Source organism: Bowmanella denitrificans (genome assembly GCF_039522935.1).
Classification (GTDB): Bacteria; Pseudomonadota; Gammaproteobacteria; order Enterobacterales; family Alteromonadaceae; genus Bowmanella; species Bowmanella denitrificans.
The window spans coordinates 280-115,622 of record NZ_BAAAEI010000001.1; the positions used below are offsets into that span (position 1 = coordinate 280).

General features: G+C 49.7%; 95 protein-coding genes and 1 pseudogene (1 of these 96 running past the window's edge). 35 read left to right on the forward strand and 61 right to left on the reverse strand.

All coding sequences use genetic code 11. The features are described from left to right. The 3 genes from ABD028_RS00010 to ABD028_RS00020 all read left to right on the forward strand — a co-directional run. Positions 1–2,129: PKD domain-containing protein (locus ABD028_RS00010; RefSeq protein WP_343840139.1), on the forward strand; the 2,129-nt coding region annotated here is incomplete at its 5' end. Between the two features lie 47 nt (positions 2,130–2,176). Continuing rightward, a complete protein-coding gene (locus ABD028_RS00015) occupies positions 2,177–2,752 on the forward strand; it encodes a PEP-CTERM sorting domain-containing protein (protein WP_343840143.1) in 576 nt (191 codons plus the stop codon). 68 nt (positions 2,753–2,820) lie between these two features. Beyond that, positions 2,821–3,174 carry a hypothetical protein gene (locus tag ABD028_RS00020; RefSeq protein WP_343840146.1) on the forward strand — a complete coding sequence of 118 codons (354 nt, stop codon included), beginning with the start codon at positions 2,821–2,823 and terminating at the stop codon, positions 3,172–3,174. Here the strand turns inward: ABD028_RS00020 and ABD028_RS00025 are convergent. The 7 genes from ABD028_RS00025 to ABD028_RS00055 form a co-directional block, all read right to left on the reverse strand. Then, entirely contained in the window at positions 3,171–5,228 is a 2,058-nt protein-coding gene (locus ABD028_RS00025; protein WP_343840149.1) for a tetratricopeptide repeat protein, read from the reverse strand. The two genes, ABD028_RS00020 and ABD028_RS00025, sit on opposite strands and share 4 nt — an antisense overlap. A 133-nt stretch (positions 5,229–5,361) precedes the next feature. Continuing rightward, positions 5,362–6,183, reverse strand: a complete 822-nt coding sequence (locus ABD028_RS00030) for a LytR/AlgR family response regulator transcription factor (protein ID WP_102796303.1) — start codon at positions 6,181–6,183, stop codon at positions 5,362–5,364. Then, entirely contained in the window at positions 6,159–7,274 is a 1,116-nt protein-coding gene (locus tag ABD028_RS00035; RefSeq protein ID WP_343840155.1) for a sensor histidine kinase, read from the reverse strand. Before ABD028_RS00035 ends, ABD028_RS00030 begins: the two co-directional genes overlap by 25 nt. Further along, entirely contained in the window at positions 7,267–7,974 is a 708-nt protein-coding gene (locus tag ABD028_RS00040) for a LytR/AlgR family response regulator transcription factor (RefSeq protein ID WP_102796305.1), read from the reverse strand. Before ABD028_RS00040 ends, ABD028_RS00035 begins: the two co-directional genes overlap by 8 nt. Positions 7,975–8,078: 104 nt before the next feature. Then, entirely contained in the window at positions 8,079–8,972 is an 894-nt protein-coding gene (locus ABD028_RS00045; RefSeq protein ID WP_343840158.1) for an MBL fold metallo-hydrolase, read from the reverse strand. 133 nt (positions 8,973–9,105) lie between these two features. Further along, on the reverse strand, positions 9,106–12,030 hold the full coding sequence (locus tag ABD028_RS00050) for a TonB-dependent receptor (RefSeq protein ID WP_343840161.1): 2,925 nt from the start codon (positions 12,028–12,030) through the stop codon (positions 9,106–9,108). A 165-nt stretch (positions 12,031–12,195) separates the two neighbouring features. Beyond that, on the reverse strand, positions 12,196–12,825 hold the full coding sequence (locus ABD028_RS00055) for a YiaD family glycine zipper/OmpA-like lipoprotein (protein ID WP_102796308.1): 630 nt from the start codon (positions 12,823–12,825) through the stop codon (positions 12,196–12,198). A gap of 112 nt (positions 12,826–12,937) precedes the next feature. Here ABD028_RS00055 and ABD028_RS00060 point away from each other — a divergent pair, with 112 nt between their 5' ends. Beyond that, the gene (locus tag ABD028_RS00060) at positions 12,938–13,600 is read left to right on the forward strand and encodes a carbonic anhydrase (RefSeq protein ID WP_343840166.1); all 663 of its coding nucleotides are present in this window, start codon (positions 12,938–12,940) and stop codon (positions 13,598–13,600) included. Between the two features lie 52 nt (positions 13,601–13,652). On the opposite strand, the gene ABD028_RS00065 is transcribed toward ABD028_RS00060, so the two are convergent. From ABD028_RS00065 to lysC, 5 genes are all read right to left on the reverse strand, one after another. After that, on the reverse strand, positions 13,653–14,420 hold the full coding sequence (locus tag ABD028_RS00065; protein WP_343840169.1) for a LytR/AlgR family response regulator transcription factor: 768 nt from the start codon (positions 14,418–14,420) through the stop codon (positions 13,653–13,655). Then, complete coding sequence (locus ABD028_RS00070; protein WP_343840171.1) at positions 14,420–15,535, reverse strand: sensor histidine kinase; 1,116 nt, start codon at positions 15,533–15,535, stop codon at positions 14,420–14,422. Before ABD028_RS00070 ends, ABD028_RS00065 begins: the two co-directional genes overlap by 1 nt. Further along, entirely contained in the window at positions 15,528–16,241 is a 714-nt protein-coding gene (locus ABD028_RS00075) for a LytR/AlgR family response regulator transcription factor (protein ID WP_343840173.1), read from the reverse strand. The genes ABD028_RS00070 and ABD028_RS00075 overlap by 8 nt, the downstream gene beginning before the upstream one ends. Before the next feature lie 198 nt (positions 16,242–16,439). After that, positions 16,440–19,403, reverse strand: a complete 2,964-nt coding sequence (locus ABD028_RS00080; protein WP_343840176.1) for an outer membrane beta-barrel protein — start codon at positions 19,401–19,403, stop codon at positions 16,440–16,442. A 278-nt stretch (positions 19,404–19,681) separates the two neighbouring features. Beyond that, positions 19,682–21,028 (reverse strand): lysine-sensitive aspartokinase 3, encoded by a 1,347-nt coding sequence (gene lysC, locus ABD028_RS00085; RefSeq protein ID WP_343840179.1) that lies wholly within the window; start codon positions 21,026–21,028, stop codon positions 19,682–19,684. A gap of 280 nt (positions 21,029–21,308) precedes the next feature. On the opposite strand from lysC, the gene ABD028_RS00090 reads away from it, so the two are divergent. After that, on the forward strand, positions 21,309–22,388 hold the full coding sequence (locus ABD028_RS00090; protein WP_343840182.1) for a porin: 1,080 nt from the start codon (positions 21,309–21,311) through the stop codon (positions 22,386–22,388). 33 nt (positions 22,389–22,421) lie between these two features. Here ABD028_RS00090 and ABD028_RS00095 read toward each other — a convergent pair whose 3' ends face one another. Further along, positions 22,422–23,093, reverse strand: coding sequence for a hypothetical protein (locus ABD028_RS00095; RefSeq protein ID WP_343840185.1), 672 nt, complete (start codon positions 23,091–23,093; stop codon positions 22,422–22,424). Between the two features lie 165 nt (positions 23,094–23,258). Continuing rightward, positions 23,259–23,741 carry a GNAT family N-acetyltransferase gene (locus ABD028_RS00100; RefSeq protein ID WP_343840188.1) on the reverse strand — a complete coding sequence of 161 codons (483 nt, stop codon included), beginning with the start codon at positions 23,739–23,741 and terminating at the stop codon, positions 23,259–23,261. A 99-nt stretch (positions 23,742–23,840) separates the two neighbouring features. Here ABD028_RS00100 and ABD028_RS00105 point away from each other — a divergent pair, with 99 nt between their 5' ends. Next, entirely contained in the window at positions 23,841–24,758 is a 918-nt protein-coding gene (locus tag ABD028_RS00105; protein WP_343840190.1) for a LysR family transcriptional regulator, read from the forward strand. A 27-nt stretch (positions 24,759–24,785) separates the two neighbouring features. On the opposite strand, the gene ABD028_RS00110 is transcribed toward ABD028_RS00105, so the two are convergent. Continuing rightward, positions 24,786–25,298 carry a DUF6702 family protein gene (locus ABD028_RS00110; protein ID WP_343840192.1) on the reverse strand — a complete coding sequence of 171 codons (513 nt, stop codon included), beginning with the start codon at positions 25,296–25,298 and terminating at the stop codon, positions 24,786–24,788. Further along, on the reverse strand, positions 25,298–27,745 hold the full coding sequence (locus ABD028_RS00115; RefSeq protein WP_343840195.1) for a M1 family metallopeptidase: 2,448 nt from the start codon (positions 27,743–27,745) through the stop codon (positions 25,298–25,300). Before ABD028_RS00115 ends, ABD028_RS00110 begins: the two co-directional genes overlap by 1 nt. Positions 27,746–27,974: 229 nt before the next feature. Between ABD028_RS00115 and ABD028_RS00120 the strand changes: the two genes are divergently transcribed. Continuing rightward, positions 27,975–28,889 carry a hypothetical protein gene (locus ABD028_RS00120; protein ID WP_343840197.1) on the forward strand — a complete coding sequence of 305 codons (915 nt, stop codon included), beginning with the start codon at positions 27,975–27,977 and terminating at the stop codon, positions 28,887–28,889. On the opposite strand, the gene ABD028_RS00125 is transcribed toward ABD028_RS00120, so the two are convergent. Both ABD028_RS00125 and ABD028_RS00130 read right to left on the reverse strand, forming a co-directional pair. Further along, entirely contained in the window at positions 28,842–29,612 is a 771-nt protein-coding gene (locus ABD028_RS00125; protein WP_343840199.1) for a peptidylprolyl isomerase, read from the reverse strand. The genes ABD028_RS00120 and ABD028_RS00125 overlap by 48 nt on opposite strands. A 252-nt stretch (positions 29,613–29,864) precedes the next feature. Beyond that, positions 29,865–32,996 (reverse strand): S8 family serine peptidase, encoded by a 3,132-nt coding sequence (locus ABD028_RS00130; RefSeq protein WP_343840200.1) that lies wholly within the window; start codon positions 32,994–32,996, stop codon positions 29,865–29,867. A gap of 703 nt (positions 32,997–33,699) precedes the next feature. Here ABD028_RS00130 and ABD028_RS00135 point away from each other — a divergent pair. Then, positions 33,700–34,239, forward strand: a complete 540-nt coding sequence (locus ABD028_RS00135; protein ID WP_343840203.1) for a PEP-CTERM sorting domain-containing protein — start codon at positions 33,700–33,702, stop codon at positions 34,237–34,239. Between the two features lie 94 nt (positions 34,240–34,333). On the opposite strand, the gene msrB is transcribed toward ABD028_RS00135, so the two are convergent. Then, complete coding sequence (gene msrB, locus ABD028_RS00140) at positions 34,334–34,774, reverse strand: peptide-methionine (R)-S-oxide reductase MsrB (protein WP_102796322.1); 441 nt, start codon at positions 34,772–34,774, stop codon at positions 34,334–34,336. Positions 34,775–34,815: 41 nt separating this feature from the next. Beyond that, positions 34,816–37,695 (reverse strand): FAD-binding and (Fe-S)-binding domain-containing protein, encoded by a 2,880-nt coding sequence (locus ABD028_RS00145; protein ID WP_343840208.1) that lies wholly within the window; start codon positions 37,693–37,695, stop codon positions 34,816–34,818. Positions 37,696–37,743: 48 nt separating this feature from the next. On the opposite strand from ABD028_RS00145, the gene ABD028_RS00150 reads away from it, so the two are divergent. Further along, on the forward strand, positions 37,744–38,601 hold the full coding sequence (locus ABD028_RS00150) for a MurR/RpiR family transcriptional regulator (protein WP_102796323.1): 858 nt from the start codon (positions 37,744–37,746) through the stop codon (positions 38,599–38,601). A gap of 5 nt (positions 38,602–38,606) precedes the next feature. Here ABD028_RS00150 and ABD028_RS00155 read toward each other — a convergent pair whose 3' ends face one another. The 4 genes from ABD028_RS00155 to ABD028_RS00170 are packed head-to-tail and all read right to left on the reverse strand — an operon-like array spanning position 38,607 to position 43,197. Continuing rightward, the gene (locus ABD028_RS00155) at positions 38,607–39,755 is read right to left on the reverse strand and encodes an exo-beta-N-acetylmuramidase NamZ family protein (RefSeq protein ID WP_343840737.1); all 1,149 of its coding nucleotides are present in this window, start codon (positions 39,753–39,755) and stop codon (positions 38,607–38,609) included. Positions 39,756–39,781: 26 nt separating this feature from the next. Further along, positions 39,782–40,735 (reverse strand): N-acetylmuramic acid 6-phosphate etherase, encoded by a 954-nt coding sequence (gene murQ / locus ABD028_RS00160; RefSeq protein WP_343840213.1) that lies wholly within the window; start codon positions 40,733–40,735, stop codon positions 39,782–39,784. Continuing rightward, positions 40,736–41,632: a glucosamine kinase nucleotide-binding domain-containing protein gene (locus ABD028_RS00165; RefSeq protein WP_343840216.1), complete on the reverse strand. Its 897-nt coding sequence runs from the start codon at positions 41,630–41,632 to the stop codon at positions 40,736–40,738. It abuts the gene before it with no gap. After that, positions 41,632–43,197, reverse strand: a complete 1,566-nt coding sequence (locus ABD028_RS00170) for a sodium:solute symporter (protein WP_343840219.1) — start codon at positions 43,195–43,197, stop codon at positions 41,632–41,634. The genes ABD028_RS00165 and ABD028_RS00170 overlap by 1 nt, the downstream gene beginning before the upstream one ends. 244 nt (positions 43,198–43,441) lie before the next feature. Here ABD028_RS00170 and ABD028_RS00175 point away from each other — a divergent pair, with 244 nt between their 5' ends. The 11 genes from ABD028_RS00175 (at position 43,442) to ABD028_RS00225 (ending at position 53,609) form a co-directional block, all read left to right on the forward strand. Beyond that, positions 43,442–45,334 carry a glycoside hydrolase family 3 protein gene (locus ABD028_RS00175; RefSeq protein ID WP_343840224.1) on the forward strand — a complete coding sequence of 631 codons (1,893 nt, stop codon included), beginning with the start codon at positions 43,442–43,444 and terminating at the stop codon, positions 45,332–45,334. A gap of 56 nt (positions 45,335–45,390) precedes the next feature. Beyond that, complete coding sequence (locus tag ABD028_RS00180; protein ID WP_343840226.1) at positions 45,391–46,584, forward strand: acyltransferase family protein; 1,194 nt, start codon at positions 45,391–45,393, stop codon at positions 46,582–46,584. 27 nt (positions 46,585–46,611) lie between these two features. Continuing rightward, positions 46,612–47,043 carry a hypothetical protein gene (locus ABD028_RS00185; RefSeq protein WP_343840229.1) on the forward strand — a complete coding sequence of 144 codons (432 nt, stop codon included), beginning with the start codon at positions 46,612–46,614 and terminating at the stop codon, positions 47,041–47,043. 163 nt (positions 47,044–47,206) lie between these two features. Beyond that, complete coding sequence (locus ABD028_RS00190; protein WP_343840232.1) at positions 47,207–47,443, forward strand: hypothetical protein; 237 nt, start codon at positions 47,207–47,209, stop codon at positions 47,441–47,443. 60 nt (positions 47,444–47,503) lie between these two features. Further along, on the forward strand, positions 47,504–47,896 hold the full coding sequence (locus tag ABD028_RS00195) for a glutaredoxin domain-containing protein (protein ID WP_343840234.1): 393 nt from the start codon (positions 47,504–47,506) through the stop codon (positions 47,894–47,896). A 606-nt stretch (positions 47,897–48,502) separates the two neighbouring features. After that, the gene (locus tag ABD028_RS00200) at positions 48,503–49,303 is read left to right on the forward strand and encodes a putative hydro-lyase (protein WP_343840237.1); all 801 of its coding nucleotides are present in this window, start codon (positions 48,503–48,505) and stop codon (positions 49,301–49,303) included. Between the two features lie 8 nt (positions 49,304–49,311). Further along, positions 49,312–50,031 (forward strand): 5-oxoprolinase subunit PxpA, encoded by a 720-nt coding sequence (locus tag ABD028_RS00205; RefSeq protein WP_343840240.1) that lies wholly within the window; start codon positions 49,312–49,314, stop codon positions 50,029–50,031. Further along, the gene (gene pxpB / locus ABD028_RS00210; protein ID WP_343840243.1) at positions 50,028–50,741 is read left to right on the forward strand and encodes a 5-oxoprolinase subunit PxpB; all 714 of its coding nucleotides are present in this window, start codon (positions 50,028–50,030) and stop codon (positions 50,739–50,741) included. Before ABD028_RS00205 ends, pxpB begins: the two co-directional genes overlap by 4 nt. Then, positions 50,741–51,685: a 5-oxoprolinase subunit C family protein gene (locus ABD028_RS00215; protein WP_343840245.1), complete on the forward strand. Its 945-nt coding sequence runs from the start codon at positions 50,741–50,743 to the stop codon at positions 51,683–51,685. The genes pxpB and ABD028_RS00215 overlap by 1 nt, the downstream gene beginning before the upstream one ends. Beyond that, positions 51,678–52,520 (forward strand): glutamate cyclase domain-containing protein, encoded by an 843-nt coding sequence (locus ABD028_RS00220; RefSeq protein ID WP_343840248.1) that lies wholly within the window; start codon positions 51,678–51,680, stop codon positions 52,518–52,520. The genes ABD028_RS00215 and ABD028_RS00220 overlap by 8 nt, the downstream gene beginning before the upstream one ends. Positions 52,521–52,700: 180 nt before the next feature. Beyond that, positions 52,701–53,609, forward strand: coding sequence for a LysR family transcriptional regulator (locus tag ABD028_RS00225; protein WP_343840251.1), 909 nt, complete (start codon positions 52,701–52,703; stop codon positions 53,607–53,609). 7 nt (positions 53,610–53,616) lie between these two features. On the opposite strand, the pseudogene ABD028_RS23220 reads toward ABD028_RS00225, so the two are convergent. Beyond that, positions 53,617–53,754: pseudogene (locus ABD028_RS23220) on the reverse strand (DapH/DapD/GlmU-related protein); the annotation flags it as partial. Positions 53,755–54,345: 591 nt separating this feature from the next. Here ABD028_RS23220 and ABD028_RS00235 point away from each other — a divergent pair. The 4 genes from ABD028_RS00235 (at position 54,346) to ABD028_RS00250 (ending at position 58,728) form a co-directional block, all read left to right on the forward strand. Next, complete coding sequence (locus ABD028_RS00235; RefSeq protein WP_343840255.1) at positions 54,346–55,380, forward strand: acyltransferase; 1,035 nt, start codon at positions 54,346–54,348, stop codon at positions 55,378–55,380. Between the two features lie 242 nt (positions 55,381–55,622). After that, positions 55,623–57,185 (forward strand): sensor histidine kinase, encoded by a 1,563-nt coding sequence (locus ABD028_RS00240; RefSeq protein WP_343840258.1) that lies wholly within the window; start codon positions 55,623–55,625, stop codon positions 57,183–57,185. After that, on the forward strand, positions 57,173–57,853 hold the full coding sequence (locus tag ABD028_RS00245) for a response regulator transcription factor (RefSeq protein ID WP_343840261.1): 681 nt from the start codon (positions 57,173–57,175) through the stop codon (positions 57,851–57,853). Before ABD028_RS00240 ends, ABD028_RS00245 begins: the two co-directional genes overlap by 13 nt. A gap of 80 nt (positions 57,854–57,933) precedes the next feature. Beyond that, positions 57,934–58,728, forward strand: a complete 795-nt coding sequence (locus tag ABD028_RS00250; RefSeq protein ID WP_343840264.1) for a delta-class carbonic anhydrase — start codon at positions 57,934–57,936, stop codon at positions 58,726–58,728. Between the two features lie 57 nt (positions 58,729–58,785). Here the strand turns inward: ABD028_RS00250 and ABD028_RS00255 are convergent, their stop codons facing one another. Continuing rightward, entirely contained in the window at positions 58,786–60,405 is a 1,620-nt protein-coding gene (locus tag ABD028_RS00255; RefSeq protein ID WP_343840267.1) for a methyl-accepting chemotaxis protein, read from the reverse strand. A gap of 436 nt (positions 60,406–60,841) precedes the next feature. Between ABD028_RS00255 and ABD028_RS00260 the strand changes: the two genes are divergently transcribed. Then, on the forward strand, positions 60,842–61,519 hold the full coding sequence (locus tag ABD028_RS00260; protein ID WP_102796342.1) for a TorF family putative porin: 678 nt from the start codon (positions 60,842–60,844) through the stop codon (positions 61,517–61,519). A 272-nt stretch (positions 61,520–61,791) separates the two neighbouring features. Here ABD028_RS00260 and ABD028_RS00265 read toward each other — a convergent pair whose 3' ends face one another. Genes ABD028_RS00265 through galU form a run of 11 tightly spaced genes read right to left on the reverse strand, consistent with a single transcriptional unit; the run spans position 61,792 to position 73,991 of the window. After that, entirely contained in the window at positions 61,792–62,607 is an 816-nt protein-coding gene (locus ABD028_RS00265; RefSeq protein ID WP_343840270.1) for a polysaccharide lyase family 20 protein, read from the reverse strand. Between the two features lie 6 nt (positions 62,608–62,613). Further along, a complete protein-coding gene (gene tviB, locus ABD028_RS00270) occupies positions 62,614–63,873 on the reverse strand; it encodes a Vi polysaccharide biosynthesis UDP-N-acetylglucosamine C-6 dehydrogenase TviB (RefSeq protein ID WP_343840272.1) in 1,260 nt (419 codons plus the stop codon). Positions 63,874–63,877: 4 nt separating this feature from the next. Then, positions 63,878–64,633 (reverse strand): WecB/TagA/CpsF family glycosyltransferase, encoded by a 756-nt coding sequence (locus ABD028_RS00275; protein WP_343840275.1) that lies wholly within the window; start codon positions 64,631–64,633, stop codon positions 63,878–63,880. Beyond that, positions 64,630–65,850: an O-antigen ligase family protein gene (locus ABD028_RS00280; protein WP_343840277.1), complete on the reverse strand. Its 1,221-nt coding sequence runs from the start codon at positions 65,848–65,850 to the stop codon at positions 64,630–64,632. Before ABD028_RS00280 ends, ABD028_RS00275 begins: the two co-directional genes overlap by 4 nt. Next, on the reverse strand, positions 65,847–66,998 hold the full coding sequence (locus ABD028_RS00285) for a hypothetical protein (RefSeq protein ID WP_343840279.1): 1,152 nt from the start codon (positions 66,996–66,998) through the stop codon (positions 65,847–65,849). The genes ABD028_RS00280 and ABD028_RS00285 overlap by 4 nt, the downstream gene beginning before the upstream one ends. A gap of 2 nt (positions 66,999–67,000) precedes the next feature. After that, entirely contained in the window at positions 67,001–68,146 is a 1,146-nt protein-coding gene (locus ABD028_RS00290) for a glycosyltransferase (protein WP_343840280.1), read from the reverse strand. A gap of 1 nt (position 68,147) precedes the next feature. After that, positions 68,148–69,389 carry a UDP-N-acetyl-D-mannosamine dehydrogenase gene (gene wecC / locus ABD028_RS00295; protein ID WP_343840283.1) on the reverse strand — a complete coding sequence of 414 codons (1,242 nt, stop codon included), beginning with the start codon at positions 69,387–69,389 and terminating at the stop codon, positions 68,148–68,150. A 27-nt stretch (positions 69,390–69,416) separates the two neighbouring features. Continuing rightward, positions 69,417–70,541, reverse strand: a complete 1,125-nt coding sequence (gene wecB / locus ABD028_RS00300) for a non-hydrolyzing UDP-N-acetylglucosamine 2-epimerase (RefSeq protein ID WP_343840286.1) — start codon at positions 70,539–70,541, stop codon at positions 69,417–69,419. Positions 70,542–70,594: 53 nt separating this feature from the next. After that, a complete protein-coding gene (locus ABD028_RS00305; RefSeq protein ID WP_343840289.1) occupies positions 70,595–71,587 on the reverse strand; it encodes an NAD-dependent epimerase in 993 nt (330 codons plus the stop codon). 59 nt (positions 71,588–71,646) lie between these two features. After that, positions 71,647–72,987, reverse strand: a complete 1,341-nt coding sequence (locus ABD028_RS00310; RefSeq protein WP_102796351.1) for a UDP-glucose dehydrogenase family protein — start codon at positions 72,985–72,987, stop codon at positions 71,647–71,649. 38 nt (positions 72,988–73,025) lie between these two features. Continuing rightward, positions 73,026–73,991, reverse strand: coding sequence for a UTP--glucose-1-phosphate uridylyltransferase GalU (gene galU, locus ABD028_RS00315; RefSeq protein ID WP_343840293.1), 966 nt, complete (start codon positions 73,989–73,991; stop codon positions 73,026–73,028). Positions 73,992–74,507: 516 nt separating this feature from the next. On the opposite strand from galU, the gene ABD028_RS00320 reads away from it, so the two are divergent. From ABD028_RS00320 to ABD028_RS00335, 4 genes are all read left to right on the forward strand, one after another. Further along, positions 74,508–75,194 carry a transglutaminase-like cysteine peptidase gene (locus ABD028_RS00320; RefSeq protein WP_102796353.1) on the forward strand — a complete coding sequence of 229 codons (687 nt, stop codon included), beginning with the start codon at positions 74,508–74,510 and terminating at the stop codon, positions 75,192–75,194. Positions 75,195–75,248: 54 nt separating this feature from the next. Continuing rightward, positions 75,249–77,333, forward strand: coding sequence for an EAL domain-containing protein (locus tag ABD028_RS00325; RefSeq protein WP_343840298.1), 2,085 nt, complete (start codon positions 75,249–75,251; stop codon positions 77,331–77,333). 16 nt (positions 77,334–77,349) lie between these two features. Continuing rightward, the gene (locus ABD028_RS00330) at positions 77,350–77,820 is read left to right on the forward strand and encodes a hypothetical protein (RefSeq protein ID WP_343840301.1); all 471 of its coding nucleotides are present in this window, start codon (positions 77,350–77,352) and stop codon (positions 77,818–77,820) included. A 62-nt stretch (positions 77,821–77,882) separates the two neighbouring features. Beyond that, on the forward strand, positions 77,883–79,226 hold the full coding sequence (locus tag ABD028_RS00335; RefSeq protein ID WP_343840304.1) for an O-antigen ligase family protein: 1,344 nt from the start codon (positions 77,883–77,885) through the stop codon (positions 79,224–79,226). Here ABD028_RS00335 and ABD028_RS00340 read toward each other — a convergent pair. From ABD028_RS00340 to ABD028_RS00370, 7 genes are all read right to left on the reverse strand, one after another. Further along, the gene (locus ABD028_RS00340) at positions 79,183–79,851 is read right to left on the reverse strand and encodes a hypothetical protein (protein ID WP_343840306.1); all 669 of its coding nucleotides are present in this window, start codon (positions 79,849–79,851) and stop codon (positions 79,183–79,185) included. The two genes, ABD028_RS00335 and ABD028_RS00340, sit on opposite strands and share 44 nt — an antisense overlap. Positions 79,852–79,883: 32 nt before the next feature. After that, on the reverse strand, positions 79,884–80,609 hold the full coding sequence (locus tag ABD028_RS00345; protein ID WP_343840308.1) for a tyrosine-protein phosphatase: 726 nt from the start codon (positions 80,607–80,609) through the stop codon (positions 79,884–79,886). Then, entirely contained in the window at positions 80,606–82,804 is a 2,199-nt protein-coding gene (locus ABD028_RS00350; protein WP_343840310.1) for a GumC family protein, read from the reverse strand. Before ABD028_RS00350 ends, ABD028_RS00345 begins: the two co-directional genes overlap by 4 nt. Positions 82,805–82,815: 11 nt before the next feature. Then, on the reverse strand, positions 82,816–83,331 hold the full coding sequence (locus ABD028_RS00355) for a polysaccharide biosynthesis/export family protein (protein ID WP_102796360.1): 516 nt from the start codon (positions 83,329–83,331) through the stop codon (positions 82,816–82,818). A gap of 8 nt (positions 83,332–83,339) precedes the next feature. Continuing rightward, entirely contained in the window at positions 83,340–84,533 is a 1,194-nt protein-coding gene (locus tag ABD028_RS00360; protein WP_172449325.1) for an outer membrane beta-barrel protein, read from the reverse strand. Positions 84,534–84,543: 10 nt separating this feature from the next. Next, positions 84,544–85,941 (reverse strand): undecaprenyl-phosphate glucose phosphotransferase, encoded by a 1,398-nt coding sequence (locus tag ABD028_RS00365; RefSeq protein WP_343840315.1) that lies wholly within the window; start codon positions 85,939–85,941, stop codon positions 84,544–84,546. A 144-nt stretch (positions 85,942–86,085) separates the two neighbouring features. Next, positions 86,086–86,502, reverse strand: a complete 417-nt coding sequence (locus tag ABD028_RS00370; protein WP_343840316.1) for a VanZ family protein — start codon at positions 86,500–86,502, stop codon at positions 86,086–86,088. 317 nt (positions 86,503–86,819) lie between these two features. Here ABD028_RS00370 and ABD028_RS00375 point away from each other — a divergent pair, with 317 nt between their 5' ends. Beyond that, the gene (locus ABD028_RS00375) at positions 86,820–87,608 is read left to right on the forward strand and encodes a PEP-CTERM sorting domain-containing protein (RefSeq protein ID WP_343840319.1); all 789 of its coding nucleotides are present in this window, start codon (positions 86,820–86,822) and stop codon (positions 87,606–87,608) included. Positions 87,609–88,201: 593 nt separating this feature from the next. On the opposite strand, the gene ABD028_RS00380 is transcribed toward ABD028_RS00375, so the two are convergent. From ABD028_RS00380 to ABD028_RS00410, 7 genes are read right to left on the reverse strand one after another with little or no spacing between them, the layout of a single operon-like run. Beyond that, positions 88,202–89,125 carry a GDP-L-fucose synthase family protein gene (locus ABD028_RS00380; RefSeq protein ID WP_343840321.1) on the reverse strand — a complete coding sequence of 308 codons (924 nt, stop codon included), beginning with the start codon at positions 89,123–89,125 and terminating at the stop codon, positions 88,202–88,204. Between the two features lie 10 nt (positions 89,126–89,135). Further along, on the reverse strand, positions 89,136–90,236 hold the full coding sequence (gene gmd, locus ABD028_RS00385) for a GDP-mannose 4,6-dehydratase (protein ID WP_343840324.1): 1,101 nt from the start codon (positions 90,234–90,236) through the stop codon (positions 89,136–89,138). Beyond that, the gene (locus ABD028_RS00390; RefSeq protein ID WP_343840326.1) at positions 90,233–91,012 is read right to left on the reverse strand and encodes a WecB/TagA/CpsF family glycosyltransferase; all 780 of its coding nucleotides are present in this window, start codon (positions 91,010–91,012) and stop codon (positions 90,233–90,235) included. The genes gmd and ABD028_RS00390 overlap by 4 nt, the downstream gene beginning before the upstream one ends. A 3-nt stretch (positions 91,013–91,015) precedes the next feature. After that, on the reverse strand, positions 91,016–92,158 hold the full coding sequence (locus tag ABD028_RS00395) for a glycosyltransferase family 4 protein (protein WP_343840328.1): 1,143 nt from the start codon (positions 92,156–92,158) through the stop codon (positions 91,016–91,018). Further along, positions 92,155–93,249, reverse strand: coding sequence for a glycosyltransferase family 4 protein (locus tag ABD028_RS00400; protein WP_343840330.1), 1,095 nt, complete (start codon positions 93,247–93,249; stop codon positions 92,155–92,157). Before ABD028_RS00400 ends, ABD028_RS00395 begins: the two co-directional genes overlap by 4 nt. Beyond that, entirely contained in the window at positions 93,249–94,148 is a 900-nt protein-coding gene (locus tag ABD028_RS00405; protein ID WP_343840333.1) for a glycosyltransferase family 2 protein, read from the reverse strand. Before ABD028_RS00405 ends, ABD028_RS00400 begins: the two co-directional genes overlap by 1 nt. After that, entirely contained in the window at positions 94,145–95,401 is a 1,257-nt protein-coding gene (locus ABD028_RS00410; RefSeq protein WP_343840336.1) for a hypothetical protein, read from the reverse strand. The genes ABD028_RS00405 and ABD028_RS00410 overlap by 4 nt, the downstream gene beginning before the upstream one ends. Before the next feature lie 308 nt (positions 95,402–95,709). On the opposite strand from ABD028_RS00410, the gene ABD028_RS00415 reads away from it, so the two are divergent. Beyond that, positions 95,710–97,230, forward strand: coding sequence for a CHAD domain-containing protein (locus ABD028_RS00415; RefSeq protein ID WP_343840339.1), 1,521 nt, complete (start codon positions 95,710–95,712; stop codon positions 97,228–97,230). Further along, positions 97,227–97,973 carry a ParA family protein gene (locus tag ABD028_RS00420; protein WP_102796372.1) on the forward strand — a complete coding sequence of 249 codons (747 nt, stop codon included), beginning with the start codon at positions 97,227–97,229 and terminating at the stop codon, positions 97,971–97,973. Before ABD028_RS00415 ends, ABD028_RS00420 begins: the two co-directional genes overlap by 4 nt. Positions 97,974–97,985: 12 nt before the next feature. Here the strand turns inward: ABD028_RS00420 and ABD028_RS00425 are convergent, their stop codons facing one another. Next, positions 97,986–98,390: a VOC family protein gene (locus ABD028_RS00425; protein WP_343840344.1), complete on the reverse strand. Its 405-nt coding sequence runs from the start codon at positions 98,388–98,390 to the stop codon at positions 97,986–97,988. 64 nt (positions 98,391–98,454) lie between these two features. Here ABD028_RS00425 and ABD028_RS00430 point away from each other — a divergent pair, with 64 nt between their 5' ends. Both ABD028_RS00430 and ABD028_RS00435 read left to right on the forward strand, forming a co-directional pair. Further along, positions 98,455–98,643, forward strand: coding sequence for an acetolactate decarboxylase (locus ABD028_RS00430; protein ID WP_343840348.1), 189 nt, complete (start codon positions 98,455–98,457; stop codon positions 98,641–98,643). A gap of 24 nt (positions 98,644–98,667) precedes the next feature. After that, positions 98,668–98,970 carry a DUF6482 family protein gene (locus ABD028_RS00435; protein WP_343840352.1) on the forward strand — a complete coding sequence of 101 codons (303 nt, stop codon included), beginning with the start codon at positions 98,668–98,670 and terminating at the stop codon, positions 98,968–98,970. Positions 98,971–99,015: 45 nt separating this feature from the next. Here the strand turns inward: ABD028_RS00435 and ABD028_RS00440 are convergent, their stop codons facing one another. Further along, a complete protein-coding gene (locus tag ABD028_RS00440; protein WP_343840355.1) occupies positions 99,016–101,367 on the reverse strand; it encodes a DNA polymerase II in 2,352 nt (783 codons plus the stop codon). Between the two features lie 197 nt (positions 101,368–101,564). Here ABD028_RS00440 and ABD028_RS00445 point away from each other — a divergent pair, with 197 nt between their 5' ends. Then, positions 101,565–102,455, forward strand: coding sequence for a hypothetical protein (locus tag ABD028_RS00445; protein WP_343840358.1), 891 nt, complete (start codon positions 101,565–101,567; stop codon positions 102,453–102,455). A gap of 125 nt (positions 102,456–102,580) precedes the next feature. On the opposite strand, the gene ABD028_RS00450 is transcribed toward ABD028_RS00445, so the two are convergent. The 8 genes from ABD028_RS00450 to ABD028_RS00485 all read right to left on the reverse strand — a co-directional run. After that, a complete protein-coding gene (locus tag ABD028_RS00450) occupies positions 102,581–104,791 on the reverse strand; it encodes a GH92 family glycosyl hydrolase (RefSeq protein WP_343840361.1) in 2,211 nt (736 codons plus the stop codon). Beyond that, on the reverse strand, positions 104,791–106,581 hold the full coding sequence (locus ABD028_RS00455; protein ID WP_343840367.1) for a sodium:solute symporter family protein: 1,791 nt from the start codon (positions 106,579–106,581) through the stop codon (positions 104,791–104,793). The genes ABD028_RS00450 and ABD028_RS00455 overlap by 1 nt, the downstream gene beginning before the upstream one ends. Next, positions 106,578–109,097, reverse strand: a complete 2,520-nt coding sequence (locus ABD028_RS00460) for a beta-mannosidase (RefSeq protein WP_343840373.1) — start codon at positions 109,095–109,097, stop codon at positions 106,578–106,580. Before ABD028_RS00460 ends, ABD028_RS00455 begins: the two co-directional genes overlap by 4 nt. Before the next feature lie 44 nt (positions 109,098–109,141). Beyond that, positions 109,142–109,873 carry a copper homeostasis protein CutC gene (locus tag ABD028_RS00465; RefSeq protein ID WP_343840377.1) on the reverse strand — a complete coding sequence of 244 codons (732 nt, stop codon included), beginning with the start codon at positions 109,871–109,873 and terminating at the stop codon, positions 109,142–109,144. Beyond that, the gene (locus tag ABD028_RS00470; RefSeq protein ID WP_343840380.1) at positions 109,870–111,597 is read right to left on the reverse strand and encodes an endo-beta-N-acetylglucosaminidase; all 1,728 of its coding nucleotides are present in this window, start codon (positions 111,595–111,597) and stop codon (positions 109,870–109,872) included. The genes ABD028_RS00465 and ABD028_RS00470 overlap by 4 nt, the downstream gene beginning before the upstream one ends. Further along, positions 111,594–112,562, reverse strand: coding sequence for a glycosylasparaginase (locus tag ABD028_RS00475; protein WP_102796382.1), 969 nt, complete (start codon positions 112,560–112,562; stop codon positions 111,594–111,596). Before ABD028_RS00475 ends, ABD028_RS00470 begins: the two co-directional genes overlap by 4 nt. Beyond that, positions 112,559–113,479 (reverse strand): glucosamine kinase nucleotide-binding domain-containing protein, encoded by a 921-nt coding sequence (locus tag ABD028_RS00480; RefSeq protein WP_343840386.1) that lies wholly within the window; start codon positions 113,477–113,479, stop codon positions 112,559–112,561. The genes ABD028_RS00475 and ABD028_RS00480 overlap by 4 nt, the downstream gene beginning before the upstream one ends. Before the next feature lie 133 nt (positions 113,480–113,612). After that, on the reverse strand, positions 113,613–115,343 hold the 3' portion of the coding sequence (locus tag ABD028_RS00485) for a discoidin domain-containing protein (RefSeq protein WP_343840388.1). The gene runs 1,158 nt beyond the window's last position; 1,731 of the gene's 2,889 nt are visible here — the last part of the coding sequence; its start codon lies off the right edge, out of view; it ends in the stop codon at positions 113,613–113,615.

A 115,343-nucleotide genomic window follows, 5' to 3' on the forward strand; every position in this document is an offset into this window, starting at 1 on the left:
ACTACACCGCCCAGTTCTATAATCTCGAAGCCAAGCAATCCGGCACTTATACCCTGGTAGTGGAAGACGGCACTGGTAATTCCAATGCCACAGGCAACTATCAGATCCATCTAGTCACCTCATTAACGCAAAGCGAATTTGGCTTTCTGGATCTATCAGGTAGTTATGCGCAAGACACCACCTGGGGAGATTTGGACAGCTACAGGTTTGCCGCCAATCAAGGCGACGAAATCTATCTGACCGTCACCGACATTAATACTACCGGGCTGTATCCCTATATCACCCTTTACTACCCGGATGGTCGCTTTTTTACCCACTCAGGAGGCTATGATGTCGCAGGCTGGACCGCCCTGACGATTCCGGAGTCCGGCAACTATCTGTTTATTGTTGAAGATGGCACTGGCAATTCAAACCAAATTGCACCCTATGTGATTAACTATAACTTCCCTCAGGTTGCTCCTGATCCCGAAAAACCTATTGCTATCGCCTCAGCTCCCACGCGAGTGCATAAAATTCAGACGATCAATTTGGATGGCAGTGGCTCTTTTGATCCCGATGAGAGCCCCGAACCACTGCATTATCAATGGCAATTACTCTCTGCACCAACTGGCAGTAATGTTAGCCAGGTCAATGTTGACAGCAATAACCCGGCCTTGGCTGATGTTGTATCCGATATCAGTGGTGAATATCGCTTCCGCCTGACGGTGGATGACGGCCTGCTAAGCGACAGTGCAGACGCGCTGGTGCTGGTGGTCAACCGCGCTCCGGTGGCTGAAGCAGGTGAGAACCGCCAAGTAGGCGAAAATACACATATTGCACTGGATGGTTCAGCCTCAAGCGATGCCGATGGCGACCTGTTGAGCTATCAATGGCGTATTATCAGCCTGCCACAAAACAGCCAGGCCATGCTCAGCGATGCGCAAAGTGTCACCCCCAATCTGACTACCGATATCCCCGGCATCTATATCCTGGGTTTGATTGTCAACGATGGAGAAGATAGCAGCCTGGAAGATCAACTAAGTATAGAAGTCCTGGCTGATAATATTGCGCCGGTGGCCAGAGCCAGCTACAGCGGCGATTTATTAGTGGGGACCGCCGTTACACTGGATGGCAGTGCATCCAGTGATGCTGATAATGGCCCGGCCGCGCTAAGCTTTCAGTGGCAATTTATTGCCCTGCCGACAGGCAGTGGATTGAAGCAGGGTGATATTCAATCAGCTCAAAGCCCCTTGGCCAGCTTCAGCCCGGATTTGGCAGGCAACTATCAATTGCAACTTAGCGTATTTGACGGTGAGCTAACAGACACTACCCTGCTGACCATGGCAGTGGCCGACGTACCTGTTTGCCAGCTAAATGCCAATGCCGGAGTGGATCTGGCAGTAGAAACAGGCAATCAGGTACAACTGGATGGCTCTGCATCGCTGATCAGTAGCGCTTGCATCAATACCGAAATTGCCTGGCAGTTTGTATCCGTACCGCAGGGTAGCCAACTAAGCAGCAACGATATTGTTAACAGCGGGGAGCTGCAGGCCGGCTTTATGCCGGATAACGCCGGGGTATATGTGGTGTCGCTAAGCTTAACCGATGGTGCTGTTTCTGCCGCCGATTCGCTGATGGTCACTGTGACGGCCAATGCCATTCCGGTGGCAGATGCAGGCAGCGACCAACAAATTGAGCAGGGCCAGACGGCGATGCTGGATGGCAGCCTGAGTTATGACCCGGACAACAGCCCCGCTGCGCTGAGTTTCCAATGGACAGTGCTGTCAACGCCAACGGGCAGTAGCGCAACCATCCACTCCCCTAACACCGCGACCAGTGAGTTCAGTGCGGATTTAGCCGGTATCTATCGCTTGCAGTTGAGCGTTTCTGACGGTCAGGACAGTGCCAGTGACACCCTCACCATTGAGGTGCAGGAGCCCATACAACAACCGCAGCTGTGTGATATCGATGGCGATCTGTTTATCGATAGCCGCGATATCCGCGCCATTATGGCCAGACGCAATACGCCGGCCAGTGGCGAAGACGACCGCGCCGACTGGAATGCGGATGGTCAGATTAACATCTTGGATGCCAGGGGCTGTGTACTGCAGTGCTCACTGCCCGGCTGCGCCTCTGCCAGCAACAACTAAGCGTTTTTGCCCCGGCAGCTGTGCCGGGGTCTTTAAGGAGAATTAAGATGAAAAAACTTACCGCACTAGTCAGTACTACTTTACTTGCTTTTTATTTAAGTCTTTCCGCTCAGGCCGCGCCTATATTGGCCTTTAGCAACGATGGTTCAGCAGTCAATCAAGCCGTTACACAGGGCGACAATGTCAGCCTGGAGTTATGGGTGTCGGGGCTTGAGAACGTGAATTTAGGTGGTTTTGATATTGAGCTTTTCTTTGACCCAAGCGTCAGCCTGTTTCAATCTGCCCTGTTTAGCGCCGAATGGCTGGATTTTAGTGATCTGACTATTGCAGGAAATCGCCTTAGCCTGGCCAGCGTTTCCAGTCTGTTTGACCTAAGTACACAGCCTGACAGCCTGCTCCTGGCCACCTTGCAATTTAGCGCTGGGGCGGTCGGTACCAGCCTGGTTAATTTCGGCAGTATCTTGTTGTCTGATGAGCTGGCCCAGCCTTTTAGTACGGATTGGGTGGCCGCCACCATCGAAGTACAGGCAAATAGCACAGGCATCCCTGAACCACAGACCTGGCTGCTGCTGTTGTTTGCAGTTGGTCTTCTAAAGCTGCAGCGCAGCCGCACCTATCGATAGACCAGAGATAATTGCAGCCTCGGTAAAAAGGGGCTGCCAAATAGTGCAGCTCAGAGGGAAATTTGAGTATGGCAATTTGCAGTCGCTGCTTAGGCAGCGGTCGGTTAGCAGATGTGGAATCCTGTCCGCAATGCTCAGGTACCGGACAGACTGAGTTAAGTGCTGTTGGTATAGAGCGGCAACACAGCAAGGCAAAGAAAAATAAATACAAAGCGATAGTTGAAGGAATTTGGGAAATTTCCCTGATGCTGGGGATGCTTATCTTTTTTATCCAATATCAGCAGAGTAAAACCTTCGTTGATGCCATGCGCTCGGCCGCAGCCATGTTTTTCCTGTTTGGCATGGTGCTCACCCTGGGTTATCTGCTGATAAACTTCGCCATCAGCATCTATCAGAAACTTTCAGGTACTGACAAGGGCTAGCCTTGTTGAGCCGCAGTGATATCTTTTAAATTTTGATAAATGGGGCAAATGGTTATGGCTTGTAGCCATAACTGTTCCGACGGCTCAATATAGTCCAGCTCCTGCAACAAACTGGCCAGCGCAGCAATGGCGCCTGGCTCCAGTTTTTGTGTTGCCAGGTCTAGCAAACGTGTTCGTTGTGCATCAGAAACATCAACCGGCAGGCCCTGTAAACGGTTAATTTTTTGCTGGTAAAGGATTTCGCCGATTTCTGCCCATACCGTCAGATTATTGCGTAGCCGGTCCCTTTTAATAATCCGTAACGCATTCTCGTAAGCGTCAATAGCCTCAGTGTTACTGCCTAAAGCAGCGTAGGATGCAGCAATGCTGGCCCACACCTGGTGATAACCTATCTGGTCAGGATCCCCCATTTTTTGCAGTGCAGAAAGACGTAATGCCAATGACTGCTGATAGTCCTGACGAAAAAATGCAATCATACCTAGCTGCTCTTCTGCCAGGTGCGAATCTGGATGCAACACCAACAGCTTTTCAAAAGCCATCTTAGCCTGTTGCAGATGATTAAGACAATAGGCCACAGCACCCAGTCCATTATAGGCAATGGCCTGCCCACCTAAATCTGCAGCATATTGGAACAACTCCAAACTCTGTTCCATCTGACCTTGATAAAAATAGTGCGCGCCAAGTTGATAATGGTTATACCAATAGTCTGGCTCAATCTCCCGAACCTTATTCAACACTTGTTCCGCACGCTTTGCCACGCCAACCATATCGGAGCTGGTGTCATTGAATGCCAACAGATAGCTGGCCCCCAACCCCTGTAATGCATCCAGATTATCCGGCCAGACATCGAGCACTTTGTTGAACTCTTCAACCCCTTTGGCAGCACCATACAAACGACGCTGCAACAGTGCCGCACTGCTCATAACATAGCTGTTTCCGGCATCCAATTGCAGCGCCTTTTGGCAATGTGCGGCGGCATGCTCCAAACGTTGTTTTTCATGACCTTCGAGGCTATACCACATATAGGTCTCACATAAGGCCGCTTCAGCCACAGCAAACTGCGGATACAGCTGCAAAGCGGAAAAAAGCAGGTTAATAATTTTCTCTGAGCCAGACCAATTCTCAATTTTATTTTCATCCATTAATTGCCTGGCCTGTAGATAATGGTCCCAGGCACGAATCTGGCTATCCGATGGCATCAAGGCAGTTGAACCGACAAAAATATACTCACTGATCTTCTGCTCCAGTTCGGTTGCCAGGCTGTCGGCCTGCTGATTAACGTCAGGGCGGCTAAGCACTTTGTATAAACTAATGCTGTCATTTCCCTGGTAATAGGTCATAACCCGCAACCGGATATAACGCCCGTACTGCTTGCCATCAACACTGATCACCGCATCCGACTGGTATTCCCTGGCCAAGTCCAGAGCCAGAGCAGATAAGTCGTCTGGTTTGGGTGCCAACACGGCAACGTTAAAATCGGCTTTCAATTGTTCTTCGAGTTCCGCAACCAGCCGGTCCAATTCAGGGTTTTCGAACCGAATCAGCACACTGGGTGTGACAAAGGAATGGGCGGTAAAGGTAGGCAATAGCTTTCTTGGATTGCCGCCTTGCCATATCAGGTTAATTAACAACAGTACGATGACCAGCGTCAGCAACATGACCCATAACCAGAATCTGCGGCTGGTTTGTGCTGACCCAACCTGCATAGCAGCAGAACTCACCGGCAGTGTATTAGTAACATTATCTAAAACGGGTTGAGGCAAAGTGTCTGCCGACTGGTCTTCCTGGGTACTTAGATACAAGGTCCAGGCATCGGTATCCAGCGCCCTGGCCACCCGCTCAATGCTTACAGGGTCTACCGCTTCACCACGGAATACACGATTAACCAGAGTACGGGGCAATTTATCCAGGCCTTCAGCATCCTGAATACGTTTGGCCACTTCAATTTGCGATTTGATCCCGGCGGCCAACATGGCAGCCCGGAGTTTGGCTGGAGAGGCTTGTACTCCTCTTTCCCGCTTGCTGTTGCTACCTGCCCCTTGTTCGGACGCCACACCTGTTCCTTTTTCCAATAGCTGTCATTGACGTTGGCACCGGAACAACATGGGCCAAAAAAGGCCTATAGATTAACCTGATGGCGAGGGTAGTTTCAAAGGTTGCTTTATTACGGGCAGATGAATATGAGACTTAGCAACCGCTGAATTCCTGCAAACGAGCTTTATAATTACGGCTGACTTTAACCTGCTCCCCGCTTTGCAATAAGGCAAAGTATTCGCCATTGGAATTAGGGGTCAGACGCTGCAGTTGTTCAAGATTGATAATGGCCGAACGGCTGACCCGGCAAAAACGCTGGGGATCCAGACTGCTTTCCAGCCCACCCAATGTATGCCTGGCAATAAACGATGCCTTGTCGGTATGTACGCAGATATAGTCTCCTGCCGCCTCGACCCAGTTGATTTCTGCCACCTTGACCCGTAACCATTCGTTGCCGTTTTTCAGCGAGATATAGGGGTTGAGGGTAGCCAGGCTGCGATCATCGTCCTGTTGTAGCTGCTGCAGCACACCATTAAAGGTTTTGCCGGTGCGCTGGCGCACTAACTGGTCAAATTCCTGCACCGCCTGCGCTGCTGATCTGAGTTGACGACGTCTGACATAAGCCGCGATGCATTCGCGTACACGCTCCAAACTGACAGGTTTGAGAATATAATCTTTCACGCCCTGCGTGTAGGCACCAGCGGCAAAGTCAGCATAGGCGGTGACATAGACCACTTCAGCACAGCAGCTTTGGCTGCGATTGATGGCATCCACCACCTCGACACCGCTTAAAAAGGGCATCTCAATATCCAGTAACAATAAATCCGGTTGATAGGTCTCTATAGCTTCCAGTACTTCCCTGCCGTTACGGCAACTGGCCAGTAGCTCAACATTGTCAATTTCTGCCAGGCATAAAGCCAGACCTTCGCGGGCTAGTAATTCATCGTCGGCTATGATGACAGAGATTCGGTCCATGGGTCTTCTTCAAACGGAATAGCGATAGTGACGCTCAGCCCGTGTGAATTAGCCACCGCCATGGTCAACGACTGCCGTTCTCCATACAGAACTTCCAGTCGTTCTATGATATTTTGCAGGCCCACACCACTGAGATTTACCTGATTAACATGGGTCAAAGGGCCGTTATCTGCAACTTGCAAATGTAACAGCTTGTTATCCCGCCAACCTTTGATAGTAATCTGGCCATCGTCTGACATTTTAGCAATGGCGTGTTTTATGCAATTTTCCACCAAAGGCTGTATTAATAAGCTAGGCACCAAAGCCATCTGCGCATCCTCGTCCACCAAGACAGACACTTCCAGGCGGTCTGAGAAACGTACCTTTTCAATTTCCAGATACATCATCAGTGCCTTGATTTCTTCATGCAGACGAATCTTCTTATCCGGTTCACTGTCCAGTGAAAAACGCAAAAACGTGGCTAGATGACCAATCATTTTACCGCTGCGTGCTTTATCTCCTTTCATTACCAGCGTAGACAGTGCGTTTAAGGTGTTAAACAGAAAATGTGGGTTAATCTGGTAGCGCAACATACGGATCTGCGCCAGGTGATTAAGTCTGGCGGAACGTAACTGCAGTGCCTGAGCCTGTACCAAACGAAAATGATAGTTAATGCCGAAATACAGGCTGCTCCATACCATCATGATAAAAAACGAGTTGCTGACAGTCATAAACAAATGTTGCCACTCAAATTTGGGGTTGGCGGCAAGATTGAAAATATCATCCCCCATCGCCCAGTAAAGCAGCAAATTTTTCGGCACTATCCACAACACAGCCAGCAGGCAACTAACCAGCAGAATCATTACCGCCTGCCACAGGAAAGACAGCTCCCAGCAGCGCCGGTACAAATGGCGAACTGGCAAGGTTAAAACAAAGCCCATCAAAGTAATCGGCATCAGCACATAAAATATGCTGCATCCCAATGAATTATAATTGCCGAATAACAACAGGTTATCTGTCAGCATCAATAAGTAGTAGAACAACCAACCGGCAGTCTGCAGTAACCAAAACGACGGCTTTCGCGCTGAAACCGCCTGCGCAACTTCACTCATGTAGATTCAGTCCCAACTGCTGAAATAGGGATTTACGATAGCCCTGCCCGATCCTGAGTTCATCACCATTACTCATCTCCAGGCTGTTGTAACGCCCTGTCACACTGTTGATGGCCCGCAAGAATTTTAAATTCACCATGGCGGAGCGATGCACCCGAACAAACTGGCTGGGGTCCAGGCAGGCCTCCATACCCGCCATGGATTCGCGATACAAATAGGTTTTATCCTTACAGTGCAGCTCCATATAATTCCCGGCCCCCTTAACCCATAAAATATCGCTGGTGCGGATAAACTGGACATTGCCCAGTGAACGAATGGCCAGGGTATCCAGGGGCCTCCCCTTGCATTGTCCTTCCAGTTTTTCCAGGACGGCTTCGAAGCGCTCAGGTTCAAATGGTTTGAGCAGATAGTCAAAAGCATTGAGCTCAAAGGCCCGCACCGCATACTGGGCATATGCCGTGGTAAAGACCCAGCGGGTATCCAGGTAACTTCGAAGCTCATCGGCAAGTTGAAAGCCGCTGCCACCAATAATATCAATGTCCATAAAGCATACGGCCGGCTTGAGCTGCAGCAACAAGGCTCTGGCCTCGTTGTACTCACGGGCCTCGGCAGCCACATGCCAGCCCGGACGCTGCTTAAGTAAATGGGCAACCCGCTCCCTGGCGAGCACCTCGTCATCCACAATCACACAATCAAACATACAACCTCCGGGACTTACCACTTAGCTGACACTATAGCGGTGTCATTAATCTGCATACGACAATGGCAAGCTGGAATGCGGTGGTAAAAGGCGAAAGGTCAACATCAAGGATGACGATGCTTTTGAATAGCCTGTAAATTCCATTGCAGTATGGTGCCAGGTGGATAGCCGTAGTCACCGAGGTGAGCGTATTTAATCAGCATGGATTGAATAATCTGTTGAACCCGCATCTGAGGCTGACTGATATTCGCATCAGAGAGTTGTTCATCGACTAACTGACTGAGGTCCAGCAAGTAGCGACGCTGCTCTTCAATTAATTGAAAACCACCGCTGTCGCCATGACCACCATATAAGTGATCTGCCTTGCCAGTATAACTGGCTTGCAAACGCTCAAATTGGGCCAGAATTCTGGGTAAGTCACCATCACCAACGTAATAATGATGATGTGCCATCAGCAGGTCACCCACAAACAAACTGCGGCTGTCAGCATGGTAGAAGACCGACGCATTAACCGACTCACCGCCGCTAAAGTCCTCAACCAGTATGGAAAAGTCGCCGATAAGGACCTGCCCCGGACTGGGCAAAATCACCTGGACCTGAGGCGCATTATTCAGCCATAGGTCGTTACCAAACTGCCTGGCGCCCTGGCGTTTAAACTGCTCAAAGTCCTTGCTGATACCTGCGGCTGTGGCCGCAGTGGCGTAAACCGGAAAATCCCCCAGCACCGATTTCAGGGCTAATATTCCCATATAGTGGTCAGGGTGGGGATGCGTGAGCAATAAGCCAACCACCGGCTTATTCTGGGCCTTAATAACTGCAGCAAAATTCAGTGCATCAGAACGCCTAAGCAAACTGTCCACTAACAGGATCTGCCGCTCATTGGCCAGCCAGTATGCATTGGCAGACCAATCAACCTCTGTGGTGGAAAAACGTTTAACCTGAACATCAGCCAGGGCCGGGCCCACCATCAGGTAATAACATAACAACAGCGTCCGCATCAGGTGTTTCCCACAACGATTCAGCAACCACAACAAAATAGTTCGTTTTAGCACATAGAGCCAATAGCGATGCAATGTTCACTAAGCAGATAAGTGGCAGCGGTGAACATCGATTCACCGCTGCCTTGGCCGCTTAGAATGCCAGATTTAAACCAAGTCGTAATTGTCTTGGCGTCTGCATGTTCATCGGCAGACCATAAAATGGATTAGGCGTGCCGGATTGGGTCTCGGCCAGTTCGTTCACCGCCAGCGTCTGCGACGTATCCAGCAGATTGAACACGTCCAAAGACACCCTGCCATCCATTTCACCTATGTTGAACTGATAGGTCATAGACGCATCCAGGCTGAATACCCAAGGGCTTCTGCCAGCGCTGCCACGAGAGTTGAACACATATTGCTGAGTCGCCGCATTGAACACATAGTAGGTGTCACCATAGGGTGGCTGCAGATAGCCAAGATCGGTAGGGAAGCTACGCCCGCGAATGCTCAGTGGACGGCCATCAATTAATGAGGCATTCCAGCCGACCGACAGATCATCATTGATGCTATACGAACCGTAGAACTTAAAGGCATGGCGTCGGTCATTGGGCAAGTTACCATTGGCACCAATGGCACTGGCTTTAAAATCCAGGAACGAACTGACGCCGGTGTCGGTTTGCAGGTTGTCTGAGTTGACGCCGCCTTCATTGTTACCATAGCTGTGGGACCAGACATACTGTGCGGTCCACATCAGATTCTCAGAGCGATGTACCAGTTCAAACTGCACGGAACTGTAGTCTCGCTTACCTTCAGGTATGCCCAATTCTTCGGCGGTGTAGTAGCGTTGACTGCCAGGATCGATCTTACCGTCACCATCCACATCCTGAGCAAAAGTGTGGCCTTTGCCAGGATTGAACAAAGTACAGATGGCCCCCTGATTACTGGGATCAATTTCTTCACCGCAATAGTCGTCACCCATATTGTCGGTGGTACGATAGGTAGCCCTTACGGTACCTGAATACTCATCGTTAAATTCGGTCTGATAGCCAACAATGTATTCCTTCAGGGATTGTGCGGAATATTCTGGGGCCGCAGACAGACCAGGATCAGGGATAGAACCGGTACCATTGACGTTAGTGTCCAGCAAGGAAGTGCCTGAAGGTGTACCATCCGCACCATTAATACTGCTGAAGGTCAGGTACTCCGTCATATCAGCAATGCCGGATGCGGTACGATAATTGGTATTGATAGGAACCGGAAAGAAGTACTCGCCGTAGTTAGCAAAAATCTTTGATGAACCATCCCCGCTCGGGTCATAGGTCAGACCTAAACGAGGGGCAATCTGATCATCCAGTTTAACGAAAGCGACACCAGTCTTGCCGTAGTTGGTCGCCACATCACTGCGAATGCCCAGTGTCAGGTTAAGCTGATCGGTCACGCTCCAGACATCTTCAATGTAATAGGCATAGTTTTCGGTTTTGAATTTACCACCGCCGGTAAACACTCGTTTTGCCACGTAATCCAGCGGGCCGCCGGTATTATTGGTGTAGTCTGTTCCCTGGATAATGGCACCGGCGCCAACTTGTCCATAAGTGTAGGATGCGCCACCAGCCGGCACGGTGGTGTGCTCAGCTTCAATGGTTTCCTTGTCATAGCCAAAACGAATCAGGTGATTGTCCAGTGCCCATTCAAAATCGATACGCAGCGCATCTCTTTGCAGCTCGTTGTTGTCTACCGCCGCCCCTGAGCCGCAGCCTGTCGCAGTGGGCACAGGTCGGTTATCCGCCACCAGCGGGCAATCTGAGTCAGATGGAATGATGCTCAGGTCGGTTTTAAACCGCCCGGCCAAAACGGACATGGAAAAGTCATCCGTAATATCGCTGTTAAATGTCAGAGTATGGGTGGCACCTCCCTCTTTCAGTTCAACCAGACTGGAATTGGCGGTGGGATCCTTAGCATGCGTCACAGTGCTGTATGCGGTTCGGGTCCTTTCATTGGTGCTGTCATCGGAAAAACCAAAGTACGACAGGCGGTTTCTGTCATTAATTTCCCAATCCAGTTTTAAACCCCAGAATGCGTCTGAACGCTCGTCATCATGAAAGTACGTATCAGCCCGGGTTCTTAAGCCCCCCACACTGGAAGGATAAGCATAATTACGCTCAGATTTACGCGGGTTATACATTGCATAGAAGAACAAATTGTCTTCAATAATAGGGCCGCCAGCAGACAAAGTGACATTCAGCTCCGTATATTCATTGGATGTAGTGTCCTTATACACAGTGCCGTTGATATTTTTCACTACCTGCCCATCGCCCAGATAATCCGGGGTGTAATAGGCAGTAGCACCAAATTCAAACTCATTGGTACCGGACTTGGTCACGGCGTTGATGACCCCGCCGGTTGAACGACCATACTGGGCCGAATAACCACCGGTTTTTACCTGAAATTCTTTATAGAACTCAAAAGGTACGGTGCCACAGCCCAAGCCTTTTTCCGGATCGGTTACGTTCATACCGTTGATGTAACAAACGTTCTCCGCTACCGATGAGCCGGAGAAGGACGCTAAGTTGCCAAAGCGACTCTCACCTTGCACCGTGCCAGGTGCCAGAAGGGTTATAGCAGTGACAGTACGTCCTACCGGCAGCCTATCAAACTCAGCTTCCCCGATAGTCAGTCCAGAGTCCGATGCGTTCAAATCCACTGCCGATACCCGTGCTGCCACCACAGAGATCACTTCCATGTCATTTCTGGCCAACTCGAAGCGAGCGTCCGCGGTGCTACCTACGGTAACGCGTATGTTGCGGGTATCCAGTACTGCCCCGGCCTGAACCACAGAAATTTCATAATCGCCGATAGCCAGTTGTGGAAAACGAAAGGTTCCATCGCTGTCCAGAGTAATAGTGCGTTCAAATCCGGTAGCCGGGTTTTTGACCAATACAGCAATATCACTGCTGAGTTGGCCGGATACTGAGCCTGTGATACTGCCGGTAGAACTGCCGGCTGCCAGTACCGATGAAGAAATGCCCAGTGCCGCAGTAATAGCCAGCGCTGTCAGGTGCCTGTTGAATGTCTTTTTCATCTCGTGTCTCCGTTTATTGTTATCCCGGCCTGAAAAGGCCGATTAACGGGACACTAGCAGCGTGGCCAGATGTCGGAGACGAGAAGTGATAAGTCAGTCAGGGCGAGGGATATTTCCGTCAGTTCGAGGTAGATCGCGTCCCTGCGATAGCGGTAATAAATTCAATCAGGCCTGAACAGGCAAAATACGTAGTTCCACCCGGCGGTTTTGCTGACGATTGGCATCCGAATTATTGTCTACCAAAGGCTGATACTCCCCCATGCCAACAGTCGTAACACGACGGTAATCCACCTGCTGGCCTAGCAAAAAGTTCTTCACTGCATTGGCACGGGATTCCGACAGCTTCTGATTGCTTTCGGCACTGCCCACATCATCGGTATGCCCTTCCACCATCAAGGTCGTCTTCTCGTACTTATTCAGCACTTTGGCAACGTCTTGCAATACGGGGTGAAAGCCCTGAGAAATGGCGGCACTGCCGGTAGCAAAGGTAATACTGCCGGGTAATTGCAAACGCAGATTGTCACCCTCACGGTAAACCTGTACGCCACTGCCTGCTAACTCATCGCGAAATTCCTGTTCTTGCTTATCCATATAGTTACCGATGGCAGCACCTGCCAGTGCACCGACGGCCGCCCCCCACACATAGCGACTTTTGGCATTATCGCCGGTCGCTTTGCCTAATAATGCCCCCGCCACGGCGCCAATGGCCGCACCTTTCTGGGTATTAGTGGCGGTAGTCTGGCAACCTGTTAACGCCAGTGCTGACAGGGTAAAAACAATCAGGGCTTTTTGCATAACAACTCCTTGAACAGAACAAAACAACTCTAGCCTATTGGATCAGACTTAATCTGGCCTGAATGAAAATAAATGACCGCGATACATCTTATCGGATTTCCAAGGCGGCATTATGTCGTTAATATCCCTGCGGGTAAAAACACAGATGGGGAACATTAGTATGCTAACGGCACAACAAGCACTGGAAAGACTCAAGGAAGGCAACAAACGTTTCGTTGACGGCGAAAGCCAACTGGAGAGACTAGTCAACGAAAATCGCCGGGACAAGTTGATCAGCAGCCAGGCTCCCTTTGCTGTCATTATCGGTTGCTCAGATTCCCGGGTACCGGTTGAAATTGTTTTTGATCAGGGCCTGGGTGACCTGTTTGTGATCCGCGTAGCAGGTAATATTGTCGCGCCCTCGCAAATCGGCAGCGTAGAATTCGCCGCTGAGCAATTTGGTACCCGCCTGGTAGTGGTGATGGGACACAGTAAATGTGGTGCGGTGCATGCCACCTTAGAGCAGTTACAGCGCCCCACCGACCAGCCTTCCAAGAACCTTGGCTCAATCGTCAAGCGTATCCGTCCTGCGGTTGAAGCCTTGGTTTACACTGACCTGCGCAGCGATCAGAAAGCCCTTGCTGAACAAGCCATACGTGCAAACGTGCGGATGTCGGTCAACACCTTGAGTAATGGTTCTGCGATTCTGGAAAATCTGATAAAAAATGACGGATTAATGGTGGTGGGCGCGGAATATTCTTTGGAAACAGGCCAGGTCCATTTCTTTGACAGTTGATAACGCCAACTGGTGGGTAGAGGAGTCTGATATGCTCAGCTTCTCTGCCAGATTACTCAACCGCCAGTTTCTGAAACAGATAGCGATATTCGTTACCCACACGAAATCTGTCACCAGATTTCAAGTACACCTGCAATTCATTTTGGCACAGTGCCGATGTGCCTTCCATTTGCTGTAAATTGATAATAACAGAGGAACTGATGCGGCAAAAAGCATCCGGACTAAGCTGTTTTTCCAAACCTGCCAAACTTTGTCTGCCCATCACTGAAGCACATTGGGTGTGTATACACACATAGTCCCCGGCTTCTTCTATCCAGTTAATTTGCTGATAGGGAATTTTTCGCCATTCGTTACCAGCCTTAAGCCTGACAAACAGCTCGGCTTCTTCATGGACGTTCGTTTCAGTAACCGGGTAGCCTTGCGCATCCCGACACACAGATAATGCCGGCTGCTTAGCACTGCAGGGGCTGAACAAGTTACTGACACACTCCCGTAATGCTCCATGGTACAGTGGTTTTAGTAAGTACCCATCACAGCACTGCGCATATTGTTCGCGTTTGTCATCAGCACTAACCAGAATAACCTTGGTCTGCAGACGCAGACTCTGCATGGCCTTCATCACTTCATCACCGCCCATGCCAGGCATCTCAACATCTAATATCACCAGGTCGGGATTGAGGGTCAAAATAGCCGATAAGGCCTTTTCTCCTTCGGCGAAAACACCGATCAAAGTCAAGCCGGGGATCATAGACAACTGCCGTTGCAAGCCCTCTCTGGCCAGTTGTTCATCATCAGCGATAATGACTGAAATCCTGTTCATCAACTTTCTTCGTATGGAATAATAATATCTACGCCCAAACCACTGGGTTCGACCAGATACAACCTGATTTGCTGTTTATCCTGATACAACACTTTTAACCTTTCCGTAATATTTTGTAACCCAACCCCTTCACGTCGAATCAAAGCCAGGTCGGTCATGGGGCCATTATCCTGTACCTGAATTCGCAGATAATGCTCTTCAAGCCAGGACTTGACGGTAATTTTTCCGCCACGAGACATCTTGGCAATGGCATGTTTAATAGAGTTTTCCACAAGCGGCTGCAGCAGCAAACTGGGGACCAGTGCATTTTCTGCTTCAGGTTGTATATGAATCTTTACTTCCAGGCGCTCACCAAAGCGGGTTTTCTCAATATCCAGGTACAACATTAAGGCCTGAACTTCTTCATATAAGCGGATTTTTTTCTCCGGATCACTGTCCAGGGAAAAACGCAGAAAGGTAGAAAGCTGACTGAGCATTCTGTTGCAGCGTTGCTTATCGTCACGCATGACTAAGGTAGAAACCGCATTAAGGCTGTTAAATAAAAAATGCGGGTTAATCTGATAGCGCAACATGCGAATTTGCGCCAGGTGGCTAAGGCGCGCAGCCTGATAACGCTGCACCTGCGCATCCACCAGGCGAAAATGGTAGTTAATCCCAAAGTACAGACTGCACCACACCATGATAATAAAGAAGGAGGTACTCACCATCATAAACAAATGTACCCACTCAAAACCCGGGCTTTGCCCCAATGCAAACAGATCATCGCCTTTGGCATACAACAATAGTAGGTTTTTCGGTACGGTCCACAGCACGGAGAGAAACACACTGACACCCAGAATCAGCATCCCCAACAGTGCCGGTTTTAAGCCCCAGCAGTGCCTGAACAAATAGCGCAACGGAATGGTCAGCGCCATGCCCATCAGGGTGATAGGAATCAGAATATAGGCGATCCTGATGCCAAAATAGTTATAACTGCCAAACAAAAACAGGTTATCAAACAACAACACCAGATAATAAAAAAGCCAGCCGCCAATATGTAGAACCCAAAAATTCGGCTTTTTAAATAAGGATTCATTCAGGGCCTGCTGCTCTGAAACCGCATCATGTTCACTCACCGATATCCAACCCCAGCATCTGAAACAATGGCTTGCGATAGGTATGACCTATGCGTACTTCATCTTTGTTAGCCATTTCCAGCGTACTATAGCGCCCTAATTCGCTATTTATTGCACTGAGATAATGAATATTGATGATGGCAGAGCGGTGAATACGCACAAAACTGGCCGGGTTCAGGTATTGTTCGATGCTGGTCAGGGACTCACGATGCAGGTATGTGCGATTCTGACAATGCAACTCAAGGTAATTGCCCGCGCCCTTAATCCAGACGATATCGCTGGTTTTGATAAACTGCACATTCCCGGAGGAACGTACGGCCAGAATGTCACGGTGCGGACCACTTAAAACCAGCCTTTTACGCAGTTTTTCCAGAATGGCATTAAACCGTTCATCATCAAATGGTTTAAGCAGATAATCATCGGCTTCAATCTCAAAAGCCTTATGTGCATGCTGGGCATAAGCGGTAGTAAACACCCAACGGGTATTTAGCACAGGGCTTAATTCGGTGGCCAGTTTGATACCACTACCACCAATGATCTCCACATCCATAAAACAAACCTGGGGACGTAGGTCCTGCAGTAACTGTTTAGCATCTGCATAGCTGTCAGCCTCTGCTACCAGCTTCCACTCGGTGCGCTGGTCTATCAATCGGGTTAGTCGCTCCCTGGCCAACTCTTCGTCGTCCACTACCATGCAAGTAAACATATGTTTCCCCTAACTACTTATTATCTATAGTTATTTTTATTAATAGACTGTCCTTACCCTGCTGCCTGGACCTGTCAAAGGAATCAGAATTCAGCTCAAATTAGCAACTCCTTAACTTAACTACCCATGATTTTGCAATAGGGAAAAAAAGAAGCCAAGTAACAGGCCTTGGCTTCTTTACAAGTGATCGATAATCGATCAGAAGGACAAGCGCATACCTAGATAGAAACGTCTTGGTTCAACCCAGTTCATGGCCTCACCAAACTCATAGGTACCGTCACCTGACAGCAGATCCTGCTCGCGAGTAACAGCCTGATCGTCCAGGGCATTGAAAATATCCAGGAAGAATTCAGCTTTATAGATATCGATATCCATGCTGTACTTCACGCGCAGATCCAAGGTGCCGAAAGAGGGCGTGGTATGTGAGCCTACCGCACCTTCTTTGATCCAGGTGTCGGTCCAACCGCCGAATTCATAGGCTTCATCCACAAATACGGGCAGGTGACGACCACCGATGGCTTGGGTTTCACTGTAACGAACACCTGAGTTCCAGTTATACACCGCACCAATTTCTATACCATTGTCAAAGAAGTAAGACGCGGCAATCTTGAACTGATCGTCAATGCTGCCAGGCTGTTTACCATATTGGTTAGGTGCGCGGGGATCCAGTACACTCCAGTCACCCTGGTAGTCAGCGTTACTATCCGAGTTTGTATTACCCTCTGCATCATTGTGGGTGTAAGACGCCAACATCTGCCAGTTATCGGTTTTATGCTTACGGAAGGCCACTTCATAGCCTTTGTACTTACGCACACCGCCTTCCAGTGTGGCAATCACATAGTTAGTACGCGGCACTTCCGAGAAGCCAAAGTAAGACAACGGTAGTTCCAGGAAGGTATCTTTATATTCACCGGTTTCTGCATAAAGCCCCAGGTCATAATCTTCCAGAATATCCTTGGTTTTACGGTCTGTATAGGTAAATGACACACTCATATCATCCAGAATGCTCTGCTGATAGCCCAGCATAAACTCATCGGTGTATGGCGTCGCAGTGGATGGGGCAAACATGGCATCGGCTGGACCACGAGTCCTGTAAGTTAGCCACTCATCGCCAATCATGACTTGTTCTGAGGTCACGTTACCTTTTACGTTACCAGCAAAGGCGGTCATGTTAGTACGAATAGGATCATAGTAGCGACCGCCGAAAGCCCAGACTTTGCTTTCACCGTCACCATTGATGTCATAAACCGCACTTAAACGTGGGGCAAATTCCCAGTCGAAGGTGAATATCTTGCTACCGTCGTTGGCATAGTGACTCCACTTCTCAGCGCGCACACCACCAGCAATGGTCAGATTATCCAGTGTCCAGGTATCCTGCAGATAAACAACCTGGCCTTTAGTGACAAACTCAGAAGGTGCCTGGAATGACAACAAGGAACGATAAGAATTCACCTGGTTGTCCGGGTTACCCGAGGTGTTATTAAAGGTCATCGCACCGATCTCGTCCTGGCTTACTGCACCATCGTTGTCAGTATCCAGCAGCCCTACGAAGTAAGCTTTGTTGTCACTGCCGTTAATAGCATTGATAAAACGCGCTTTATCACCGGAGCTGAACTCTTTCTCACCAGTCCAACTTGCTGCTATATATTCGTCCAGAGAAATACCAGCTTGCGCTGAAGCAATAGAGGTATACTGTGCACCATCACCAGTAAAGACCTGATTGGTATAGTTCTCGTTTTCTTCCCGTTCGTAACCAAATTCAATCTTATGCTCTCCCATATCGGTGTACAGGTAGTACTCCAGATTAATGTAGGCATTTTCTTTATTACGGAAACGCTCGGTATTCGACCCCAACCCGCCGCGACTTAACTCGGCTTTGGTCGGACTGCCCCCGATATAAGCCACGTCGTTACGGGTAGCCTGATCTTTGGCAATATCACTAAGTTCACCTTCATGCGACATATAGCCAGCTGACAGAATCAGGTCGTCCCAAGTGTGGGTATAGTCAATTTTATAGTTATCACCACCCTGTTTACGTACTCGGTCACGGTTGTTAGGCGTGCTGGCAACATCCGTTCCCGAAATATCGGTCGGGTCGTTGAAGTAGGTGAAGGTCAATCGATCATCATCTGTGGCCTGCCAGGTAATTTTGGCAAAACCCAGTTTTTCTTCGCGTTCAACTGAACGGGCTACTGCACCAGTGTCAGGATCCGGCACGTCGGTATCTTCATTCTTTAACTGATAAGAGGCAAAGAACCACAGTTTATCTTTAATTATCGGGCCACCCAAAGTGACGGCTGTATCAAAGTTACTGAAGCTCTTTTCCCTGGTTGCATCGTTTTTGTAATCCGCCACCAGGCTGTCATTCTGCATATAATAGTTGATGGAGCCGTGGAACTCATTACTACCGGACTTGGTTACCACCCGGGAAACCAGGCCAGCACCACCAGCATATTTAGCCGGTACCCCACCAGTGACAATTTGTTGCTCCTGGATAATCTCAGAGTTAAAGTTCGCACCAAAAGTACCGGCAGAGTTGTCGGTAACATTAACGCCGTCAATGTAGTACACGTTGTCTGACGAAGTACCGGCACTACCAAATCGGGAGTCTGGGATATCAGAGTAGTTCACACCAGATTTGGATGATGGGTTACCACCGTTGCTGGGTTTAACACCTGGAACCAGTTGCAGATAACTTTGGTAGCTACGGGCAGTGGGCAGGGATTCGGTTAAATCCAGGGTAATGTCTGTTGCCACCATAGATGAGGTGGTGTCCATGGCCGCCATTTGTTTACCAGTGACTTCAATTTTTTCAAAATTCTCACTGGAAACCTGATAGCTAAGGCTCAGGCTTTTGCCTGTTACCACACGCACATTATTGGCCACCAGTGGCTGATAGCCCGCCCCGGTGATACTCACTTCATATTTGGTCGATGCATCCAAACCAACCAGACGCACATTACCCTCGGCATCGGATACGGCTTCTTTATCTGTCAAGCTGTCGGGGGTTCTAACCTTGACTTTGGCTCCGGCAACGGGATTACCGTTGTTATCTACGATACTGATCCGCAGACCACCAGTGTCAGCCCAAACACTGCTGGAAAAGCTCAATGCGGCAGCAACTGCCATAGCAGTCAGGCGCCTATTGAATTTCGCTCTCATGTCACATCTCCTGTGGAGTTATTATTGATTTACATCGACGCACAACTACGCCGATTCTGGTGACGCTATCAGTGCACCACCGTCAGGAGAGGACTCAGTGACCAAATGAACGAATTCGAATGTAAAACACTCGTATCAAATGGTTAAAAATTATGTTTAAGGGATTAATCGGGCAAAGTCAGGGGTAAAGGCAGCAAATTGAGAGACAAACGCAGTGTATCTTGCCAAAACAGGTTTATGCAGGTATTGGCTGTACCCCACCAATACCTGCGACAAGCTTATTCCTCAAACAAATCCCGGTGCAGCACTTTGACGACATCGGTACTGTCTTCGTCTTTGACCAGAATAGAAATATTATGCGGATTGGCACCGTAACAAATCAGACGCAGATTAAAGTCCCTGACCGCATTGAAAATACGGCTGGAAACCCCGGCGGCACTGTGCATATTGTTACCCACTACCGTCACTAAATCATAGCCTTCCTCAACGGTGACCTCACTGATCTGCTTCAGATCTTCGATGGTCGCCTTGTTCAGTCTGGCTCGCACTGAATTAGGTGGATTGTCAATGGTCAGGGATACCGCAATCTCAGAGGTAGTGACCAAATCCACACTTAAGTGATGATTGGCCAGGATTTCAAATACCTGCTGTAAAAAGCCTGACGCATAGAGCATGCTGGGAGTTTTAACCGTAACCAGCACCTGATCCTTGCGTCGGGTCAGGGCACGGTAATGGGGCTCCTGCTGACAATTTTTGGCAATCCAGGTACCACCTTTTTCCGGCTCGCGACTGGATCCAACAAACACGCGGATATTCTTTCTAACCGCTGGCACCATAGTAGCAGGATGCAGCACTTTGGCACCGAAAGTGGCCATTTCCGCTGCTTCTTCAAAACTCAGTTCCGGCAGCGGACGGGCTTTGTCGGTAATACGTGGGTCGGTTGTATACACACCTATAACATCCGTCCAGATTTCACAGGTATCCGCATCCAAGGCTTCAGCCAACAGTGCAGCCGTGTAATCTGAACCGCCGCGACCTAAGGTCGTGGTATTGTCCTGCTCATCAGAGCCAATAAAACCCTGAGTAACCAATACAGTGCGTTCCAGCTCCGGTTTCATCAATTTCTCAGCCTGTACAGCAATGACCTGAATATCAGGCTCAGCCTGACCAAACTCGTTATCGGTTTTGATCACTTTACGGGCATCAAAGTTTTCGGCCTGTTGCCCCATCTGGCACAGTAACTCGGCAAACAGCAGTGAGGACATGCGTTCGCCCAATGATAAAATGGCGTCTTTTAAATCAGGACGGTGCAGAATTTCTTCATGAAAGGCCAATTCACGAAGCAAGCTCAGTAATTCGTTAAGTTTCACCATTACATGTGGTGGTGATTCCAAACCGGCCAGAATGGCAAACTCAATTTCTTCCACCTTAGTAATAAGATCATTGATTTGCTCTGACGTGAGCTCTTCATTGGCCAGCTGTACCAGATAGTTGGTTACACCGGCCGCAGCACTGACAACCACCACACGTGTGGACGGATTATCAATCACAATTTTTGCGCAATTGCGCATGGCGTCTATATTGGCGACGCTGGTTCCACCAAATTTGGCAATATTGAGCGACATAGTTCCCCCCAAAAACACATGCTCCGATGTCCCGCATTCTGACTTAATCTGTCAGCGGCAGGGCCGCATAAGTTACCAGCATTTTAATTCATGAAAAATGAAAATATATGCAACTAAGAAATCCATTCGGCATCGCCTTGTTGCGACCGCCTGGGCCCGCATCATAGCGTAATTGCCCCGCTTGCAACGAAAATATTTGCTATATGCCATAGCAAAAGTTGCCAGTTTTAGGTTAGCCAGCCTACTTTTAACAATGAACACCTCAATACTGGAGACACAAATGAAGAAGATCCTCCTGGCTTCGATGGTTTCCCTAGGGTTGTCGGCCCCCCAGGCTATGGCCGATGTTAATCTGAGCGGTTTTGCCAGTATTAACGCTGGTAAGGTACTGAGTGGCGACGGTGCTCCTCAGTATGACATCCCGCCCACTTTTCTGGCTGACTACCCCATCGTATCGGCTTATGAAGAAGAATGGTCATTTAAACCTGAAACCTTATTTGGTTTGCAGGTTCGGGCTGATATGGGGGGCGGTTTGAGTGCCACCGCACAAGTAGTAGCCCGAGGTGCAGATGACTTTGATGCGCAGTTCGAATGGGCTTATCTGTCTTACGAGCTGAACGACAACTGGACCCTGCAAGCGGGCAAGAAGCGTCTACCGCTTTTTTACTATTCGGACTTCTATGACGTAGGTTTTGCTTATGTATGGATGCGACCACCAGCAGATACCTATACCTGGCAGATTTTTAACTATACCGGCATTAATGCACTATACACCGGCGAGTGGGGCGATTGGTCTGTCTCGGGTAACATCTATGGTGGTAGGGAAGACAGTGACAACAACAGGCTGCTTAGCCAGTTTTTCTTCCGCGAACCGGTGCGGGAGATATGGAAAAACATAATCGGTGGGGTGCTGACCCTGAATAAAGATTGGTTTGAGGCGCGCTTTACCCATATGCGTTACACCAACGAACGCTTCCAGGCTGGCGAGCAGGTAACTTGGGATGGCTCTACCGAGCGGGATGGCAGATTTTACGGCATCGCGGTGAACCTGGATTTCGGTCAGTTCTTCGCCTTGTCCGAGCTCAACCGACTGGATCTGGACGGCAACTTTGACAGCGCCATGCTAACACTCGGTTACCGGCTGGATAGTGTAACCCCATATGTAGGTTACTCAACCTACGAGCAAAAAGACGGCGAGGACGGCGAAGAGCACAACACCACATTTGTGGGCCTGCGCTGGGATTTCCATACCTCTGCGGCCTTTAAAGTGCAGTATGACAAAGTAGATGATAAGTCGTTTAACCTGGCGGTGGCGGGTGACAGCCGCTCCCTGACTTTTGGGGTGGATTTAGTGTTTTGATGACAAGCGTCAGGCAGGAGATACTGCATGGCGCTATTTCACATTATTACGCTTAAGACGCTCATCAATAAAGTTCTGAACAGGCGGGGGCTTGCTGCATTTCACCATGCCCCCGGCAAACCCTAGTAAAGCGGTAGCTATTTGGTTGCCTGTCGAATCACAGTTTGCTTCCACCACCAGGTCTTGAATTCGCTGCTCATCCTCACTCAATCGGTGAGAATAATCAGAAATTTCACCAATAGGATTAGCTCGCTTCTCAAGATATTCTCTGGTTGCCTGTTCTGCCACTTGCTGCTGTTGTCCAGCCTGCCAGTTGCGCAGATGACGCTGCGCCATTGACATATGCTCGCTTGCACCGCCTAAAACCTTTCCTTCACTTTTTTGACTTGGCGCTTCGGCAACAACCGGCTCTGGCGGAGGGGAAGCGATCTGTGCAGGCTCAGGTTTCTCAGCCACTGTCGGTGTCTCAGCAGCTGTCAGGCCCTGAACTGCAGTTTCTTGCACAATGTCAGGCACATCTGGAGGAGCTTGCATTTGCGCAGTCTGGGTATTCTCCGCTTCTTGTTCAGCAGGCTCAGGAGGTAAAGGGGCCGCAACCTTGGGCATAGTCCAGAGCCGGGCCTTGATGGTGTTTTCTGATGTCGCCAGCTTTGGCACCGTTTTCTGTTGCAATAAGGCCAGCACCACCAGTAAATGGACAGCCACAGATACACCTATCCATGGCAATACTGACGGTGACTTCAAGCTATTTTTGACTTCCGTTTGCAAAACAATACGAGTGACAACAAAACATGCAGTGTAGATGCCAAAGTGTTAATAAAGTTCACTGACAACCAACACTTAGATGCATCATCGTTGGCTGAAGCAACACTAACTGGCTGCAAATGCGGCAAGTCGTTCACCTGACATCCGATAGCCGATCCACTCAGACAGAGGCTCGGCGCCCAGTGCTTCATAAAATTGTCGCGATGGGGTGTTCCAATCCAGACAACTCCACTCAAAACGCCCACATTGTTTTTCAACGGCAAGGCCAGCCAGGTGCTTCAGCAATGCCACCCCATAGCCGTTACCACGCTGAGCGGGAGACACATACAAATCTTCCAGGTACAGGCCTGGTTTAGCCAACCAGGTGGAGTAGTTATAAAAGTACACCGCAAAGCCAACCGCTTCGCCATCTGCTTCAGCAATCAAACCATGCACTCCGCTTTGCGCGCCGAACATGCTGCTTTGAATGGTTTCCAGTGTCGCCTTAACTTCATGCTCGGCCTTTTCATAGATGGCCAGTTCGCGAATAAAATGCAAAATAGTGGCGGCATCTTCACGCTGTGCAGCCCTGATACTGATACTTGTCATACGCGCTCTCTGTTATTGGTTTAGCTGGACAATTTTAACTGAACCACATATTGCATATGATGCATACTATTCACATCTTTATGAACACTATTCATATAAATGCGTTTACAACAACTCGATCTGAATCTGCTCCTGCTGTTTGATGCATTGTACCGGTATGGCTCAGTCAACCTTGCCGCCGAAGAACTTTGCTTAAGTCAGTCTGCTTTTAGCCACGGGTTGGCGAGGTTACGACAGCGTCTGCAGGATGATCTGTTTGTCAGAACAGGCAAGCACATGCGGCCTACTCCCAGAGCCATAAAACTGGCAGCCGGTCTGCATCAGGCTTTGCCTTTACTGGACGCCGCCCTGAATGACAGCCCCGACTTTGACCCATTGCTAAGCAAACAAGAATTTACGCTGGCGGCCACTGACTATACTGAATTCAACCTGCTTCCTTCTCTTACCAGGCTACTGTCCAGACAAGCGCCGGGCATTTGCCTGAAGTTGCTGCCCGCCAGCCGCGTCGGTGTTAAGCGCCAACTGGAAGAAGCCAATATCGACTTTGTACTTGGTTTTAGCCATGATGAAATGAAAGACTCCGGCGTGGAATCACTCAGTTGGTATCAGGGTAGCTATTGCACCCTGGCCAGAGCCAAGCACCCCACCCTTACCAATGGCCTGGACATGGAAACATTTTTATCCCTGTCACACATTCGTATTTCACCCTGGGGAGAGACTTCTGGCATTGTTGATGAACAGTTGCTGAAACAGGGCCTGAGCCGCAACGTGGCGGTGCAGCTTCCGAGCGCCCTGGCCGCTGCCTTTTTGGCTGTGCAAAGTGATTACTTGCTGACATTGCCCAGACATATCGCGGATACCGTACTCAAACATTTAAATATCGAGCTGTTTGAGCCCCCCTTGCCTATCCCAGACTATCGCTTAAAACTCTATTGGCATAAGGTAAACAAGGACAAACCCGCACATCGTTGGTTGCGCGAGCGAATCGCGAATATACGCAAGGAAGCAGAGAAATAAACGGGGCCGAATGGCCCCGCGAATAAATCAATGGTGGTGACCACCTAAGTGCACTTCTAACAACTCCGTGTTGCCATTGAAGTTCAGGCTTTTCACCTCGTCATCCTTTTCGACATTAACCAGATTTTCCTGTTCCGGCCAGATATCCCGCAGCGCGTTATGCTTCACCGACAATGCTTCCAGGCTGACAGGTACCGGCGTTTCCTGATAAACCCAAAAGAACTTCCCTTCGGTTTCAAACCCTACTGCATTTAATGGCAGTGGTTGTCCATCCCGCAACAGGGCAAAACGCTCGGCCACATATTCAGCAAACTGGCGCTGGGTTTGCTCTGAGCTGATGATATCCGCATCTTTACCAAAGATTTCCCGTACTGCATGCTCAGCATCGTGCAAATAAAAGCGATGCATCACCTCAATATGCTGGGTACGGGCATTAAACAACACCTTGGTTACCGCCGCCTTTTGCTGATGAGCAACTGTGACAAACGCCGCCAACACCAGGCTGACGGCGAACAGCAGTTTTAAATGCCGCTTAATCATTATTGCTTGTTGTCCTTGTCATCATCGTTTTTAAGCTCGGTTTTGATGTCCTGCATAATATCGCGATGGATCTTGGCTTTGGACTTTTCAGATTTATAGGCCTCCACTCTGGAAGGAACTATACGACGCGGATAAAAGTTGTTTTCAATATCCGCATCGGCAGTTTCCCAGCGCGGATCCAGCTCTACCTGCGTTAATTCCTTACCCTTGTCGGTAACAATCAGTTTCTTCACTTCTTTAGGGCTGCGGCGCCAGATTTCAGCAGGGATGCGCATGGTTTCACTGCTGCCGTCGGCGTAATCCAATTTCAGGATAATCGGCATCACCAGACCACCGAGGTTAGAAAACTCCAGAACATAGTAATTCTTGTCTTCTTGTACCGCGCGTTCCAAGGCCGCACGTTCCCAATCTTCCAGTCCCTTGATGAACTTATTGTACTTGTTACGTTCTTTGTTAGTGACCGTCCAGCGGTCATTTTCATCATAAAAGTCTTTCAGATCTTGATTGAGTTCACGCCATTCGCGAATGCCCTGCTTGCGGTTATTTTCCAGGCTCATCGACATAGGCTTATCCAGATCCTGAGCCTTATCGCGGGCAAAATCGATATCCGGATTTTCAGTATCCAGACGTAGCTTGTATACCTTGTCTAAGGAAATATCGACGTGATCCGTGCTGTAGAACCAGCCGCGCCAGAACCAGTCCAAATCCACGCCACTGGCCTCTTCCATGGTACGGAAGAAATCCGCCGGTGTGGGGCGTTTATACTGCCAGCGACGGGCGTATTCCTTAAAGGCAAAGTCAAACAGCTCGCGGCCTAAGATAGTCTCACGCAATATTGTCAGGGCAGCAGCAGGTTTGGTGTAAGCATTGGGGCCTAAGCGCAATACCGAATCAGACTGCGTCATAATGGGCACCTGCGTACTGGACACCATGTAATCCACAATCTCAGAAGGTTCGATACCCCAGGGCATATCCGAATCCCACTCCCGTCCAGCCACACCATCCAGGAAACTGTTCAGGCCTTCATCCATCCAGGTCCATTGGCGTTCGTCGGAATTCACCAGCATCGGGAAATAAATATGCCCGACTTCATGGATCACCACGCCAATCAGAAAACGTTTTTCGGCCTGCGAATAAGTGCGGCTGCCATCATCCTGCAACGTGGTGCGCGGGCCATTAAAGGTGATCATGGGATATTCCATGCCCCCCACCGGGCCATTGACTGACTGTGCGACAGGATACGGGTAGTCAAAGGAGAATCGTGAATAGACCTGCATGGTATGAACCACAGCTTCGGTGGAGTACTTCTTCCAAAGATCGCCACCTTCCTTAGGATAAAATGACATGGCCATCACCAGAGGCTGTGTATCGCCGCCTTGCTGATAGCCTTTGGCATCCCACATAAATTTGCGTGAAGACGCCCAGGCAAAGTCTCTGACATTCTCGGCTTTAAATCGCCAGGTTTTACTGGCGTTGGTGCCTTCTTTCTCGTTTTCCAGCGCTTCTGCTTCGGTTACAACAAATACCGGGCGTTTGGCTTTTTCAGCCTCTTTCAGACGCTTACGCTGTTCGCGGGTCAGTACCTTATCGGCATTTTGCAAACTGCCGGTTGCCGCCACAATGTGGTCAGCCGGAACGGTCAGCTCAACGTCATAGTTACCAAATTCCAGGGTAAACTCGCCGCGGCCAAGAAACTCTTTGTTGGTCCAGGCTTCGTAGTCGGTATAGGCATGCAAACGCGGAAACCATTGGGCCAATTGGAAGATATCGTTACCACCAGCACGGGCATCTTTGGGAAAATGTTCGTAGCCACCGCGTGCAGAAACAGCGTTTTCTTCAACGATGTTGTAAGCATAATTCAGGGAAAATTCTGTACTTTGGCCCGGTTTCAGCGGCTGATTCAAATCAATACGCATGTTAGTGCCGACAATGGTGACCTTAAGCGGCTTGCCGGTACCATCCATGACATCCTTAATGTCATAGCCTAATTGATGGTCAGCCATAAACTGTTGGCGACGCAGCTCATCCATACTCAGTTTGGCTGGTTTTTTGCCATCACCTGCTTCGGTGGCCGGACCGCGTCGGCCAATGCCAGCAAAGGCAGTGGTGAGTTCGGCCATAGAATCAGATTTGAAAATATTCTGGTCCAGTTGCAACCATAAGTAACGCAGGGTATCCGGCGAGTTATTTCGATAGTGAACTGTCAGGCTGGCTTCCAGGCGACGCTTTTCTTCAAGCAACCTGGCCTGGATTTTATAATCCACCTGCTGTTGCCAGTATTGATGACCAGGCTCGCCTGCAGCATTGCGATAAACATTGGGGGTAGGCAGCACTTCATCCAGTTGACGAAATTTATCCTCAAAATCGCCTTTAGTCTGGCGAATAGCATCAGCGCCGGCCTGCAGGCTGCAAAGCAGGGCCGCTGAAACGAGCAATGGTTTAATCATGACATGTCCAAAAACACTAAGGTGGAACCACAAGCCGGAACTGGCCGCTCTTTTGGCGCCTGGAATCCGGGTCCTAATCGGTCAGGTTACCTTACAACAGATAAAAAAATAACCGTCCGGGCGACGCAAAATCGGTCAACGGCAGAGGAAAACGGATAAAACTGGGTGAACTATTAGATTATGAACTACGCTGGTGATAGAGCATAGATGCTGTATTGGAGGGATCCTCATGCGTACCGTCCTGATTGTTCTGACGTCCCTGTTGTTCTGTTTATCCAGTGTTTGCCAGGAAACGCCTGCGCCTCATCGATTTACCTGGGCCATTAACGATGCCCCACCGTTTCATATCCATAGTGGAAAGTACCAGGGACAAGGTTTTTGTGATGTGCTGGTCAATCAAATGCAGAAATACATACCTGGTCAGCATGAATTGCTTAATCTGCCACCAGCCAGAATCGCCAAGTTACGTGAACAGGGAGCGCCGCTGTGTTTTCCCTGCATGATCAAGCGCCAGGACACCAGCAGTACCAGATACAGTGACGCCACCCTGTACTACCAACCACATAAGATCATTACCAATCCAAGCATAGCGGCCAGTATGCAAACCGAATTCGGCTTGCCAGTACCATTAACTCAATTATTGCAGGATCAGCGTTTTTCGTTTGGCCGCCCCTTAGGTCGGCAATATGGTGCACAGTTACAACCTGTGATTGACCAGTATGCAGATCAAAGCAAAGTACATACCCAGCTTTCCGGCCCGCAACCAACCATGACAGCTTTACGTCTGGTGGCAAACGGCAAACTGGACTACAGCCTGGACTACCGGGTGATAGGCCGGCATTTTGAGTTAACCGAACATGGCGAGCTGACTTATCTGGATATTCAAGAGAATCAAAATAATCCCATTATTGGTGCTGTGGGATGCAGCAATAGTGAATGGGGTAAGGAAAGTATTGCGCGTATTAACCAGGCTTTACCCTTAGTATTGCGCTCCGAGGCATACCTACGCAATCTGGACTTTTGGTTTGCTGCTGACAACCAGGATTTCTGGCACCGTTACCGGCACCAGGTTCTGGGTGAGTCGGATGACAAGGCATTAGTGTCTGGCATATCTCCAGCGCACCGCCACAATGCCCGCCAATAATGTCAGCCAGCCCATACTGCCGCCGCCAGAGCCGCTTTGGCCGGATTCCGGTAACTGATTAATCAAAGTGTTAGTTTTGGGGTTCAGTTCAGGATGGGTACTAACGGCTGCATCAACCACCACCACATCGGTGATCAATACAAGGTTCTCTTCTGAGATATCCGCGCTGCCTCCCTGATAATCCCGCAACGGGATATTGAGAAAGGCCCCGCCTTTATTAAAGGTAGATAGTGCAGCAATGGCGTCTACTACATCCATACCATTACCCAGCACCTGCCCAAAGGCGGTGAAGCCGCCATTCTGAACATCCAGGTTAGCGCTGTTGTCTTTGAGATTGATAAACCATTCAGACGTTGCACCGTTAGCATCAGTCGAGGGTTTGGCCATAGCAATAGTGCCGCGCACATTAGACAGCTTGGGCTCATTGACCACTTTAGGCCCTTTACTCAGTTCATTGAGCGGCAGTTGACCATCAAACTGATAACCCCCAGCCTGCACCACAAAGTCATCAATGGAACGGTGCACCACATTATTAAAGTAAGCGCCGGATTTTACATAGCCAAGAAAATTTTCCACTGTCTTGGGGGTTTTGTTGTCAAACAGGTTGATCTGGAAATTGCCCATAACGGTTTGTACTTCCACAACAGTCGCCAATGTCGGCAAAGACACAACAGACAACAGGCCTGCTCCAAGAATTGAATTCCAACGACGCGTTAACTTCATTCCTAACGATTCCAATAGGTACATCAATCAGGGAAGCTTAGAGACAGGACAAAGAAAAAACCTTATCAGTTTGTGTTCATTTGTGTTCGGCTGTAGCCAGTGTATTTCCAGGGTTCTAGGGAGTGATTAACTTTGTTCATTGCTAATGCAGTCGGCCAAAATCGCGGCTGACAACTGCAAATGCGTGAGGTTTAGTGGGCATAAAAACAAAAAAAGGCGCAGTAAGCTGCGCCTGTATCAAATTAAATCACATTACGGCTTAACCTCAACCACAGAGACCTTACTGACATTGCCTTGCTCATCCAACATCTCTACCAGGCCGGTATGCCTGATACCTGTATCCAGATTACCGGTGATAGTAACGTTGTTAAAGCGGCCATCGATGACTCTGGGACTCATACGAGTCTGCGCATTGTCTGTATCGATAACATTCCAGAATGAGTAGGTCAGCTCAATTTCCCCTAGCCCCTGTAGGTCGACACCCAGAATGTCAACTTTGTAATAGTCACCTCCGATAAAGCTGTTGCGGGGCAGCGGATCAAGCAATACCACCTGCTCATTGGGGCCAGGATTGGAGCTGGTCTCGATGAATGAACAGGAAAAACCTGTACAGCGATGCACAATCATATCCAGATCCACGTTCAGACCGGTACTTAAATCCTCAGCCCGGATACTCGCCTTAAATACCTTGACTCCTGCAGGTACGGTGACCTTCACGCTGGCCAGCGACGACTCATTAAAGCTGAATTTGCCATCAGCATCCTGCCTGACCTTGGTGGTATAGTGGAAAGGTGGCACCATACCAATCAGATTGACTCCCGCAGATCCGGAATAATTGGCTTTTACCGGGAATGACGCTCTGCCACGATTCATATCCAGGCTCATAAAGGCTGGCAGACTGAATTTATCCTTAGGCTCGGCCTTAACAACCAGTGGACTGCGTACCGCATGCCCCTGGCTGTCACGCCAGGTAATGCTGCCGTCCACCCACTCACCAAACTGACTGGCTGCGGTCTGGCTGAAAGTCAGTGCGTAATTAGCCGTGCCAGCAGCATCAACCGCCAACGCACCATCTACTGTAGGATTGCCCTGCGCATCAAAAGTGGTCAATTGCACATCAATGCCCTTTGGCATGTCAATTTCGGCAAAATAGATCGATGCAGCATTGTTGACGTTAGTCACAGTACGGTAAATGGTCTGCGACTCTTTTAACTCGCCCACAGAAACAGATGCGTGATTAAGCTGCGAAGCATCCGTGTTAAAACCAGCCGCAACCAATTCCTTACAGGTGGTTTGGCTTTGTCCGGAAACGGTACTGCGCTCCCCCAAACCACACAAAAACGCCAGATAGTCGTTAAATCCGGCGTTGTAAACCAAACCTGGATCCTGCGCCGATACCGGCACGACATGGCCAGCGCCAATGCCAAACACGTCTGCCAGTTCACCGTCCTGCTCATCAATCACATCCTGTCTGGCGGTGGTCATCAGCGCTGATTTAATGGCAGCCGGTGACCAGTTGGGGTGTTGCTGTTTAAACAACGCTGCCAGACCGGCCACGTGCGGTGCCGCCATGGATGTACCTGTCTTGTAGGCAAAAAGTCCATATTGCGGGCCAAACATAGGCGCCATGGTGTTACCTGCCAGTATATTCACCCCAGGGGCCGCAACATCGGGCTTTAACATCCCAAAGGTGGAACCATTAGGACCGCGGGACGACTCTCTATCCAGTATGCTACCTACTGTCGGACCGGTCGCCACTGCGTACAGCTCATCAGACAAAGTTATCTCAGTAGTTTCATTCGCGGCCTGATCAATCAGGGCCAGGCCATCCTCTCGCCTTACCATCACGGCAGGAATTTCGCTGCCGTCGACATCCCAGTCCATGTCAATAGGTGATTGACCATCTAGGGCATAAACCAGCACTCCCACTGCACCAGCGGCCTTGGCGTGCTTAATCTTCTCCTTAAACGTGCAGTCACCGCGGGAAATAACCGCAATTTTACCGACCATATCCGATGCGTTGTTGAATGATGAACAGCCCTTCACAGGGTCACTGGCACTGATAGTCGCGGTCAGACCACCGCTATTTGGAGCGGGTGCATTACTGGACCAAATGCCGTTATAGCGTGTACCGGCCATGGCACCACTATTTACATCAACAAAGTTACCAATCTGAAAACCTTCCCCATCCACACTGGACATTCCCACACTGGTCAGCCAGGGGGCAGGTGAACCTACAGTGCTGGCTGTCGGGCCAGTATTGCCAGCGGACACCGAAACAAATACCCCGGCAGCCGAAGCTCTGAGTTTCGCCAGGTTAGCCAGAGTTGCCAGTGAAGTGGTGCTGCCGCTGATAGAATAGTTAATTACATCCACCCCATCTGCCACTGCAGCATCAATGGCGGCCATAGTATCACCATACCGACACCCCCCCTCTTCATATTCTGAGTCCCAGCATGCTTTGTAGATAGCAATCCTGGCCCTTGGCGCAATACCGGAAGCCATACCTATATACTTACCAACGATATCCACACTTACCTCATTGCCACCGGCGGTAGACGCCACATGAGTACCATGGCCATCCGCATCACGGGGGGAAGGAAACTCACCAAGTTTTGTCTGTATACTGCCGGTGGCCTCATAAGCTTTTTTAAAATAGCGGGCACCAATGAGTTTGTTATTACACGTAAAGCCGATGGGATCGTTTGCAAAGTCACAACTACCCCGCCAGCGTCCTGCATCCAGCGAAGTGTAACTGCCATCATCGGCAAAGCTGGGATGCTCGGGCCAGATGCCGGTATCCACGATACCGATAATCACATCTTCCCCCTTTATGCCCAGACTATGCTGACCATTGGCTCCGTTCAGCCCTAGAAATGTAGGTGAGTTAACGGAATCAGGCTGAAGAAGCACATCTTCTTCTATGGACAGTACATCAGGGTGACGTAACAGCGCATCAACCTGTTCTTTACTCAGTCTGGCCGAAAAACCATTAAAGGTATGGGTGAAGTTGTTCAGTATAGCGATTTCGCCCAAATTAATACTCACCTGCTGTGCCACGGCTTGTTGCCTGCCCTGCAACCTGGCAGTGTAGTTTGCCAGCAATGGTGTTCGCGGGTTATACTGGTTACCCGCCAGACCGGCCAACTGGTTACTTGGCAGCAACTCTTTGGCAGCAATGGCTTTTTCCACCCCACTTTGCCCTCTTAACTGAACGATATATACACCGCTTGCGGCGGATGCAGGTTGATTACCGCCTAATTGAGCCAATTCCTGCGGGAAATGTTCATCAGAAACCCGAGACTCAGTGGCGTGACTTTGAATCGCAACGCCCGATATAGACAAGGAAATTAGGGTACATAACAGTGACTTTTTTATAACCATCAGTTTCTCCATTATGGAAGCTTGCTGTTTATTTTTATGTCCTGACTCAGTTTCAGTACATCAAGGACGACTTCCCTTTGGTAGCCAGGAGTTCCTATACAGCAACTTTTGTACCTTTATAAAAAAACACCTACAAATCATTACGATACAACATAACAAAACCTACAAGCCGCTATATTGTAAAGTTTTATGCTCTATCAGCGGCACAACATAAGAAAAAGTAAAGATATAAAGTAACAAAACACAAGAAGGCAAGGAGCTTTTTCATTATAAAACATAAAGTTAAAAAAATTCTTCACCCAACCCAAACTTGTAACCAAACTGTTAAAAAACCTGTCATCATTACCAAAATGGAAATATCTATAGCCTTTTCTTTTCTTTTCTTTTCTTTCACCTTTAATTGATAGTACAAAAAACCACCAACATATCTATCACACGAAATAAACGTATTGATATAACATATCGTTTCCACAATAAAATCGAATGTTCGGTTAGAGTGAATTTACATCATTCCAGAAAAAACACCTTTGTCAGTTTTATTTACACACATATAAAGTGCCCACGCATCTAATTAGAATTCCTAAGCAATCCATTGATTAATATACCGTTCTAACTTCTGGCCTGTTTTTTGCCTTGCTTATGCAGACTTTTAGTAGCCAAAACGGCTATTGACCCTTTCACTAACAACAATGAGAGCAAACTGATGAAAATGTCCCTACTCAGAAATGTCAGCATGACCATGGGTCTGCTGTTGTCCGGTTTATTCAGTGCCAATGCAGCAATTATTACGCAAGGATTTGGTACCGCCCCTCATGGTTCAGATCTACTGCAAATTACAGTGAACACCCGGGGCGCCAGCTTACTGGCAAACGGTTTCTATGACTTGCAACGAGCCGATCTGCTGAGCCTGACTTATATGGACGCTCAAGCACAGGCGCCCACTGGCTTTAGTGATTTCTTCTTTATCGGCTCGGCAGACAGTGCCAACCTTAATGCGGGCCTGGACTTCTTCGACTTTGATGCCGACTTTATGGTCGGCGGTGCATTGTTTGCCGTACAAGGCGTTTTTGACTTGTTGGGTGGTTTTACCGAACTGACCATTTACGATGAAAATAATCAGTTCGTTGATTTCATCGACAATCTGTCAATTGGCACCGCCAATGTTGTATCCGAGCCAGGTACTCTGGCTATCTTCAGTATGATATTGGTTGGACTTGCCTTACGTCGCCGCCAGCACACTTAAGATTATCGGGTCGGATAACATTGGGGCTGCACTTGAACATCACTGATATTCAAAGAACAGCCCCTCATCCAGCTCCCCTGTCATATATTGAGCGCTATAGCTTCTTCAGTGCCACAGCATTAATACAGTAGCGCAGGCCACTAGGCGGTGGTCCATCTGGGAAGACATGACCAAGATGGGCATCGCAGACATTGCATAAGGTTTCGATACGTCGCATACCGTGAGATTCATCCATCACATAGGCAATGGAATCGATATTGGCGGGTTGGGTAAAAGATGGCCAGCCGCTGTGGCTGTCAAACTTATGCTCGGCATCAAACAGCAAGGTGTCGCAGCAGGCGCAGGTATAACAGCCCGGCTCAAATCTGGCGCACATTTCGGAGCTGAAAGGGCGCTCGGTACCATGCTGACGGGTCACCCGGTAAACCTCTTCGTCCAGGCATTCCTGCCACTCTTGCTCGGTTTTTACGACTTTACGCGGTGGCTTTGGGTTGCCCTGGTTTGCAAAATTGATAACATCAGCCCAGTTCAACATAACGACTCTCCAAGCGATCAGATGGATTCATGGTATCCCACTCAAGCACAATGTTCAGGCATTGTCTCGCTAACTTGGTCCAATAGATAAAGAATAGACTGATAGGGAATGCCCGCATGCTGGCTGAGACCTATTTCACAACTGCGACTGTTAGACACGCCCATATGACAGCCTTGCGGTACTTGCTGTTGCAGGTTTTTCAGGGCACTGGCATTTAATTCCGGGGTGTAAAAGCCCTTGTCACCGGCAAAGCCACAGCACTGAATATCGTTGGGGATCACCACTTGTTCGGCGCAGGCCCTGGCTAACGCCACCAATTGCTGTTCGGCCTGCAATCGCTTACTGGAACAGGTGACATGTAACATCACCGGGCCTGGTATTTTTGATACTTTTAACTTTGGCAGTACATACTGATACACAAACTGCGCGGTCTCCTGCACCTGCAATCCTTCCTGACTAAATTGCAGCGCACAAGGAGAAGCATCCACCAGAATAGGCAGTTGCTGCTCCCGGGCCAGCTTCAGCAGGGCCTCTTTACTTTGCTGGCGTTTTTGCCCGGCCAGTTGTTTTAGCCCTTTACTGTCCCAGGGCATACCGCAGCACAGCTCATCTACATTATCCGGCACCAGCAAACGAAAGCCGGCCTTAGTGAGTACACTGGTCATCACTTGGGACAGTGGACGGCGGTCCTGGGCCTTAGCGTCTGCATCAAACATACGGTTGGCACAGGTTGGAAAATACACCACGCTTTTCCCGTGCTGATTATCCGGCAGCGCAACTTTTTTTGCCCCTGCTGGCCAGGCCGGATACCATTTGGGAATGGCGCCCTGACTGATTCGATACAGGCCTTTAAACAGCCTCTGCGTGGCGCCGTCTCCCAACAGATTGCTGGTGACTTTAACCGAATTCAGGGCGAAGCGTGCTATCAGGCCGGTAGCCGCAAAGTGTTTTGCCGCCATACCGGCCAGCCAACTACCCTGCGCGGACTGGCCGCGCAGTTGTTTGATAAATTCGCCAGTGTTAATGCCTACCGGGCAGCGCTTGGCACAGAGTCCTGTCGCCGCGCAGGTGTCCACCCCAAGATATTGGTATGCCTGATTGATCTGTGCCAACTCAGAGTCAGAAAAACCATTATCTTCATCCTCTCGTAGCCGATGCAACGCAATGCGCTGACGCGGTGTCAGGCTAAGGTCCTTAGATGGGCAAACCGCTTCACAAAAGCCACATTCAATACATTTATCCAGTTGTGGGTCCACCGCTGGAATGGGTTTAAGATTCTTCACATGGGCCTTGGCATCCGCATTAATAATCACACCAGGGTTGAGTATGCCGCGGGGATCGAACAGTTGCTTAATCTTCACCATCAGTTGATACGCTTCGTTCCCCCACTCCAGGCGGACAAAAGGTGCCATATTGCGGCCGGTGCCATGCTCGGCTTTTAACGAGCCGCCGTATTCCACTGCCACCAACTCACCCACCGCCTGCATAAAGTCATCGTAACGCTGGATTTCCTGGGGCTGGTTAAAGGACTGGGTGAACACAAAGTGCAGGTTGCCTTCCAGGGCATGGCCGAAAATAATCGCCTCGTGATAATCAAAACGGGCAAACAAGGCCTGCAGTTTTTCCACGCCCTCGGCCAGTTTGTCAACAGGAAAGGCCACATCCTCAATGATTACGGTAGTACCGGCCGGGCGCACCGCACCAACCGCCGGAAACGTGCCTTTGCGAATTGCCCAAAGCGCCTGATTACGCCCGGGCTCCTGACTAAAAGGAACCTGGGCAAGCAGTTGGGCCGAAAAATGACCGAGTAGCAGCTCTACCGCCTGCAGATGTGCTTGCAGCTCGTCAGCGTCCGGCCCGGTAACCTCAATCAACAATGCCGCAGCATTGTTATCCAGGCTGTGCATATTGGCGGGCATGGCGGGTTTATCCGCCACACTTTTAAGTGCTCTGGCGTCCATCAATTCCACTGCACTCACAGGGGCATGAGCCAGCTGTTGCACTGCGTTACAGCAATCACGAATATCAGAGAAAACAAACAGACCTGAGGCCCGATACGGCTCATCAGGCACAGTTTGGTAGGTAATATCCGCGATAAAGCCCAAGGTACCCTCGGAGCCAATCATCAGGTGCTTGAGCATATCCAGTGGCTGGTCAAAATCCAGCAGAGCATTAATACCGTACCCTGTGGTGTTTTTCAGGCGGTATTTATGGCGTATTTTTTCACTTAAGGCATTACTGGCCTTGACCTGCCCGGCTAAGCGCTGCAAGCCATCGAGTAAATCCCTGCGCTGTTGACTGAACAATGCCACACTGTCGGCATCAGCAGTATCCACCCGGCTGCCGTCCGCCAGTAACAGATGAATATCCGCCACCGTATGATAGCTGTTGTGCTTGACACCACAGCACATGCCCGAGGCATTGTTGGCGGCAATACCACCAATCTTGCAACTGTCGATAGAGGCCGGGTCCGGGCCAATTTTACGCGCAAAGGGCTTCAGCAATTGATTGGCGCTGGCGCCAATCACGCCGGGTTGCAACCAGATTCGCTGGCCGTTATCCAGCACCCTGGCATTACGCCACTGGTCAGACAAAAGCACCAGAACCGAGTCAGTTACCGCCTGGCCGGATAAACTGGTACCGGCAGCGCGAAATGTCAGGGGCACAAGATGACGGTCGGCACATTCAATCAGCTTTTGCATCTGCTCAACACCGTCCAGACGCACCACCAATTTGGGTATCAGGCGGTAAAAACTGGCATCACCGGCATAAGCTAAGCGTCTGGGCAAATCCGCATAGATGCTGTCTGGCGGCAAAAACTCCCCGACCTGCTGCACAAAGCCCTGAAAATCTGACGGTTGCATTACACCTACCTGAGCCAATTGTTTATTCTCCCAGTTGTGAAAATTATTCTTATTCATTTACTATGTGCTGAATAGCTTATTTTCGTCACCTTTGATGGCCGCTTCATGTCAACATTTATAAAAATTAAAGCCATGCGCGACAACCTGTCCACCAGCGAATTGGCGCTGGCGGACTATATTCTGTCCCAGCCTGAAACCATTCGCGACCTGTCTTCGCAAAAACTGGCCCAGCAAGCCGGGGTCAGCCAGTCCAGCGTGGTGAAGTTCACCCAGAAACTGGGTTACCGAGGATATCCGGATTTTAAATTTGCCATTAACGACAGTCTGCGTACGGCACAGCAGCAGGAAAAGCCCAGGTTACACGGACAAATTTCCCTGGACGACTCCTTCGTCGCCGTAACGGAAAAACTACTTTCCAGCAAAATCGCCGTGCTAACCAACACCAAAGGCGTTAACGAGCTCCCCACCTATGAGCAGGCAGAAGCCATGTTGCAAAAAGCCAATCGCATCCTGATCTGCGGGGTTGGCGGTTCGGCGCTGGTTGGCCGGGATTTTTCTTTTAAGCTGCAAAAACTTGGTATGTCGGCCATGGCCGAGAGCGACAACCATGTACAAATGGCCAACGTAGCCAACTATACCAGCAAGGATCTGCTGTTTGTGATCAGCGAATCCGGCGAAACCCGTGAAGAAGTGGCCGTCACCGAACTGGCCAAAACCAATGGGGTGATGATCATCAGCCTGACCGGCTATGGCAATAACAGCATTGCCAAGCTGGCAGACGTTAAACTCTACACAGTGTCCGACGAAAACTCCGCGCGCTTGTCATCCATTCTGGCCCGCACCGCGCAGGAGTTTGTTATCGACACCTTGTTTATTCTGCTGACACAAGCCTCATCTAAGGGCCGTAAGTTACTGGAAGCGTCTAACCAGGCAATCCGCGAGTTTCGCTCTAAGTCCAAATAACCTGCTCAGGGGTATAGCAAATACCCCTGGCGCTTGCGCTTAAAGGCCTGCAAATCGTCCTGCCAGCTTGCTCTGATCTCTGCTTCGGTTTTACCGTCCGCCAGTGCCAGACGCAGTTTGTCGGTTCCCGCCAGCTTATCCATAAATCCTGGGTTGGTGAAAAACGCTTCACCGGCGCTGGCAAACTGCTGGTGCCAGGCCACCAAATAGCCCAGCTCCAGCCCTTTGGCCTCTACACCGCGCAAGTCCTGTCCCTTGACGGTTACCCCTTCAAATTTGGGGTGCGTCGACGCACCAGGAATGGAACGGGGCTGAAAGCTAAAAGGCTTGGCATCCTCAACAAAATGCTGATCGTGCCCTATTACCTGGAAAGGAAAGTCAGTACCCCGGCCAATACTCACCGGCGTCGGCTCGAAAAAACCCAGTGACGGATAATGTCGGATAGCCACATGATTGGGCAGATTAGGACTGGGTTTCACCGGCAAGTGATAAGGCATGTCATGACGATAGTTTTGCACCGGGATCACGCTCAGATTGAGGGGTTTATCGGTTTCCAGCCAGCCTTCCCCGACAATCATCTTTGCCAGCTCTCCCACGGTCATGCCATGCACCAGGGGGATCTCATGCATACCCACAAAAGAGCGAAAAGCCGGCTCCAATACCGGGCCGTCCACATAGTCGCCATTGGGGTTGGGTCTGTCCAGCACCATAAAAGCAATACCCGCCTCGGCGGCCGCTTCCATCATATAATGCATGGAACTGATATAGGTGTAGTAGCGTACTCCCACATCCTGAATATCAAACAGAATAATGTCCAGATCGGCCATGGCCTCTGGCGCGGGCTTACGGGTTTTACCGTAAATGGAATACAGCTCTATACCGGTTTTTGCATCCACCGTTGAATCCACCTTGGCACCGGCATCATGATCACCGCGAAAGCCGTGCTCGGGGGCAAAAATGCGTTGTACCTTCACCCCTCTGGCCAGCAGAAAATCCACCAGATGCTGCTGACCGGCAATGGAAGTTTGGTTAACCACCAGGCCAACCCGCTTTCCTGCCAGTTGCGGCAGATACAAAGCTTCACGTTCGGCGCCAACCTGGATGTCATCAGCGGTTGGCGAATGCGTGGAACAGGCCAGCAGGTTCAGCGCCATCACTAGGCCAAGCAACAGGCGCCACATTATTGCGTCTCCCGGGCCTGTTCTACGGCTTTACGCAAGAACCCCTGTTGTTGTTCCAGCAGCGCTTGTCCGGCCTGCATATCCAGTCCGGTGAGTACGTGCAAAATGGCCAGCTTGGCTTTAAAACCGGTTTTGGCCAATGCATCGCGGGCGGTTTGATGGTCACAGTCGGTAGCCTGCATCACAATACGGATAGCCCGGGCATACAGTTTCTGGTTGCTGGCATTCACGTCCACCATCAGGTTTTCATAGCTCTTGCCACTACGGATCATGGCCGCGGTGGTCAGCATATTCAGCACCATTTTTTGCGCCGAGCCTGATTTCATGCGGGTGGAACCGGTCAGGGCCTCAGGGCCGACCACGGCGCAGATACCGATATCGGCTTCCAGTGTCACGGGGGAGTCAGGATTACAGGTCACGCTGACAGCGGGTGTGCCCAGCGATTTAGCATACTGCAGTGCAGATATCACATAAGGTGTGCGGCCGCTGGCGGCGATACCAACCAATACATCGTCGGCACTGAGGTTGATCTTTTTCAAGTCAGTGATGGCCAGTTCAGGATCATCTTCTGCCCCTTCCACCGCTTTATACATAGCACCTGCGCCACCAGCAATAATGCCGATAACCTGCTGATCCGTCACACTAAAGGTAGGTGGACATTCCACTGCATCCAATACCCCAAGACGGCCACTGGTACCGGCACCGATATACACCAGACGCCCGCCCCTGGCGAATGCAGCAACAATTTTGTCCACCGCCTGAGCAATTAGCGGAATGGCTTGCCTGACCGCCAATGCTACTTTTTGATCTTCCAGATTGATTCTGTCCAGAATCTGCTCTGTGCTCAGCAGGTCGATATCATAGGTGTGCGGATTGCGTCCTTCAGACACCATCTGGTCCAGTTGCTTCAGCAATACGGATTCGCTTTTCAGCTTGTCTTGGTTCGATGCCATTTATTTGGCTTCCTCATCGTTCAGAAAATCTTTTGCCAACTGGCGCGCTAACAGGCAGGCGCCATCCAAAGCGCTACCGCGAGCGGCCATCAAATTCAGTTCAGTTTCATTTGCAAGGTCAGTCAGGGTCGGCTGAGCCAAACCACCAATGACAATCAGGGGGATATCGGGGCCATACTGCCTGCACGCCATTATCAGCTTACGTACTTCCTGCAGGTGGCCTGCATATAATCTGCCAGCCAGCGGGCAGCAATCCTTAAGGGCCAGTATTTGAGGTACTAAGGCGGCAAAACGGGTGGGATTAGCCGCGGCCAGCCAAGCAAGAATCTCTGCTCTTTGTGTGCCCAGCACAGACATTAAATAAAAGCCAAGTTGACTTGGGCTTTGCTGCAGATCCAGTTCCCACAGCAACTGACTGACGGCATTAACGCCTAGCCGGGCACCACTGCCTTCATCACCGACCAGCAGGCCCCATCCTCCCACCATGGTTTCCCGGCCGGTGTTATCCAGCACCATGGCTACCGAGCCTGTCCCCAGTGCCACCACTGCCGCAGGCTGCCCAAGGTTAGCACCATAGGCAGAGGTTTTGGCGTCACTCACAATGTCGGCTTTGCCAAATGCTCGCTCCAGTAATTCCAGCGCCTGATAACGTAAATGTCGGTTACCGGCCCCTGCCAGTCCGGCCAGAGCCCACATTTGCTGCATGTCACAACCAGCCTGGCCAGCCAGTTGCCTGGCTAATTGCAAAATTTGCGCAACGGCCGATTCTACGCCCAGAGACAAGGACGAGGCATCGCCCCTGGCTTCCCATTGTTGTCCGCTGGGCAAATGTTCGAGTCTGGCCAGGGTCTTACTGCCGCCGCCATCCACGCCCAGAATGTATTGAACCTGCTTCATCAGCTTGCCAGCACCTTGTTGCTTCTACCCGACCAGCACACCACAAAAGCGATCGCGGTGCCGATACACAGCTGCCAGGTGAAGCCCAGGTTAAATTGCCAGTCCTCGGGCAGCAGCAAACTCTGGATATAAGGCTGCATCGCCAGGGTGACCACAAAGCCGGTGATAAGCGCCGCCAATACCGACGCAGAGCTGCCGCCTTGGGTAAACAAGGTGGTAAAATACACCCCCAGCAAACCACTGTAGGAAAACACCATCACCGACAAAGCAAAGGCCAGTAGCGGCATATCGGAATACTGCTGCCAGTAGTAACAAAGAATCGCCATCGCGGATAACGCCACGGCAGCGACCACCATACCCATTTGCCCCGCCCAGACGTAATGGGCTTCTTCTTGATTACCGCGTTTTTCCATCATGGGGCGGTATAAGTCCTGCACCAGCACAGACGACATCGCATTAAGACCAGAATTGAGGGTGGATAACGCCGCCGCAATCACACCGACCGTAACCAGGCCTCTTACTCCCACGGGAATTTCATTCAACACGTAATACATAAAGATGGTGATCTGCTCACCTTCAAAACTTTGCACTATGGGCTGACCAGCCTCGCTCAGCATTAGATCGGGGCGTTGGTAAAACACATACAGCAACAGACCAATAATAATAAACAGCGCCATTACGGGGATCACCATCACGACCGACCAGATTAGGGCTTTGGCACCTTGTTTGGCATCTTTACAGCTTAGCATCCGTTGGGTCATGTCCTGGTCCAGACCGAAAGCGGCAATATTCAGCAGCACAAACCCGGTAATAGCTGACCACACCGTAAATACCCCGCCTGGGCTGAAATCCAGCCGCCAGTCAAACAGCGTTAGCTTGGATAATTCGCGATCTGCAGGATTCGCCAGCGCATCCAGAATCGTCGGCCAGTCGGCCGGAATGCTCACCGCCAGAAAATAAATCACAAACAGTGCGGCTCCCACATACACGGCGCACTGAATCACGTCACTGACAATCACTGACTTCAAGCCCCCCACAAAAGAGTAAGCCAGTCCGACTATGGTCAGAATCAACACCGCACTGATAACACTGGTGGCCTGAATATCACCAAACAGGATCATAGCCACCGCAATGGCGGCCATATACAATCTGGCCCCGCTGGCAAACACTCTGCCAAACAGGTACATAATACCGGCCTGACGTTTGGCCGACGCACCAAAGCGCTGCTCAAGCAGCTCATATACCGTGGTGACACGCATGGCATAGAAGCGTGGAATTAAAAATACCGCCACTCCAAACGCAGCGACAAAGGCACCAATATTGGTGGCCAGATAGCTGAAATCATTGCGGTAGCCCTGGTCTGGTCCGCCCAGAAAGGTAGCGGCAGACTGTGAGGTGGCCAGCACAGAAATCGCCACCATCCAGATGGGCATTTTATTGCCGCCAAGAAAATAATCTGCGGTAGTGGTGGCTTTTTGCCTGCTGTAGTACCAGCCGGTAACGGCCATCACGACAAAATAGGCGGTAAACACCAGCCAGTCCTGCCAGGCAAATTGGCTATGCATTGGTACCTCGCTTATTCACACTGGTTGCCGATGATGGCATTTCCCATTGATGAAATTTTTTATACTGATATGATTCCATTCTAATGAATAATTAATTCCAAATGCCAGTAAAATTTACCTTTTATCTGCTGTTGCCGTACAGTCTGCTGTCGGCACCGAACTCAGAGCGCCCAATGAATAGGCAATTTGCCACATTACTTATCCATTCGGCGCACTAAGTGATAATGTTCCTACAGGAGAAGTTATGAATCCAATTGGACGTCGCCTGAAACGCGGCAAACTCATCAGTATTTTGGCAACTATTATTACCATGACATCCTGTTCACCCGCTTCACAGCCTGACGGCAAACTCAGTGATACGCAACTGCGCGATGACTTAGCGCAAAAAATCATGATCGATCTGCGCTACTACTGCGCGGATAACACCGAATCCGGCAAATGCCGTACCCCCATGACCGCACTGCCAGACGACCTGGCCGCGCTTATTCGCGATACCGGCATTGGCGGGGTGATTCTGTTTGCCGATAACCTGGTGGATATCCCGCAGATGGTCAGGCTTAACCGCGCTATGCAACACGCGGCCAGCCAGTCCCAGAGCGGCCAGCCGCTGTTTATCAGCCTTGACCAGGAAGGTGGCCGCGTAGCCAGGGTGCCGCGTCATTTGGGCACGGCTTTTTCCGGCAACATGGCTATAGGGGCAACCTACCTTGAACAGGGTGTTGAATACGCCAGAGCCACTGGCACGGTATTAGGCAAAGAGCTTAAAGCCCTGGGTTTCAATGTTAATCATGCCCCTACCGTGGATGTTAACGTTAACCCGAACAACCCGGTGATTAATGTACGTTCATTCGGCGAAGACGCCGAGATGGTCGCCGAGCTGGGTATTGCCCAAATGCAGGCCATGCAAGAACAGGGGGTCATTGGCACCCTGAAACACTTCCCTGGTCATGGCGACACCGCAGTTGACAGTCATACCGGTCTGCCTTTGGTAGAACACGACAGGGAAACCATCGACCATGTAGATTTGCTGCCATTTCGCCGTGCCATCGAACAGGGTCTGGTAGAAACCATTATGACCGCCCACATTCAATACCCGGCGCTGGATGACTCGAAGTTGGCAAGCAAAACCGGTGAGATGATCCTACGCCCGGCCACTCTGTCACGCACCATACTCACAGACTTACTGCGCAACGAGCTTGGCTTTAAAGGCCTGATTGTTACCGATGCCATGGATATGGCCGGTATCTCCCATTTCTTTGAACCCACCCAGGCAGTGATCGAAACCTTTAAGGCCGGTACCGATATGGTGTTGATGCCCATTCGCCTGCATACCCCGGAAGAAATCAAACAACTGCCCAAGCTAATTGATGATTTACTGGCAGCAGTGAAATCCGGTGAATTGTCGGCCGACGAAATCCACCTTTCCGCCGAGCGAATCAGAGCCAGCAAAGCCAAGTACGTGCAAGTCGACAACCAGGATGAAAGTGCCGCTATTGCCAATGCCGAGTCCATTGTCGGTGCCCCGGCTCATAAACAGCTTGAGCAAGCCTTGTCCGACGCTTCTTTAACAAAAGTGCGTGGTAACAATAGCTTGCTCCCCTTGGGCCAGAAGATTCGATCCGTGCACTTAGTGATGCCCGACAGAGGTAAATGCCTGGCGATGCAGCAGGCACTTAGCCGCAACCTGCCAGACCTTATCAGCAGTTGTGCCAGCCTGCAGGGCTTTGACACTGAGATAAACCAACAGGCCATGAGCAAGGCCGATATGTTACTGGTGGCCAGCATCACCCCGGCACAAAGTGCGGTGGAACGCGGCGGTATGGAAGACATGAGCCTGGTCAGGGCTGATGCACTGGACCATCAAAGCCAGCAAGCGCTGATTCCGCAATTGATTCAACAAGCTAAACAAGCGGGTAAGGCCGTGACTTTTGTTAGTTTGCGTGCGCCCTATGAAGTTGAATGGCTGGCACAGGATGCCGATCTGGTTCTGGCTACCTACGCCTACAACAGCCACATACTGCCAGGTACAGAGGATAATCCGCAGGTATATGGCCCGGCTTTTGAGTCGCTGGCGCGTTTCCTGGCCGGAAAAATCCAGGCCAAAGGCCACTTGCCTGTCACAGTGGGTCGGGATTAATCCCGACTTGCTAACTCAGGTCAGCCCAAATACCATCATCATCAGGGAAACTCACTATGCTAAGCCGCTACGCAAACAACATCCTAAACGGGCTGCCAGCTAACCGACTGCTTGCCATTGACGCGTTTCGCGGTTTAACCATAGTGGCCATGATCCTGGTAAACAATCCAGGCAGTTGGAGCCATGTGTACGCTCCCTTGTTACATGCCAAGTGGCATGGCTGGACACCCACGGATCTGATCTTTCCGTTCTTTGTATTTATCGTCGGCTTGTCGATAAAAATTGCCATTGACCGGCAACTGGATGCTGGTCAAGCTCGCTTGCCGATCATTCGCCACGCCATGGCCAGAATGCTGAAGCTGGTATTATTGGGCTGGTTTCTGGCGCTGTTTTTCTACAACTTCCGGGATCCTTCCTTTAGCTGGATAGACGACAAACTGTTGTCCATACGCATCCCCGGCGTACTGCAACGGCTTGGTCTGGTGTATTTTTTTACCGTGCTGATCGTGCTGTACTGGCGCACCACCGGGCGTATTATCTGGGCCTTGTTGCTGGCGCTGGGATACTGGGCCATGCTGGCCTGGGTGCCCTACAGCGACGGCCAGGGCCATCAGTATCAGGGGTTGTATGCATACGGCAATAACCTGGCCTCCTGGGTCGATCATATGGTGTTGGGCGCCGCTCATGTGTATGACAAAAAAGCCACACCGTTTGTAATGGACCCTGAAGGTATCCTGAGCACTTTGCCGGCCATTGCGGGTTGTCTGAGCGGGGTACTGGCCGGTCAGTTTCTGATGAATAACCAGCTGCCATTGCTTCGCCGTATCACTGTTTTGCTTTTGGTCGGTCTTAGCGCCGTAATTGTTAGTGAAGCCTGGCACAGTATTCTGCCCATCAACAAAGCCTTATGGACACCAAGTTTTGTGCTGCTGTCCAGCGGTTATGCCTGCCTGGTGCTTGGCCTGTGTCTTTGGCTTATCGACCACAAAGGAATTAAAGCCTGGACCGCACCTTTTGTGGTATTCGGCGCAAATGCCATTGCCTTTTATATGTTCGCTGCCATCGTGGCCAGACTGCTGCTGATGTTCAGTGTGGGGGAAGCCAGTCTCAAGGGCTGGTTGTACACCACACTGTTCCAGCCGCTATTTGGCAATTACAACGGCTCACTGGCCTTTGCCCTGACCTTTCTGGCGGTTTCCTATGCAATGATGCACTGGATGTACAAAAAGGGCTGGTTCTGGAAGGTGTAGTCGTGACCAGTTTCGACAAGGAACAATATGGAAGCGAATGGTATCAGCCTGCCCAGAGCATTGAAGTTATTTTTTCTGAGTGTCACTGTCATTTCGGTGCTATTGGTTGGCCTGCTGCTGGGCTTCTTCTGGCTGCTCGGCCAGGGTATGTGTGGCAATCACCTTTTTAGTCAGACAATATCACCAGATGGTCGCCATAAAGTGGTGGTTTTTGAGCGAAGCTGCGGCGCGACAACAGGCTTTTCAACCCATGTTTCCGTGTTGAATTGGGATGACCATCTGCCCAATGAAAAAGGCAATATTCTAATACTTGATGGTTCCCCAAAGGACGTTGCACCAAACCATGTCTGGCAGAATAACAATACTGTTGTTATTCAAGCTGCACCTGACGACGGCAAGCTTGTTACGGATCAGCTTTATAGAGGCTCGGCACTCATTTATATCAAGTTTGCGCAGTAATTTTCTGTTAATACAATCCGAGCATATATCGTAAAAATGTTAATACCTAACAAATAACAAACAAAAATAGGTTGAAATATAACCAACCCGTGATAAGTTGAATGGGCTGAACATTGAAGTACTCAGCCATACTACTATTTGATTTATATAAGGAAGTTTATTTATGAAAGCATCCGTAGCGGGGATTTTTGTTGGAATTGGTATTGCAGTTGGTGTAGCCAGCACTGATGCATTGGCTGCCTGCAGCTCGATGGTAACAGCTCCAACAGAAGCTGAGGCCAGGCAAAAGGTGTTTGTAACATTCGCTAGAAGCTGTGGTTACATACCAACCTCTATCACTTGCTGGTACAACAATTTTCCAAACACACAAAATGTTTGGAGTTGCTCTGCATTTGGCTAATTGCTTGCTATCAGAGCTGGGATGTTCCCAGCTCTCGCCACATCTGAAAAAGGATTACGGATGAATCAAGTCAGTAAGAATCTACTCACACTCCCACTATTCATTGCAATAGGATTATTGATCGGTTGGGGCGCAAAATACGCCTGGGACTGGTATCAGCAGCCACCAGCACTGATTGAAACTGACACTAGCGCACATTTTTATAATGTGAAAGAACCTGTGGTTATTTACACAACCCATTGGTGCCCTTACTGTAAGGCACTGAAAGCGCATCTAATCCAGCGCAATATTCCCTTCCATGACAGAGACGTTGAATCTGGTGATGCATCGATCACCGCACTTTACCAATCCATAGGGTATCCTGGCATACCAAAGATTGTGATAGCGAGTAAGGTTATAAATGGCTTTCATCAGTCCATTCTCGACGATGAACTGGAAAAATTATCTTACTAAATGCAGGTCCTGCCTATATGCAACATTCTGGCTGAGTACAATGAGAATAATTCCAACCTAACCAAAGAAGCCCTGAGGGTTCCCTAAATATTGAAATGTGAAGCAAGTCAGTTGGACAGATACCAAGCCAGTGGCATTGCGACTTGTTGAAGTGAGGTCAAAATCCAAACCTATGGCATATCAACCAGCCAGATACAGACAAAAAAAGGGCGGAAGTCCGAGTATTCGTCCATTCCGCCCCGAGAGGGCAAGTTTTGCAGAATCTAGCGACATCCTGCCGCCAGTTCACACAATTCAACAAACAACAACAAGTGAAAGAATAATTAATCATAAAAATATTGCAAGTTTACGAAATATTTTATTCCAAATTAATTCTTTGTGACTGAACCCGGGCAGTTCGTCACAGGCTTGGCAAAAAGCCTTACGTGTCAGACAGATGTTTTAAATTTCACATAACCTCACAACCTAGATATCCTAAATCACATAGCCCATGGCTATATGCTGAGCAAAAACATGCAATAGTCTGTTGGCAGCAATACCGCAGAATTACGTTATATTGCCGCCGTTAGTCCACAATACGTTTAGACGTCTTTGCCAGGAGTTATCTTGACCACAGAGCACAATACGAAACTGAACCCATTGCAGTTGCGGCAATTAATTCGAAACGGCGGACACCGGGGCAATACGTCGGGACTGGCTCCGGGTTATGTGCAATGTAACCTGGCGATATTGCCCGCTGACTATGCCGATGAGTTTTTGCGCTTTTGTCAGTTAAATCCTAAACCCTGCCCGATAATCGCCATGGCGGATCAACCCGGTGCGTATTTACTACCCCAGGTGGGCACAGATGTAGATATTCGCACCGACGTACCGGCTTATGAAATCTTTGAGCATGGTCAACATACACAGCGGGTGCATGACTTAATCTCAGTGTGGCGCGACGATCTGGTGACTTTTATGCTGGGCTGCTCTTTTTCCTTTGAAGAAGCCCTGCTGGCAGACGGACTGGAAGTACGCAATATCTCAGAAAAGGTCAATGTACCGATGTATCGCACTAACATTGCCTGCCAACGTGCCGGCCGTTTTGGCGGCAATATGGTGGTCAGCATGCGCCCGATGAAAGCCGCAGATGCTATTCGTGCTATACAGATTTGCAGTCGTTTCCCCTCCGTACACGGGGCGCCGGTGCATCTTGGCGATCCCAGCCAGATTGGCATAACTGATATTCATCAGCCGGATTTTGGCGATGCAGTTAGTCTTGGCGCAGACGAATTGCCGGTATTCTGGGCTTGTGGTGTGACACCACAATTGGCCATACAACATGCTAAGCCCCCTTTTTGTATTACTCACAGCCCCGGTTGCATGCTGGTCACTGACCTGCTCAACAGCCGGCTGTCTATTCTGTAGGCCAGTTTATGCTACTCAATTGTGATTTAGGCGAAAGTTTCGGAAACTGGAAAATGGGCCTGGACGATGAGGTCATGCCCTATATCGACCAGGCTAATATTGCCTGCGGCTTCCACGCTGGCGATCCAGACGTGATGCAACGCACCTTGTTACAGGCTAAAAAACATGGCGTACAGATCGGTGCGCATCCAGCCTATCGCGATCTGCAAGGCTTCGGTCGCCGTTCTATGTCATTGCATCGTCAGGAAATAATCAATCTACTGCATTATCAGGTAGGTGCACTGGCCGCCATGGCCGAGGTACAGGGTATGCGCCTCAGCTATGTCAAGCCGCATGGCGCTTTGTATAACGATATGATGGCAAAGACCGAGGTATTTGACGCCGTTAACGAAGCTATGGCCACCTTTTCACAACCACTGAAACTGATGCTGCTGGCCACTCAGGATGCGCAGAAATTTCAGGCGGCAGCGAAGGTTGAACTGTTGTTTGAAGCCTTTGCCGACCGGCGTTTTCAGGATAACGGCCAGCTCACCCCGCGCAGTCACCCCGACGCCGTGCTGGACGGCGAGCAAACCCTGCAACAAGTGAAGCTACTGGTAGAAGAAGGTGTGGTGATCACCCAAAGCGGTAAGAAACTGGCCCTGCACGCTGATACACTCTGCGTGCATGGTGACAATGCCCATGCCGTAGCGATGGTCAGACAGATCCGGGACATCTTGCCACAATGAGTCAATATCCCCGCATCGAAGCAGCCAGTGAAAATAGTCTGATTCTGTATCTGGGCGCGCAAACAGGGCCCCAAACAGCACAGCGGATTGCTTCATTGTTACCACTGCTGCAAAACGGCTTTGCAGAGCATCTGATTGATCTGACCCCGTCCTATCATTCCATTTTAATTCAGTACGACTGCTATACGTTGGATCATTTCCAGGCCATGGCCATACTGAACGCCGTGCTGGCCATGCCAGAATCAGCAACTAAACAGGCTGGTAAAGCTGTGGAGCTGCCGGTTTACTACAGCGAGCAAAGTGGACCAGATCTAGCCAAGCTGGCTAAGCAGGCCGGGTTGTCGGTACAGGATGTGATAAGGCTGCACCAGGATGCCGAATACCGGGTGTATGCCATTGGCTTTGCCCCCGGCTTTGCCTACCTGGGCGAGGTGGACAAACGCATTGCCGCACCACGCCTGGCCACTCCTCGTAAGCGCGTACCCAAAGGTGCAGTCGCCATAGCGGATCGTCAGACAGCGGTATATCCGGCAGCTTCTCCCGGTGGATGGAATCTGATAGGCCTTTGCCCCACCCCCATGTTTAATCCAACCCACCCCCCTTATATGCCGGTTGAGGTAGGCGACAGGGTGCGCTTTAGGGCGGTGGATAAACATGAGTATATTGCCCTGGGTGGTGATATCGCTCTGCTGACAGGAGAGTGCAACTGATGTTCACCGTACTGAAAGCGGGCCTGATGGCATTACTGACCGATGCCGGTCGTTTTGGTCAGGCTAAGCTGGGACTCACCCAAGGCGGTCCGATGGACCCTTTCGCGTTTGAATTGGCCAATTATCTGGTGGGTAATCAAAGTGATAGCACCGCACTGGAGATGACCTTAGGCGGTTTGCATCTGAAAACCGACCTGACCACCTGGGTTTGTGTGAGTGGCGCGCCCTTAAACTGGCGCATCGATGACGTTCAACAGCCCATGTGGCAAAGCGTGCAGGTCAGGGCCGGACAAACGATTGAACTGGACGTGCCAGAAACCGGACTGCGCAGCTATCTGGCGGTTGCCGGTGGCTTTGCCATTGCGCCCAGCTTTGGCAGCACCACCACGGTGCTAAGAGAGGGGATCGGCGGGCTGGATGGTAACAAGCTCAAAGTGGGTGACCAACTTTGTGTCGGGCCTGTAAAAGCTGCCCTGCGCAAGCAGGCGCTACCCGAAACAGCGATTCCACAGTATCAACAGGAACTGGTATTGCGTTTGATTCCGGCCTATCAATACCAGGAATTTTCCGCCGCCAGTCGCGCTTTGTTTTTTACCAGTACCTATGAAGTCAGCCATCAGGCCGATCGTATGGGCTATCGATTGCAGGGGCAGAAAGTGCCAAGCCAGACTACCAGCATGTTGTCTGAAGGTATTGCTTTGGGCGCCGTGCAGATACCCGCAGATGGTCAGCCTATTGTGCTGCTGAATGACCGGCAAACCATCGGCGGCTACCCTAAAATCGGCTCGGTTTTGTCACTGGACTGCGCCAAATTAGCGCAGTGCAGGCCCGGCGGCAAAATCAGTTTCGAGCCAATCAGTATGGAGCAAGCACATAATCTGATGTTGCTGAGCAGAAGCCGCAAGCAAAGTTTACTGGCCAGGCTGGACAGTATCCATGGTTGATGCCCTGCTCCCCCTTAGCCGCCGCATTGAAGATCTGCTGGTTAGCCGCAACATCCGTGGCATGCAGCATCTGCAGGCAGCACTGCGACCAGGCTATTTACTTCGCGCTGCCATGCTGCTGGACAAACACCCTGGTACTATTTTGATTGGTACCGGTTTTCCGGTTACTCATACCTTTGAAACAGACGGCCCGGTGGGTGCGATTGCTTTGTATAACGCCTTGTCCGAGTTGTCTTATCAACCTGTGCTGGTCTGTGGTGAGCCGTTGTACAGCGCCCTGAATACAGATTTTCGTTGTATTCGCATTCGTGACAACGACCTAGCCCAGGCCAGACTGGAAACCCGGCAGGTCTTGGACAGCTATCGCCCCAGTCTGGTGCTCTGCATAGAGCGACCGGGACTCAGTGCTGATGGCCGTTACTACAATATGCGTAAAGAAGACATCAGCGACCGTTGCGCCTGTTTTGATTACTTCCTCACCGATGCGGCCTGCCCAAGCATTGCCATTGGCGACGGCGGCAATGAAATTGGCATGGGTAAAGTGTTACACGCCATGGACCCGTTGAATATCATCCCCAGTGTCACTGACTGCGATGAGTTAATCGTTGCCGATGTGTCTAATTGGGCCGCCTATGGCATTCTGGCTATGCTGGGAACCTTGCGGGGTTTGGATTTATTAGCATCCATTGACCCACAACAAATACTCAGCTTTCTGTCCAGCCGGGGCAGTGTTGACGGTGTAACCCGCCAGAATACCCTGACCGAAGATAGCTTGTGTTTCAGTGCTGGCGTAGAACTGATCCAACAAATCCGCCAGATTCAGTGCCAGGGCTGACTGCCGCTCCGTTACCATTGCAATGGATTGCAGGTTATTCGCGGCCTTTTTTATTCAGACTGTCGCGAATAGCCTTCCAGTTTTCACATCGACACAATAAAATATTCCGCATTCCGCGACGAATAACGAATGAATATTCTTTGCCTGCATGAGGTAAAGTCAACTAAGGAGTGGGGACTTATGGCACTTTCGTTGGAACAACTGGAAGCCTTTCTGGCCGCAGTCGAAACCGGCAGCTTTTCAGCTGCAGCAAGAAAGCTGGGTAAAGCCCAGTCGTCGATCAGTGGCCTGATCAGCAATCTGGAATCGGATACCGGCCTGCCACTATTTGACCGCAGCACCCGTGAACCGCGACTAACCCGCCAGGGTCAAGCCTTAATGGAAGACGTGAAAGCGGTGCTGAAAAGTCATAATCACCTGCGTTACCGGGTCAGCCATCTTACCGACAAAGTCGAGCCTGCCATTGGTATTGCCTACGACAATCTGCTGGTGCATGAAGACAACATCAACAGCCTGATACGCGATTTTGAACGAGCCTTCCCCAGCACCTCTTTAATGCTGCTGCATGCTACGCACCATGGTGCGTATCAATTGCTGGAAGAGCATAAAGTCGATATCGCCATTGGTTTGCGCCAACACAGTTATACCGAACAATATGGTTTCACCAGTATTGGCCAGGTACAGTTTGCCAAGGTGGCCAGCATCAGCCACCCGCTGACCAAGTTAAGCAATCCAACTGAATCGGATTTAGTGCAACACCGCCAGTTAAAAATTACCGATAATCAGTCAGGCACTCGTCATAGTGAAGACCGCACCGGCAATGCCTGGTACTGCAATTCACCAGACAACCTGCTGGCTATGTTGAAGATGGGGTTGGGCTGGGCGGATATTCCTTTGCAATCGGTGGCGTCTGAATTGCAAAATGGCCGCATTGTCAGGCTGAATTGCAATCAGCAGGCGCTGTCTTTCCCGCAGTCACTGGACTTAGTCTGGCGTAAAGAAGGGGAAGCGGGCAAGTGTCAGCAATGGTTGCTGGAGCGGCTCACCTTGCAATATCGTCAATCTGAACCATCGGTTTCGATTCAGTAAGCACGATTGCCGGACAACCGCCCGCCACAACATTGGGCGGAATGTCCCGGGTGACGACGGAATTAGCGGCAATCACCGCATTGTCGCCAATTGTCACACCTTTAAGCACCACCACGTTCATGCCCAGCCACACATCATTGCCGATAGTCACCGGCCGGCTCAGGCCTTTTTCACCATTCGCCCGCTTCATTGCATCCACTGGGTGATGGTCCGAGTCGCAGATAGTCACATTGGCACCGCATAACACCCTGTCCCCCAATCGGATATGCTGGTGACAACTGATTACCGTGCCGCTGAAACCACAGTGCTCGCCAATCTGCAGCTGTGCCCCGGCAAATACCGATAACATACAAGGTTGTTTTAAGCCGACGCGGTTGCTGTATCTATGGCTACGAAAAGTCGCAGCGCGACCAATTAAAAGCTCGGCCGAAGGATGTTTAACAATAGACAGCATTCCATAAAAACGCGCCTGCTTAGCGCCTTTAACTCCCCAACGCAACAGCCGCCATTGCATGCAAAGTCCACTCAATACGGCTAAGCACTCTAATCCCAGTAAGTAAACGGCGTAACTGAGCTTGACCAATGGCGATTCCCCTGAAAAAGCGTGGTGAATGAATTCAACTAGGCAATGTACCGTAAAATTACTTCTACGACTTCCCTTTGTATATTGCTAGCTGGCAAAATAGCACGCCTGGCATGAAGCCGGTCACCATTTTGGAATCAGTACCTCTTTCGCATGCACAATAGTCCGTATTCCCTTAGCGCCGACCAAATCCGTGTTTTCGCTACCATGAGCGTCATTGTTCTGCATGTCAGTGCCAACGGCGTCAGCCGCCTGCCACTGGATAGCAGCGCCTGGTGGCTGGCCAATCTGCTCGACTCTGCAAGCCGGGTATCTATTCCCTTATTTGTGATGCTTTCCGGAGCACTACTACTTATACCACCAATGCCATCCATTGCCGGTTTCTATCAGAAACGTGTGGCACGTATTGCCCTGCCGCTGCTGCTATGGTCGCTTTTCTACACTGGCTGGACCTGGCTCAAAGGCGAGGTAAAACAGCAGCCGGTTTCACTGAATCAGCTAAGCGAAAATCTACTGAGCGGCACACCTTATTTTCACTTGTGGTATTTGTTTATGCTGGTTGGATTATATGCCGCCACCCCATTAATCCGTTGGCTGATGCTGGCGCTTAAGGTCAGTTATACGCCCTCCCCCAGTTTTTATCTGGCTAGCGCGGTGCTGACGTCCACGCTGTACACCCTTGGTTTTCAGTGGTTTGGTGGCAACTGGCCCTGGCCACTGTGGTTTATAGGTTATATTCCATTGTTTATGCTCGGTGCTGCCATGTGGGGCAAACCCAGCAATCAGGGGCGGGTGGCCTTATTGGCAGCATTTTTACTGATGGTGGTAGTAATTGCCCGCCTTTGTCATATTCAACTAAGTGAATTTTCGCAGCTACAGCCTATCTACAGTTATCAGTACCTGAGCCTGCCGGTGCTGGCTGCCTGTGTTTGTGCCTGGTATCTACTTAAACGCCCACACCAGAAACTGGCCCCTTTCACCCGATTTATCGCGCCTTATTGTTTTGGCATTTACCTGGTACATCCACTGTTTCTGGATATCAGCCAGATGTTGATGGCCGGACTACCCGTTGGCAACAGTGCAAAAATGCTGGTTCAGATACCGCTGGTTTTTGCCTGTTCAGTGCTGACCTGTATGGTGTACCGCGCCGCCAGCAGCAAACTGTTTAAACCCGCGTTTTCCAGCTAAACGTTTCCCGTCCAACGCGCTGTTTCATAGCCACAACTGACAGCGTCTGTGGGTCGGGTTTTCAACCCGACTATTGTTGCAATAAATTGCAACCCACCATTGTTGTAATAAATTACAACCCACTGTTGTTGCAATAAATTGCAACCCACCATTGTTGCAATAAATTGCAACCCACAGGGGTTGTGGCATGATCCGGCTCTGTTGAGGGTGAGAGCACCCTGCTCAGAGTATGAGGAACCAAGATGTACAGACGCAAGTTAATCAGCTTTGCCCTAATCTCTCTGGGGATGGTGATTGCCGCAGCGGTATCTGTGCTGTGGTCTTCACGCCTGACGCAAAACCATATCCTGCAAATGAATATCGCCGATACTCTGCTAAGCGAACACCTTCAGCTATCCAGCACCTCCTATCGGCTCTTCAAGCAACTTACCGATGAAATCCTGCTGGGCAAGTCAGCCAACCAGGCTCAGGTGCGCAACAAGCGCGCTGCCATTTCTGAATCGCTGGGCAAAATACGTTTGCTGGAAGAACAGCAGCGCCAGGCATTAGGTGCGGAATACACCCGTGGCACAGTAGAAGATACGGATGATCTTGAAGAGCTGATAGACAAGGTCATTACCGATTTTGAAGCCATTGCCGCCAGCGGTGCGCACTCTGACGACACCGAACAGATGCGTTTTGTCCTGGAAGAACGCATTGATATTGCCTTTCGTGAAGCCATCAACTCTGCGGTAGAGCGTCAGGCAGGGGTGGTGCAAGCCATGAACAACCGCATCGACACCACCCATACCGCCATATTCTGGTTATCATTATTGCTGGCCACCATCGCTATTTTGCTGACGGTCATTGGCTGTACGTCGCTTATCAGAGCGGTTACCCAGCCGGTAAAGTCGCTGACTCAGGGGGCCGAACGCATCGCCAAAGGTGAGCTGGACCACCGAGTTCAGCGCGGTTTCGATACCGAGTTTGACGAGATTGCCAAAGCCTTTAACTTTATGGCCGACCAGCTTAAGGAACAATACAGTGCTAAGGAACAAGCCAGGCAGCAGTTGGAGTTCAAGGTATCCCAGCGCACCGCTGAATTAACGGCTGCCAATCAGGCGCTGGAAAAAAGCGCCCATACCAGGCGCAATTTTCTGGCCGATGTCAGTCATGAACTGCGCACACCTTTGACCATTATTCGTGGCGAAGCCCAGGTGACCCTGCGTAAAACCGATCGGGATGTGGAAGAGTACCGCGATGCGCTGCAGTGTATTCTGGAACAGTCAATCTCGCTGGGCAGGCTGGTAGAGGATATGTTGTTTATCGCCAGGGCTGACGCCAATAATCTGCGTATTGAACGCCAGCGGGTTGACCTGGCAGAGCTGCTTGAAGAAGGCTGCCGGGATGTACACAAGCTTGCACTGTCTCAACACATAGACGTGCAGCTACAGGCCGATTTACCAGACATGCTGTTAGTTGCGGATGCAGAGCGTCTTCGCCAGTTACTCTTGATTCTGCTTGAAAATGCTTTGCGTTATTCTCCGTCGAATACAACGGTATTAGTTTGTGCCAAACCCGATGCTGATAAAGTGCACATCAGTGTACAAGATCAAGGATTTGGCATAGATGAGCAGGAGCTACCTTATATATTTGAGCGTTTTTACCGCGGCAGTGGCCGAGCGGTACAGGGCATGGGTTTAGGGTTGGCCGTGGCTAAAGCAATCGTCACCGCACATGGCGGACAAATAACCGCAAGCAGTATAGTAGGCAAAGGCACAACCATGAGCGTTTGGCTGCCGAGGGACCCCTTATGCGTATCCTGATAGTGGAAGATGAACAGCGGGTTGCCAGTTTCCTGCTGAAGGGCTTACAAGCAGAGGGCTATCAATGCCAGTGGGTGAGTGACGGAGAACAAGCCATACAGCCACTGACGACGCAGCAGATTGATCTGGTCATTTTGGACAGAATGCTGCCGCAAATGGACGGCCTGGCAGTACTGCGGGAAGTACGCCGCATATCCCCCAATACCGCAGTGCTGATGTTAACCGCACTGAACGACACAGAAGACAAAGTCATGGGCCTTCGCATGGGGGCCGACGACTATCTTGGTAAACCGTTCGATTTTGATGAACTGCTGGCCAGAATCGAGGCCCTGTCCAGACGTGGTCCAATGCATCAACCAGCCACTAATCAGTTAACTGTGGGTCAATTATGCCTTTGCAGTGACAGTCGCCGCGCTTTTTTAAGTGACCAGGAATTGGAACTGACCCAACTGGAATTTGACCTGTTACGTCTGTTTATGAAGTCCCCTGGTAAAGTGTATTCCCGCGAGCGTATTCTGAACAGAGTATGGAGCAGCACCACCGACCCGCTGACCAATATTGTGGATGTGTATATCCGCCGCCTGCGGGTTAAACTGGAAGCCCAACCTTGTGCACCGAGAATTGAAACGGTACGTGGGGTTGGTTACCGTCTAAGCAACCCATTTTAATCTTCTGTTAATCCTGGGCAAAAAAAGCGTTCATAAACTGCATTTTACAATTGCGGCAATTTCAATTGCTGAGCAAGTATATGACGTTCCAATTAAAACTACTGAAATCCCTGTTAGTTTGCAGCCCCATGCTGGCATTGCCGTTGCAAGCCAATCAGGGCGAGTATTGCCAGGGCTTTGGCCCACAGGCACCACGTGATATTGACCAGCTAGCAGGGGAAAACCAACGGGTCTTCTCTTTGGCACCACCTTCTACCCAAATGAACCTGTGTAATATTCATTTTCATGCTCAGGCAGAACATAAAGCCGCCGCCTTTTCCAAACTGATTGGTGAAGGTGAGCATGCCGGATATCAGTGCGATATCGCCACCAATCTGACCGCTGCAGAACTGGCGCCGCCCAAAGTCAATCACTGTAAAGGTCTGAAACCCGGCGATACAGTGGAAGTACATTGGGTACACAGTTCCTGCAACGCCAAACCAGGGCCTGGCTTGGGCGCTTGTCTGACCGAGCAATGCGCCAACCCCAACCTACGGGTTGAAACACAAGTGTTTACGCTGGTGAATGATGCTGGCGCACTCAACTTCAACGACTTTGACTATGATGGCCATCAGGCTAATGGTTATCACCAGCCCAAAGCGCTGCCAACAGATACAGGTACCCCCGTTGAATACCTCGGTTCCACCACCGGCCCTAAATATAATCAGCAACAGTGCTCAAGCTTACAGGTGAGTTGGAGTGTCAGACCTCAGTGCGCCAAGCTGGACATCAACAGCCTGAGCCAATGGTGTGCCAACAACGAATTTGCCGAAGACCACGCCCATGGCGTACGAAAACTGGTTGTGCATCCCAAGTTACTATCCCCCATCAACTAAACAGGTCGCACCTTGGCAGGAGCAATGCGTTTGACAGCATTGCTCTTTGCTAATGTGTTAGATGTGAAACTTGCGGGTCAGGCAGTCCAGTTCTTCGGCCAGTCGCGCTAACTCCTGGCTGGAGGCACTGGTTTCGCTGGCCCCGGATGCCACTTCATTCGCCACATCCCGGATCTGAACCAGGTTTTCATCTATCTGTTTAGACACCGTGGCCTGCTGCTCTGCGGCGCTGGCTATGGCATGGTTTTGCTCTGCCGAGCGAGCCACAGACGCGGTAATTTCTATCAGTGCATTACCGGCCGAACCGGCCACATCCAGGCTTTGTTTGGCCCGCTCGTGACTCTTGCCCATCAGGCTCACGGTTTCATTGGTTCCGGCTTGTACCGCATTGACCATGCCCTCGATTTCCTTGGTGGACTCCTGCGTGCGATGAGCAAGGGCCCTTACTTCATCGGCCACCACCGCAAAACCCCGGCCGGACTCACCGGCCCTGGCCGCTTCAATGGCGGCATTAAGTGCCAGTAAGTTAGTTTGCTCAGCAATCGCCCTGATAACGTCCAGCACCGAGCTGACCCGATTAATTTCACCGGAAAGTTTGTCCAGCCCTGCTGTCGTTTCGGTTAATTCCTGCAATAAATACTGCACCGAGGCGACAGTCTGTTGCACTTGCTTGTGCCCCGCTTTGGCCTGACCATCCATCGCCTGTGATTCCTGAGAGGCCGCCACCGCATTTCTGGCCACATCCTCAATAGAGCTGGTTAACTGGGTAATGGCCGATACGGCCTGTTCCAGATGGTCATTCTGGGTATGAATACCACGGGTGGATTGCTCAGTGACGATACTGAGTTCTTCAGAAGTCGAGGCCAATTGCGCAGATGAGCTCTGAATCAACTCCAGTGTATCACGTAAGCTGTTTCGCATTTTTATCAGGGCCTCGATCATTCTGGCCGGTTCATCGCTGCCTGCATCAGAAATAGCCACGGTAAGGTCCCCCGAGGCGATACGTTCAGCAGCATGCAATGCCGTATTCATTGGCAACACCAGGGCACGGGTGAACAACACGGCCAGCAGCACAACTAAAATAGCGGCAATAGCCATAATTGCCCACATCCAGGTCACAGACTGCTGATATACGTCGTGAGCCTGGTCAGCGCCTTTTTCGATGAGCTCCAACTCCAGACTTTCCAGGGCCCGAATCTGCTCGGTCAGCGCCATACGGAGCGGGCGCATCTGCTGTGCGTGCAATTCGATGGCAGCGTTTTGATCTCCGCCATCCAGCATTTGCATTTGCTGGTTTTGTAATTGCAGATAGTTATTTAACTGCGCAGCAATACTGCCCAGCGCCTGTCGGATTTGAGGATGCGAAGCCAACTCTCTGCTGGCATCCAGCCGCCGCTCCAAGGCCTGCTTAGCCCGATTCATGGCGTCCCGATACTCTTTGCGACGGGCACCCTGAGCATAAAGTTGATTGACATCCTGCAACTGCACTTCAATAAAGTCAGACAACATACGGGTAGAAGATTCCAGTGCCGGAATACGCACCTTGGCTAAATCAGTGATCTCGTCGTTGAGAAAATGCAGCTTGAGCATGCCCAGGCCCCCGACCAGCAACACCAGTAATCCCATTAATCCAAACGCTGCGCCAGAGCGGGTTCCAATAGCAAAGGTTCTTATCATACATGGCTCCAAACAGATGACCGTGCCATCACGCGGGACTATTTAGCAAAAACAACAGGCGTTTCATTTCGGCTGAGCTCAACGCAACGAGAATTAACCGTTGAGTAAAAGCATTGTAGACAATAACTTAGCAGAGGTAGCGGTTTTTCCCGTTAATTTAGGATGAACGCATATTCAGACCACTTTACGAATCGGTTTTCTGACCACGCCCCCCAACAGCCTGTCACCACATACCATACGCTCTATCCGGATATTGCATACAGCCAATTGAATTCAAAACAGTTTTTGCACATATAGGCACATTTTTCTGGTAAAGCACCGGCATAGTGCCTATAACCTATTAATGTGGGTAAACAACAAATCTGGTCGCCCGCACGTTGCCAATGGTTGTTCAGGTACTGGCTCAGAGACACCTGCACTGACAGGAGAGAAAAAGATGTTAAAGAAACTCGCGTTCGCCCTACTGCCCTTGAGTCTGTGCGGAATGGCAAAAGCAGAATGGTCTGTTACCCTAACCGGTGTCAGTGATTATCTGTTTAACGGCGTGAGTCAAACAGATGAAAATCCGGCACTGCAGGGCAGCATCGATTGGGCCGCAGACAACGGCTTTTACGCGGGGGCTTGGGGCTCCAATGTGGATTTTGGTGACGATACCAACCTCGAAATAGACGCTTATCTGGGCTACTACCAGGATCTTAGCGATTCGCTGAATCTGGATGTCGGTATCGCTCAATACACCTATCACGGTGCTGGTTATAGCAGTGATGGCAACTACCCAGAGGTGTATATGAAATGGGGGCTGGGTAACACCGCCTTCAATGTTTGGTACTCATGGGACTACTTCGGCACAGGTGCAGGGCATTATATTCTGATGCTCAACCATACCTTGCCCATTAACGATAATTTTTCGGTGCTGCTGGGCGTTGACCGCTCCACCAGTATGGACGAAGATAAATATCAGTGGGAAGACGATAAATCCTACATCCATTGGCAGGCCACCGCCCAGTTCAGCCAGTGGGGCTGGGATATGTCACTGGGCGTACAGGGCACTGATTTGGATGATACCGGTGATACCAAGCTGCTGTTTACTGTGGGGCGAACTTTTAGTTTCTGACAGTTAAAGGTACCAAGCCAGACTATACGAAGCTGCGCTCAAATAGCATATCCTACAGCCCACAAATATGCCTTTTGGCACTTTTGGCTTACCGATACCAAGAATAACAGGTTATGGAGACGGCCTCACCGCTTCCTGGCAAATAGACACGGTGTGGTGACACTCTAGCAATACTCGGTTCCGCTATCATTATCCGTCCGGCGGTCACAGCATACAAGTTCGGAGCATGGCTCCTGCTCCAGTAAAAATGTCTTCTCAGTTGAAGAGACATTTCATTCGGGATTGGTCATTCCTTTACAGACAGCATGAACCTGAATATCTTTAAACAAGATGCTGTTCGTGGAGGTCGAATCATCGCTCCGGTAAATGCCAAACTTCATATAATTGCCTGCCTTGTTGTACATATTGGGTCCAGAAAAAATCACCTCACCTGTTTTTTCCTGAACAAAATCACTTCCATTTATTGTTGCCTGCACTCTGCCAGATCCATCTAAGGCCCAATTCACATCAAACGCAATCTCATTCCAAGAATCACGTTCCACTTTCACTTTTTCACTTCTAACAAAAGTATTCTCATCTGTTCTGTGGATGATATACAAATGTTCTTTGAGGTAGAAAAGCGCTAACGGTGGTGCTCTAGGTGGTAACGATTGCCAAGTTTCACCAACTGAGAAATCAGGTTGGTCGTGCCATTGAAAAAACACCTGCCATTTGCTATCTGAGACGTAACTACTAGGAATCAGAAGCTTCAATTTATAGCGGTACCTGTACTGAGTACCTCGGAAATCATTCACTATAAGTTCGGCTCTATTTCCGTTTTTGACAATATCGTCAGGAGCAAGAGTAAACTTAATAGCATCATCTTGCGAGTTAACAGGATCCTTTACCGAGTTAAGAGAGTGAGGACCGGATAGATCCTTGCCTCTCAAACCATCATAAATAGTCTCTGTTTCTGGAAGCTCGTAAACGATCGACTCCTCCCCATCGTCGCACGCTTCTTTAGGTTTATCTGCAGCAAATATAGTAGAAGCATGTGTTACAAGTGACACCACCAATAACCAACTCACTTTTCGCTTGATAACTTGCATGAAAGTTTATAACCGAATATCTACTTGATCTGATGGCAACACGTATTTTAAGTCGTAAATAACACCTTCAGCCTTCAATAGCTTTCTAAAAGCTTCTGGAGTCTTGGCTTTAAATTCCTGATGTGCCACTGCCAGAATAACGGCATCATATTTTCCGGGCTCTAGCTGAGAAACTGGCTGAATATCATACTCATGTTTTGCTTCCTGAGGGTCCACCCAAGGGTCATAAACATCAGCTTGAACATCGTATTCCAGCAACTCGCTAACAATGTCGATCACTTTGGTGTTTCTGAGATCCGGACAATTTTCCTTAAAGGTTAATCCCATCACTAAGACCTTAGCGCCACTGACCTGAATCCGTTTCTTAAGCATTGCCTTAACTAACTCGCTAACCACATAGCGACCCATACCATCATTTATACGCCGACCTGCCAGAATTACTTCAGGGTGATAACCTATTGATTGAGCCTTATGAGTTAGGTAATAGGGATCTACACCAATACAGTGCCCCCCTACTAAACCCGGGCGAAACGGTAAGAAGTTCCATTTAGTCCCAGCGGCCAATAAGACCTCTTCCGTATCAATTCCTAACTTATTGAAAATAACTGCCAGCTCATTAATTAGTGCAATATTCAAATCACGCTGTGTGTTTTCAATTACCTTAGCTGCTTCAGCAACTTTGATGCTGCTGGCTTTATAGGTACCAGCGGTAATAATGCTGCTGTACAAGTCATCGACCTGCTTCGCCACTTCCGGCGTAGACCCTGATGTGACCTTTTTAATAGTGGTTACCCGATGCTCCTTGTCGCCTGGATTGATTCGTTCTGGGCTATAGCCAGCAAAGAAATCCTGGTTAAAGATAAGGCCGGAAACACGTTCTAGAACAGGAACACAGTCTTCTTCTGTTGCACCAGGGTATACGGTAGATTCATAGATAACGATATCCCCTTTCTTAAGCACTCTGCCAATCGTTTCGCTAGCTTTAATTAATGGGGTCAGATCGGGTTGACGATGCTCATCAATCGGTGTAGGCACTGTCACAATAAATATATTGGCCTCACGCAAAGGCTCTAGATCATGTTCAAAGGCCAAGTATTGCGCCTCCGCCAGTTCCTCCGAACTGACCTCTAAGGTATGGTCGACACCGTCGCGGAGCTGCTGAATTCTGCTCTTATTTATATCAAAACCAATTACCTCTCTGACTTTGCCAAATTCTACGGCAAGAGGCAGGCCAACATATCCCAAACCAATCACAGCTAATTTCATAACTTTATAACGTCCCTTGAATATTCTTCTTTGCTTTAAACTTTTCTTTTAAGAGTAATAGTGCGAACTTACTATTAGTCACAAGATAGCGTTTCCACATACGCCCCGGTTCCTGAATAACTCTATATAACCACTCCAGACCTGCATTTTGCATCCATTTCGGAGCACGTTTAACTTTGCCCGCAACCACATCAAAAGTGCCTCCGACGCCCATTACAAAGTCAACGCCCAAGCGATCTTTCCACTTATTAATAAAGTTCTCTTTCTTGGGGGACGTTATAGCGACAAACAATAAGCGGGCACCCGAAGCCGCGATTTTTTCCACCACGTCTTGTTCATTATCCCAAAAGTAGCCGTGATGGTAACCGGCTACTTTCAGACCAGGATAAAGGGCCTCGACTTTGGAAACTGTCGCTTCTACTACTTCTGATGTCGCTCCCAGTAAAAAAACTGGAAAATGATTGATTGTGCTCATGGCTAGTAAATTGTGAAACAGATCAACCCCTGCAACTCGCTCGGGCACTGTATGGCCACAAAATCTGGCGCCCCACACAACTCCCATTCCGTCAATATTAATGATGTCACAAGCATTAACTGAATCAGCCAGTATCTTGTCTTGCTGCATATGCACAAGCTTGGCAACGTTTACAACAACATGCTGAGTAAACTTTCGTTCAGTCAAACAATTTTGTATATAAGTGACAGTATCATCCATGGATATGGAGTCTAAATTAGTCCCTAGAAAAAATACTTTGCTCACTTCTCCCCCCTGAAACTTGAACATATCCCTGGCGTAGCAATTAGGTAAAAGTTAAAAAACAATAAAAGTGTCAACATATTTGCCGTTAGAGAAATAGCTCCTGACTCAAAAAATCCAATAAGTAAAATAAAAACCAAGCTAGATGTAACAAAGGCAATATTCAGCTTAAGACTTTTATAAAGACAAAATAACATAAGAAACAAAAACACACTTAAAGTAACGTATCCACCGGACAGCATCACCTGAAGATACATATTATGCGCATGGGCCGCTGTAAAGCCTAATGCATCTGCGTATTCGGGAAGCAAGAAAATAGAAGAACCGAACCCATAGCCCAAAACTGGCTTCTTATCTATAAAGTAAAGTACGGCATCCCAAATAAATGTACGCCCGGTAAATGAAGTTATATCATCTCCGCCGTCCCTTGATACAAGTTGCAACAACTCTTCTGAGAAGAGGGCCAAAATCAATCCAAAACAAAATACAGAAGAAATCCATAGCGCTTTATTTTGCTTATTAGACTGCAGAAAAACGTAAAGAGACAGAGAGACAAGAAGAACAACAATTGTTGTCCTACTGCCACTAAGCAACAGACATACTGCAGCCAAAATCAAGCAAAAATTATAAAATCTAGCACCAATTTGAACTTTTATAATCGAGTTAAACCCAAACAGAAAAAGTATAAAAAAACCACAGACCCTGGCAAAGTTATTAGCGCTAGTTGTTAAGCCACTCATACGCCAACTAGGTGCAAAAACATCGTTAAACCAAAATGAAAAACGTCCCATTTCTGGAAAAAAAACATATAAGAGCAAAGACACAACTAAAAACCAGAACATAGACAATGTCACAATTCTAGAAAACTTACCCAGCCCATACTCATCAATGAAAAAGACCATAAATATAAAATATGAAAAAAATGTAAAAAATATAGAAAGAGTGAAAAACAGATTTTCAGACCAAATAGAAGAAATAAGCATAAGAGCAAAAAACGGTAAGACAAACAAAAACCTGGAATAGAATCGAAAATATCTTAGAGCGATAGCCCCAATTCCTATAGTAAAGAACAACACCAAAAATTTTATAACAACTTGAAAATCTATAGATTTATCATCGAAGTCTCTCAACCGAAAAGACGCGTCTACCAAAAAGAACATACAAAAAAGTGCGAAGACAGCAATTCTATAAAGCGCCAAATTTTTTGTGCCAGTACTCATAATAACTTTTTCGCTTGAGAATAATTAAGCCCTAACATTGTCATCCATGTAATTGCTTGAAAGAACAAAATATAAATTAAAACATACTCGACGCTAATATAGAAGCCAATAAAAAATATTGCTAGCATGGCTATACTACCAATAATACGAGAAACAGTAAGCTGACTAAGGAAACTCATTTTAAAGAAGACTGTCTCTATAGGCTTTGAAACAAACATAGCCAACCCCAATATTGCGTATATACCAACTGAAATTGCGGAGTAAAAGTTCAAATCTACAGCATATAGATCTTCGAAGAAAAAGAGTGAAAATGCGCAGAGGAATGCCACACCTATTCCTCCAAAAACAAGGTGATAGGTCAGCACATTATTCAGCCGTGAAATGCCATAATCCTCTGATACTGAAGCATTTTTCTTTTCTATCAGATCTACTGCTCTAGATATAATTTGGATCGGCTGGAATAGGCTTCTGATTTGCACATAAAGGGATGCTGCGCCAGGGACAACCAAGTTTAAAAACCACAATGGTGCATGACTATATATAGAAAATGACATAGATAGTATAAAGGCATCTCTTCCACCAACGCACACCAGCTCTTCTGATGTTCCTTTATCTAAGACCAAAAAGAAAAGAAAAACCAGCGCTACGAAAGCGGAACCTACCAGAAATGAGAAAGAAGAATAACCAGAATAGAACAGCAAAAGAATTAACAAATATGAGAAAGTTGTAAAAAATGCAACTTTCCTCATGTTGTCTTTCGCCAGAGCAGTTACTTTAACCAACTCAAGAATGAAAAAATAAAAAATGATGGGAAGACTGAAAACCAAAGCCCCAGAATAAGATAAATACATAAGTATCAATAAAATAGGAGCGGAAACATACAGAGAAAAAGATGAGGCGATGCACCCTTTTATAAGAGCAAGGGAGCTAGTAGTATTAGAAGTTATAAAAGGTGTAAAGACTGAGTTTCTGAAGATTCCAGATATAACCAAAGAAAATGAAAAGGCCACACCATAAGATGCTACTAGTTCTGGGCTTCCATGCGATAACAAAATAACAACAAAGAAATTAAATAGAGATGAAAGGGACTGCTCCATCACGATGAAAAACCGCTCTAAATTAATTGCTCTCCTTATTTTTAAATACATAGTCATTGCCCAGAGTTCAACGCAGCTCTCTCCGCTACATTTCCGTAATGCTCTTTTATATAGCAAGTATTAAACAGGTTTAACTTCCCAGAACTTATGTCTTGAAGTAAATTTGCTTTAACTCTCTGCTTATCATCATGAATTCTCTTCATTGCCCTGGCTATTTGCTCAGTGTCAAATTCATTTACTTCCAGATAATAATTACTTGGTTCTATATACCCTGCTATACCTGATCTATTACTTGAAATCACTGGAATTCCGGAAAGAAGAGACTCAACATAAACCATCCCAAATGTTTCTGGATAACTTGGCATAACAAGTGCAGCATAGTCCCCAGAATATATTACAGACTTATCAGCCTTGCCCCTTAAGTTACAGAGATGTGATATTTCCAATCTCTGCATTTCATTCTTAATGTTTTCTGCGGCTTCATTAGTTGCACCTCCAAAAACATCCAACCTGTATTTTTTTTCCTTAGAGATAGCTTCAAAAACCCTATATAGTCCCTTGCTCTTAGCTAAATCTAATCGTCCCACAAAAAGGAAATCCGCCCCCTCCTTATTGGACTCAACCATATTAACTCTACTTATATTCGCTAAGTTGGTAAATTTTGAATCAGGAATATATTTTCCATTAAATAATTTATTAACGGAACTTCTCGCCCAGGCGCTAACAAAGAAAACGTGCTCAGCACTATTTATAATTTTCTTGTATAGCCAACGTACGTAAAATTTTCTTTTGATAAATTTGGCATCTGTACTCCCTCTAACACTTATCAAAAGAGGTTTTTTTAATATTTTAGAGAGAACAAATGCAAAAATGCCATCAATTGTTAGTTTGTGTGCATGTATAACGTTTACTTCACTAAATTCTTTTCCTTTCTTAAAGTAAAAAAATAAAGCCGAAAATAGCATAATTGTAGAACAGAGAATGCCTAACGGAAGCCTTGGTACCACAATTGAATACAGAGTACCCGATTTAACAATCTTAAATTCCAGGCCCTTTTTTCTAACGACTGATAAAACTCTATGCTCAAACCTATCGTCTGTCTCATCGAGTAAGTTCTTTACTGCTAGCGTATTATTCGTTTCAATGCCGTCAGGAAAATCTGTTGCAACATGCAATACTTTTGGCTTCCGATATGCCATATCAAACAATCCCGCGTGTATCAATAACCACCTTACGGGCAAGCTCATTTTTATCTGCAGCTTTAAATTGCTTATGATCCACCAACACCACCACCACATTGGCTTTTTCCAACGCGGAGCTTAGGGAGACCAATTCAACGTTCTGATTTTGCAGTGATGCAGGAAGTTCGTGAATATTTGGCTCTACCGCCAGTACCTGCCCTACATTTTTGGTTGCCAAAGCCTTAACAATATCCAGAGCCGGACTTTCACGCAGATCGTCGATGTCAGCTTTAAACGACAGTCCTAAGCAAGCTATCACCGGGTGCTTAAACTGGTCAGCGGCTTTGGTGATTTGTTCCAGCACATAATGCGGTTTATGGTCATTTACTTCCCTGGCAGTACGGATAATTCGTGCTTCCTGCGGGCAGCTGTTGACGATAAACCAGGGGTCAACGGCAATACAATGGCCTCCGACTCCAGGGCCTGGATTAAGGATATTGACTCTGGGGTGACGGTTAGCAAGCTTAATAAGTTCCCAAACATTGATTTTCAATTTGTCGCAAATCAGCGACAACTCATTGGCAAAAGCAATGTTTACATCACGGAAGCTGTTTTCGGTTAATTTTGCCAATTCAGCGGTACGGGCATTAGTGACAATACATTCACCACGTACAAAGGTTTGATACAACTCAATGGCTTTAGCGCTACAGGCAGGTGTCATTCCACCTACTACACGGTCATTGCTAACCAGCTCCTGCAGAACATAACCTGGCAGTACACGCTCCGGACAATGTGCCACCTTGATATCGGCCTCTTCCCCTTTTTGCTGCGGAAAGCTCAGATCAGGGCGGGCTTGTGCCAACCAGGCAGCCATCTTTTCGGTGGCGCCAACTGGTGAAGTGCTTTCCAGAATCACCAGATTGCCTTTTTCCAGCACCGGGGCAATAGCCTTACTGGCAGCTTCAATATAGCTTAAATCTGGTTCGTGGTTGTCACCTTTAAATGGTGTGGGAACCGCTACGACAAAGGCTTGTGCGGGCTCTGGTTGAGTGGTGGCGCGAAGTTTTCCTGTCATTACCGTACTGCGAACTACCATATCCAGATCGGGTTCGACGATATGAATATTGCCAGCGTTAATAATGTCCACTGCCTTTTGATTTACATCCACCCCTATCACTTCGATCCCGCGAGAAGCAATAACAGCAGCCGTAGGCAGACCGATATAACCCAGACCAATTACAGAAATGCGCTCAAATGCCATACAAAAAACCTGTTCCATCAAAAATGATTAAAGAGAATCAGCTAAAACGCTGAGAATACGTTCGCATGCTTTGCCGTCGCCATAAGGGTTATGGGCGCGGCTCATTTGCTGGTAAGCCTGGTTATCGTTAAGCAGCTCACTAAGCGCCAGCTTGATTACCTGGCTGTCTGTACCTACCAGCCTGACTGTCCCCGCTTCCACAGCCTCTGGGCGCTCGGTGGTATCACGCATAACCAGAACGGGCTTACCTAAAGACGGGGCCTCTTCCTGAATACCACCAGAATCGGTAAGGATCAGATAGGCCTTATCCATCAGATAAACAAAGGGCAGGTATTCCAGAGGCTCAATTAAGTGAATATTGTCTACCCCTTTCAGTAGCCGATTCACAGGCTCCTGAACATTGGGGTTTAAATGCACCGGATAGATTATCTGACAATCGGGGTGAGCTTTTGCCGTATCCAGTAAAGCCTGGCAAATACGCTCAAAACCGCCGCCAAAACTTTCACGCCTGTGTCCGGTTACCAGTACCAGTCGCTTACTCGAATCCAGCATTGGGAAACTGGCAGCCAGCTCACTCTGCAGAGCACTGTTTCCGCTGATTTTTTGTCTTATCAGCAACAATGCGTCAATAACCGTATTGCCGGTAACGCTGATATGCTCTGCACCATAACCTTCTTTAAGCAGATTCTGCTTAGATGTCTCGGTAGGGGCAAAATGAAACTGGGTCAGACAGCCGGTTAACTTGCGATTTGCTTCTTCAGGCCATGGCGAATAGATATTGCCGGTACGCAAACCGGCTTCAACATGCCCAACCGGTATCTGACGATAATATGCAGCCAACGATGCAGCAAAAGTGGTGGCTGTGTCACCATGCACCAGAACCACATCTGGGCTAAATTCTGCCAACACTTCGTCTAGTCCGGTCAAAATTCTGGAAGTGACCTGTCCCAGGGTCTGGCCAGGTTGCATGATATTCAGGTCATACTCAGGTTCAATTTCAAACAGCGCCAGAACCTGGTCAAGCATTTCCCGGTGTTGCCCTGTTACACAGGTGCGCGAGTCAAATCGCGGGTCTGCCTTGAGGCTGTGTACTAACGGCGCCATTTTTATGGCTTCCGGCCTTGTACCGAACACAATCAGTACTTTTTTCATCACGAGTCTCCCTGGGCCGCCTGTCGGCAGCCAGTCAAAAATCCAGAATTTTTTTACAGTTGATAAAAGGTTTTGTACCAGTCGACAAACTTAGTCATGCCCTTGATTAGGGTCGTCTTAGGGGCAAAGCCGGTACAACGATTCAATGCATCCACGTCTGCATAGGTCTGATACACATCACCTGGTTGCATAGGCAGGTAATTTTTATTGGCTTGCTTGCCACAGGCTTGCTCTATGGCACTGATAAAGCTTTCCAGTTCCACAGGCTGATTATTACCAATGTTATACAGTGCATAGAAAGGGTTATCAGGTTGCTGAGTAGGATAGTTTTCGCTGCCGGGAATGCGATCCTGCACCCGCACAATCCCTTCAACAATATCGTCGACATAAGTGAAATCGCGCTGCAGCTTACCGTGGTTATATACATCAATGGTTTTGTCTTCGAGTATGGCCTTAGTAAACTTAAACGGTGCCATATCTGGTCGCCCCCAAGGGCCATAGACAGTAAAAAAACGCAGCCCGGTGGTAGGTAACTGATAAAGGTGGCTGTAGGTATGCGCCATTAGCTCATTAGCTTTCTTAGTAGCTGCATAGAGTGAAATCGGCGTATCAACGCGGTCACTTTCACTAAAGGGCACTTTTTGCTGGTTGCCATACACTGAGCTGCTGGAGGCATACACCAGATGTTCTACCTGGTGATGGCGACAGCCTTCCAGAATCGTCAGCGTACCGGTCAGATTGCTGTCGGCATAAGCCATGGGGTTTTCCAGCGAATAGCGCACGCCGGCCTGAGCGGCCAGATGAATAACCCGTTGAAACTTTTGTTTGGCAAACAGTGCCGCCATCGCCTCGCGATTGGCCAAATCCAGTTTGATAAAATGAAATTTGGCGTAACCAGTAAGCTGCTCAAGTCTGGCCTGCTTGAGTGCCGGATCGTAGTAGTCATTTAAATTGTCAATACCTACCACTTCATGGCCTTGTTCCAACAAAGCTTTGGCAGTAAACATACCAATAAAGCCCGCTGCACCGGTTACCAGGAATTTCATCTTGCTTCCTTTAACTCTGCATATTTATAAACATAGGGGCTGGATTAACCAGTCCCACTTTAGTACTGGGTAACGCTCTGTCCGCGCCCTATGGCGTAGTAAGTAAAGCCTTTTCGTTTCATACGATTTGGCTCAAACAAATTACGCCCATCGAAGATAACCGCCTCGCTAAGCTGTTGCTTAATCTGGTCGAAATCCGGGGCTCGGAATTGCTGCCATTCGGTACAGATGATTAAAGCATCGGCACCGCGCAGTGCCGCTTCTTTGGTGCCCACCAACGTTAAGTCTTCACGCACACCATAGATACGCTGAGTTTCTTCCATGGCTTCAGGATCAAAGGCCTGCACTTTGGCACCTTGTTCCCACAAGGCTTCTAACAGCACTCGGCTGGGTGCTTCACGCATATCATCAGTGTTAGGTTTAAAGCTAAGTCCCCACAAAGCAAAGGTTTTACCCGCCAGTTGCTGACCAAAATGCTGCTTAACCAATGCAGGCAATTTACTCTTTTGCCTGGTATTCACGCTTTCCACCGCTTGCAAAATAGCGGGTTGGTAGTCGTGCTGCTCTGCGGTACGAATCAAGGCTTGCACATCTTTAGGAAAACAACTGCCGCCATAACCACAGCCAGGATAAATAAAGTGATAGCCAATCCGCGGATCAGACCCAATGCCGCGGCGCACCGCTTCGATATCGGCACCAAGGATCTCTGCCAAATTAGCCATTTCATTCATAAAACTAATCTTGGTGGCCAGCATACAGTTGGCGGCATATTTGGTTAGTTCAGCCGAGCGCACATCCATAAACACCACTTTGTCGTGATTACGGTTAAATGGCCCATACAGCTCGCGCATTAAATCCTGAGGGCGCTCATTATAGGTGCCGATAATGATGCGGTCAGGGCGCATACAATCGTTAACGGCTGCCCCTTCTTTCAGAAACTCAGGATTAGACACCACATCAAACTCAATATCCGCGCCGCGTTTGGCCAGAATATCCGTTACTCGTTGTTTGACTTTATCGGCGGTGCCCACTGGCACCGTGGATTTATCAATAATGACTTTGGGACAATCCATATGCTCGGCGATGGTGGACGCCACGGCCAGGACATATTTCAGATCGGCAGAGCCATCCTCGTCGGGGGGCGTACCCACAGCGATAAACTGTACCTCACCATGCTTCACACCATGAGCCGCATCAGTGGTAAAGTTCAGGCGCCCCGCCTTGAAATGGCTTTCAACCAAAGGGGTCAGGCCTGGTTCATAAATGGGGATAACACCTTTTTTCAGGTTCTCGACCTTGGTTTCATCCACATCCACACACACCACATCATGGCCAACTTCAGCCAATACTGCGGCTTGCACCAAACCAACATAGCCAATACCAAATACTGTTACGCGCATTCTTCCGCCCTAATGTTTTAACTCATTCACCCCGTCGATTATTGCTTAGGGGTTAATTGGGGGAAAGCCCCGGTCTCCAGCTCTTTTAGCAAGTCTTCCATTACCATGCGGATTTGTGGGCCAAAACGCTCACTATGCAAGGCATACTCAAGATTGGCCTGCAGCAAACCCATTTTGTTACCGCAATCATGACTCTTACCCACAATCTGATAAGCTTCAATTTTTTCCAGCAGCAGCAACTGATGCAATGCATCGGTCAGTTGTATTTCGTCGCCGGCACCAGGTGGAGTGAATTCCAGAAGATCCCAAATGGCCGCCGACAATACATAACGGCCGGTAATCGCTAAATTGCTTGGGGCATCATCCAGGTCAGGTTTTTCCACCATGTCCTTAATCAGGGCATTGTCACCTGCATTTAGCGTTGCGCCGCTGATATCGACTATACCGTACTGATTGACCAGCTCCTGCGCCACCGGCTCCACCATAATCTGGCTGTGCTGGGTTTGCCCAAAACGCTGCACCATGGCCGCCAGATTGTCTTTTTTGAGATTACTACGATGCTTATCCACCATGACATCAGGCAGTATCACCGCAAATGGCTGCTCACCAATCACCGAACGCGCGCAAAGAATAGCGTGACCAAGGCCTAACGCCTGGGGTTGGCGTACCGAAATAATGGTTACATTTTTGGGTACGATGTTGCGCACTTCCTCCAGCAACTGGCGTTTTACCCGCTTTTCCAAGGTGGCTTCCAATTCGAAGCTGGTGTCAAAGTGGTTTTCAATACTGTTTTTAGAGGAATGTGTTACCAGTACAATTTCGGTAATCCCCGCCGCCACCGCTTCCTGCACAACATACTGAATCATCGGCTTGTCGACCACCGTCAGCATTTCCTTGGGAATGGCTTTGGTGGCCGGCAACATACGGGTCCCTAGACCAGCCACAGGAATCACCGCCTTAGTTACCGGCGATTTAGTAGTTTCTTTGAAAGAAGTTTTCGACATTTGAGCCATCCTTATCAATTAAACGCGGACAGCTTGAAAAAGGCAGGAATTACCCAAATTCAGTTAAGTCCGATTTAACTTATTTGTAACAACAGCAAGGGCTGCGTCCAAATTTTCGAGCCACGGATAATAACACTTTTTGTACGATATCCGCCAGAGATGACGCCTTTATGACGTCAACTTTTTGACCTGAAATTTTAGAAATCCTTCAACAAATAGGGTAAACCCACTATTTTCAAGACTTTTTTAATTAAAGCGGCAGAAAGTAAAGCTTTGCCGAAGGGCAAATATAATTTTCCAATACTCTATCCTGTGAACTTTTACTACTAATAGCTTACAGGCTGCCGCACCAAAGATGCAGAATAACACTGTATTGAGAGACCAGGCAGCGTCTCTAAATGGCGACAACAAAGGTATGACAGCAATGTAACACGCGAAATCCAATTTCCCATTTAACCCCTTGTTCGCTTTAGGTTATGCTTTGCGCACTCTAGCCTGGAAGGCTGACAGGATTTGATGTACTGGCTTTTGTCCCCGCGAAACGGCTCTTTTTTTACGGCATTTTTTGCTGGCATTCTGGCGTGCCTGTTGGTCAGTTCTGTGGTCCAGGCGGTGCAGGAATATTTTCAGTTTGACCAGGCCTTCTATCAACGCATTACCGCCAGGTATGGCGAACGAGCCAAGCGTCCGGTGCAGGATTGGCAGGAACTGATACAAGATCATCTGCAGGATGACATTCAGGTCAAACTGAATGCGGCTAACTACTTTGCCAACCGCAGAGTCCGATATGCAACCGACAAGGTACATTGGGGCCAGAATGACTATTGGGCCACCCCGATAGAAAGCCTGGTCAGCCAACGTGGTGACTGTGAAGACTATGCGATTCTTAAATATGCTTCTTTACGCGCTATGGGGGTGGAAGAGGACAATCTCCGTTTAATGTATGTGCGGGCCACCACAGTTAATGAACCGCATATGGTGCTGATTTATATTGATGCCGAGCAACCTATGCCATTGGTGCTGGATAATCTGACAGATAAAATCCTTCCAGCCGATCAGCGCCAGGATCTGAGGCCTGTTTACGCATTCAACGGTCAGGGACTATGGCTGGCGCGTGCCAAAGGCATGGGTAAACCAGTTAAGAACAGTCCTGGCGTGGCAAACTGGACAAAGTTGCTGGAACGGATAGAACAGGGTGAATAGTGGCGCAGAGGTTAACCGAGCCCAGTGCAGGCCGGTATTTCAGGAGAATAACAAATGAATGAACAACGTGGCGCAAAGCTGACAGGCGGCCTGTCACTCAAAGCCCAGCTGTACGGCTTATTGGCTATTTTGCTGGCACTGGCTTTTGCCAGCGCCCTTTATACCAACGTGGAAGGAATCCGCGCTTATCAGGCAAAGCAGTTGGCTTCGCATGCCCAGGATGCGGCCCACAATCTTGGCCTGGCTATTTCCCCACATCTTGATGAGCCCGATCTGATTTTGGCCGAAACCATGGCCAGCGCCATTTTTGATTCGGGTTATTACGAGCAGATTCAATTCACCGATGCCGAGGGCAATGTCAGATTCAAACGCACCCATGAAGGTGGCGAAATCGCTGCCCCCAAATGGTTCCGGCAGTGGTTTGTGTTAGATGCGCCGATAATGCAAAGCGAAGTCGCCAATGGCTGGGTAGCGGGGGGCGTGCTGACTGTGCAGTCGCATGTGGGCCAGGCCTATGAAACACTTTGGCAAAGCGCTGTCAGCCTGTCGCTGAACACTCTTTGGTTACTGGTAGCAGCAATGTTGATTGGCTATCTAATCCTAAAAGCCGTGTTAAGTCCCCTTTCAGCATTACAAAGCCAGGCGCTGGCGATAATGCGTAAAGAGTTTCGCCAGGTAAAGCGTCGCCCTTTTACCATGGAGCTTCGAGCACTGGTAAATGCCTTTAATCAGATGGTCAGTAATACCGAACGCAGTTTTTCTGAACAGGCTGCCTATGCCAAACGTTTGTCGGAGCAACTGTATATTGACGGCCTATCCGGCTTGCCCAACCGTCAGGCCCTGCTAATGCAGTTTGAACCGCAAAAAGAAGAAGCCTTATTGCATCACGATAACCTGCAACTGGGTTTGATTCGCCTTCCCTCTTTAACAGAGCTCAATCAACAACAGGGTTATGCCGCAGGCGACGAATACCTGCTTCACTGTAAAAACCTGGTAGAACAAATCCTTAGCCAATATCCAGACAGCCGCCTTTACAGATTATCAGGGTCTGAACTGGCGATACTGAGCCGGCTTGACACCGAGCAACACCAACAGTTGGTGGAACAGTTACACAATGTCTTTCAATCGCAATCACCAGAGCTTTACCCCCAAGGCTTTGCACAAGTCTTCATTACCGATGTTGGCATGCAGGAACCATTTCAGGATGCCATTGCCAGACTGGATACCTTACACCTGACCCACAACAGTATTGAACCCTCAACGGTTCAACAAATGGCCGTGCCGCAGCAAAGTCGCCAGCATTGGCAGACTATCATCAGGCAGTATACCGCCATGGCACAAACCGGCATGGCAATCGAAAACCAAAGCCAGTTTGATCAGATAAATGACCAGTTGGCGGGCCATTTTGAATTAATGTTGCAACCAATATTAAGTAACACAGGCGAAATCCTTTATTCCGAATCACTGGTGCGTTTTAACTGGCGACAGGACAGCTTATCTACTGCAGCCACCTTTGCCATGGCAGAACGTCTGAACCTGGGTCCAGCCCTGGAGCGCGCTGTTCTGTGCTTTATTTTGTCAACGTTGCGCCACTATAAAGAGCATAAAACAGGCATTAATTTGAGTAATGTGTTTGTCACCGACAAACAACATCAGCAATGGCTGCTGACCTTACTAAAAACTCTAAAGGGCCAGCTTCCGTCGCTGGTATTTGAAATCAAGGAAAGTGCCCTGCACCATCAGGGAAACAGAATTAATGACCTGATTCAGGCATTGCATAGCAATGGCGCTGAAGTGACCATAGAGCACTTTGGCGCACATTTGGGTAGCTTCCAGGCCATCGGTAATCTGGACATCGATTATGTCAAGATTGACGGTAGCTTTATTCGTAGTTTGAACCAAAACAATAATCTGTTCTTTGTGCAGAGCCTAACCCAGATCTGCCATGCCGTGGGCATTAAAGTGTTGGCAAGCCATGTTGAAAATGCCACTACCGCCAGACAGTGCCTGCAATTGCACCTGGATGGCATTCAGGGACGAGGGATTGCTGATGCAGCATCAATTAATGATTGTTTTAAAAATTTCATATACAGCGACACGCCCGCTGGTTTAGAATTGCGCAATCAATTTTTGTCTTAGTCAATGAGGGACCATTATGAAAATCAAGCATTTGTCCGTTCTTATGGCCGCCGCTTTGTCTGTTTCTGCTGTACAAGCACAAGAATCAGCATTGAATCTGGCCCAACTTCAACAAGCTTATGCTCAAGCTGCCAACCAAGGTCAGACTTTTGTGCAGTATCTGCGTCAGCAAGTGCTGACCGATGAAATGATTGCAGCCGATCCGGCTGCTGCAGAAGGCACATTGTCTTCGTTGCTGGCACTGCTGAGCAACGATCAGGATCAGGTGTCTGAACTGCTGAATTCTGTCAGCACATCCGGACTGAGCTCTGATCAAATTCTGGCCAGTGCTGTAGGTGCAGGTATTGACCCTACCCTGGTGGGTAATCTGGTTACCGATACACAGACAGCCGCACCAGCTGCAGCTACTGGCCCTGCCCCTGCTCCAGGCGTACTTGGCCTGGGTGCCGGTGCCGGTGGTGGTGGTACTACCGCATCTACCAACTAAGTTGAAGTTATCTGTAAAAAGGGCCGACAGGCCCTTTTTTGTTTGTGGACTCAATAACTAGTATGTCAGCAAGATTATCAGCACAAAGTAGCACGCCCCTTATATGGTGGCTGGGCTTAATTCTGATTTGGGCTCCTATTCCGCTTGGCAGTAACCGCCCGTGGGCCTGGGATCTTCTGCACGCACTGATAGCCCTTGGTGGGCTTTGGCATTTTGTTTTGGTGTTACGGCAAAAAGCCAGCTTGTGGCCATCGGTTCGTCTCAGCACCTTGCTTTTGGGGCCTGTACTGATTGCTGGCTATCTGACGCTGCAAAGCCACTGCCTGATAGCTGGCATTTGTAGTGTTGATCCCTTTCAAACCGGAATTATGCTGGAAAAAACCCTGTATTTAGTATTGTTTATGTATCTGCTTTGCCAGCACTGCACCAGCCAGACACAGTTAAAGGTTATTTTAACCTGCATTCTGATATCCGGCGGATTCCAGGCCTTATATGGCAGTCTGCTGCACCTTAGTGGCGTGGAACTGTCGCCGGTGTTCGGAGTTGCAGAGGGTGAACGCGCCAGAGGCAGCTTTGTTTATCAGAATCAGTTTGCTAACTACCTGGCACTTTGTCTGTGTTTGGCCATCGGCTGGATGCTCAGTGAACTCAGCACTAACAAGCAACGGCTGTCCTGGGGAAAATGGCTGCGGTCACTGTCTGAGCTTATGCTGAGTAGAAAGCTTTTGCTGCGTCTGGCCATTATTTTAATGGTAATAGGTTTAGTGCTTAGCCGTTCCAGAATGGGTAACGCTGGCTTCTTCACCGCGTTAGGGCTGGTTTCAATACTGGCGTTATTTATTTACCGCCGCCCACCACCACTGCTCAAATGGTTGGTACTGAGCATTTTTATACTGGATATGCTGCTTATCGGCTCCATGTTTGGCGTGGAAAAAGTCAAACAGCGTATGCAGGAAACCAGTTTTGTCAGTGAAGCCCGCGACGAAGTGGTATTGCACAGCCTGCCATTACTGCAAAAAGAAGGTCTCAGGGGTACTGGTGGCGGCACCTTTTACACCGTATTTCCGGCTTATCAGCAGGGCTCTTATAGTGGCTTTTACGACCATGCCCATAATGATTATCTGCAATTTGCCATAGAGCTGGGCTGGCCCATCACCCTGATATTATGCTTGTGGCTGGTGTGGGTGCTGTGGCAAGGCCTGTATGTAATGCACAAGCGAAAAACCAAGTTGTACCAGGGCATTGCCTTCGGATGCAGCATGGCTTGGGTGCATATGGCCATGCACAGTACAGTGGATTTTAGCCTGCAGGCGCCGGCCAATGCCTTATTGTTTGTCAGCCTGCTTAGCTTGATCTACTTGATCAGGACGCTGCCCGCTGAGTACAAAGCCGGGTCAGATTTTTAATTCGGCTTTGCTCTAAGGCTGGGGTTTTGTTCAGTAAATACGGACAAACGATATCCTGGCGCTGGTATTGGGCGGTCAATTCCCTCAGGGCCTTAAAAGTAGGCCAATGAGATTCTGCCGCCCGACCAACAATACTCAGCAACCATATTTTGTCCGCAATAGGCAGGCTGCCCCAATTGGCCAGCCCAACGGTCAGTTGCTGACGTAAAACTTCCGGGATAAAGGGGCCATATTGTTCAGCCCGTTTAAGCTGTGTTATTGCACCCGGCAGGTCATTACCTATAAATGCCAGCGCATAGCCATAATCAGAATAGGCATTGGGCCAATCAGGCCTGAGCTGAATGGCGTTTTCATACAGGTGGATCAGGCTATCCAGTTGTTTTACTTCGAAGCCAAGATATATCCCCCATTCCATTACTTTCGCCAGGGTCAGCATATAATGAGCAGAATTTGGTTTGCTACTAAGCGCTATACTGGCAGCCTGCTTAGCCAGTTGATAAGTGGCCAGGTCCTGCTCTTTACCCGCTTGCCACTTGTCCAGTTTGTCAGCTGCCACATAATACTGAATATTGCCATGGGCCGTGGTATATAACCCGGGCAATTGCCAGACCAGCAGTAATAGCATGATTACTGCAAAGCTGTATTTCAACGCGGGATTTAACTGAATAGAGAGCGGCATATCGCCCCTGGCGTCGTCACCATCAAACGTTCAGCCGTTTCTTCCCCAAGCAATTGCGCTGTATGACTGAAGGCTTGTTGCATTCGCGGCGGTCTGCGCTTAACCGAATGGGTATCTGAAGCAATAATGTCGAACAAGCCGTCCTTAAGCCAGCGCTCGCCGAGTATCTGAGCGGTCTCCCCCATTTCACCAACCAAAGCGGCGGCGGTGAGCTGAAATAAACATCCAGCCTGTTTAAATGGGCGAATCAAGTCGGGATTAGCCTGCAGATCACGGTTACGTTCAGGGTGGGCTATCATCGGCACTATGGATTGTTTCATAAGCCAGCGGATCAGCCGATCGGCACCGGGCGGAATATGGCTGTGAGGAAATTCCAGCAGCAGTACCTTATTGCCGTTCAGTTCACCTAAAAACAGCAACTGTGCTTTTTCCACCGCGGGCAACAACTCAGCACAAACCCTGGCTTCACAGGCACTACGCAATTCGATATTGATTTGTTCTGCATCGCACAAGGACTGCAGATGGCCCAGGCCTGCCAGAATTTTCAGCCTGTCATTGTCAAAACGCCCTGGATACCAGTGTGGTGTGCAGACTATACGTGTTACCCCTTGCTGATGGGCAAGACGCAACAAAGCCAGTGACTCTTGTGCGTCACTGGCCCCGTCATCAATACCTGGGATTAAATGGGCATGAAGATCAATCATGCCTTGTCAGCAGGTTGTTCATAAGCCTGATAGTAACCGTATTCTGAACTGCCACCATAGTAGCTGGTCTGCTTATCGGTGGCCAGTTGGTTAACCACCACCCCATACACTCTGGCATGCGCCTGATGCAGCTTAGCCAGAACATGTTGCACCACAGGGCTGCGGGTGCTGTCGGCTTTCACCACTAACACCACCGCATCCGCTTTGGGTGCAATCACCAGGGCATCACTCACGGCCTGCACCGGCGGCGTATCGATTATGATCTTATCGTAGCGCGATGACAGTTCTGCCAGCAGTTTACTCAGTTTGTCGCCGGACAACAGTTCCAGCGGATTCAGAGGCACCGCACCGGCTGGCATCACATCAATGCCCCGGACATCACGGATAATACAATCGTCCAACTCTTCGGTGCCACCAATACAGTCAGCCAAGCCAGCCTGATAAGGCGGTAATTCCAGACGACTGGCCACAGTGGGCTTACGCATATCCGCATCAATCAGCAGCACTTTTTCCAGGCTGGAGAACGCAAAGGCCAGATTAAGAGACGCCGTGGATTTACCTTCTTCAGGCAATGAAGACGTCACCTCTATCACTTTAAGGGGTTTGTCCAACGCCATCAGCGACAAGCTGGTTCTGATACTACGAACCGCCTCACTATACATTTTTTGCTGGTCGTCAAAGAAGGCAAAGGTTTTGTCTTTTTGCGCCAGACGTTTCTTCAGTCTGGGTATATAGCCCAGCGCCCGGTGACGCAGCAAAGTTTCGACGTCTTTGGGTGACTTTACGGTATCGTTCAGGGCGTCGAATACCAGCGCCACCACCATACCTAACCCCACACTGGCCACAAATGCCAACAAAATAATGAGTTTACGCTTTGGCTTGACCGGGTCAGTTGGCATAGTGGCAAAGTCGGTAAAGCGCGCCACGGGAGAATTAAAATCTCCTGCCACTTCGGTTTCCTTCTGACGCCCCAGGAAGTTATCAAATAAGGTGCGGTTGGTTTCCACTTCACGTTGTAAGCGACGATACTCTGTTTCAACCGAGCTTAAGCCGGAAAACACCGAACGAGCTTCTTTGAGCTGTTGCTCCAGGGCGACCAGATTCTGGTCGGCAGATTCCAGCTCCTTCTGGATACCGGCCACCAGCTCCTGAATCTGGCGACGCAGGTTTTCCTGGACAGTTTTAAGCTCGGCCTGCGCTGCAACCATCTTAGGATGTTTCGGGCCATAAACCTGCGCCAGCTCAGACACCTTGCGCTCAACCGTGATCAGTTCACGCCTGACGTTCTGAATAGATGGGTGAGACGTGACCTCTGGCAGACTCTGCAGACGCTGGTAGTTGTTTTTGTAACGCTCCAGCAATTGCCATAAACCTTCGGCTTGTGCCTTACGTGACCGTGCTGAGGTAATGTCGTCGGTAAGTTGCTGCAACTCGCGCGCATCCAAAGAGGTAATACCGGCCACATCCACCAGGTTATTGTCTTCGCGGAATCGTTCCAGGCGTTTCTCTGAGTCTTCCAGACGCTGGCGTAATTCTTCCAGGCGCCCGCCCAGCCAGGTATTGGCCTTTTGCGTGATTCCCATACGGGCGTCTAACTGGCTTTCGATATAGGCCTGGCCCAGCGCATTAGCAATATCCCGCGCAAGCTTGGGGTCTTCAGATTCGAAGCTGATTTGCACTAACTGCGTACGACGAATTGGGCTGACGCTGATGCGATCAATAAAGCGATTCAACGTCTTGGTCATCTTACGCGCCGCGGCCGCTTCCTGGTCCAGCGAAGGTTCTGAAGGCAGGAAAGGCAGCGCCGATTTAATCAGCTTGACCAGATCATTTGTCAGCGAGGATTTGCCCTGAAATTCAGGGTGCTCAAGAATATTAAACTGGTGAAACACCCGTTCAGCCACAGCTCTAGATTTGATGATTTCAAATTGGGTCAGGTAATACTCCTGCTGCATGGAGTTAAAACCGTACACTTCTTCGATCTTTATGGCCTGCGCCTGCTGCGCCTCAATCAATAATGTCGAGGTGGCACGGTAAACCTTCGGCATTCCGAACACCACCACGCCCACTAATACGGTGACCATAATGGCCATCAGCAGGATGCGCCATTTGGCCGCCATAATGACCATAAAGGTTTTACGCAGATCAATAACCTGCTCTCGGTTTTCCTGCTCCTGCAGGTTAACGGATTCCATAGGCGCCATGCTTAGAAAAATCTCTGTTGGATAGTAATGGTATCACCGGCAAATACCCGACTATTCAGAGTACCGGTTTCCTGCTGTGACTTACTGCCTTCACGGGACAGACTGACGCCTTCTTTAGACGCCCTCTCGGTCAAACCGCCTGCCAGTGCAACGGCTTGATTGACCGTCATACCTGGTTGATAGGGATAAGCTCCTGGCTTCTTCACCTCACCGTGTATATAGAATGGGCGGTACGCCACAATCCCCACATACACATTGGGATTGATCAGGTAGTCACCCTTCAGCCCATCATGGATCAATACTTCCACTTCCTTTAGGGTTAGGCCACTAAGGCGTAACGCACCGAGAAACGGATAATTGATGATACCGCTGTCGGTAAGCTGGGTGCTGAGATCAAGCTCTTCTTCCCCGTAAACCTTGATTTCGATACTGTCACCAGGCCCCAACCGGTAGTTTTCGCCCTCCTGGGCGAAAACCTGGCAAGACAATACAAAAAACAGAAAACACAGAACTCGCATATAGCCTCTTACAGATTCATGCCTACGCCAAGATAAACCACGCTCTTGTCGTATTCAAAACGCGCATCAGTGGAAGAACGATCAGAGATTTGCACGCCTCCCTCCAGCTTCCACAAGTAGCTGATACGATAGCTGGCTTTGGCTTCGTAGCGCCAGAACTTATCTTCCTGGTCGTACCCTTGATAGTCTGAACGAACATGTCCAACAGTCAGGTTAGTCTGCATGTCCTGACTCCAATCATGGCTCCAGCCCAAACCGTGACGGCTTTCTTTAATAACGTCACCACGCAGGTCCGGATCGCGGGCACGACGACCTGTTTCCAGAGTAACAGTGCTATAGGACAGAGGCTGCCAGTTCACTGCTGCCTGCCATGAAATACCGCTGAAATCTTCACGGCTAGCGGAGTCGAAACTCTTTTTCTGATAACCGATACGGAATTCACCACTGGTCAAAGCCGTAGCCTGCCAATCCATACCCACCAGGTAGCGAGTATCAATGTTGTCACGATCCCCACCCACCGGGTCGATTCGGTCATAACGTATATCGTCACGAGTTACCTGGGCAACCAGGCTGGTGAAAGCACCAGTATCGTAGTAGAAGGCCGCCTGTGCGTTGGTTTTGTTAAACTCACGGAACTGAGTAACGTTTTCCAGGTTCTGATAATCCTTCTGCGTATAACCACCACCAAGACGGATACGGGCAGGCGTAGAACGCGCACCAAACTCAAAGTAGCCGTTAACATCCAGCGTGCGGAATTCAGCTGGTTCGGCCTGGGCAGAGCCACCAGCATCAAATACACCAGTGCCGCGTTCCTCGTGGCCATCTACAAATTCAGCTTCAACAAAAACTCGGTGAGAATCAGAAAATTCCCATTTTGCGTCACCGCTGGCATAGGCATCCAGGAAATTATCTTGGCTGCTGGAGAAATAGTTGCCTTTGCTCACCCCGGCTTGCAGATTATATTCATTCACACCGTCCAACAGTCTGGCAGCAACAAAGGGTGAAAATACCGCAATGGTACTACCCTGTTCGTTTACCCCATCATTACTTACGTTGTCATCATGTTTCAGTTTAAAATCGAAGCCCGGCATAATATCAAAGCCGCTTTCGGTCTGAATCACATAGCCAGCCTGGTCCTGTGCAATAGCCGCTGAGCTCAGCGCAGTAGCGATTAACAGGCTTAAATAAGTAGGTTTATTCATGAAAAGTCCCCTAGTACGCATTTTTTCCGGTAAATCCCTTAAATAAAGTCATAAATACAATTCTGATATCAAACCACAGTGACCAATGACGTATATACTCAAGGTCATATTTGACACGCATTTCCATTTTCTCGAGGGTATCGGTTTCCCCCCGCCATCCGTTAACTTGCGCCCAGCCGGTAATGCCAGGCCGCACTTTATGCCTGAGCATGTAATATGCCACTTGCTTACGATATTCTTCATTGTGGGCCACCGCATGAGGACGCGGACCGACTACAGACATATCACCCATCAGCACATTGATAAACTGCGGCAGTTCATCCAAAGAGGTACGGCGTAAAAAACCGCCGAGTCGGGTAATACGTGGATCATTTTTAGTCGCCTGGACCACCCTGGCACCGTTTTCCTGCACGCGCATAGAGCGAAACTTCAATACTTTTATGGCCTTACCATCGAGCCCGTAACGGTTTTGACGGAAAAATACCGGCCCGGTGGAATCAATTTTGATCGCAGTCGCAATAAGCAGCAGTAATGGAGAAATCAGCAACAGCACAGCAGCACTGAATAACACGTCAAAGGTGCGCTTGTAGAAATCCTTAATACCATAGGCTGGCGATTCAAATACGCTGAGCGTATCCAATTCGCCTACGCTGCCGATACGTGCGTGCATCAGGTTTTTCAGCAGGAAGTCAGGCACCATCAATACATCAACAGTGGTGTCACCTAAACGCTGGATAATATCGGCAATACGCCTTTCCGCCAGCATCGGCAAACAAATATACAACTTTGCCACTTCACCTTGCTGGGCAAGCTGCACCGCTTCTTCAATACTGCCTTTGAGTAAATCCTTGTAGCCATTGCCTAAACGTTCGGCCGTTCGGTCGTCAAAAAAGCCGATACAGTCAAACCCCAGTTCAATATGCTGCTGCATTTCCTGATACAGCTCCATGCCTGACCGGGTCATGCCTACAATGGCGACTTTTTGCATACTCAGACCCCGGCGACGACGCCAGGCTTTAACATGCTTAGCAGAAATACGCCAACTCACCAGTGCCAGTAAGCTTGACGAATACCACCCCAAGAGCACAACACGGGAAAAGGTTGCGCCCTCTTTCAATACAAACAGCAATGAAAAAATCAGCAAAAAGCAGGCGCTATGCACCAGTATGACCAACATCAACATGCGGGAAAAACGCCCTACCCGCCAGGAGCGATAGAGGGCGACAGACTCGCCAACATAGGCATAAACCAGCACCAGCGACAGCAACACCAGCAAATAATCGCGCGAAAAATCAACACCATACAAGTAGCCGGCAACCAACAGGCTGGTAGCCAGAATGAAGACATCAATCAGGCGATAGATAAAATGTGTTGAGGAATCTACTTTGAATAACGACGAGGTATTCATTTTCCGGTCCTTGAAAAGAAGTACTTACATACCGCCTAAGGCAAATTGGTGCGCAATGCTAAAGTAAAGACATTGCAAATCCAACCACTAAATGACGAAAAATTACGCACATTTTGCCAGGCGCTTGAAATCTTAAAAAAAGTTCTACTCACTAAGTTGAACTTTACCTTGCGGCCTGCGCCAGGCTCTTACTGTGAACCAAGCACACAGCGCTAATATCCAGCCCGTTGCAGAGGCGGCGAAGTCAACCACACTAAACTGACGATGCGGCACCCAAGCCTGAATCAGCTCGTCTATGCCATATACCAGCAGTAAAGTCAGAAAAAACAAAAGCTGGCGAGCCCAAGTCTTTGCGCTGATACCCGATAACTTAGCCAGCGCCAGAGACAGACCAAAGCCTACGCAAATATGCAGATAATAATCTGCGCCCAGAAGCCGCTCAAACCACTTCGGCAATGCGCTCCAGGCTGGTATATATTTGGCAACAACCAACATTAAACAAAAAAAGCAAGCCAACAGAGCGGTACTGTAAGGAATAGTTAATTTCTGTTTCAGATTCATGAACACGCACACTTTCCTTGCAAGTTCCACAAACAAGCATTAACACCTCGTTAACACTTGAATTTACTGGCTTTGTGGCTTCTCTTTTTTAGGATAACAAGTAGAAAATAACAACGCATCTAAAACATAATATTATTTTTTTGGACTGTAGGACTCCTTTGGCACCAAACCCCCTCGTTTGTCAGAGTTTTTTACACACAAGATCCCAATGAATACAGAAACTTCAATACAATCAAAAGGATGGAATTAAGGCACAATTATTGCTTTAGGAAAAAGCAGGATATGTTGTTATTTATTTTCAGATAAGGAGATTCTCGATGCTGAAATCTAAGCTATTAAAGACATTTGTTGTATTTTCCGGACTTAGCATGGCCGGTGCGCAGGCCTCTATTCTTAACGGCAGTTTTGAGCAAGATCCAGGTACGAATCCTATTGTAATGAACGATTCCACCTGGGTTGCACCCGATCCTAATATTCCCTTTGCTGGATTGGTGGGTGCCGATGAAGGCAAAAGATGGGGAGTATTCTCCGGGTTATCAGACTGGAATGTGGTAGGTGGTGCCGGTATTGAAGCTAATGCCAGCGGTAATATCGCCGGTTTCAACGCTTATGATGGTAACTACTATGTAGAGATGGACACCCATTTCGACTACCAAAACCCGACCAATAGTAACACCACTATTTATCAGGAAGTTACCGGGTTAACAGTGGGTCAGCAGTATGAGCTGTCATTCGCTTATGCTTCACGTACCACCTTAGCAAATGACAATGGCGTAAGCATTTTCTGGGGTGACGATGTCGCTAATCTGTTCGATACATCAGTAATGGATGTGGATACAGATGGAACTGCATTGGCATGGCGTATCATTTCCCTGAAACTAACTGCCACAGCAGAAGATATGCTGCTGGGTTTCGGCTCTTTTGGCACCGAAGCCTATGATGTGATGTACAAAGGCAATCGCTATTACAACCCTGAAAGTAATGGTAAAGGTGGCATGCTGGACGCTATCAGCTTGAACGCTGTTGATGTACCAGAGCCGGCCAGCCTGGGTATTTTGGCACTGGGTTTATTGGGTCTGGGCGCCGCCCGTCGCAAGGCTAAATAAAGCTAACTGTCAGAAAGTTTTACAAAAAACGCCAGACACTGTCTGGCGTTTTTTTATGCCTGTATGTGGCGACTAAAAGCACATTCATTTTCACCGCAGAGGCGCTGAGGTCGCGGAGAAAAGCATAAGATCTCTCGGTCTATGTGCTCAAAAACTCGGCGTTCTCTGCGTCTCTGCGGTGAATAATATTGGCTTCTCGCAAAGACGCAGAGTGCACAGAGAAAAACACGCGGAGTAATTATTCCTTAAACAACTCTGTGCTCTTTGTGAACTCAGCGGCACTGCGAGAGATAGTTTCGTGACTTTCGTGGTTGGTCTTTATCCCTCTGCGAGTTTTTCTTTGCGTACTCGGCGGCTTTGCGAGAGGGCTTTGTTTATTTACTCGGCAGAAAGTCTTGTCTTCGTGATTCTTCTTTTCTTCGTGGTGATACGGGGCTGTTTTTAAAAAGCTATTGATCAGTCTCCAGTCTATCTCTGTGTTCTCTGTGCCTCTGTGGTTCTATTCTGTTTTTTACAGGATATTGCTTAGCGAACTCAGCGTCTCGGCGAGAGGCAATCCCGTATTAAGGTCAGTTCTGTGTGCTCAAATACCATTAGTAGGTTTTATCCAGCCCGGTAAGCAGATCGGTTTGTGGTCGCCAGCCTGTACTGAACAAAAGCGACGAGTCCAGCCATTTGCGTGGCGTGCCATCTGGTTTGCTGGTATCAAAATGAATGGTACCGCTGTAGCCGGTAATTTCAGCCATTGTTCTTGCCAGTTCAGCAATGCTGATATCGCTGCCACAACCAATATTAATGTGTGACTGCATAGGCGAAACCAACGCCCAAAACCTTGCTGTATCCATATCCATTAAGTGCATACAGGCTTGGGCCAGGTCGTCTACATACAAAAACTCCCTGCGCACCTTACCCGTCCCCCACACTGACAACTGGGGTTCATTGTTGCGCTTTGCCAAATGAAAGCGTTGCATCAGGGCCGGAATAACATGGCTGTGTATTGGGTGAAAGTTATCATAAGGGCCATACAGATTGGTGGGCATAACACTGCGAAAATCGCATCCATGCTGGCGATAATAACTTTCACAAAGCTTGATCGCGGCGATTTTTGCAATAGCGTAGGGTTCGTTTGTTGGCTCAAGATGGCCAGCCAGCAAACTCTCTTCAGACATAGGTTGAATCGCCAGTCTGGGATAAATGCAGCTGGAGCCAAGGTTCAGTAACTTGGTTACATCACTTTGATAAGCCGCATGAATAACATTGCAGGCAATCTGCAGGTTCTGATAAATAAAATCAGCAGGCAAATCACGGTTAGCCAGAATACCACCGACTTTAGCTGCAGCCAGATAGACCTCATCGATCTTATGCTGTTTAAAGAAATGGTATACGGCCTGCTGATCCAGAAGATCCAGCTCACTTCGCTCTGCCACCAGCAGTTTAATGTCAGGTCGCGCTGATAACTTTCTGACCAGGGCCTGCCCGACCAATCCATTATGTCCTGCAACATAGATGCATTTCATAGTTTGCCCGTTAATAACCATGGTGTCTTAGCAGTGCCAGCTGCTTGGCCTGCTTTAAATCGGACTCAACCATTTCGTGGCATAAATCAGTGAAGTTATAGTCAGGTTTCCAACCAAGTTCACGCCGGGCCTTGCTGGCATCACCAAGCAACGAATCCACTTCTGCCGGACGGAAATATCTTGGGTCTATTCGCACTATGATCTGACCTTGCTGCAACCCTGGTGTTAGCGTGGCATCCATCGATTTCACCCGACCGATTTCATCCTGACCTTCGCCTTCAAACTCCACCATGATGCCCAGCGCTGCAGCGCATTCCTGCAAAAAGTCCCGTACCGAATGTTGCTCCTGCATAGCGATCACATAATCGTCTGCTTTCTCTTGCTGAAGCATCTGGTGTACCGCCCGCATATAATCCTTGGCATGCCCCCAGTCACGACGAGCCTCAAGATTCCCCAGGTACAGGCAGTCCTGCAGCCCCAACGCCATGGCAGCAAGACCACGGGTGATTTTGCGGGTAACGAAGGTTTCACCCCGACGCGGGGATTCATGGTTGAACAAAATACCATTGCAGGTATACATGCCATAGGCTTCACGATAATTCACCGCAATCCAATAGGCATACAACTTAGCCACGCCATAGGGTGAGCGGGGATGAAATGGTGTCAATTCGTTTTGCGGTGTTTGTTTGACTAAACCATATAACTCAGAGGTAGAAGACTGAAAAAAGCGGCTATGTTTATCAAGTCCGCATTGACGCATGGCTTCTAACAGCCTCAATGTACCCAATGCGTCTACATTTGCCGTATATTCTGGGGTATCGAAAGAAACGGCGACATGGCTTTGTGCTGCCAGATTATATATTTCATCGGGACGGATCTCTGCCATTAGTCTGGCAAGCTGACTGGAATCGGTCATATCGCCATAGTGCAAGGTCAGTCTGGTGTCCTTATCATGCGGATCCTGATAGATGTGATCAATACGGCTGGTATTCAGAGACGAAGCCCGACGCTTCATACCATGTACCCTATACCCTTCAGCCAATAACAATTCTGCCAGGTAAGATCCATCCTGACCGGTTATTCCGGTAATCAATGCGACTTTTTCGCTCATGGTTTTCCTAATTGCTTACGACTCACCAATCTGTTCCACCAATGCCCTATCACCTGCCACAAACCTAACAGCAAAAATCTTGGGTTATGTTTGATGTAGCGCCAAAACAGACGTCTTGGTTCCTGACTAAAGCGATAAAGCCACTCTAAGCCTATTTTCTGCATCCATCTCGGTGCAGAAAGCTTTGTGCCTGTTATAAAATCAACGGCCGCACCAATACCAATCATTAATGGCCCTAGGTGCTGATGACTGGCCATCCATTTTTCCTGCTTGGGGCAGCCTAGCCCAACAAATAACAATTGTACCCCTTGAGCTTGGATGTCTTCGCGTACTTTTTCTTCTTCGCTTGCTGTAAGGGGACGAAAAGGGGGAGCAAAGCGGTACGCCAAATGTAACCTTGGGAAGCGATTCAGCAACACATCCGTTAACTGCTGTAACTGTACACTGTCGCTACCGCCATATATTCCCACCCTGATGTTGTGGTGCTGAGCTTGTTCACATAAAGCGAGAAACAAATCCTGTCCTCGAATCTGTCGCGCACTTGTATGCCCCATTAAGCGCTGCATCCAGCAAAGCGGACGCCCATCGGCCAGAACCAAGCGAGCCTGACTAAGCAGTAGTGCAAAATCCGGGTCGTCCAACGCTTCCATGCACATATGTACATTAGCCAAACATACATAGCCTTGTTGCCCGGTCCGGCATAATTCGATAATAGTGTCCTGAGCCTGTTGGAAGCCACTAACCGCAACATGAGTGGAAAGAATAACTGATTTCAACGACTACATCCCTGCACTTAATTCATTGTAAAGGCTAAGCAGCGCCTGGGAATGAACCTGTGGCGTGTAGCGCTGCAAAAATGTCTGTCTGGCTTTTTTACCCATCTCTTCAAGCAACAGTGGTTGTGCTAGCATCTTATTGAGTTGTCCCGCCAGTATCTGCCAGTCGGCACTCTCTATCCATTCACCGTTATATCCCGGTTGAACCAGTTCCATCAATGCCCCTTTTTTACTCACCAATGCCGGCGTGCCATGGGCAAAGGCCTCCATAACAACATTGCCAAAGGTTTCAGCTACACCAGACGGCGCAATCAACAATGCTGCACCTTGGTATAATTCACTGAGGTAATGCTGCTCAACCTGACCAACAAAGCGAATACGCTCAGGTATGTCTGCTGTGGGTCGATTGGCTCCAGCGACAACCAGTGGATATTCAACGTGTCGCCAGGCATGCAATAGATTATCCAAGCCTTTTTCGGCAGATTCACGCCCAACAAACAGCGCATAATCCCGTGCCCCATTGGCTTTATTGTGATCGGCCTTTGACGTCGAAGGATAAAAATGCGGCAACACCCGCAGCTTATCGGCAGCAAACCCCACTTTAATAAAGTGTTTACGCACATAATCAGAGGGACAGATAAAACAATCGACTTGTTTGTGCCAGGTTCCCAGCACGCGGTGGCTTTCAATCATAGTGCCGACAGCCAGGCTCGCCAATATTGAATTCTGATAACTGGCCTGCCAGCATTGTGACAAAGTATGCGCGACAGAATATCGGGCGTCACCCTCTGGCAACATGGCGGATGGTGTCAGACAGCGAAAATTGTGCAGAGTCAGTACCGTTTTCATCCCCAAGGCTTTCGCCTGATAAAAAACCGCCGGCGACAACTGAGGAAAAAAGTTATGCACATGCAATATATCGCCCTTCTGCGCTTGCATGGCAATTAACTGCTGCTTGCCGCCACATCGCCAACTGGCCTGCCAGCCCAGACGTGCTTTTTCCAAAAGGCTGCTGGTTGCCGGGTTATATTGATACCAGGGGATCAGCTCAATACCGGCATCGCGCAGCAACTGCGCTTCGCGTTCTACTACCACATCTTCCCCACCACGGCGGCTGTAAAAGCAATGAGCCTGAAAGACTTTCATGGCTGATTCCGAGGTTGCAGACAGGCCTGAATACCGGCAGCAAATTTGCTGACCATAGCGTCAATACTGTACTTTTCACTGCTTAAATAAGCGTTATGGCACTGTTGTGTATAGCGGTCTTTATCCATTAGTAATGCCGCTGTCGCATCACACAGCGCCTGCGCATCAGGTTCAACTAATTGGCCATTCACATTTGGCTCAAGGTAGGCAATTTCCGGACTGTGATATGGCAGATCGCAAGTTATATAGGGTAAACCTGCGGCAAAAGCATCAAGAATGGCCAGCCCGGTAAGGCCCGGATTCATTACCAGTGCTGCCTCGGCGTAGGCACGCGCTTTGTCCTTGCCAAAACAGGGCCCGCGATAATCAAGCCATGCTCTGGGGGTCATCAAATGCGCCAAAGGGCCATGGCCTAAAACAATCAGTTTTTGCAAAATACCCTGTGCGAATAATCGCTCAGCAGTGTCCAGCAACAAATCCAGGCGTTTCTGTTCATATAGCGCGCCGCAGTACAGCAATGTACCGGATTGTTGTGTACCGGTTTGCCGTAGCGCAGCAACCTGCCGGGCAAATTCATACGTATCAATACTATTATTTAGTGCACTGACCTGCCCGGCTGGCATACCAGCCTGCTCAACATGCTCTGCGACTTTTGCGGTATAAGCAAAGAACCAGTCAGCTTTGTTGATTAGCCGGGACTTCAGTTTGTCGCGCCAACCATAGTGTTGCCCCTGATGATGAAAACCATGCCCCCACCAGGCCAGCCTGGTCCGGCTGGAAAAGCGCCGCCGCAGCAACAGCCAGTAATTTAGCAAATGACGATTGGCCTGTTCGACTATCACTAAGTCGTATTGATTCAGATTGCTTACCCGATGCAGTGTTATGCGGCCAAACCGCAGCACGGGGATCAACCGGTAGAAATCAGCAGGCGGCTCAAGACAATTGTCCTGTTTAAGTTGCTCGTTTTTATCTGGCCTGGCAAAGGCCACCGTGAGTTGAATATCAGCCGCCGCCAGTTTATCGTGCAAGCGTGTAAATAGCGGCACACGATATTGTTTTAATACATCCTGGATAATTAATACCTGGTACATCAGCGGCTTCCCACTTTGCCGCCGTGCAAATCGGCGGGCTTCTTGCCGCGCCACCACAACCATAAGCGGGGAAACAGCTTGCGCACCAACGCCTTAAGCCACAACAGCGGCCAAATGGCGCCACCATGTCGACGAACAAACAACATCCACTCATCCACCGGCACAAACTTTCCCGGATGATTCAGTAATGTCAGCCGGGTCGATAAAGGCAAGGATGCATCAAACACTGAATTAAGCTTGGAATTTGACGCGCAACGGCCAAAATACCCTGGTGCCACATACAATGCTAAACCGGCCTTTTTTAAGCGAAGACCATAGTCAAAATCCCCCAGCGCATGGGTGAAGGCTTTGTCCAGCAAGCCGATAGCAGCAAAGGCCTGGCGGGGAATCAGACACAAATTGCCATTGATGAAATCGCATTGCTGACTTTGTGCCTGCGGTTGCAAAAGCGCGCCGAAACCAAGGGGGTGCCAGGCGCGTAGCGAACGTCGACCGCCGTAACTCACCTTATCGGCATCCGGCTCCTGCATGCTGCCAACCAATGCACCCGGGCATTCGGGCAGTTCAACAAAGGCTTGCCACAACCTGTGCAGGGCATCCGGATATAATTGCACATCATCGTTCAGCCACAGATATGCGTCATAATCCTGCTGACTGGCCTGTTGCCACACATACCGCATAGCGCCATTCCAATACAGACTGCCGCTGCCCTGATGCAATTTCACCCAGGGATACTGTTCCTGCACCGCTGACGACGTGCCATCAGTACTGCCATCATCCAGTAAATAAATGTCCAGTTGCAGACCAACGGGTAACTGCTGGGTTTGCAGGGATGCCAGACAGGCCAGGGTTTTTGCCTTGCGGTTAAAGCAACAGATCAGTACCGCCAGCGTCTTCATAACTGCGGCTCCGTGCTTTGCTGTGGCTTTATTCTGGTCAGATAAAAGGGGTAAAGGTAAAGCAAAATAACCAGTTCACCGGCCAACAGGGCAAATAAACTGGCCACCGCACTCACTTGCCAGACCAGTAATGCTGCGACAGGCAAGGTGACCAGTGCAGCGGTTGCACAAGCTTTGGCCAGCAGTGCAAAGTTATCACTGGCCTGCGCAACGGTTGCCGGCGCTTGCCGGATACTACGCAAGAACATGATACAGCCCCACAGTAAACATAGCGTCAGCATGGTGTGCTGCTCATCTGCAGACCATAAACCGTGCTCCGGAAAATACAGCAATAGCGCAACCAACAGGGTGTTTCCCGCCCAGCTGAGTAACGACCAACGTGCCAATTGGCGGGCCGCCAGACCAGACAATGTTGCCGGGGATGCATTTAATAAACTCGCCAACCTGGGACGTTCATACATTGCCAGTGCCCCCTGAACCACCAGTACCGGTCGATACAGCAGCGTTGCCGCCGCAATAGGGGCAAAGGCAGCCGGACCAGCCAGTAAACTGATGATATAGCTATGGCCGTTTGCGGTGGCTTCCAGACTCAACGCCCCCACCAGCGCGGCCTTGCCCTGATTACGGATACCAAGATTAACCGTCTGCAATTCGCGGTCTTGCATCGATAACAGCAACTGGCGCATATGCTCCCAACCTAAGGCGATGATGCCAGCTAACAATGATACCCAGCAGACCATCAGCACCTGGGTCAGACTAATGTTGTCGCTGAACCACAACCAGAGCGCACCGAGCAGCATAAAAAATGCGGTTACCCAGTCGCTGCGCATACTGGCAAGAGGTCTGACACTCAGGCAGTAACTGCGGCCAAACCAGCGAATCACCCCCAACAAGACTAAGGTTCCGGCGTGCCAGAATATCTCTGCAGGCAAATCCAGTGCGTATACAAGTGCGACCTGGCCCAGCGTTAGCAGTAATGCCAGCAGCAGATTAGCCAGAAAGAAACCACGCAATGCCAGTGGTGGGATCACAGGCTGATTTAAAAAAATCAACAAGGGGGCACCTAACAGCGCGTTGGTTATGCCGTAGGCGAGACCAGCCGACACCTGCAACATGGCAAAACTGCCAAATTCTGATGTCAGACCATTGCTCAATAACAGTAAGGATAAAACCAGATTAGCCACCGCCAACGCGGCACTGGAAGAAACATTCAGTAGACGACGCCATCCTGGCCATAGGCTGTTTATCAACAACTTAACATCCATCATTTGTAGTAATAAGCCAGGCCAGTTTTGAACAGGATATCAGCACGAAACCGCACGCATGGAAACGCTATCACTGCACATCACGTCAGGCGAGAATTTACCCGCCAAGATAGCATGAATTAGCAAATGAATCAGCAGGTACCTGCACTGACAACCAGCCTCCTGCTGGTTGCCAAATATGGTCCTGTTCATCGGGTTGTTAACAGCGCTAAAAACGTAAGGCTTTGACCCAACCGATAACCAGCGATAAAGTACTGAGACTTAGTATAAAAAACACCCACCAGGATGACCTCGCGATGTTGGGCGGCTGGTATAACGCGCATTTTGATGATCTCGACAAAAGTCGCTTGCAAGCTAAAGCCGCCCGTTTAGGTCTGGTGCTAAGCACTCATTCGTTGCTTAGCGGCGAGTTGCAACTGCTGGACAATGCCGATCTGGAACTGGCCACACAAGATCTGTTGCTACTCAAAGCGCAAGGTAAGTTGCTGCTGCTAAGTTGCCAGCCAGATGGTCATCATCCATTAATATGTCAGGCCCCTACTCAGGCCATTTTTTATCCCGCCAAGCTACAATCTCAACTAACACCAAGCCCCCTGCCAGCAGCTCTTTCGCCGCTGCGTAGCCTGCAGACGTTAGCCCGCGTAACCGGCAAACTCGAGCAATGGCTACTGCAGGACGACTGGCAGAAAACCTGCGGCAGTCTGATGATTTTGCACTTGGACTTGCCTGAACCGCTGATGTTCGTCCAAGTCCTGCCCTGCCGCGGTTTTTCACGCTGCGAAACCTTACTGGAGCAATGGGTACTTGGACAGTTTAGCGAAACAACTGCCAGCAAGGCATTTTCCCTGGCAAGTCATTGCAGTGAACATCCTCTGGTGACAGCCAGGAGTGCGCTGGCGGTCCCGACCAATCAAACGGATCTTGGCGCGTTGGCGAAAAGCTGGCTGGCAGCCTCAGTGAATATGGCATTTGCCAATATCCAGGGTATACAACAGGACCGGGACACCGAATATCTGCATCAATTCCGGGTGAATCTGCGCAAAAGCCGCAGCGTGTTATCGCTACTGAAAGGGGGATTCGCCGGGCCCCAGCAAAAGGCCCTGGCAGCGCAGTTGCGCACTCTGATGAACCGCACCAATGAACTCAGGGATCTGGACGTGCATCTACTGGCAGAAGACAGATACCGCGAAAACTTACCTGACAATATAAAGCCTCAGGCCGACAAATTAGTGCAAAGATTGCGCAGCAAACGTCAGCGCGCTTACCGCCACTTGTCCAGCATGTTGGCATCTAAGGCCTTTCAACGCCAAACACAACAGATTGAGCAGGATATAGCTGATTTACCCTCAGGACCCAAAGCGCACAAAGCCGCACTGGACGTTGGCCGTAAAAAATTACTGAAGCAAGTGCAGCGCATTATTCAACTGGCTCTACAACTTAGCTTTGATGCGAGCGACCAACAAATTCACAACCTGCGCCTGGCCTGTAAGAAGGCCCGTTACCTGGCCGAGTTTTTTCTGCCAGGGCTGGAAAATCAAGCAGTCGGGCACCTGGCCAAAACCCTGAAAAAGCTCACCACCCTGCTGGGCGATTTTAATGACCAGTGTGTGCAACAACAGGAACTTAATAACTGGCTGTTGCAAGAGCAACAGCAGGTCCCCTCCGACCATAGCTATATTGCCTATTTACAGTTGTTGTGTGAGCACTGCGAAGACAAAAAACAACAGGCCAGAAACAAAATCATCAGGCAGTTGCAAAAACAGCTGACAGCCGCCAACCAACAACAGCTACTAAACGCATTAAGGAAGACCATATGAAGATTATTGCCTGCTACAGCAATAAAGGCGGGGTAGGAAAAACCGCCAGTTCCGCCAATTTGGCCCACCTGATGGCCCAGGCCGGACATAAAGTTCTGCTGTGTGATCTGGATCCTCAGGGCGCATCGTCATTCTACTTTCGCCTGAAACCGGCCAAGAAGCTTAGCGAAGACAGCTTTTTTACCGACCAGGACAAGCTGCTTAAAGCAATAAAAGGCAGTGATTATGACAATCTGGATGTGTTACCGGCCAATATGGATTTTCGCGATTTCGATATCTTTTTATCGCGTATGGCAAAAGGTCATAGTGCATTAAAAAAAGCCCTGAAAAGCGTGAAAAAGGAGTACGACTTTCTGCTACTGGACTGCCCACCCACTATTTCCATGTTGTCGGAGTCGGTATTCAGTTGCGCCGACTGGGTGCTGGTGCCGGTAATCCCCAGCACCTTATCGGAACGCACACTGGAACAATTGCTGGATTTCTTCACCCAGCACCAACTGGAAAAGCACAAAATCCTGGCATTTTTCTCCATGGTGCAAGTGAGTAAGAAACTACACCTGGAAACCATGCAACGCCTTAACGAACAACATGGGGACCTGCTGCTCAGCACCTTTATTCCGTTTTCGTCCCATATTGAACGCATGGGCGTACACAGGGCACCAGCTACGGATTTTGCCAAAGGCACCCCTGCCGCCCAGCATTATCTGGATTTATGGCGGGAACTGGCTAAACGCTTTAGTTAATTCACGTGGATGCTAAGCAAGGTTTAGCTGCCAGGACACGCCAAAGCGGTCATTCAACCAGGCAAAACGGCGGCTAAACCCATAGTTATCAAGCGGCATCAGTGTTGCGCCATGTTCGCTCAAGCGCTCATAGACACGGGTAATTTCCGCTTCAGATTCACATTCCACAGCCAGCGACATAGCTGGGGTAAAGCCAAACTGATGATCCAATGCGCTGTCCATTGCCAGCACCTCGGTGGAGCCGATGTGAAAGCGAGCCAGTTTAACGCTGCCCTCGCGCTCAGGGCCACCCGCTTCATGATATTGAATATCGTCAACAGCCGAGTCAGCGAACAACGACGTATAGAATTCGATAGCCTGCTGCGCCTTACCGGCTTGCTCCCCAACAAACAACAGGCAGGTAGTTATGGACTTCATACGATCTCCTTACAGTTTACGCTTGGCTTTTGTAACACAGCTGGCCGGCCGAAAATGCAACAGATTGATCGGCAGTAACCAAGCTTATGCCATTCGTATCGACGGCAACTTTAATGCCATCACGCTTCGTTCCGTACCCAGACAACATCCTCCCTATCCCGCCATCGATAAGGTGGTGAAAACGCAATCTGTCTATACACATCAAAATATCCAGGGCACGTTGGGAATGAACTTTTTACAGTTAACCGCGTAAAGACTAGCGAGGAGGTCACTTTTTATGGCTATAACAGTAGAGCAGTTGCAACACCAGGGTAAAATCGAGCTGGTGATTGTTCATTCGATTAGTTGGTCGTTGTATCAATTGTCCATTGTGGTAAATGGGCAGAATCATTGGTTGGTTGATGCCCAAGGTCAAGCGGTCTGCTCACACAATATACTTGATTTGCAAAGGCTGTTTGAAGGTATTCAGGTCGGCCAAATGCGCCTTCAGCATCAAAGTGCTTATGATGAGATGATTGGGCAGCCCACCAGAAGCAGCAATTTGCTGGATGTGCCACTTGGCAATAACAAGTTGTATTAGGAGCTAACTGCCTATTGGATTTGTGTTTTTATTTAAGTCCAGCGCTCAGAACAACCCCATCTGACTGCTGGCCAGATCGTCAAAGTTCAGGCCAACAAACGGCAGGATCCCTTCTGCCACCGGTCTGAGCTGCTTTTCCACATAGTGGTCGTAGTCTATGGGGCTACGCTGATATTCCACTGGCTGTGGGCCGTCGGTACTGATGACATAGCTCACCCAGCCCTTATGTTGATATTGCAGCGGTTTGCCCAAGGCGTGGTTTTGCTCATCGGCTAACCTAGCGGCTCTGGCATGGGGCGGCACGTTTTTAATATAACGGGCCAATGGCCGGCGCAGGCGCTTACGATAAACGAGCTGCGTATCCAGCCTGCCACTGCGGGTATCATCTATGATGCCACGAATATAACCGGCCACATCTTCACCAGCAAACACCCGCCGGTATAGCTCGTGCTGAAATTCCCGGGCCAGCGCCGTCCAGTCGGAGCGCACCGACTCCAGCCCTTTAAAGATAAGTTTGTCACCGTCAGCAGTGGCCTTCAGTCCGGCATAACGTTTCTTGCTACCCAATTCCGAGCCGCGGATGGTGGGCATTAGAAAACGTTTGTAGTGGGTTTCAAACTCAATTTCCAGGTGGCAATCCAGTTGCAAATCATCGCGAAGTTGGTCCTGCCAGCGCTGATTAATCATCGCCTCCAGCCGCTGCCCTATATCTGTCGCCTGCGCATCGTCCACCTTGTCCCCCAACCACACAAAGGTGGAGTCGGTGTCACCATAGATAACCTGATAACCTTCGGCTTCAATCCATTTGGCGGTGGTTTGCATAATTTCATGGCCACGCAGGGTAATCGAACTGGCCAGGCGGGTATCGTAAAAACGGCAGCCTCCCGATCCCAGCACGCCGTAAAATGAATTCATCAGAATTTTAATTGCCTGGGAGCGGGCTGCGTCTTTCTGTTTTTTAGCTTCATCCCGTTGGCGCCATAAAGCAGCGATGATATCCGGCAGGAAGTGTTTATCACGGGAAAAGAGCGCACCACGAAAACCTGGGATGGCATTTTGCTGTTCCTGCAAACCTTCCACCAGGCCCATGGGGTCAATCTTAAAAGTACGGATAATCGAAGGGTACAGACTTTTAAAATCCAGCACTAATACATGACGATACAGGCCCGGTCTGGAGTTCATCACATAGCCGCCGGGGCTGGCCAGCCCGCCACCGTCCGGCAGGTTGGGGGCGATATAGCCAGCCCGGTGCAATTTAGGCAGATAGACATTGGTAAAGGCCGCCACCGAACCCCCGCTTCTGTCCAGCTCCAGGCCAGTTAACTGACTGCGAAGTCGCAAAAAGTCCAGCAAACGGGTATGGGCAAAAATGTCCAGGACCAGTTGGCAATCCTGCAGGTTGTATTTGGCCAGCTTAACCTTGTTGTGAAGAAAATCATGCTTGATGGTAGCCAGGCGATCTTCCACATTTTCGGTATCTTTACCTTTGCCCAACAGGCTTTGCGCGACAAACTCCAGGCTAAAACTGTCAAACTGATAAGTAGCCGTTTTCAGCGCATCGATACCGTCAATCACAACCCGCCCGGCCATACCGACAAAGCCCTGATTTGCTTCGCGTCCATCGCGCCAGGTGGCAACACTGCCACCCCGCCCCATCGCCAATTTAACCCCCAACAATTCGGCTCTTTGGATCAGCAGCTTAAAATCAAAATTCACCACCGCCCAGCCGACAAATAAGTCCGGGTCGTAGCGCAGCACTTCGTCAATCAGTGCCAACAACAGGGCTTTTTCATCTTCTACCCAGCGGATCCAGTCTGGCCCAGGCTCAGCATTGCCTCGCATAATCACGCAGTGAAAGTCATCCGCCGCCAGCCCCACTGAATACAGCTCGCCCTTGTCACTGCATTCAATATCCAGCGACAACAGCCGGAAATCTGGTTGATAGTCTGCCGCCCTGATCCGTGCCTGCTCAACCTGTTGAAAACCCAAACGCTGAGTTTGCACACCAGTGAAGGCCAGGCTGCCATAAGCAAAGCGCTCCATCAGATAGCGATCAGCCAGACGAATATCATCTTCCAGGCAAAGTACATTTGCGTCTTTGAGTATGTCTCTGGCCTGATACAAGCTTTGCTGGGAAGAAAAGTACAGTGCCGTAACCGCATTGCCAGTAAAAGTTTTCATTGATAAATCGCGAGAAGAGAAGTTCACTGCGGCGCGCTGCAACAACTCACTGGCCTGGTTTATATCCTGCTGTTGGACAAAGAAAACCGGCTGTTGAGGTTCACTCAGTAATCGTACAGGACCTTGATCTGTGGCCAGCCAAAGCTCGAGGACAACACCGTTAGAATGTTCGAAATGATTGCGGGTCAGCACAAACCCGGAAGTGGCACTGGACAAAAAATGCTCTCATGAAATATCGGCGGCCAGCTAGCAGCCCGGATAAGATAACGATACCAATGAAGCCGTAACCAGCCAAAGTCATTTATTCATAATCTGCAAAATCCTATGTAAAAGATAAAGGGTCATGATGAGCATTGAACCTTTATCTGTCTGCGAGTAGGCTTGCCGATGAGCCTTTATCCTGGTTGCTGCCAATGCCCATTCTGCTTTTGCTGCTGTTGTTTTCGCCTTTTCTGTCGGCACAAATGACCCAGACCGATATGGATTACATATGGATCACACCCGACCCGCCGGGCAAAACCCATAAAAACATTAACGAACTGGGCACTAAAACCGCCACCTTCCAGTTATTGGCAGATGCGGCTCCGGATAAGAGTTATTTTGTACTGATCGCCAATACCAGTCGTGCCATACAAATGTTGGAGGAAATGGACAATGCCTGTGCAGGCAATAAAGTGCGCTCCAGCGACAGAGTGGATAAGTTTCCCGTCACCCGGCTGCCCCAGACCCTGTTTCCAGGCTTGCATCTGTATGTGAATAAGCGTAACAAGCTGGCCGATCAGCTCACACAGATACAGCAAGACAAAGGCACCATTCATATCACTGATGTACTGGAACTGGTTGGTGAAAAACAGTTTGGGCTGGTCGGCGGCAGAAGCTATGGCGACCAGCTTGATAGCCAATTTAAACAACCTAAGTGGCAAACTAAGTTCTGGACCCGTACCAGCGCCGATATGGCAGCGGGTATGCTGGATATGCTGCTGCAAGGGCGGGTATCCGCAGTGATGGAATACCCTAACAGCGCCTTTCATTACAGCCGCCAGTTGGATCTGGATCAGGATCTGATCAGCTTTAAAGTGGCAGAAGCCCCGCAGCAGGCGCAAGGTTTTATCTTTTGTTCCAACAGCGCCAAAGGCCGTTTGCTGGTAGCCTTTTTTGATACCTTAATCAGCCGGGTAAGTAAGCAGCGAGCTTATCTGGATGCGCATTTAAACTGGATGCCTAGCATGGACAAACAGCACTTTATTGAATTCTATAACCAGGTGTACGGCACGGCATTTCAGTTATCAGACAGCACTGACTGAGCCATTAAACAGGCCAGCCAGCAGCAACGTTACTTTCAGATCATGAGCCGCTGGTTGCCAGATCACCAAAAAGGCCGTCTGCTGGAATACTACAACCAGCAGTACGGCACGCAATTTAAAGCTGATTAATTTGCTGACAGTTCAAAGCGCAATTCGCCGCCCGCCAGTAACTGCTTGTGAGTTAACACCGGACTGGACAAACGTTCTCCGTTTAACCATACAGCTTGCACCCAACCTTCGCCCTGCTTCACAACGCGCAGAGTGTTGCCTGCGGGTAACGCCAAAGACGCTTGGCTAAACTGCGGCGTCCCCAGCACATATTCCCCGCCCACCGGATTGAGTGGATAGAAGCCCAGTGCACTGAACACGTACCAGGCCGACATTTGTCCCAGGTCGTCATTGCCGGCCAGGCCATCGGGCTGAGCCAAGTACATAGTGTCACGGATTTCTTTAATCCTGGCTTCACCTTTGTGCTTATCCTGAGTAAACGCATACAAGTAAGCCACATGATGAACCGGCTCATTGCCATGGGCATACTGACCAATCAGGCCGGAAATATCTGGTGATACATCACCCTGCATCTCAGAACTGGTGGCAAACAGCTCGTCCAGCTTGGCCACAAAAGGTTGTTCACCACCAAAGAGTTCAATCAGCCCGGGCACATCATGGGGCACAAAGAAGCTGTATTGCCAGGCGTTAGCTTCGGTGTAGTCGGTATTGCGGTGTTCCACATAGGTCGGATTAAAGGGCGTAACCCATTGACCTTGCTTGTCTTTGCCGCGCATAAAGCCGGTACTGGCATCAAACAGGGTGCGATAGCTCTGCGCTCTTTGGCTGAATAGTTGGTAGTCGGCCTGCTTATTCAGAGCCTTGGCCATCTGCGCAATAGCCCAGTCGTCAAAAGCATATTCCAGGGTTTTGGACACCGCTTCCACTTCCAGGTCAGAGGGTACGTAACCATACTGACGATAAAAATCGATACCGAATCTGTCCTGCATGGCCGACGCTTTAATCGCCGCCATAATATGCTCAGGATCGGCGCTGGTCAGGCCTTTCAGATAGGCGTCCACTATGACCGGCACCGCATGGTAGCCAATCATTACATCGGTTTCATTGGACATCAGATCCCAGGTGGGCAGCAAACCTGTCTCGTCATAAAAGCCCAGCATGGACTTAACCATATCATCAACTTTCTCCGGATTACTTAAGGTCAACAGCGGATGCAAAGCACGGAAGGTGTCCCACAGGGAAAACAGCGAATAACGCCGATAGTCTTTGTCTCTGTGCACGGCACCATCAGCACCAAAGAAGGCGCCATCCACGTCATAAAATACCTGTGGCGCCACAAAGGCATGGTACAAGGCCGTGTAAAACTTGGTTTTATTAGTGTTGTCGTTATCCTGTATCTGGAATTTGCCTAACTGCTGTGCCCAGGCCTGGCTGGCTTGCCATTTAACTTGCGCAAAATCCTTGTCTGCCGTTTCGGCCTCAAGATTGGCTTTGGCACCGGCAATACTGGTATAAGACAGCGCTATTTTGGCTTCCAGAGCCTGTTTGGGTTTGCCGAAGTTCAGCACAATCTGGCCTTTTTCAGCTTGTAGCTGATCGCCTTTTAACGCCTGGTTGTCATTAAATAACTGATGGGCAAAAGGCTGATTAAAGCTGGCCACAAAGTAGATGGGTTGATTCTTGGCCCAGCCGGTGGACAGGCGGTAACCGCTCAGTGTGTAGTTATCTTCCACCTTCAGAAAGGTCACGACTGGCTTGTCATAGTTCTGTGCATAGCCCAGATCCACCAGCAATTTGGCATCCTGTTCGCCTTCAAACTGATAGCGGTGTACACCCGTTCTGGTGGTGGCGGTCAGTTCAGCCTGCACTTTTTCCTCGGGCAAATACAGGCTGTAGTAGCCTGGTTCGGCGGTTTCACGCTCATGCCCGTAAGTGGTAAAAATCCGCCCTTTGTCATCCCTGGCCCGTGCCTGGTAGTCACCCCGAAACGGCATCACCAGCACATCCAGCATATCTCCTACGCCGGTACCGGAAAGATGGGTGTGACTAAAACCCAGTAGAATGTTATCGGAATAATGATAGCCCGACGTCCAGTCCCAGCCCTTGGATGGATTATCCGGGCTAAGCTGCACCATGCCAAAGGGCACCAAAGCGCCTGGGAATGTATGGCCATGGCCACCGGTACCAATAAAGGGGTCGACATAATCCAGCACCTGCCTCACAGGTTCAACCTTTGCTTCAGCTACCTGCGAGTTAGAGGAGGCACATCCCAATAGCGACATCAGGGGTAAGGCCGCCAGGCCATAAATCAGGTTTTTCTTTTTCATTAATCTTTCAACTTATCTAACCAGTTTTTCTTCAGGAACCAGGAGGTCAGCACGGCCAGCAGTAATGCCACGGCCATTTCTGTCCATTGTTGGATTACCAGGTAAATGGGCAGCGCCACTAAACAGATTTGCCAGGCCATCCCCACCAGAATATTGACCATATCGCGCCCAGGATGGGTGTCGGGGTCAAAATCCGCGTCGGCGGCCAGCACGTTATCGCGCACCGGCCCCCAAACACCCCAGGGGCGCACCTGACGATAGAAGTCACACAACACCTGCTCCTGTTCAGGTTGGGTCATTAAGGTACCTATAATGGAGCCGGCCAGACTGATGGCCAGTAGCACAGGGAAGGCAAATAACGGATGAGTGCCAGGCATCAGTAGCGGCAAACACAAAGACGCCAGCAAGCCACTGATCATGCCCCAGAAATAGCCGTAGGCATTAAAACGCCACCAGTGCCATTTCAGTAAGTTGGCCGCCGCATAGCCGCCAAACAGGGCGCCGAAAATCCACTGCATAATGTCATTGATGCTGGACAGCATCAGGCCAAACCCTATGCCTACCACCACCAAAACCAGCGATACCAGATAGCTGACACGCACATAGGTACCTTTGTCGGCATCCGGGCGGAAATAGCGCTTGTAGATGTCATTAACAAAATACACAGGTGCGGCATTTAACGACGCCGCCAGGGTCGACATAAAGGCCGCCAGTAACCCGGCAATCAGCAAACCGGTTAACCCTACCGGTACAAAATTGTTGATGGCATAAGGCAGTATTTGCTCAAAATCAAACGCGCCACCCTGCGCCTGAATCTCCGGGCCCATATATACCAGCGCCAGCACCGTAAGCCCGGCCACCATCATGTAGCGGGGAAAGAACATCACCAACGACACCAGGCCACTCATCTTGGCCGCTTCCTTGGGCGAGCGGGTCGCCAGGATCCGCTGCATATCGTAGTTGGGCACCGGGCCAGCCATAGAGAACAGCACGCCCTTAAACAACATCATCATCACCATCAGGCCAATCAATTCCAGGCTGTCAGACTGGATCTTGTCGTTAACGCTGTCTATCAGGCCCTGCCAGTTAAGCTCCAGTTGCCAGCCAAACCAGATATTGTCCCAACCCGGCGGCGTAGCGGCCTGAATTTGCTCAGGGCTAACCAGATTAATGGCGATAATCCCCACCGCCACGGCGGCCACCGTCATAATCACAAACTGCATCACTTCGGTGAACACCACCGAGTACATACCGCCTTTGATCACATACAGGGTGGTCACGGCAAAAATAATCAGTGCATAGGTATCGGGGGAGAGCTGCCAGGGAAAGAAAATCGCGGCAAATTTACCTATGCCTTTAAAGGCATAGGCAATAAAGCCAATAGCACTAACAATAGCGAAAATCACCACCACCAGTTGGCAAAGCTCAGCGCCTTTACCTGTGCCAAAGCGGGTTTGCAGCCACTGGGCACCGGTCATCACGTTGGAGCGGCGCAGCCAAACCGACAAATACACCATCAGGAAAACCTGATTAAAGATGGGCCACACCCAGGGCAGCCAGGCACTTTTCAATCCATACACAAAACACATGGACACCAGCCACATGGTACCGGCAATATCGAACATCCCCGAAGCGTTGGACACACCCAATGCCCACCAGGGAATCTCCTTACCCGCCAGAAAATAGGCATTCATATCCCGGCTGGCCAGTTTGGAAATATAGATACCCAGTGCCAGGGTACCGGCCAGGTAGATACCGATTACCAGCAAATCCAGCCAGGACAGACTCATTGCTCTTCCTCCTTGTACAGAGACTGATAGTGAGCACTTAGTTTTTCAATATCAGAGACCTGCCAATCGGGTAGTTCCAGATAAAGGCATTTGCTTTGGCCTGGCAGTAAATCAAAGAAATTATCCGACAGATTACCTGGCGCACCAGCAATCTCGATATGGCATTGACGCACCAAAGTATCAGCCGTCAGGGTCAGATTCAGCCTTTCGCTTTCAATCCCGGTAGTCAGAGTCATATTGGGCCGTTGTAACTCTTGTAGCTTGCTGGGCACAAAATAATACAGGCTGTCGGTCAGCAATTGCCCCTGCGCGTCCAGCAATCTGCCCTGTAACACCAGTTGTTCAGCCCGCTGGCCATTTAACAGTGTGGCTTTATCCAGCAGCGCCAGTTGTGTACTGGTGTTTTTTGGCGTATCCAGTGTTTGCTGTTGTTGCCAGATAACTTGCCCGTCAAAATCCATCAGCGTCAGTTCCAAACTAGCCCTGATAGAATGCAAGCGATCACTAACCAAACGTACTCTGATGTCACCTTTATGCTCATCCAGTACCAGTAAATCGGTACGGAAGCTGCGCCTGGCCTGATAATGCAGGGCTTTCCACCGCCCGTAATAATCAATGCCGGACCAGGAAGCAGCCGGCCAGGTGTCATTTAACTGCCAGTACAAGGTTCCCATACAAAACGGCCGGGCAGCGCGGTGTGCTTCAAAGGCCAGTTTCAGGCCTTCAGCCTGTTGCACCTGACTTAAAAACAGCAAACGCGGGAAGTTTTCCGGCGCGCTGTATTCCTGTTCCATATAACTGCGGATCAGGCTATTACCACGCGGATGTTTCTGGTGCACCCGCAATACCTCTGAGTCCAGTTGCCAGTCCTGCGGCTCGGTGAAGCGGGTCATGGACGATGCCAGCGGGAAAGACTGAAAACCAAACTCACTCATAAAACGCGGAATGCGTTTCTGATATTCACTAAAAGGCTCTTCACCGTGCCAAACCCCCCAGTAATGGTGATTGCCCATATGGTCCATATCTTCTTCCCAAAAACCTATAGGGGAAGAACGTAGGTAAAAACGTCCCGCATCAAATTGCGCTACCGCGTCGGGCAGGCATTGATCAAACAGGCGGATATAGTCATCTTTGAGGCGGCTGTAGAGGCTATCGCTGTAGCCAAACTTATCCGGCCATTGCCAGTGCTTGATGGCCATATCCACTTCATTGTTGCCGCACCACAACGCCAGACAGGGGTGATTGCGCAAGCGTTTGATGTTGTATTCGGCTTCTTCCTGCACATTGGCCACAAAGGCGTCATCGGCGGGGTACAGTGAACAGGCAAACATAAAGTCCTGCCAAATCAGAATGCCGTTTTCATCGGCCAGGCGGTAAAATTCATCGTCCTGATAAATGCCGCCGCCCCACACCCGCAGCATATTCATATTGGCCGCCACCACGGCGGCTAAATCCGCCTGATGCCGCTGGGCGGTCATCTGATGAATAAAGCTGTCACCGGGAATATAGTTTGCGCCTTTCATAAATACCGGCTGGCCGTTCACCTTAAGGTAAAACGACAGACCCATTTCATCCGGCTGATTAACCACTTCCAGGGTACGCAGCCCCACCCGTTGGTGATGGGTATCCACCATCTCATCGCCATCCAGCAGGCTGAATTCAAAGTCATACAGAAACGCCTCCCCCAGACCATTGGGCCACCACAACCTGGGATTATCCAGACTGAAGCCCACTTGATGCACAGATTGGCCTTTATCCAGCAAAACTGAACATTGCTGGTTTAGTTCCGGGGCTTGCCGGCAGCGTACCTGTAGTGTCAATTGCTGTTGCTGCTGCGCCTCTGCTTGCAAGGCAAAGCTGAATTCGGCTTTTTCACTGCTAAGCTGATGCTGAATAAACTGCGCATCGGCAATTCTGGCGCTCTGAACACCCTGCAGGGAAATACTGCGCCAGATGCCGCTGGTAACAAAACGCGGCCCCCAGTCCCAGCCAAAATGGCAGGGTGCCTTGCGGCAATAGACGCTGAGTTTCTCTTCTGACTTGTCATTTTCAGCCGGGTAGGCAAACCCCGCTTGCAGAAAAGCAGGCATGGTTTCATTAATGGGCGAACGAAAGCGCACTTCCAGTAAGTTTTCACCTTCAATGAGCAAAGATTTGCACGATATGCGCTGTCCGACGAACATATTGCGACCTTCGGCCAGCTTGTGACCATTCAGGTACAACTCGCAGAACGTGTCCAGCCCCTCGGCCACCAACTGAATATCGGCGTTTTGCCACCAATCGCGGCCCAGATTGAAACGTTTCTGGTAGTGCCAGTCTTGCCGCTCAATCCATTGCAAGTGACTTTCATTGTCACGATAGAACGGATCGTCTATCAGGCCGTTGGCCAGCAAATCGGTAAAATTGCAGCCCGGCACAGTGGCTGGCAGCCATTGCTCACTGCTGGCCTGACGAAATTGCCAGTCGCCACATAAATCAAGAAAAACGCTGCCGGGCTTGGATAAATTGCTAGTCATAATGCTCTTTGAAAATAAATGAATGGTTCCCAACCGGGATACAACTAATTAGCCGGCCCACAGCGGGCCGTCATCTCTGCCACCCTGGCCTGACTGACCCTGCCTTCTTCCAGCAGGGCCGAATAGCTATGCACTGACCAGCACTGGCCTAATGGCGCCAGGTGTTCGTATACCTGGGCAAGGTTGTGTAGGTGAATACCGCCACCGGCCACCACCTCAATACGGTCTTTGGCCTGGGCAATGTAATCGCCTAATCTTTGCAGTCCTGCCGTCACTCCCTGCCGGCTATCCCAGGGCGCTCCTGCACTCAGAATGCGCCTGACCCCAAGGTCAATCAGCTGTTCCAACGCAACCTCGGGACGGCGCAGGGCATCAAAGGCGCGATGAAAGGTGACTGGCAGGGAAAGTTGATGGGCCAGGTCCACCAGGCGTTTAAGGGGACCCAGATCCAACTCAGCCTCTGCGTTGAGCAGGCCAAACACCACACCGTCGGCACCACATTCAGCAGCCTGGTACAGGCTTTCCTGCATCTGCAGTAGATCTTGCATGGCGTAGCAAAAGTCACCACCACGGGGACGGATCATCACCAACATGCCAGGCACATCAGCAAAGGCGTCGCGGGCAATGTGCATCGCTTCAACACTGGGGGTCAGGCCGTCTAGCTGCATCTGCCCGCACAGTTCAATACGCACAGCGCCGCCTTGTCGGGCCGCCTGAACGTCCCGTTCCAGGTTTTGCAGGTCATCGGCGTTTACGCAGACTTCCAGCCCGATCATGGCAATAACTCCAGATGACCAAGATAAGCTTGCAGCGGTTGCCCGCCGTCGGTCTGCAAACCTATGGCGGTCAGCTTTTTACCGGCCAGCTCAGCCAGCTCAAATCGCTGTGTGGCCCAATTAGTGGAGCTTTTAATCGCCAGCGTCATGCTCTGACCGTCGGCCGTTTGCAGACTCAAGGCTAGTCCCTGCGCATCGCCTTTAGTCACCAGCTTAAGGCGGGTGGAGGAGGTCATCATCAGTTCGGTGGCAAATAGCCGCGCCTGCCCTGCCATACCTTTGTCAGCTTGAATAGCAAGGCTGCTGCCGCCAGCAAAGACCTGATCGAAATCAAAGTGAAGTGACAATGGCCCGTTATGGGCAAACTGCCAGGTGGGCAACAGATCCTGGCGGCTCATATCTGTCCAGGGACCACCACGCTTGTCGCCATTTTCCATCCAGACCTTGCCTTGCCCGGTATTGAAGCTGGTCACAAGGGGTAAGGCCGTGATCGTCGACTTCACCGGCAAATAAGCGCCAATTCCTTTCCAGCCATCTTTATCGAGGCTGGCCAGATTCAGGTCATCACCGGCAAATAAACGTACTTCGCTGGCATAGAAGGCGGCCTCATCCTGGGCATCATTATCAAACTGACTGAACGCCGGGGTGTGCGCTTCACCATCAAAGTTGTAATTTACATTAGGTGCAAACAGGGCAATGGACGCCAGAGCCTGGCCATCTTCAAACAACCAATCCAGCCATTGATAACGGCTGAACGCGCGCTGGGCATTGCGGCTTGGCCAAAGGTCAGCGCCTACGTATACATCAAATGGACTGCGGCCGATCTCTCTGGCCTTAGCGACCGAGGATTGCACCATCTGCTGATTCCACCAGTAATTCAGAAAGATGGCATCAGAGGAGCGTACCTGGTCTTGCAGAAATGCCTGATTGTTATCATTCAACTGGTTTTGCCAACGCACCTCGCCGCTGGCCAGCATTGAGTCGTACCAGTGAATCTCCATGCCCTGCGGAGCATTGGCTGTCAGGTACTGCATAAACGCCAGCATGCGGCTGGCAAGCTCACGGCCGCGCTGAGGGTCACGCTGGTCTTTCACTAACTGATTATCGGCATCTTTTACCGCAGTCAGGTCGGTTTCCTGATTAATCAACCAACCGTCAAAACCATAGAATGAGGCAATTTCAATCAGTTTATCGGCCAGGATAAAACGCCCCTGGCTGTCCTGTTCAAGCAGCGCTGCCACGGTATCCGCGTTACCGCCCCACTGGGCCACGCCAAGAAATACCGAACCTATAACCTTTACACCATTTTTATGCGCAGTATCCACCCAGGGCCGGGCCGGGATCTGCACCGTCAAATCAGCCGTACCGGCAAACCAGTTCAGTACATCTATCTGTGACCAATGGGTAAAGTTATACAAATTAAACTGTGGCTGGGCGCGCAGGTAATTAGCGAAATTATTCATGCCATCGGGGGCGTACAAGACTTTTGCAGCGGAACCCTGCTGGCCAGGTAGTGGTGCGCTGAAACGCCGTGCCAGAGCCACATTCGAGACATTATCGCGACTGGCGGTGGCCGCCTCGGGTGACCAGTTGCGGGTTTGCTCAATGGTCAGGGCAAAGGGTGGCTGACTGGACTGAATGCTGGCCAGCGGCTCGGCACTCACAGGTAAATAAGCACAGTACATCAGGGCTAACAACCCCCCTAACAAAGCCTTTGTCTTCACGCCTTATCTCCCAGCAGGCTCTTACCATCGATAAGTTGTGCACCACTTTGCTGCTGTACTGCATAGTTAAAGCCACTCTGAATACAATAGGCGCCATATTCGCCGCGTTTATTCAGAGCCAGAAAACCCACCTGAAACTGGGCATAGTCACCAAGTTTTTTAGCAATGCGCAGTACCGCCTGACGACAGGCTTCTTCCGGGCTGGCCCCCTGACGCATCAGTTCCACCACTAAATGGCAACCCACGGTTTTAATCATCAGTTCGCCCATACCCGTGGCGGTAGCAGCACCGACCTCATTGTCTACATACAAACCGGCGCCGATCAGTGGCGAATCGCCAACCCGGCCGTGCATCTTATACGCCGCACCACTGGTAGTGCAGGCACCGCTTAGGTTGCCGTCACTGTCCAGCGCCAGCATGCCGATGGTGTCGTGATTTTCAATATTGATCATCTGCACCTGCTGATCCTGCAGCCACTGTTGCCAGTCGGCCCTGGATTCAGCGGTCAGCAGGTCTTCTTCAATAAAGCCCTGCTGCAAGGCAAATTGCTTGGCCCCTTCCCCTACCAGCATCACATGCGGGGTGTTTTCCATGACCTTACGTGCCACCGAAATGGGGTGTTTGATATCCTGCAAAAAGGCCACCGAACCGCAGTTCATATGTTCGTCCATAATGCAGGCATCCAGGGTCACCTTGCCTTCCCGGTCGGGATAACCGCCCAGTCCGACTGTACGCACTTTTGGGTCCGCTTCTGGTATCCGCACTCCGGCTTCCACCGCATCCAATGCACGGCCACCGGTTTTTAACACGTCCCAGGCCGCCTGATTGGCAGGCATACCATGTTCCCAGGTGGAAACCACGATGGGCTTGTTGATCTTAGCTGCGGCTCTGGCCGCTTTGGGCAGCAAAAAACTCAGGGCACCAGTGAGGGCCGATAGCTTCAGAAAATCCCGTCTTGAGCTCATGACTTATCCTTTGTGACCAATGCATGTTGTTGTCTGGCATATAACAAAGCACCCTGCTGAGGACTGGCCAGGGCCGTGTTAATGGTGGCAAGTAACTGCGGATCCAGCCAGGGCTTAATACGTTCGGTAATACCGCCAATCATGGCCAGACGGGTGACACCGGTGGCCAGCAAACGTCGGATCACCTGATTAATAAAAGCCGCTCCTTGCTGGATTAAGCCAAGACTGACTTTGTCGCCGATATCAGCCTGCTCGAATACCAGCGGCGCCAGTTTGGCGTAGTCTGTGGCAGTGGCATGCATAAAGTCTTCCGCCAGCTCAGTAGCACTGCGCCCCATTAGCAGCGCCTGGGTCAAACTGGTAGATAAGCCCACACCGTCCACATCCAGCAGCACGGCTTTAACCGCTTCAAGGCCAAACCATGAGCCGCTGCAGGTGGCATTAATAGGAAAGCCATAGCCTCCAACCTGAGTGAGCTTACCCTTGCATGAGGCTAGCGAGCTGAACCCCGTACCCAGAATAATCACGCCACCATCCATACCCTGATGTGCCCCCAGTGCGGCGGCATGCAAATCCGTGGTCAGATACAAAGCTGCAAAGGGGTGTTGCCATTTCTGCATAGCTTCCTGCATACGGGGCAAATGCAAGCCGGCCAGTCCCCCACCCACGACAATGTTGCTCAGATCACTGCTTGCCAATCCGGCTTCATCCAATGCCTGGTGGGTCGCGGTCAGAATGGAATCGATACTTTGTTGCAATCCATACACAGGGTTGGCGGGTCCACCTTGGCCTTGTCCAAGCAGGTTGCCACGGGCATCCTGGAGCATCGCCCGGCAATGGCTGCCACCACCGTCAATACCCATATAAAGGGCGCTTTGATGCTGTTGTTTTGGGTCTTTCACACTTACCTCGTTCATGTTTGGTGGCCCCTTTCGTAACAACAAAGTCCGGGCCGTATTTCTACCCTACCAAACATTTTGCCGCAGCGGGTTGTCGGCCCGTGCGGCAATCATGCAAGGCTGGCCGATACCTATCGGCCGCCATCGGCTTTTACAGATCGGGACCGATAAGTTCGATCTCAGCTATCTGCATCAGGGTGTCATCACCTTTGTTTTTGGTGATATTGATACGATAGGTGTTGAAAGCAAAACCATTGCCCATTTCAAACAGCTTACGCTCATAACGATTGTCCCAGGATTCACCAATCCAGCTACCCAGACGGGTCCAGGTCACACCGCCGTCGTTTGAGCCTTCAATATTGAAGTTCTCAGGGTCGCGGGCGTCGGCGTCATTGGCACTGGTAATGGCGATACTGCTGACGATTTTGGCCTGTGGCAGGTCCACCTGCACCCAAGATGGGTCCTCTTCGGAAGGTGCGCCTTTCCATTCATTGTGATCCAGCCATTTGGTGTTGATATCGTCGTCAAAGGCCATGCTTTCCGCTTCAGCATCACCGATACGATTTCTGGCACTGAATACCGCACCAGCTGCTGCGGAGTGATCAACAGACTGATATTGTGGACCAATCAACTCAATCTCAGCCACTTGCATCAGCGTATCATCACCCTTGTTCTTAGTGATGTTCAGACGGTAATGGCTAAAGCCCAGGTCGTTACTGAAGGGGAACAGACGACGTTCAAAACGCTCGTCGAAACCTTCACCAATCCAACTACCCAGAGTCACCCAGTTTTCACCATCGTCAGAGGCTTGCAGGTTAAAGTTCTCCGGGTCACGGGCATCGGCATCATTGGCGCTGACCAGTGCCAGCTTGTTAACCGCCACCGGCGTTGGGAATTGCACGGCTATCCAGGAAGGTGCTTCCTCACTGGGCGCGCCCTTCCATTCATTGTGGTCCAGCCATTTGGTTTCGACATCACCGTCCATAGCCATTTGACCGGCCTCGGTATCACTAATGGCATTACGGAAGGTCACCACTTTGCCGTCCATCAGGGCATGGTTCAGATCAGGCAGTTTAGGCCCAACCAGACCAATTTCGGCAATCTGCATCAGGGTGTCGTCACCTTTGTTTTTGGTGATATTCAGCTTATAGGAGCTGAATGCCAGGCTGTTGGCCACACTGAACTGACGACGCTGGTAACGCTCATCAAAGCTTTCACCGATCCATTCAGACAGAGTGATCCAGTTTTCACCGTCATTAGAGCCTTGCAGGTTGAAGTTTTCAGGGTCACGGGCATCAGCGTCATTGGCGCTGGTGATAACCAGGGTATCTACCGCCTTTGGCTCAGGCAGATCAACCTGCACCCAGGAAGGGTCTTCCACCGAAGGCGCACCTTTCCAGTCATTGTGATCCAACCACTTGGTTTCGATATTGTTATCAAACGCCATGGTTTCGGCTTCTGCATCACCAATGCGGTTACGGGCCGTGATGGTGGTAATGCCCACCGGATCAGTATGGTCGGCGCTGGTATAGATAGGCCCGACAAACTCCACCTCGGCAATTTGCATCAGGGTGTCATCACCTTTGTTTTTGGTGATATTCAGGCGGTAATGGGTAAATTCCAGACCGTTTACAAAACGGAATTCCTTACGCTCATAGCGCTCGTCAAAGGTTTCGCCAATAAACTCGGCCAGCGTTATCCAGCTTGTGCCATCGTTGGAGGCCAGCACCTGGAAATTTTCCGGGTCACGAGCCGGGGCATCGTTGGCACTGGTAATAAACAAACTGCTTACCGCTTGCGGCTGGGCAAATTGCACCTGTAACCAGGACGGGTCTTCAACGCTTGGCGCGCCTTTCCACTCATTATGATCCAGCCACTTGGT

What these genes read in the sequence shown, in the direction of transcription:
- ABD028_RS00015 (WP_343840143.1), top strand. Translation starts at nt 2,177, where the DNA reads ATGAAAAAACTTACCGCACTAGTCAGTACTACTTTACTTGCTTTTTAT.
- ABD028_RS00020 (WP_343840146.1), top strand. Translation starts at nt 2,821, where the DNA reads ATGGCAATTTGCAGTCGCTGCTTAGGCAGCGGTCGGTTAGCAGATGTG.
- ABD028_RS00030 (WP_102796303.1), bottom strand. Translation starts at nt 6,183, where the DNA reads ATGGACCGAATCTCTGTCATCATAGCCGACGATGAATTACTAGCCCGC.
- ABD028_RS00035 (WP_343840155.1), bottom strand. Translation starts at nt 7,274, where the DNA reads ATGAGTGAAGTTGCGCAGGCGGTTTCAGCGCGAAAGCCGTCGTTTTGG.
- ABD028_RS00040 (WP_102796305.1), bottom strand. Translation starts at nt 7,974, where the DNA reads ATGTTTGATTGTGTGATTGTGGATGACGAGGTGCTCGCCAGGGAGCGG.
- ABD028_RS00045 (WP_343840158.1), bottom strand. Translation starts at nt 8,972, where the DNA reads ATGCGGACGCTGTTGTTATGTTATTACCTGATGGTGGGCCCGGCCCTG.
- ABD028_RS00050 (WP_343840161.1), bottom strand. Translation starts at nt 12,030, where the DNA reads ATGAAAAAGACATTCAACAGGCACCTGACAGCGCTGGCTATTACTGCG.
- ABD028_RS00055 (WP_102796308.1), bottom strand. Translation starts at nt 12,825, where the DNA reads ATGCAAAAAGCCCTGATTGTTTTTACCCTGTCAGCACTGGCGTTAACA.
- ABD028_RS00060 (WP_343840166.1), top strand. Translation starts at nt 12,938, where the DNA reads ATGTCGTTAATATCCCTGCGGGTAAAAACACAGATGGGGAACATTAGT.
- ABD028_RS00065 (WP_343840169.1), bottom strand. Translation starts at nt 14,420, where the DNA reads ATGAACAGGATTTCAGTCATTATCGCTGATGATGAACAACTGGCCAGA.
- ABD028_RS00075 (WP_343840173.1), bottom strand. Translation starts at nt 16,241, where the DNA reads ATGTTTACTTGCATGGTAGTGGACGACGAAGAGTTGGCCAGGGAGCGA.
- ABD028_RS00080 (WP_343840176.1), bottom strand. Translation starts at nt 19,403, where the DNA reads ATGAGAGCGAAATTCAATAGGCGCCTGACTGCTATGGCAGTTGCTGCC.
- lysC (WP_343840179.1), bottom strand. Translation starts at nt 21,028, where the DNA reads ATGTCGCTCAATATTGCCAAATTTGGTGGAACCAGCGTCGCCAATATA.
- ABD028_RS00090 (WP_343840182.1), top strand. Translation starts at nt 21,309, where the DNA reads ATGAAGAAGATCCTCCTGGCTTCGATGGTTTCCCTAGGGTTGTCGGCC.
- ABD028_RS00100 (WP_343840188.1), bottom strand. Translation starts at nt 23,741, where the DNA reads ATGACAAGTATCAGTATCAGGGCTGCACAGCGTGAAGATGCCGCCACT.
- ABD028_RS00105 (WP_343840190.1), top strand. Translation starts at nt 23,841, where the DNA reads ATGCGTTTACAACAACTCGATCTGAATCTGCTCCTGCTGTTTGATGCA.
- ABD028_RS00110 (WP_343840192.1), bottom strand. Translation starts at nt 25,298, where the DNA reads ATGATTAAGCGGCATTTAAAACTGCTGTTCGCCGTCAGCCTGGTGTTG.
- ABD028_RS00115 (WP_343840195.1), bottom strand. Translation starts at nt 27,745, where the DNA reads ATGATTAAACCATTGCTCGTTTCAGCGGCCCTGCTTTGCAGCCTGCAG.
- ABD028_RS00120 (WP_343840197.1), top strand. Translation starts at nt 27,975, where the DNA reads ATGCGTACCGTCCTGATTGTTCTGACGTCCCTGTTGTTCTGTTTATCC.
- ABD028_RS00125 (WP_343840199.1), bottom strand. Translation starts at nt 29,612, where the DNA reads ATGAAGTTAACGCGTCGTTGGAATTCAATTCTTGGAGCAGGCCTGTTG.
- ABD028_RS00130 (WP_343840200.1), bottom strand. Translation starts at nt 32,996, where the DNA reads ATGGTTATAAAAAAGTCACTGTTATGTACCCTAATTTCCTTGTCTATA.
- ABD028_RS00135 (WP_343840203.1), top strand. Translation starts at nt 33,700, where the DNA reads ATGAAAATGTCCCTACTCAGAAATGTCAGCATGACCATGGGTCTGCTG.
- msrB (WP_102796322.1), bottom strand. Translation starts at nt 34,774, where the DNA reads ATGTTGAACTGGGCTGATGTTATCAATTTTGCAAACCAGGGCAACCCA.
- ABD028_RS00145 (WP_343840208.1), bottom strand. Translation starts at nt 37,695, where the DNA reads ATGAATAAGAATAATTTTCACAACTGGGAGAATAAACAATTGGCTCAG.
- ABD028_RS00150 (WP_102796323.1), top strand. Translation starts at nt 37,744, where the DNA reads ATGTCAACATTTATAAAAATTAAAGCCATGCGCGACAACCTGTCCACC.
- ABD028_RS00155 (WP_343840737.1), bottom strand. Translation starts at nt 39,755, where the DNA reads ATGGCGCTGAACCTGCTGGCCTGTTCCACGCATTCGCCAACCGCTGAT.
- murQ (WP_343840213.1), bottom strand. Translation starts at nt 40,735, where the DNA reads ATGGCATCGAACCAAGACAAGCTGAAAAGCGAATCCGTATTGCTGAAG.
- ABD028_RS00165 (WP_343840216.1), bottom strand. Translation starts at nt 41,632, where the DNA reads ATGAAGCAGGTTCAATACATTCTGGGCGTGGATGGCGGCGGCAGTAAG.
- ABD028_RS00170 (WP_343840219.1), bottom strand. Translation starts at nt 43,197, where the DNA reads ATGCATAGCCAATTTGCCTGGCAGGACTGGCTGGTGTTTACCGCCTAT.
- ABD028_RS00175 (WP_343840224.1), top strand. Translation starts at nt 43,442, where the DNA reads ATGAATCCAATTGGACGTCGCCTGAAACGCGGCAAACTCATCAGTATT.
- ABD028_RS00180 (WP_343840226.1), top strand. Translation starts at nt 45,391, where the DNA reads ATGCTAAGCCGCTACGCAAACAACATCCTAAACGGGCTGCCAGCTAAC.
- ABD028_RS00185 (WP_343840229.1), top strand. Translation starts at nt 46,612, where the DNA reads ATGGAAGCGAATGGTATCAGCCTGCCCAGAGCATTGAAGTTATTTTTT.
- ABD028_RS00190 (WP_343840232.1), top strand. Translation starts at nt 47,207, where the DNA reads ATGAAAGCATCCGTAGCGGGGATTTTTGTTGGAATTGGTATTGCAGTT.
- ABD028_RS00195 (WP_343840234.1), top strand. Translation starts at nt 47,504, where the DNA reads ATGAATCAAGTCAGTAAGAATCTACTCACACTCCCACTATTCATTGCA.
- ABD028_RS00205 (WP_343840240.1), top strand. Translation starts at nt 49,312, where the DNA reads ATGCTACTCAATTGTGATTTAGGCGAAAGTTTCGGAAACTGGAAAATG.
- pxpB (WP_343840243.1), top strand. Translation starts at nt 50,028, where the DNA reads ATGAGTCAATATCCCCGCATCGAAGCAGCCAGTGAAAATAGTCTGATT.
- ABD028_RS00215 (WP_343840245.1), top strand. Translation starts at nt 50,741, where the DNA reads ATGTTCACCGTACTGAAAGCGGGCCTGATGGCATTACTGACCGATGCC.
- ABD028_RS00220 (WP_343840248.1), top strand. Translation starts at nt 51,678, where the DNA reads ATGGTTGATGCCCTGCTCCCCCTTAGCCGCCGCATTGAAGATCTGCTG.
- ABD028_RS00225 (WP_343840251.1), top strand. Translation starts at nt 52,701, where the DNA reads ATGGCACTTTCGTTGGAACAACTGGAAGCCTTTCTGGCCGCAGTCGAA.
- ABD028_RS00235 (WP_343840255.1), top strand. Translation starts at nt 54,346, where the DNA reads ATGCACAATAGTCCGTATTCCCTTAGCGCCGACCAAATCCGTGTTTTC.
- ABD028_RS00240 (WP_343840258.1), top strand. Translation starts at nt 55,623, where the DNA reads ATGTACAGACGCAAGTTAATCAGCTTTGCCCTAATCTCTCTGGGGATG.
- ABD028_RS00245 (WP_343840261.1), top strand. Translation starts at nt 57,173, where the DNA reads ATGCGTATCCTGATAGTGGAAGATGAACAGCGGGTTGCCAGTTTCCTG.
- ABD028_RS00250 (WP_343840264.1), top strand. Translation starts at nt 57,934, where the DNA reads ATGACGTTCCAATTAAAACTACTGAAATCCCTGTTAGTTTGCAGCCCC.
- ABD028_RS00255 (WP_343840267.1), bottom strand. Translation starts at nt 60,405, where the DNA reads ATGATAAGAACCTTTGCTATTGGAACCCGCTCTGGCGCAGCGTTTGGA.
- ABD028_RS00260 (WP_102796342.1), top strand. Translation starts at nt 60,842, where the DNA reads ATGTTAAAGAAACTCGCGTTCGCCCTACTGCCCTTGAGTCTGTGCGGA.
- ABD028_RS00265 (WP_343840270.1), bottom strand. Translation starts at nt 62,607, where the DNA reads ATGCAAGTTATCAAGCGAAAAGTGAGTTGGTTATTGGTGGTGTCACTT.
- tviB (WP_343840272.1), bottom strand. Translation starts at nt 63,873, where the DNA reads ATGAAATTAGCTGTGATTGGTTTGGGATATGTTGGCCTGCCTCTTGCC.
- ABD028_RS00280 (WP_343840277.1), bottom strand. Translation starts at nt 65,850, where the DNA reads ATGAGTACTGGCACAAAAAATTTGGCGCTTTATAGAATTGCTGTCTTC.
- ABD028_RS00285 (WP_343840279.1), bottom strand. Translation starts at nt 66,998, where the DNA reads ATGTATTTAAAAATAAGGAGAGCAATTAATTTAGAGCGGTTTTTCATC.
- ABD028_RS00290 (WP_343840280.1), bottom strand. Translation starts at nt 68,146, where the DNA reads ATGGCATATCGGAAGCCAAAAGTATTGCATGTTGCAACAGATTTTCCT.
- wecC (WP_343840283.1), bottom strand. Translation starts at nt 69,389, where the DNA reads ATGGCATTTGAGCGCATTTCTGTAATTGGTCTGGGTTATATCGGTCTG.
- wecB (WP_343840286.1), bottom strand. Translation starts at nt 70,541, where the DNA reads ATGAAAAAAGTACTGATTGTGTTCGGTACAAGGCCGGAAGCCATAAAA.
- ABD028_RS00305 (WP_343840289.1), bottom strand. Translation starts at nt 71,587, where the DNA reads ATGAAATTCCTGGTAACCGGTGCAGCGGGCTTTATTGGTATGTTTACT.
- ABD028_RS00310 (WP_102796351.1), bottom strand. Translation starts at nt 72,987, where the DNA reads ATGCGCGTAACAGTATTTGGTATTGGCTATGTTGGTTTGGTGCAAGCC.
- galU (WP_343840293.1), bottom strand. Translation starts at nt 73,991, where the DNA reads ATGTCGAAAACTTCTTTCAAAGAAACTACTAAATCGCCGGTAACTAAG.
- ABD028_RS00320 (WP_102796353.1), top strand. Translation starts at nt 74,508, where the DNA reads ATGTACTGGCTTTTGTCCCCGCGAAACGGCTCTTTTTTTACGGCATTT.
- ABD028_RS00325 (WP_343840298.1), top strand. Translation starts at nt 75,249, where the DNA reads ATGAATGAACAACGTGGCGCAAAGCTGACAGGCGGCCTGTCACTCAAA.
- ABD028_RS00330 (WP_343840301.1), top strand. Translation starts at nt 77,350, where the DNA reads ATGAAAATCAAGCATTTGTCCGTTCTTATGGCCGCCGCTTTGTCTGTT.
- ABD028_RS00335 (WP_343840304.1), top strand. Translation starts at nt 77,883, where the DNA reads ATGTCAGCAAGATTATCAGCACAAAGTAGCACGCCCCTTATATGGTGG.
- ABD028_RS00340 (WP_343840306.1), bottom strand. Translation starts at nt 79,851, where the DNA reads ATGCTATTACTGCTGGTCTGGCAATTGCCCGGGTTATATACCACGGCC.
- ABD028_RS00345 (WP_343840308.1), bottom strand. Translation starts at nt 80,609, where the DNA reads ATGATTGATCTTCATGCCCATTTAATCCCAGGTATTGATGACGGGGCC.
- ABD028_RS00350 (WP_343840310.1), bottom strand. Translation starts at nt 82,804, where the DNA reads ATGGAATCCGTTAACCTGCAGGAGCAGGAAAACCGAGAGCAGGTTATT.
- ABD028_RS00355 (WP_102796360.1), bottom strand. Translation starts at nt 83,331, where the DNA reads ATGCGAGTTCTGTGTTTTCTGTTTTTTGTATTGTCTTGCCAGGTTTTC.
- ABD028_RS00360 (WP_172449325.1), bottom strand. Translation starts at nt 84,533, where the DNA reads ATGAATAAACCTACTTATTTAAGCCTGTTAATCGCTACTGCGCTGAGC.
- ABD028_RS00365 (WP_343840315.1), bottom strand. Translation starts at nt 85,941, where the DNA reads ATGAATACCTCGTCGTTATTCAAAGTAGATTCCTCAACACATTTTATC.
- ABD028_RS00370 (WP_343840316.1), bottom strand. Translation starts at nt 86,502, where the DNA reads ATGAATCTGAAACAGAAATTAACTATTCCTTACAGTACCGCTCTGTTG.
- ABD028_RS00375 (WP_343840319.1), top strand. Translation starts at nt 86,820, where the DNA reads ATGCTGAAATCTAAGCTATTAAAGACATTTGTTGTATTTTCCGGACTT.
- ABD028_RS00380 (WP_343840321.1), bottom strand. Translation starts at nt 89,125, where the DNA reads ATGAAATGCATCTATGTTGCAGGACATAATGGATTGGTCGGGCAGGCC.
- gmd (WP_343840324.1), bottom strand. Translation starts at nt 90,236, where the DNA reads ATGAGCGAAAAAGTCGCATTGATTACCGGAATAACCGGTCAGGATGGA.
- ABD028_RS00395 (WP_343840328.1), bottom strand. Translation starts at nt 92,158, where the DNA reads ATGAAAGTCTTTCAGGCTCATTGCTTTTACAGCCGCCGTGGTGGGGAA.
- ABD028_RS00400 (WP_343840330.1), bottom strand. Translation starts at nt 93,249, where the DNA reads ATGTACCAGGTATTAATTATCCAGGATGTATTAAAACAATATCGTGTG.
- ABD028_RS00405 (WP_343840333.1), bottom strand. Translation starts at nt 94,148, where the DNA reads ATGAAGACGCTGGCGGTACTGATCTGTTGCTTTAACCGCAAGGCAAAA.
- ABD028_RS00415 (WP_343840339.1), top strand. Translation starts at nt 95,710, where the DNA reads ATGTTGGGCGGCTGGTATAACGCGCATTTTGATGATCTCGACAAAAGT.
- ABD028_RS00420 (WP_102796372.1), top strand. Translation starts at nt 97,227, where the DNA reads ATGAAGATTATTGCCTGCTACAGCAATAAAGGCGGGGTAGGAAAAACC.
- ABD028_RS00425 (WP_343840344.1), bottom strand. Translation starts at nt 98,390, where the DNA reads ATGAAGTCCATAACTACCTGCCTGTTGTTTGTTGGGGAGCAAGCCGGT.
- ABD028_RS00435 (WP_343840352.1), top strand. Translation starts at nt 98,668, where the DNA reads ATGGCTATAACAGTAGAGCAGTTGCAACACCAGGGTAAAATCGAGCTG.
- ABD028_RS00445 (WP_343840358.1), top strand. Translation starts at nt 101,565, where the DNA reads ATGCCCATTCTGCTTTTGCTGCTGTTGTTTTCGCCTTTTCTGTCGGCA.
- ABD028_RS00450 (WP_343840361.1), bottom strand. Translation starts at nt 104,791, where the DNA reads ATGAAAAAGAAAAACCTGATTTATGGCCTGGCGGCCTTACCCCTGATG.
- ABD028_RS00455 (WP_343840367.1), bottom strand. Translation starts at nt 106,581, where the DNA reads ATGAGTCTGTCCTGGCTGGATTTGCTGGTAATCGGTATCTACCTGGCC.
- ABD028_RS00460 (WP_343840373.1), bottom strand. Translation starts at nt 109,097, where the DNA reads ATGACTAGCAATTTATCCAAGCCCGGCAGCGTTTTTCTTGATTTATGT.
- ABD028_RS00465 (WP_343840377.1), bottom strand. Translation starts at nt 109,873, where the DNA reads ATGATCGGGCTGGAAGTCTGCGTAAACGCCGATGACCTGCAAAACCTG.
- ABD028_RS00475 (WP_102796382.1), bottom strand. Translation starts at nt 112,562, where the DNA reads ATGAGCTCAAGACGGGATTTTCTGAAGCTATCGGCCCTCACTGGTGCC.
- ABD028_RS00480 (WP_343840386.1), bottom strand. Translation starts at nt 113,479, where the DNA reads ATGAACGAGGTAAGTGTGAAAGACCCAAAACAACAGCATCAAAGCGCC.